General features: G+C 70.6%; 88 protein-coding genes and 1 pseudogene (2 of these 89 cut by a window edge). 32 read left to right on the forward strand and 57 right to left on the reverse strand.

Going from position 1 to position 115,343, the window contains the following annotated elements:
• The 9 genes and pseudogenes from ABH941_RS26975 to ABH941_RS27015 form a co-directional block, all read right to left on the reverse strand.
• Window positions 1-320, reverse strand: the start of a protein-coding gene (locus tag ABH941_RS26975; protein ID WP_370132115.1) for an HpcH/HpaI aldolase/citrate lyase family protein. It extends 460 nt beyond the left edge of the window; the window shows 320 of its 780 coding nt (coding positions 1-320); it begins with the start codon at window positions 318-320; the stop codon falls past the left edge of the window.
• Window positions 317-2,284 carry a 3D-(3,5/4)-trihydroxycyclohexane-1,2-dione acylhydrolase (decyclizing) gene (gene iolD / locus ABH941_RS26980; RefSeq protein ID WP_370132116.1) on the reverse strand — a complete coding sequence of 656 codons (1,968 nt, stop codon included), beginning with the start codon at window positions 2,282-2,284 and terminating at the stop codon, window positions 317-319. The genes ABH941_RS26975 and iolD overlap by 4 nt, the downstream gene beginning before the upstream one ends.
• Window positions 2,285-2,329: 45 nt before the next feature.
• Window positions 2,330-3,763 carry an aldehyde dehydrogenase family protein gene (locus ABH941_RS26985; protein WP_370132117.1) on the reverse strand — a complete coding sequence of 478 codons (1,434 nt, stop codon included), beginning with the start codon at window positions 3,761-3,763 and terminating at the stop codon, window positions 2,330-2,332.
• A 54-nt stretch (window positions 3,764-3,817) separates the two neighbouring features.
• Window positions 3,818-4,822 (reverse strand): sugar phosphate isomerase/epimerase family protein, encoded by a 1,005-nt coding sequence (locus ABH941_RS26990; protein ID WP_370132118.1) that lies wholly within the window; start codon window positions 4,820-4,822, stop codon window positions 3,818-3,820.
• The gene (locus ABH941_RS26995; protein ID WP_370132120.1) at window positions 4,819-5,934 is read right to left on the reverse strand and encodes a LacI family DNA-binding transcriptional regulator; all 1,116 of its coding nucleotides are present in this window, start codon (window positions 5,932-5,934) and stop codon (window positions 4,819-4,821) included. The genes ABH941_RS26990 and ABH941_RS26995 overlap by 4 nt, the downstream gene beginning before the upstream one ends.
• Window positions 5,935-5,972: 38 nt before the next feature.
• Window positions 5,973-7,223, reverse strand: a complete 1,251-nt coding sequence (locus ABH941_RS27000) for a sugar ABC transporter permease (protein ID WP_370132121.1) — start codon at window positions 7,221-7,223, stop codon at window positions 5,973-5,975.
• A complete protein-coding gene (locus ABH941_RS27005; protein ID WP_370132122.1) occupies window positions 7,220-8,002 on the reverse strand; it encodes an ATP-binding cassette domain-containing protein in 783 nt (260 codons plus the stop codon). Before ABH941_RS27005 ends, ABH941_RS27000 begins: the two co-directional genes overlap by 4 nt.
• On the reverse strand, window positions 7,999-9,123 hold the full coding sequence (locus ABH941_RS27010; RefSeq protein WP_370132123.1) for a sugar ABC transporter substrate-binding protein: 1,125 nt from the start codon (window positions 9,121-9,123) through the stop codon (window positions 7,999-8,001). Before ABH941_RS27010 ends, ABH941_RS27005 begins: the two co-directional genes overlap by 4 nt.
• A gap of 282 nt (window positions 9,124-9,405) precedes the next feature.
• Window positions 9,406-10,214, reverse strand: a pseudogene (locus ABH941_RS27015) (ROK family protein); the annotation flags it as partial.
• Window positions 10,215-10,315: 101 nt separating this feature from the next.
• Here ABH941_RS27015 and ABH941_RS27020 point away from each other — a divergent pair.
• Complete coding sequence (locus ABH941_RS27020; RefSeq protein WP_370132124.1) at window positions 10,316-10,564, forward strand: LapA family protein; 249 nt, start codon at window positions 10,316-10,318, stop codon at window positions 10,562-10,564.
• 561 nt (window positions 10,565-11,125) lie between these two features.
• Window positions 11,126-11,872, forward strand: coding sequence for a lytic transglycosylase domain-containing protein (locus ABH941_RS27025; RefSeq protein ID WP_370132125.1), 747 nt, complete (start codon window positions 11,126-11,128; stop codon window positions 11,870-11,872).
• 47 nt (window positions 11,873-11,919) lie between these two features.
• Here ABH941_RS27025 and ABH941_RS27030 read toward each other — a convergent pair whose 3' ends face one another.
• A complete protein-coding gene (locus tag ABH941_RS27030) occupies window positions 11,920-12,816 on the reverse strand; it encodes a TrmB family transcriptional regulator (RefSeq protein WP_370132126.1) in 897 nt (298 codons plus the stop codon).
• 278 nt (window positions 12,817-13,094) lie between these two features.
• Between ABH941_RS27030 and ABH941_RS27035 the strand changes: the two genes are divergently transcribed.
• A complete protein-coding gene (locus tag ABH941_RS27035) occupies window positions 13,095-15,071 on the forward strand; it encodes a putative Ig domain-containing protein (RefSeq protein WP_370132127.1) in 1,977 nt (658 codons plus the stop codon).
• A gap of 186 nt (window positions 15,072-15,257) precedes the next feature.
• The gene (locus tag ABH941_RS27040) at window positions 15,258-16,838 is read left to right on the forward strand and encodes an MDR family MFS transporter (RefSeq protein WP_370132128.1); all 1,581 of its coding nucleotides are present in this window, start codon (window positions 15,258-15,260) and stop codon (window positions 16,836-16,838) included.
• Window positions 16,839-16,942: 104 nt separating this feature from the next.
• Here the strand turns inward: ABH941_RS27040 and ABH941_RS27045 are convergent, their stop codons facing one another.
• Together ABH941_RS27045 and hpnH are read right to left on the reverse strand one after the other, a co-directional pair.
• A complete protein-coding gene (locus ABH941_RS27045; protein ID WP_370132129.1) occupies window positions 16,943-17,716 on the reverse strand; it encodes a hypothetical protein in 774 nt (257 codons plus the stop codon).
• A gap of 128 nt (window positions 17,717-17,844) precedes the next feature.
• Window positions 17,845-18,849 (reverse strand): adenosyl-hopene transferase HpnH, encoded by a 1,005-nt coding sequence (gene hpnH / locus ABH941_RS27050; protein WP_370132131.1) that lies wholly within the window; start codon window positions 18,847-18,849, stop codon window positions 17,845-17,847.
• A gap of 79 nt (window positions 18,850-18,928) precedes the next feature.
• Here hpnH and ABH941_RS27055 point away from each other — a divergent pair, with 79 nt between their 5' ends.
• The 4 genes from ABH941_RS27055 (at window position 18,929) to ABH941_RS27070 (ending at window position 23,057) form a co-directional block, all read left to right on the forward strand.
• The gene (locus tag ABH941_RS27055; RefSeq protein WP_370132132.1) at window positions 18,929-19,588 is read left to right on the forward strand and encodes a TetR/AcrR family transcriptional regulator; all 660 of its coding nucleotides are present in this window, start codon (window positions 18,929-18,931) and stop codon (window positions 19,586-19,588) included.
• Between the two features lie 104 nt (window positions 19,589-19,692).
• Entirely contained in the window at window positions 19,693-21,219 is a 1,527-nt protein-coding gene (locus ABH941_RS27060) for a flavin-containing monooxygenase (RefSeq protein WP_370132133.1), read from the forward strand.
• 16 nt (window positions 21,220-21,235) lie between these two features.
• Window positions 21,236-22,135, forward strand: a complete 900-nt coding sequence (locus ABH941_RS27065; protein ID WP_370132134.1) for an SDR family oxidoreductase — start codon at window positions 21,236-21,238, stop codon at window positions 22,133-22,135.
• Between the two features lie 31 nt (window positions 22,136-22,166).
• On the forward strand, window positions 22,167-23,057 hold the full coding sequence (locus ABH941_RS27070) for an NAD(P)-dependent oxidoreductase (protein ID WP_370132135.1): 891 nt from the start codon (window positions 22,167-22,169) through the stop codon (window positions 23,055-23,057).
• Between the two features lie 25 nt (window positions 23,058-23,082).
• Here the strand turns inward: ABH941_RS27070 and ABH941_RS27075 are convergent, their stop codons facing one another.
• The 5 genes from ABH941_RS27075 to ABH941_RS27095 form a co-directional block, all read right to left on the reverse strand.
• Entirely contained in the window at window positions 23,083-25,257 is a 2,175-nt protein-coding gene (locus ABH941_RS27075; protein WP_370132136.1) for an FUSC family protein, read from the reverse strand.
• A gap of 40 nt (window positions 25,258-25,297) precedes the next feature.
• Complete coding sequence (locus tag ABH941_RS27080) at window positions 25,298-27,328, reverse strand: CocE/NonD family hydrolase (protein WP_370132137.1); 2,031 nt, start codon at window positions 27,326-27,328, stop codon at window positions 25,298-25,300.
• A 43-nt stretch (window positions 27,329-27,371) separates the two neighbouring features.
• Window positions 27,372-28,889: a peptide MFS transporter gene (locus ABH941_RS27085; RefSeq protein WP_370132139.1), complete on the reverse strand. Its 1,518-nt coding sequence runs from the start codon at window positions 28,887-28,889 to the stop codon at window positions 27,372-27,374.
• Window positions 28,890-29,046: 157 nt separating this feature from the next.
• Complete coding sequence (locus ABH941_RS27090; protein WP_370132260.1) at window positions 29,047-29,649, reverse strand: histidine phosphatase family protein; 603 nt, start codon at window positions 29,647-29,649, stop codon at window positions 29,047-29,049.
• 245 nt (window positions 29,650-29,894) lie between these two features.
• Entirely contained in the window at window positions 29,895-30,581 is a 687-nt protein-coding gene (locus ABH941_RS27095; RefSeq protein WP_370132141.1) for an epimerase, read from the reverse strand.
• A 99-nt stretch (window positions 30,582-30,680) separates the two neighbouring features.
• On the opposite strand from ABH941_RS27095, the gene ABH941_RS27100 reads away from it, so the two are divergent.
• Together ABH941_RS27100 and ABH941_RS27105 are read left to right on the forward strand one after the other, a co-directional pair.
• Window positions 30,681-31,265: a helix-turn-helix domain-containing protein gene (locus ABH941_RS27100; protein WP_370132142.1), complete on the forward strand. Its 585-nt coding sequence runs from the start codon at window positions 30,681-30,683 to the stop codon at window positions 31,263-31,265.
• Window positions 31,266-31,282: 17 nt separating this feature from the next.
• Entirely contained in the window at window positions 31,283-31,429 is a 147-nt protein-coding gene (locus tag ABH941_RS27105; protein WP_166682704.1) for a DUF6126 family protein, read from the forward strand.
• A 3-nt stretch (window positions 31,430-31,432) separates the two neighbouring features.
• On the opposite strand, the gene ABH941_RS27110 is transcribed toward ABH941_RS27105, so the two are convergent.
• Window positions 31,433-32,629 (reverse strand): permease, encoded by a 1,197-nt coding sequence (locus ABH941_RS27110; RefSeq protein WP_370132143.1) that lies wholly within the window; start codon window positions 32,627-32,629, stop codon window positions 31,433-31,435.
• Window positions 32,630-32,712: 83 nt separating this feature from the next.
• Window positions 32,713-34,530 carry an ABC transporter ATP-binding protein gene (locus ABH941_RS27115; RefSeq protein ID WP_370132144.1) on the reverse strand — a complete coding sequence of 606 codons (1,818 nt, stop codon included), beginning with the start codon at window positions 34,528-34,530 and terminating at the stop codon, window positions 32,713-32,715.
• A 168-nt stretch (window positions 34,531-34,698) separates the two neighbouring features.
• Between ABH941_RS27115 and ABH941_RS27120 the strand changes: the two genes are divergently transcribed.
• The 4 genes from ABH941_RS27120 (at window position 34,699) to ABH941_RS27135 (ending at window position 41,146) form a co-directional block, all read left to right on the forward strand.
• Window positions 34,699-35,751: a LacI family DNA-binding transcriptional regulator gene (locus tag ABH941_RS27120; protein ID WP_370132145.1), complete on the forward strand. Its 1,053-nt coding sequence runs from the start codon at window positions 34,699-34,701 to the stop codon at window positions 35,749-35,751.
• 326 nt (window positions 35,752-36,077) lie between these two features.
• Entirely contained in the window at window positions 36,078-39,113 is a 3,036-nt protein-coding gene (locus tag ABH941_RS27125; protein WP_370132146.1) for a discoidin domain-containing protein, read from the forward strand.
• Between the two features lie 163 nt (window positions 39,114-39,276).
• Window positions 39,277-40,575 carry a DUF1996 domain-containing protein gene (locus tag ABH941_RS27130; protein ID WP_370132261.1) on the forward strand — a complete coding sequence of 433 codons (1,299 nt, stop codon included), beginning with the start codon at window positions 39,277-39,279 and terminating at the stop codon, window positions 40,573-40,575.
• 40 nt (window positions 40,576-40,615) lie between these two features.
• Entirely contained in the window at window positions 40,616-41,146 is a 531-nt protein-coding gene (locus ABH941_RS27135) for a hypothetical protein (protein ID WP_370132147.1), read from the forward strand.
• A 150-nt stretch (window positions 41,147-41,296) separates the two neighbouring features.
• Here ABH941_RS27135 and ABH941_RS27140 read toward each other — a convergent pair whose 3' ends face one another.
• Window positions 41,297-46,405, reverse strand: coding sequence for a beta strand repeat-containing protein (locus ABH941_RS27140; RefSeq protein ID WP_370132148.1), 5,109 nt, complete (start codon window positions 46,403-46,405; stop codon window positions 41,297-41,299).
• Window positions 46,406-47,023: 618 nt separating this feature from the next.
• Here ABH941_RS27140 and ABH941_RS27145 point away from each other — a divergent pair.
• A complete protein-coding gene (locus ABH941_RS27145) occupies window positions 47,024-53,482 on the forward strand; it encodes an RHS repeat domain-containing protein (RefSeq protein WP_370132149.1) in 6,459 nt (2,152 codons plus the stop codon).
• A gap of 110 nt (window positions 53,483-53,592) precedes the next feature.
• A complete protein-coding gene (locus tag ABH941_RS27150; RefSeq protein ID WP_370132150.1) occupies window positions 53,593-54,261 on the forward strand; it encodes a hypothetical protein in 669 nt (222 codons plus the stop codon).
• A 60-nt stretch (window positions 54,262-54,321) separates the two neighbouring features.
• On the opposite strand, the gene ABH941_RS27155 is transcribed toward ABH941_RS27150, so the two are convergent.
• From ABH941_RS27155 to ABH941_RS27165, 3 genes are all read right to left on the reverse strand, one after another.
• Window positions 54,322-54,675, reverse strand: coding sequence for a hypothetical protein (locus ABH941_RS27155; protein ID WP_370132151.1), 354 nt, complete (start codon window positions 54,673-54,675; stop codon window positions 54,322-54,324).
• Window positions 54,672-55,067: a hypothetical protein gene (locus ABH941_RS27160; RefSeq protein WP_370132152.1), complete on the reverse strand. Its 396-nt coding sequence runs from the start codon at window positions 55,065-55,067 to the stop codon at window positions 54,672-54,674. The genes ABH941_RS27155 and ABH941_RS27160 overlap by 4 nt, the downstream gene beginning before the upstream one ends.
• Before the next feature lie 187 nt (window positions 55,068-55,254).
• Window positions 55,255-55,851 (reverse strand): Uma2 family endonuclease, encoded by a 597-nt coding sequence (locus ABH941_RS27165; RefSeq protein WP_370132153.1) that lies wholly within the window; start codon window positions 55,849-55,851, stop codon window positions 55,255-55,257.
• Window positions 55,852-56,079: 228 nt separating this feature from the next.
• Here ABH941_RS27165 and ABH941_RS27170 point away from each other — a divergent pair, with 228 nt between their 5' ends.
• The 3 genes from ABH941_RS27170 to ABH941_RS27180 all read left to right on the forward strand — a co-directional run bounded on the left by ABH941_RS27170 (window position 56,080) and on the right by ABH941_RS27180 (window position 58,609).
• On the forward strand, window positions 56,080-56,490 hold the full coding sequence (locus ABH941_RS27170; RefSeq protein WP_370132154.1) for an alpha/beta fold hydrolase: 411 nt from the start codon (window positions 56,080-56,082) through the stop codon (window positions 56,488-56,490).
• Between the two features lie 276 nt (window positions 56,491-56,766).
• Window positions 56,767-57,852 carry an alpha/beta hydrolase gene (locus tag ABH941_RS27175; RefSeq protein ID WP_370132155.1) on the forward strand — a complete coding sequence of 362 codons (1,086 nt, stop codon included), beginning with the start codon at window positions 56,767-56,769 and terminating at the stop codon, window positions 57,850-57,852.
• A gap of 103 nt (window positions 57,853-57,955) precedes the next feature.
• A complete protein-coding gene (locus ABH941_RS27180) occupies window positions 57,956-58,609 on the forward strand; it encodes a phosphatase PAP2 family protein (RefSeq protein ID WP_370132262.1) in 654 nt (217 codons plus the stop codon).
• A 46-nt stretch (window positions 58,610-58,655) separates the two neighbouring features.
• Here ABH941_RS27180 and ABH941_RS27185 read toward each other — a convergent pair whose 3' ends face one another.
• The 24 genes from ABH941_RS27185 to ABH941_RS27300 form a co-directional block, all read right to left on the reverse strand.
• Entirely contained in the window at window positions 58,656-59,981 is a 1,326-nt protein-coding gene (locus tag ABH941_RS27185; RefSeq protein ID WP_370132156.1) for a glutamate-1-semialdehyde 2,1-aminomutase, read from the reverse strand.
• Between the two features lie 7 nt (window positions 59,982-59,988).
• Window positions 59,989-60,540 carry a dTDP-4-dehydrorhamnose 3,5-epimerase gene (gene rfbC / locus ABH941_RS27190; RefSeq protein WP_370132157.1) on the reverse strand — a complete coding sequence of 184 codons (552 nt, stop codon included), beginning with the start codon at window positions 60,538-60,540 and terminating at the stop codon, window positions 59,989-59,991.
• Window positions 60,541-60,581: 41 nt separating this feature from the next.
• Window positions 60,582-61,814, reverse strand: coding sequence for a polysaccharide pyruvyl transferase family protein (locus ABH941_RS27195; protein ID WP_370132158.1), 1,233 nt, complete (start codon window positions 61,812-61,814; stop codon window positions 60,582-60,584).
• The gene (locus ABH941_RS27200; protein ID WP_370132159.1) at window positions 61,811-62,770 is read right to left on the reverse strand and encodes a glycosyltransferase family 2 protein; all 960 of its coding nucleotides are present in this window, start codon (window positions 62,768-62,770) and stop codon (window positions 61,811-61,813) included. The genes ABH941_RS27195 and ABH941_RS27200 overlap by 4 nt, the downstream gene beginning before the upstream one ends.
• Window positions 62,767-64,077: a hypothetical protein gene (locus tag ABH941_RS27205; protein ID WP_370132160.1), complete on the reverse strand. Its 1,311-nt coding sequence runs from the start codon at window positions 64,075-64,077 to the stop codon at window positions 62,767-62,769. Before ABH941_RS27205 ends, ABH941_RS27200 begins: the two co-directional genes overlap by 4 nt.
• Window positions 64,074-65,366, reverse strand: coding sequence for a DUF4910 domain-containing protein (locus tag ABH941_RS27210; RefSeq protein WP_370132161.1), 1,293 nt, complete (start codon window positions 65,364-65,366; stop codon window positions 64,074-64,076). The genes ABH941_RS27205 and ABH941_RS27210 overlap by 4 nt, the downstream gene beginning before the upstream one ends.
• Complete coding sequence (locus tag ABH941_RS27215; protein ID WP_370132162.1) at window positions 65,354-66,379, reverse strand: NAD-dependent epimerase/dehydratase family protein; 1,026 nt, start codon at window positions 66,377-66,379, stop codon at window positions 65,354-65,356. The genes ABH941_RS27210 and ABH941_RS27215 overlap by 13 nt, the downstream gene beginning before the upstream one ends.
• A gap of 3 nt (window positions 66,380-66,382) precedes the next feature.
• Window positions 66,383-67,030, reverse strand: coding sequence for a PIG-L deacetylase family protein (locus tag ABH941_RS27220; RefSeq protein WP_370132163.1), 648 nt, complete (start codon window positions 67,028-67,030; stop codon window positions 66,383-66,385).
• Window positions 67,027-67,827: a glucose-1-phosphate cytidylyltransferase gene (locus ABH941_RS27225; protein WP_370132164.1), complete on the reverse strand. Its 801-nt coding sequence runs from the start codon at window positions 67,825-67,827 to the stop codon at window positions 67,027-67,029. Before ABH941_RS27225 ends, ABH941_RS27220 begins: the two co-directional genes overlap by 4 nt.
• Window positions 67,824-69,089 (reverse strand): class I SAM-dependent methyltransferase, encoded by a 1,266-nt coding sequence (locus tag ABH941_RS27230; RefSeq protein ID WP_370132165.1) that lies wholly within the window; start codon window positions 69,087-69,089, stop codon window positions 67,824-67,826. The genes ABH941_RS27225 and ABH941_RS27230 overlap by 4 nt, the downstream gene beginning before the upstream one ends.
• Entirely contained in the window at window positions 69,086-70,315 is a 1,230-nt protein-coding gene (locus tag ABH941_RS27235) for a glycosyltransferase (protein ID WP_370132166.1), read from the reverse strand. Before ABH941_RS27235 ends, ABH941_RS27230 begins: the two co-directional genes overlap by 4 nt.
• Before the next feature lie 2 nt (window positions 70,316-70,317).
• A complete protein-coding gene (locus ABH941_RS27240; protein ID WP_370132167.1) occupies window positions 70,318-71,658 on the reverse strand; it encodes an O-antigen ligase family protein in 1,341 nt (446 codons plus the stop codon).
• Between the two features lies 1 nt (window position 71,659).
• Window positions 71,660-73,240: a right-handed parallel beta-helix repeat-containing protein gene (locus ABH941_RS27245; protein WP_370132168.1), complete on the reverse strand. Its 1,581-nt coding sequence runs from the start codon at window positions 73,238-73,240 to the stop codon at window positions 71,660-71,662.
• A gap of 38 nt (window positions 73,241-73,278) precedes the next feature.
• Window positions 73,279-75,225: an alginate lyase family protein gene (locus ABH941_RS27250; RefSeq protein ID WP_370132170.1), complete on the reverse strand. Its 1,947-nt coding sequence runs from the start codon at window positions 75,223-75,225 to the stop codon at window positions 73,279-73,281.
• On the reverse strand, window positions 75,225-77,411 hold the full coding sequence (locus tag ABH941_RS27255; RefSeq protein WP_370132171.1) for a bi-domain-containing oxidoreductase: 2,187 nt from the start codon (window positions 77,409-77,411) through the stop codon (window positions 75,225-75,227). Before ABH941_RS27255 ends, ABH941_RS27250 begins: the two co-directional genes overlap by 1 nt.
• Complete coding sequence (asnB, locus tag ABH941_RS27260) at window positions 77,408-79,327, reverse strand: asparagine synthase (glutamine-hydrolyzing) (RefSeq protein WP_370132172.1); 1,920 nt, start codon at window positions 79,325-79,327, stop codon at window positions 77,408-77,410. Before asnB ends, ABH941_RS27255 begins: the two co-directional genes overlap by 4 nt.
• A gap of 2 nt (window positions 79,328-79,329) precedes the next feature.
• On the reverse strand, window positions 79,330-80,907 hold the full coding sequence (locus ABH941_RS27265; RefSeq protein WP_370132173.1) for a Wzz/FepE/Etk N-terminal domain-containing protein: 1,578 nt from the start codon (window positions 80,905-80,907) through the stop codon (window positions 79,330-79,332).
• Window positions 80,904-82,271 carry a polysaccharide biosynthesis protein gene (locus tag ABH941_RS27270; RefSeq protein WP_370132174.1) on the reverse strand — a complete coding sequence of 456 codons (1,368 nt, stop codon included), beginning with the start codon at window positions 82,269-82,271 and terminating at the stop codon, window positions 80,904-80,906. The genes ABH941_RS27265 and ABH941_RS27270 overlap by 4 nt, the downstream gene beginning before the upstream one ends.
• Window positions 82,268-83,512, reverse strand: coding sequence for a glycosyltransferase family 4 protein (locus ABH941_RS27275; RefSeq protein ID WP_370132175.1), 1,245 nt, complete (start codon window positions 83,510-83,512; stop codon window positions 82,268-82,270). The genes ABH941_RS27270 and ABH941_RS27275 overlap by 4 nt, the downstream gene beginning before the upstream one ends.
• Window positions 83,502-84,818: a nucleotide sugar dehydrogenase gene (locus ABH941_RS27280; protein ID WP_370132176.1), complete on the reverse strand. Its 1,317-nt coding sequence runs from the start codon at window positions 84,816-84,818 to the stop codon at window positions 83,502-83,504. Before ABH941_RS27280 ends, ABH941_RS27275 begins: the two co-directional genes overlap by 11 nt.
• Window positions 84,819-84,846: 28 nt before the next feature.
• Complete coding sequence (locus tag ABH941_RS27285; RefSeq protein WP_370132177.1) at window positions 84,847-86,319, reverse strand: sugar transferase; 1,473 nt, start codon at window positions 86,317-86,319, stop codon at window positions 84,847-84,849.
• Window positions 86,320-86,703: 384 nt separating this feature from the next.
• Window positions 86,704-87,666 (reverse strand): hypothetical protein, encoded by a 963-nt coding sequence (locus ABH941_RS27290; protein WP_370132178.1) that lies wholly within the window; start codon window positions 87,664-87,666, stop codon window positions 86,704-86,706.
• Between the two features lie 141 nt (window positions 87,667-87,807).
• On the reverse strand, window positions 87,808-89,940 hold the full coding sequence (gene fusA, locus ABH941_RS27295) for an elongation factor G (protein WP_370132179.1): 2,133 nt from the start codon (window positions 89,938-89,940) through the stop codon (window positions 87,808-87,810).
• Between the two features lie 108 nt (window positions 89,941-90,048).
• Window positions 90,049-90,885 (reverse strand): MOSC domain-containing protein, encoded by an 837-nt coding sequence (locus ABH941_RS27300; protein WP_370132180.1) that lies wholly within the window; start codon window positions 90,883-90,885, stop codon window positions 90,049-90,051.
• A gap of 226 nt (window positions 90,886-91,111) precedes the next feature.
• Here ABH941_RS27300 and thrS point away from each other — a divergent pair, with 226 nt between their 5' ends.
• The 3 genes from thrS (at window position 91,112) to ABH941_RS27315 (ending at window position 92,935) form a co-directional block, all read left to right on the forward strand.
• Window positions 91,112-92,341: a threonine--tRNA ligase gene (gene thrS / locus ABH941_RS27305; protein WP_370132181.1), complete on the forward strand. Its 1,230-nt coding sequence runs from the start codon at window positions 91,112-91,114 to the stop codon at window positions 92,339-92,341.
• A 73-nt stretch (window positions 92,342-92,414) separates the two neighbouring features.
• Window positions 92,415-92,615 carry a hypothetical protein gene (locus ABH941_RS27310; RefSeq protein ID WP_370132182.1) on the forward strand — a complete coding sequence of 67 codons (201 nt, stop codon included), beginning with the start codon at window positions 92,415-92,417 and terminating at the stop codon, window positions 92,613-92,615.
• 56 nt (window positions 92,616-92,671) lie between these two features.
• Window positions 92,672-92,935: a hypothetical protein gene (locus tag ABH941_RS27315; protein ID WP_370132183.1), complete on the forward strand. Its 264-nt coding sequence runs from the start codon at window positions 92,672-92,674 to the stop codon at window positions 92,933-92,935.
• A gap of 13 nt (window positions 92,936-92,948) precedes the next feature.
• On the opposite strand, the gene ABH941_RS27320 is transcribed toward ABH941_RS27315, so the two are convergent.
• The 4 genes from ABH941_RS27320 to ABH941_RS27335 all read right to left on the reverse strand — a co-directional run bounded on the left by ABH941_RS27320 (window position 92,949) and on the right by ABH941_RS27335 (window position 96,517).
• Complete coding sequence (locus tag ABH941_RS27320) at window positions 92,949-93,458, reverse strand: SAM-dependent methyltransferase (RefSeq protein ID WP_370132184.1); 510 nt, start codon at window positions 93,456-93,458, stop codon at window positions 92,949-92,951.
• Entirely contained in the window at window positions 93,380-93,904 is a 525-nt protein-coding gene (locus ABH941_RS27325) for an SAM-dependent methyltransferase (RefSeq protein ID WP_370132185.1), read from the reverse strand. Before ABH941_RS27325 ends, ABH941_RS27320 begins: the two co-directional genes overlap by 79 nt.
• A 31-nt stretch (window positions 93,905-93,935) precedes the next feature.
• Window positions 93,936-95,909, reverse strand: coding sequence for a M13 family metallopeptidase (locus ABH941_RS27330; protein ID WP_370132186.1), 1,974 nt, complete (start codon window positions 95,907-95,909; stop codon window positions 93,936-93,938).
• Window positions 95,910-96,049: 140 nt separating this feature from the next.
• Window positions 96,050-96,517, reverse strand: a complete 468-nt coding sequence (locus ABH941_RS27335; protein WP_370132187.1) for a MarR family winged helix-turn-helix transcriptional regulator — start codon at window positions 96,515-96,517, stop codon at window positions 96,050-96,052.
• A gap of 103 nt (window positions 96,518-96,620) precedes the next feature.
• Between ABH941_RS27335 and ribA the strand changes: the two genes are divergently transcribed.
• The 4 genes from ribA (at window position 96,621) to ABH941_RS27355 (ending at window position 99,691) form a co-directional block, all read left to right on the forward strand.
• Entirely contained in the window at window positions 96,621-97,253 is a 633-nt protein-coding gene (gene ribA, locus ABH941_RS27340; protein ID WP_370132188.1) for a GTP cyclohydrolase II, read from the forward strand.
• Between the two features lie 19 nt (window positions 97,254-97,272).
• Window positions 97,273-98,055, forward strand: a complete 783-nt coding sequence (locus ABH941_RS27345) for a dioxygenase (protein WP_370132189.1) — start codon at window positions 97,273-97,275, stop codon at window positions 98,053-98,055.
• A gap of 76 nt (window positions 98,056-98,131) precedes the next feature.
• Entirely contained in the window at window positions 98,132-98,494 is a 363-nt protein-coding gene (locus ABH941_RS27350) for a DUF1304 domain-containing protein (RefSeq protein ID WP_370132190.1), read from the forward strand.
• 87 nt (window positions 98,495-98,581) lie between these two features.
• Complete coding sequence (locus tag ABH941_RS27355; protein ID WP_370132191.1) at window positions 98,582-99,691, forward strand: cation diffusion facilitator family transporter; 1,110 nt, start codon at window positions 98,582-98,584, stop codon at window positions 99,689-99,691.
• A gap of 11 nt (window positions 99,692-99,702) precedes the next feature.
• On the opposite strand, the gene ABH941_RS27360 is transcribed toward ABH941_RS27355, so the two are convergent.
• From ABH941_RS27360 to ABH941_RS27370, 3 genes are all read right to left on the reverse strand, one after another.
• The gene (locus ABH941_RS27360; RefSeq protein ID WP_370132192.1) at window positions 99,703-101,700 is read right to left on the reverse strand and encodes a multicopper oxidase family protein; all 1,998 of its coding nucleotides are present in this window, start codon (window positions 101,698-101,700) and stop codon (window positions 99,703-99,705) included.
• Window positions 101,701-102,071: 371 nt separating this feature from the next.
• Window positions 102,072-103,154 carry an ADP-ribosylglycohydrolase family protein gene (locus ABH941_RS27365; RefSeq protein WP_370132193.1) on the reverse strand — a complete coding sequence of 361 codons (1,083 nt, stop codon included), beginning with the start codon at window positions 103,152-103,154 and terminating at the stop codon, window positions 102,072-102,074.
• Window positions 103,155-103,252: 98 nt separating this feature from the next.
• Window positions 103,253-103,753 (reverse strand): sulfurtransferase, encoded by a 501-nt coding sequence (locus ABH941_RS27370; RefSeq protein WP_370132194.1) that lies wholly within the window; start codon window positions 103,751-103,753, stop codon window positions 103,253-103,255.
• Here ABH941_RS27370 and ABH941_RS27375 point away from each other — a divergent pair.
• Window positions 103,647-104,699, forward strand: a complete 1,053-nt coding sequence (locus ABH941_RS27375) for a phosphotransferase enzyme family protein (protein ID WP_370132195.1) — start codon at window positions 103,647-103,649, stop codon at window positions 104,697-104,699. The two genes, ABH941_RS27370 and ABH941_RS27375, sit on opposite strands and share 107 nt — an antisense overlap.
• Window positions 104,700-104,779: 80 nt before the next feature.
• The gene (gene kstD / locus ABH941_RS27380; protein WP_370132196.1) at window positions 104,780-106,630 is read left to right on the forward strand and encodes a 3-oxosteroid 1-dehydrogenase; all 1,851 of its coding nucleotides are present in this window, start codon (window positions 104,780-104,782) and stop codon (window positions 106,628-106,630) included.
• Here kstD and ABH941_RS27385 read toward each other — a convergent pair.
• A complete protein-coding gene (locus tag ABH941_RS27385; RefSeq protein ID WP_370132197.1) occupies window positions 106,553-109,243 on the reverse strand; it encodes a tetratricopeptide repeat protein in 2,691 nt (896 codons plus the stop codon). The two genes, kstD and ABH941_RS27385, sit on opposite strands and share 78 nt — an antisense overlap.
• 357 nt (window positions 109,244-109,600) lie before the next feature.
• Window positions 109,601-109,987: a hypothetical protein gene (locus ABH941_RS27390; RefSeq protein ID WP_370132198.1), complete on the reverse strand. Its 387-nt coding sequence runs from the start codon at window positions 109,985-109,987 to the stop codon at window positions 109,601-109,603.
• A 311-nt stretch (window positions 109,988-110,298) separates the two neighbouring features.
• Here ABH941_RS27390 and ABH941_RS27395 point away from each other — a divergent pair, with 311 nt between their 5' ends.
• The 4 genes from ABH941_RS27395 (at window position 110,299) to ABH941_RS27410 (ending at window position 114,814) form a co-directional block, all read left to right on the forward strand.
• Window positions 110,299-111,222 carry a TauD/TfdA family dioxygenase gene (locus ABH941_RS27395; protein ID WP_370132199.1) on the forward strand — a complete coding sequence of 308 codons (924 nt, stop codon included), beginning with the start codon at window positions 110,299-110,301 and terminating at the stop codon, window positions 111,220-111,222.
• Between the two features lie 166 nt (window positions 111,223-111,388).
• Window positions 111,389-111,991 carry a hypothetical protein gene (locus tag ABH941_RS27400; protein WP_370132200.1) on the forward strand — a complete coding sequence of 201 codons (603 nt, stop codon included), beginning with the start codon at window positions 111,389-111,391 and terminating at the stop codon, window positions 111,989-111,991.
• A gap of 71 nt (window positions 111,992-112,062) precedes the next feature.
• Window positions 112,063-112,206, forward strand: coding sequence for a hypothetical protein (locus ABH941_RS27405; RefSeq protein ID WP_370132201.1), 144 nt, complete (start codon window positions 112,063-112,065; stop codon window positions 112,204-112,206).
• Window positions 112,207-112,489: 283 nt separating this feature from the next.
• Window positions 112,490-114,814 (forward strand): 2OG-Fe(II) oxygenase, encoded by a 2,325-nt coding sequence (locus tag ABH941_RS27410; protein WP_370132202.1) that lies wholly within the window; start codon window positions 112,490-112,492, stop codon window positions 114,812-114,814.
• A gap of 212 nt (window positions 114,815-115,026) precedes the next feature.
• On the opposite strand, the gene ABH941_RS27415 is transcribed toward ABH941_RS27410, so the two are convergent.
• Window positions 115,027-115,343: the 3' portion of an ATP-binding protein gene (locus ABH941_RS27415; protein ID WP_370132203.1), read on the reverse strand. Its footprint extends 1,153 nt past the window's final position; 317 of the gene's 1,470 nt are visible here — the last part of the coding sequence; its start codon lies beyond the right edge, outside the window; the stop codon is at window positions 115,027-115,029.

Raw genomic sequence — 115,343 nt, forward strand, 5'->3', positions numbered from 1 at the left:
ACCTCGTCCGCGCTGTCCAGGCGCGGCAGCATCACGCCGGCGGCGCCCAGGTCGAGCACCCGCCCGACGCGGATGCGCGCGGCGGACTCGACGCGGACGATGGTCGGCACCCCGTAGGCGGCGGCGGCCGGGACGAGGGCGCGCAACTGCTCCTCGCCGCCCGCGCCGTGTTCCAGGTCGAGCAGCAGCCAGTCGAGGCCGGCGGCGGCGCAGACCTCGCCGGCGACGGCGGATGCGGTGCCGATGAAGGTGCCCACCGTCGTGTCCCCGGCGGCCAGCCGTCGGCGCAGGCGCCCGTGGTCCAGTGGCGAGGAGGTCATCCGAACCACCTCTGCCCGGCGAGCCCGGCCTCGTACTCGGCACGCAGCGCGGCGACGGTCGGCTGCTCGGCGACCTCGGCGGGGGCGACGTCCCACCAGACGCCCGCGCCCGGCAGGTCGGCGTGCGGGATCACGGGGACGACGATGACCACCGGGCCCTGGTGCCCCCGGGTGGTGGCGAGGGCCTCGGCGACCTCGTCGGCCGTGGTGGCCCGGACGGCGTGCGCGCCCAGCCCGGCGGCGATGCCGACCAGGTCGACGTCGAGGTAGTCGCTCTCCAGCCGGGCGGGTTTGCCGTCGGCCAGGTCCAGCGCGCCGTCCCGGTAGCGGAACTCGTTGCCGAACTCGGCGCCGCTGCGGCCCATCTGGAGGCGGTGGATGACCTGGTAGCCGTGGTTCTCGGCGATGACGACGGTGATGGCGGCGCCTTCCTGCGCGGCGGTGACCAGTTCGGTGGGCGCCATCAGGAAGGTGCCGTCGCCGATGAAGGTGGTGACGCGGGCCTCCGGCCGGGGTTCGGCGAGTCTGACGCCGATCGCGGCGGGCAGCTCGTAGCCCATGCAGGAGAAGCCGAACTCCAGGTGGCACTGGCGGCCCTCGGTGGCGTCCCAGACCTTCTGCAGGTCTCCGGGCGGTCCTCCGGCGGCGGCGATGACGGTGTCCCCGGGCTGGGCGTGCTCCTGCAGCAGTCCGATGAGCTGGCCCTGGGTCAGCACCGCGTCGGTGTCGGTGACGACGTCGGAGTCGGCGGGCACCGCGGCCTTGTCGAACGGGACGCGCGGGTCGATGGCCCGGGCGCGTACCGGGGTCCACGCGGCGTCCGCCGCTTCGACGCGCTGCCGCCAGGCGGCGGGAGCGGCGATCCGTCGGGCTTCGAGCTCGTCGGCGAGGGCGGCCAGGGCGCGCTTGGCGTCGGCCACGATGCCGACCGCGCCCAGCCTTCCCGCGTCCTGGACGTCCAGGTTGATGCTGGCGAAGCGCACGCCGTGGTGCTGGAAGAGAGAGTGCGAAGCGGTGGCGAAGTCGGTGAGCCGGGAGCCCACGGTGAGGACGAAATCGGCCTCGCGCGCCAGCTCGTTGACGGCGGGAGTGCCTTCCAGACCGATGCCGCCCAGCTGCCACCAGGCACGCCGCTGGACGGCGCCCTTGCCGCCGAAGGTCTCGGTGACCGGGATGCCCGCCAGCTCGGCCAGCCGCTCCAGCTCGGGCGTGGCACCGGAGTAGTGGACGCCCCCGCCCGCGATGATCAGCGGCCGCTGGGCCTGCGCGAGCAGCGAGGCGACCTGCGCCACCTCGTCCGGGTCGGCGGCCGGGCGGCGGATCCGCCACACCGTGTCGCGGAACAACGCGGTCGGGAAGTCGTACGCGTGCGACTGCACGTCCTGCGGCAGCGAGAGGACGACGGCACCGGCCAGGACGGGGTCGGTGAGCACCCGCATCGCCGCCGGGAGGGCCGTCAGCAGCTGCTCGGGCCGGGTGATCCGGTCGAAGAAGCGGGCCAGCGGCCGGAACGCGTCGTTGACGGAGAGGTCCGCCTCGGTGGGGTGCTGGAGCTGCTGCAGCACCGGTCCCTGACGGCGGGTCGCGTAGGTGTCGCCGGGGAGAAGCAGCACCGGCAGCCGGTTGACGGTGGCCAGGCCCGCGCCGGTGACCATGTTGAGTGCGCCGGGCCCGACCGAGGCGGTGACGGCGAGGGTGGCGTGGCGGCGGGTGTGCTTGGCGTAGCCGGTGGCCATGTGGACGAGTGCCTGTTCGTTGCGGCCCTGGACGAACGGCATCCGGTCCGAGAACTGGTCGAGCGCCTGGCCGAGTCCGGCGACGTTGCCGTGGCCGAAGATGCCGAGGGTGGCCGGGATGAGCCTCCGCAGTTCGCCGTCGGCGTCGCTGTACTGGTGCGAGAGGTAGGCGACGGTGGCCTGGGCCACGGTCAGCCGGGTGGTGGGTTCGGGGTGGGGCGCGCTCACGAGGGGTCTTCCTTCCTTGGGTGCGTCAGGCGTGGACAGCGGGTGCTACCAGGGACGGCCGTGCAGGATGACGGTCTTGACCTCGGTCATCTCCTCGACGGCGGCGCGCGGTCCCTCCTTGCCGATGCCGCTGCCCTTGAGCCCGCCGTAGGGCATCAGGTCGGCACGCCACAGGGGCGTCCAGTTGATGTGGACGGTGCCCGCGTCGATCTCCCGGATGGCCCGTACGGCGCCGCTGACGTCGCTGGTGAAGATGCCCGCGCCCAGCCCGTAGGCGGTGCCGTTGGCCTGGTCGATCGCCGACCGCCAGTCCTCGGCGGTGCTGACGGCGACGGCGGGGCCGAACAGTTCGTCCTGGCTGAACGGCGAGCCGGGGGCCACGTCCGCGACCACCGCGGGTGCGATGACCGCGCCGTCCCGCTCTCCGCCGGTCAGCAGCCGGGCGCCGCCCGCGACCGCGGCGGCGATGGACGCGCGGACGCGTTCCGCCTCCTGCTGCGTGATCAGTGTGCCCATCCCGGTCTCCGCCGACGCGGGATCGCCGGTGCGGATGGCTTCGACCTTGGGCACCAGCGCGTCCAGGAAGTCACGGCTGATCGCCGGGTGGGTGATGACGCGCTGCACGGAGATGCAGACCTGGCCGGCGTTGATGTAGCCGCCGAGGGCGATCGCCGACGCGGCGGCCTCCAGATCGGCGTCCGGCAGTACCACGACCGGGCAGGAGGCCCCCAGTTCCAGCGACAGTTTCTTCACGCCCGCCATGCGGGTGATGTGCTCGCCGGTCCTGGTCGAGCCGGTGAAGGAGACCTTGCGCACCCGGGGGTCCGAGACCAGTGCGTCGCCGAGCACTCCACCCGGCCCGGTCAGTACCGAGAGCACGCCCTCCGGCAAGCCCGCGTCGACGAAGCACGCGGCCAGTGCGAGCGCGGTCAGCGGTGTCGTCCGGGCGGGCTTGAGCACGACGGCGTTCCCGGCGGCCAGCGCGGGTGCGAGCTTGTGCAGGACCAGCAGCGCGGGGTAGTTGAACGGGGTGATGGCGACGACCACTCCGCAGGGCTGGTGGACCGTGAACCCGATCTTGTCGTGTCCGGTCCCCCGGTTGGCGTCCAGCGGCAGCGTGTCGCCGTACAGGTGGGCGCCCTCGAACGCGGCCAGCCGGATGATCTCGCCGGAGCGGCCCGCCTCCCCGGTCGCCTCGGTGATCGTCTTGCCGGTCTCGGCGCTGATCAGCCGCGCCGTCTCCGCGGCGCGCCGGTCGGCCAGGTCGGCCGCGCGGAAGAGTATCCGCATCCGCTCGTGAGCCGGCGTCGCACGCCAGACGGCCGCACCCGACTCGGCCGCCGCCAGCGCCGCCTCCACGTCCTTCAGTCCGGCCACCGGCACGGCGCCGACGGCCGCGCCGTCGAACGGAGAGGTCACCTCCTCGGCCGCGCCTGACGCCGCAGGCGTCCAGGCGCCGCCGATCAGCATGTCCACCATGACAACTACCTATCTTTGAGAGCTACTTACAAGACGGGGTTACCGGGCGCGGGATCAGCGGGTCGCGCTGAACGCTGCGTCGAACTGCCGGTCGGACGCCTCCGCAGCCACCGACCGGACGTAGCGCAGCGCCTCCGGCGCGGCGGTCTCCCGGTCCAGGCCGACGTCCTCCCACTCGACGGAGAGCGGGCCGTCGTAGCCGATGCGGTTGAGCGCGCGCATGATCTCCTCCCAGTCGATGCCACCGCGCCCGACGGTGCGGAAGTCCCAGCCCCGTCGGGGGTCGCCGAAGGGGAGGTGGGAGGCGATGATGCCGTTGCGGCCGTCGAGGCGGCGGGTGGCGTCCTTGCAGTGCACATGGGTCACGCGCCCGCCGTGGCCCTCCAGGAAGGCGACCGGGTCGACCTGCTGCCAGTGCAGGTGGCTGGGGTCGAAGTTGATGCCGAACGCGGGATGCTGCATGGCGGCGAGCGTGCGCTCGGTGGTCCAGTAGTCGTAGGCGATCTCGGCGGGGTGGATCTCCAGGCCGAAGACGACGCCCTCGGCCTGGAAGACGTCCAGGATCGGGGTCCAGCGCTCCACGAAGTCGTCGAAGCCCGCGTCGATGGTCTCCGCAGAGACGGGCGGGAAGCCGGCCAGCATGTACCAGATGCTGGAGCCGGTGAAGCCGTTCACCCGGGTGACGCCGAGGGCGGCGGCGGCCCGCGCGGTGTCGGCCATCTCGTCGGCGGCCCGCGCCCGCACGCCCTCGGGCTCACCGTCGCCCCACACGTGCGGCGGCAGCACGTCACGGTGCCGGTGGTCCAGGGGGACGTCGCAGACGGCCTGGCCGGCCAGGTGGTTGGAGATCGCCCAGACGCCGAGGCCGTGGCGTTCCAGGAGGGCGCGCTGCCGCTTGGCGTACCCGGGGTCGGTGACGGCCTGGCGGACGTTGAAGTGGTCTCCCCAGCAGGCAAGTTCGAGGCCGTCGTAACCCCACTGGCCTGCCTTCGCGGCGAGTTCGTCGATCGGCATGTCGGCCCACTGGCCGGTGAAGAGCGTGACGGGACGTCGGCTCATGGTGAATGCTCCGATTCAAGCGGTGCGGGTGCGCAGCCACAGCTGCGCCGGACGATGAGGTCGAGTGGCACCCGTGTCTCGGTGGTTCCGGTCTTCGGCGCCCCGCCGGACTTGGCCGCGTCGATCGCGTCCAGCAGCATCCGGGCGCCGATCTCGCCGAGTTCGCGGTCGTGTCGGCCGAGGGCGGTCATCGGTGGGTCGAGCAGGTCGCTGGAGACCGGGTCGTCGAAGGAGACCAGGGCGATCTCCGTGCCGACTCCGTGCCGGTCGGCACGGAGCTGGCGGAGCGCGCCAAGAGCGAGGGTGTCGGCTGCGGCGACAATGGCGGTGGGCGGCTGGTCCAGCCGCATGAGTTCGGTCACCGCCCGCTGCGCACTGGCCTCGGTCCACTCGTAGTCGCCGTAGGCCAGGTACTCCGGGGGCACCGGCAGCAGCAGCCTGCCCATGACGTTGCGGAAGGCTTCCAGCCGCTCGGTGGCGGGTGCGTTCTCCAGGCGCTGGGACCGGTCGGCCAGGCCGGTCGGCGCGCCCAGGAAAGCGATCCTGGTGTGGCCGTGTACCACCGCCAGGTGTTCCACGAGGGCGCTCATCCCTCCGGCGTTGTCCGGGCTGACGTAGCCCAGGCCGGTGTCCCGGATGACGTGGTCGAAGAAGACGACCGGTCCCCAGTCCGGAACGTAGCCGCCGGTGGTGGCGATCAGCAGACCGTCGACCTGGCGGGCCTGCAGGGTGCGCAGGGCGGCGGTCTCGTGCTGGGCGTCGCGCTCGGTGTTCATCACGACGACCTGGTAGCCGGCCGCTTCGAGCACGTTCTGTGCCGCCTTCAGCACCTGGGCGTAGAAGGCGATGGCGATGTCGGGAACGATGACGCCGATGAGCATGGACGACTGGGTGCGCAGGGACCGTGCGGAGATGTTCCGCCGGAAGCCCAGCGCGGTGGCCGCCTCGACGACCTTCCGCTGGGTGTCCCCCGTGATGCGGGGGTTTCCGTCCAGCGCCCGGCTGACCGTGGATACGGACACACCGGCCATCGCGGCGACGTCGTTGAGGGTGGGACGGCGTCGGCGGGACGGATCGACCGGACCGGGGGTCTGGTCCTGGATGGAAGGCATCGGGGCTCCTTGCACGGGCGGTCTCTGGGTGAGTAGTCCTACGTGGTCGCTCGGGCAAAGAGACTGCCACGAGTGAGGATCGAATCCACGGTCGCCGCGAGGACGAGGATGGACCCCTCGGCGACGTACTTGACCACGGTCTGCGCACCGATCAGGTCGAGGCCGTTGGAGATGGAACCGATCACCAGGGCACCGAGCAGCGCGTCCCAGACGCTGCCGCGCCCGCCGAAGAGGCTCGTCCCGCCGATCACGGCCGCGGCGATGGACTCCAGCAGCACCGTGCCGGTGCCGGAGGAGGCCGACACGCCGAGCAGGCGCGAGGCGGCGAGGATGCCGCCCAGCGCGGCCAGCGCACCCGCCAGGCTGAACGCGATCATCTTGGCCCGGGCCACGGGGATGCCCGCCCTACGGGCGGCGTCCGGGTTGCCGCCGACGGCGTAGAGATGCACGCCGAAACGGGTCTGCGTGGTGAGGTAGCTGAAGACTGCCAGCAGTACGAAGAGGATCACCACCGGCAGGGGTACGCCGAGGTAGCTGTTGAGCACCGCCACGGCCGTGGCGCCGGCGGCGGCGACCAGGACGCCGGGGACGGCCACCGTGCGCGCCAGGCTCACGTCCTTGCCACGGCGCCGGGACTCGCGCACAGCCAGCAGGCGCAGCAGGACGAAGGCGGCGACGCCGACGACCATCAGCGCCCAGCCCAGGGCGGGTGGCAAGTAGGTGCTGGAGAGCGTGGCGATGCCGGTGCCGAAGAGGCTGACCTGTCCGGTGCCGCCGGGCAGCAGCACCAGGATCGCGCCCAGCAGCGCGAGTTGGGCGCCCAGCGTGACGACGAAGGACGGCACCCCGAACTGGGTGACGATCGCTCCCTGGACCAGGCCGATCGCCGCCCCGACCGCGACCCCGGCCAGCACGGCGAGCCAGGCGGACCAGTGGTGGTTGACCACGAGGATCGCGGTGAGCGTCGCCGAGGCGCCGCTGTTGGCGGCGACCGAGAGATCGATCTCGCCGAGCAGCAGGACGAAGACGATGCCCAGCGCGATCGTCGCGGTGACGACGATCTGCACCAGCAGGCCGGTGAGATTGCGGCTCCCCAGGAAGGCGCTGTTCTGGGTGGTGAAGAAGGCCCAGATCACGGCCAGCATGAGAAGGACAGGCACGAATCGGTACTGTCCGGCGATGGCCTCCAGCGCCCTCCGGCGGTTGTACCTGCGCTCCTCGATGCGCGCGGCGGGCGGCGGGGACGGAGTTGCGGCGACAGCTGCGGGCGAATGGTTCGATGTGGTCATGGTGCCGAGATTCCTGTGATGGCGGCGACGAGTTGGTCCGAGTTGGTGGTCCGTTCGGTGTTGTCGAACTCGGCGACCTTGCTGCCCAGGCGCAGCACGACGATGCGGTCGGCGATGTCCAGGACGTCGCGCAGGGCGTGCGAGATGAGCACGATCGCGCAGTCGTGCTCCTCGCGCAGCCGGCGGATCAGGCTGAGCACGCCGGTGCTCTGCTCGACGCCGAGCGCTGCGGTCGGCTCGTCCATCAGCACGAGCCGCGGGTCGGAGAGCGTGGACCGGCAGACCGCGATGGACTGGCGCTGGCCGCCGGAGAGACGGCCGACGGGCGTGCGCAGCGAGGGGATCTTCGCGCCCAGACGGCGGATGGTCTCCTGGGCCCGGTGCTCCATGTCCGCGCGGCGCAGACGCCCGCCGTGCAGCAGGGGCCGGGCCTCCTCCCGTCCGAGGAAGAGGTTCTGGACGGTGTCGAGGTTGTCGCACAGGGCGAGGTCCTGGTAGACGGTCTCGATGCCGAGCGCAGTGGAGTCGGCCGGGCGGCGCAGCTCGACCGGCTTGCCGTCGATGAGGATCTCGCCTCCGTCAGCGGGCTGCAGTCCGGAGATGATCTTCATCAGCGTCGATTTTCCGGCGCCGTTGTCGCCGACCACGGCCACGATCTCGCCATGGCCGACAGCGAGGTCGATGCCCTCCAGGGCGTGCACGCCCCCGAAGACCTTGAACACCCGGCGGAGTTCGAGGAGCGGGACCGCCGTGGTCACGGCGGCAGTGCCGGTGCTCATGGCGACTCCTTCTTGCAGGTCGCGGTCGCGGCGGTGGGGCCGGTGCAGATCTGCTTCCAGGTCCAGACGCCGTCCTTGACGAGCGTTCCGACCGTGTCGGCGTGCAGGTTCTGGACGGGCAGGAAGGCCGCCGGGACGCCGGGCTTCATGAACCCGTTGTCCACATAGCCGTCGACGTCACTGCTGTTGATCTTGCCGGTCTTGAGGAGCTGCACCGTCAGATCGGCGGCCTTGGCGGCCTGCAGCTTGAACGGCTTGTAGACCGTGTCGTACTGGTAGCCGAGCAGGATGTACTGGACCGCCTGCAGGTTGGCGTCCTGACCACCGACCACCGGCACCTTGCCGGCCAGACCCTGGGCGTTGAGCGCCGCGATGACACCGCCGGCGGTGCCGTCGTTCATGACCACGACGCCGTCCAGGTGGTTGCCGGTCTTGGTCAGACACTGCTCCATCTCGGTCTGTGCCTTGGCCGGGTCCCAGTTGGGCGTGTAGGTCTCGCAGGCGACCTTGACCTTCCCGGCCGCGATGAGCGGCTGGAGGTACTGGTCCTGGCCCTTCTTGTACTGGGTGGTGCCGTAGTCGCCCTGGTTCCCGTAGATGCGGGCGATGATCTTGGGCTTGGCCGTGGTACCGGCGGAGAGCTGCGCGGCAGCGTCCTTGCCCTGGTTCTGGCCGACCGACAGCGAGTCGAAGACGACCTGCGCCGCCGCGTTCCCGCCACGCGCGTCGTGGTCGTAGAGCAGCACGGGGACCTTGGCGGCGGACGCCTGCTGCAGCGCGCCGCCGGCGATATAGGGGTCGGCCGCGACCAGCACGATCGCGGACGCACCGCCCGCGATGGCGGTCTCGACCTGCTGGACCTGCTTCTGCGGGTCGTCCTCGGCGTTCTGGATGACGACCTTGACGCCGGGCATGTCCTTCTGCATCGCCGCCTGGAAGTCCGGGCCGTCCTGGGTGGTGAAGCGGACGGTCGTGGTGTCGGGCAGCAGCATGTAGACGGTCTTGCCGCCGCCGGAGCTGCTGCTCCCGGTGCCGGAGGCACAGGAGGCGAGCAGCAGGGCGGTCGCCGACAGGGCGGTCAGGCGGACGGCGAGTCTTCGGGGTCTGGGCGAACGGCTCATGGATAACACTCCTTCGTGGATCCGGCCCTCGGGTGTGCAAACCTTTGCACCCATGTTTCGGGGAGGTCAATACCCTGTGCAGAAGAAGGTGCGAGGCACGAGATAACGTTTGCACGCCGACGGCGTACGAGGGCGCGGCGACCGTCGTCGGCGACGGCGGGAACGGCGGTGTCGCTGGAGTCGGTGAGCACGAGACCGTGGAACCCGGAGGTGCATGGTTGCTCGCGCAGTTCCCCGCGCCCCCAGGTAGGTGCAATCTCCCCTCAGCGGTTCAGTTGCCCCTCAGTTCGGTGCATGGTCGGCGCTGTGGGTGTCGAAGACCTTGGGGCGGGCTGAGCGCAACGCAGTTGTGATTGCGCCGAGGAGGACGGCGTCGTCGCCGAGCTCGCTGGGGGCGACGCGGGGCCGCAGCGGGGTGAGCAGGTGGAGGGTGTCCTCCACCGTCTGCAGCAGCAGGTCCGCGCTGTGGCCGACGCCGCCGCCCAGGACCACCAGGTCCGGGTCCAGGACGGAGGACACCGCCGCGACGACATGCGCCAGCCGCTCCCCCTCCTGCCGCACCGCGGCCCCCCCGCGGGGTCGCCCTTCCGCGCCGCCTCGAACACCTGCTTGGCGGTGAGCGCCTGCGCGCCCGTCATCCCGAGCTCGCGGGCCCCGCGGACCACGGCTTCGCCGGACACCGCGTCCTCCAGGCTGCCCCGCCGCGGCGCGCCCTCCACCGGGGATGGGCCGGACGGCGGCATCGGGTTGGTCAGCAGCGGCAGGAAGCCGATCTCGCCGGCCGCGCCGTGCGCCCCGCGGAACAGCTCGCCGTCGGCCACCACGCCCATGCCGAGCCCGGTGCCGATGAGGATGTAGACGAAGAGCCGGCTGTCCTTCCCCGCGCCGCAGGCGTACTCGCCGATCGCGGCCAGGTTGGCGTCGTTGTGCAGGGTCAGCGAGGTGCCCAGGCCCTCCCGCATCCCGGCGACCAGGCCGCTGCGGCCCCACCCGGGCAGGTTGACCGCGTAGCGGACCCGTCCGGTCTGCTCGTCGAATACCCCGGGAGCGCCGACCACGGCCTCGACGATGTCGCCCCGCTCGAGACCGGTCCGACCAGTCCTCGACTCCTGCGATAAGTAAAGATACTTAACTTTTCCCGGGCGGCGGCATCCAGCGAGCGGGGCCCGCCGTGCCTGCCCAGAATGAGTGCATGGCCAGGAAGAGCGACACCGCAGTGGGCCGCAAGATCGGCGGGCTGACCGTCAATGCGCGGATGGTGGTCTTCGCGGTCGTCGCGATCCTCGCCGTCTGGTTCATCCTGATGAACACCTCCTCGGTGAAGATCCACCTCTGGGGCCTCTCCACGGTCAGCTCGCCGCTGTGGCTGGTGCTGGCGGTGATCCTGGTGGCCGGGATGCTGCTGGGGTGGTTCGTGCGGCGGTACCGGGACCGCGGCTAGGGGTACCGGAAGAGGCGTGCGAGGCTCCGGTTGCGCCCCCGTGAGGTGACCCCCGCCACATGGCCGGGGTCGTCCACGAAGCCCGATAGTTGATCCTTTCCTCACCTGGGAACAACCTGTCGTTCACCTGGGGGAGGGCTGTCCCCCACTTCGCCGGGGTCGGCGCCCAGCAGGTGTTTATCCCCTGCTCACACCCCTATGTCCGGATTTCGAAACAAGTGGAATCCGGTGTTTCGGTTGTCCCGGCGCGGGGTAGTCCCGCGCCCGAAACGGCAACACGAACGGTGTTCGACTACGGAGCCGCATAGTAATAGGGGCCTTGGACCTGGGCCGACGACCCGCTAAGAATGGCGAAGTCGTCACGGCGGCCCCGCTGATCGCAGTACCGATCGGAGTACTGATCCAGCGGGGCCGCCTTCATCCGGCACCAGCCGAAACCGGGGTGCCCCAGGCGCTGATCCGACTCCCCAGGGCACCTGTCCCGCCCTGAGGAATCAGTCGGCCAGCCGTCGAGCCAGCCGATTGAGGTCCTCTCCCATGCACCGCAAGCCTGTTCTTCGTGTGCCCAGGCGCACGGCTGCCATCATCGCCGCAGTCTCCGTGAGTGGCCTGGCCGTCGCCGGCGCCGTGGTCGCCGAAACCTCCGCCGCGACCCCGACCGCCGCCGTCTCGCAGGTCGACAGCCTGCAGAAGGTCGCCGACCTGCAGGCCGCCGCTTCCGCCTCGGCTTCCGCGTCCGCCCAGGCCGCCGCCGAGAAGGCCGCTGTCGCCAAGGCCGCGGCTCTGAAGGCCGCCGCTGTCCGGGCCTCCGCGTCCGCCTCCGCCGCCGCCAAGGCCGCTGCCGACAAGGCTGCCGCGGAGAAGGCTGCTGCCGCCAGGGCCGCTGCGGAGAAGGCCGCAGCCGAGAAGGCTGCCGCTGCCAAGGCCGCCGCCGACAGGCTCGCCGCCGAGAAGGCCGCCGCCCGGGCCGCAGCCGCTGCCACGCAGGCCGCCTCCCGGTCGCAGACCCGGACCACCCTCAGTGGCAGCCCGCAGTCGATAGCCGCGCAGATCGTCCCGGCCGACCAGCTGGCCTCCTTCGACGAGATCATCTCCCACGAGAGCGGCTGGGACGTCCACGCCACCAACGCCTCCTCCGGCGCCTACGGCCTGGGCCAGGCCCTGCCCGGCTCCAAGATGGCCTCGGCCGGCTCCGACTGGCAGAACAGCGCCGAGACCCAGATCCGTTGGGCCCTCAGCTACATGAACGACCGCTACGGCAGCCCGAACGCCGCCTGGCAGTTCTGGCAGGCCAACAACTGGTACTGACAGCCCTGCTCCTGGCCGTTACCCCGCGAAACCTGACCGGCAAGGTGCTACGAAGGGTCCTCCGCGACGGGGCCGTCCTCGGCGGCGGCCTCGGCCGGCGCCGCCTCGGACCTTGACGCGGCGTCGCGCAGCTTCAAGGCCTCCTCCAGGGTGGGCGACTGCTCCCAGATGCTGTGGAAGGCCAGCCGCAGGGTCTCCGCCAGCGAGGGGTGGCGGATCACCAGCGCGGTGGTGGCGCCGGTCCTGGCCACCGGGTCGGGCATGTCGCACAGCACCGTGGAGCCGTCCGTGACGATCAGCTTCAACGGCAGGCTGTCGGCGATCCTGATCTCCTCGCCGACCTCGGCGAAGCGGCGGATGACCTCCAGCATCGCCGGGTCGTCCAGCACGTCGCGGCTGTAGAGCGCGCGGTTGGTGCGGCCGGCCGCGTGCATCCGGGCGGTGGCCTCCAGGCCCGCGGTGTTCTCGGACGGGGTCACCCACGGCGGACGGGAGAAGCTCAGCAGCTCGCGCTCGGCCTCGGACTGGATCCGGGCGAAGCGCTCGCTGATGTCGGCCGCGTCCCGCAGCACCTCGACGTAGTCCAGCGGGTCGGTGTGGGTGCGGCCGCTGTCCCAGGTCGGCAGCAGCTCCCGGGCGAGCTCGTCGGAGAGCCGCTCCAGCCGGCCCAGGGACCGGCGCTGCTGCTCCATCAGCCGGTCGACGGCGATCTCGGGGGCGACCGCGGAGTAGCCCGCCACCCGTCCCGGGTGCAGGACCGCGAGTTGGCGCCGGGTCAGGCCCTCCAGTACGTCGTACACCCGCTGCCTGGGCACCTGCGCCTCGCGGGCGACCTCCGCCGCAGTGAACACGTCACGCCGGATCAGCGCGAGATACACCCGCGCCTCGTAGTTGGTGAGGCCGAGCTCTTCGAGGTCCGCTGCGCGCCTGTCGTCCGTTTGCATGGAGGCACCGTAGCGGCGATGGTCCCCGCTTTGGCAAGCCGTGTCCACGTCCTGGTTGAAAGACCCCTCTCACAGGATTTTCCCAGGGAAGTGTGCTGATCGCTGAGAACTTCTTGTGGGCTTGTCATGTGTTCGCTAATCTTCTCGGCGCTGAGCACCACTCAACGGGGTGTCAGGTACCATGCGTTGTCATGTGCCTGACGCTACCCCCGGTCGGTGGCGAGCCGCCCCACGAGGGCGTTTCGGATGCCGGCCTCACCCCCCTGGAGGGCCGTCTGTTGCACACCCCCAGCACCACTCGTCGAGGACTGCGCAGAGCCGCAGTCGCCGCAATATCCGCCGCCGCGCTCGTCGGCGGGTTCTTCGCGGCTGCCGCCCCGGCGGGCGCGGCCACCAGCCAGAGCGGGTCATCCGCCGCGGTTCACGTCAAGCGGCTCTGCTCCGCTCCGGCGCACACGCACCAGATGGCCTGCCTCGCGCTGGCCAGGACCGATGTGACCCAGCCCGCGGCGTTCAAGGCCAACGCGATCTCCCCGCTGGCCACCCCTTCGGGCTACGGCCCGACCAGTCTGAAGAGCGCCTACGCCCTGCCGGCCAACGGCGGCTCCGGCGCCACGGTGGCCATCGTGGACGCCCTGGACGACCCCAACGCGGAGTCCGACCTGGCCGCCTACCGCAGCCAGTACGGGCTCTCCGCCTGCACCACCGCCAACGGCTGCTTCAAGAAGGTCGACCAGACCGGCGGCACCAGCTACCCGACCGCCGACTCCGGCTGGGCCGGGGAGATCTCGCTGGACCTGGACATGGTCTCCGCGGTCGCCCCCGCCGCCCACATCATCCTGGTCGAGGCCAGCTCGGCGAACATGAGCGACCTGGGCACGGCCGTCAACGAGGCCGTCGCCCTGGGCGCCAAGTACGTCTCCAACAGCTACGGCGGGTCCGAGGACTCCACCGATACCAGCTCCGACTCCAGCTACTTCAACCACCCGGGCGTGGCGATCACCGTCTCCGCCGGTGACAGCGCCTACGGCGCCGAGTACCCGGCCGCCTCCAAGTACGTCACCTCGGTCGGCGGCACCTCGCTGTCGACCTCGTCCAACTCCCGCGGCTGGACCGAGAGCGTGTGGTCCACCAGCAGCACCGAGGGCACCGGCTCCGGCTGCTCCTCCTACGACGCCAAGCCGACCTGGCAGACCGACACCGGCTGCTCCAACCGCACCATCTCCGACGTCTCCGCCGTCGCCGACCCCGCCACCGGCGTGGCCGTCTACGACAGCTACGGCGCCTCCGGCTGGCAGGTCTACGGCGGCACCAGCGCCTCCTCCCCGATCATCGCCAGCGTCTACGCCGACGCGGGCACCCCGGGGACGAGCGACTACCCCGCCAAGTACCCGTACCAGCACACCAGCGCCCTCAACGACGTCACCAGCGGCAGCAACGGCAGCTGCTCCCCGGCCTACCTCTGCACCGCCGAGGTCGGCTACGACGGTCCCACCGGTCTGGGCACCCCCAACGGCCTGACCGCCTTCGCCGCCGGGACCAGCACCGGCAACACCGTGACCGTCACCAGCCCCGGCACCCAGAGCACCACTGTCGGCACCGCGGTCTCGCTGCAGATCAGCGCGTCCGACTCGGCCGGCTCCACGCTGACCTACTCGGCCACCGGCCTGCCGGCCGGACTGTCCATCAGTTCCTCCACCGGCCTGATCTCCGGCACCCCGACCACGGCGGGCACCTCCTCGGTGACCGTGACCGCCACCGACGCCACCGGGGCCTCCGGCAGCGCCTCCTTCAGCTGGACCGTCTCCACCACCGTCACCGGCGGCGTGACCAACGGCGGCTTCGAGACCGGCACCCTGTCCGGCTGGACCTCGACCGGGACCACCGCGGTCACCACGTCGGCCGCCCACAGCGGCAGCTACGGCGCGATGGTCGGCTCCACCAGCCCGTCCAACACCTCCTCGGTGGCGCAGACCTTCACCGCGCCCACCGGCAGCACCAAGCTGTCCTTCGACTACAACGTGACCTGCCCGGACACCGTGACCTACGACTGGGCCACCGCCACGCTGAAGGACAACACCTCCGGGACCACCACCACGGTGCTGGCCAAGACCTGCGTGTCCTCCTCCGGCTGGATCACCAAGTCCGCCACGATCACCGCGGGCCACTCCTACACCCTCACCCTGACCAGCAAGGACGACAACTACACCGGCGACCCCACGTACACCTACTACGACAATGTGACTGTCTCCTGACACTCACCTGACCTGCGCCGATGTCACACAGGCTGCCCCTGCCACGGGTTTCCCGCGGCAGGGGCAGTCCTGCTTGTCCCCCCTGGGGAAAGGACGGCGTTCCGGATTGTCGGTGCCGCGCGATACGGTGCCCACCTGCTCGCATCCGAGCAGCGAACGGTGAACCACCCAGGAGCACAGCCACCCATGTCCGACTCCCCGGTCGACACAGCGACCGAACCCACCGCGACCCCACCCGAGCCCGTACCGGAGGCGCCCGGCGACGGTCCCCACTACCTGAGCCACAAGCAGATCATGGTCGTCATGGGCGGCCTGATGGCGGGCATGCTGCTCGCCGCCCTCGACCAGAGCATCGTCGGCACCGCACTGCCGACCATCGTCAGCCAGCTCGGCGGCATCGACAAGCTCTCCTGGGTGGTCACCGCCTATCTGCTCACCTCCACCGCGGCCACCCCGCTCTGGGGCAAGATCTCCGACCTCTACGGCCGCCGGATCATCTTCCAGTCCGCGATCGTGATCTTCCTGATCGGTTCCGCGCTCGCCGGGCTCAGCCAGAACATGGGCGAGCTGATCGGCTTCCGGGCGGTCCAGGGCATCGGCGGCGGCGGTCTGATGTCGCTCGCCTTCGCCATCATCGGCGACGTGATACCGCCTCGGGAGCGGGGCCGCTACCAGGGGCTGATGGGCGCGGTCTTCGGCCTCTCCAGCGTGGCCGGACCACTGCTCGGCGGCTGGTTCACCGACTCCATCGGCTGGCGCTGGATCTTCTACATCAACCTGCCGATCGGCCTGGGCGCGCTGGTGGTCTGCTCCTTCGCACTGAAGCTGCCGGTCGACCGCCGCGAGCACAGCATCGACTACCTGGGCTCCGCCGCGATCGTCACCGGCGTCACCAGCCTGCTGCTGTACCTGAACTGGGCCGGCACCAGCTACGGCTGGGCCTCCTGGCAGGGCCTGCTGCTGCTCGGCGCGGCGATCCTGCTGACCGCGGGCTTCATAGTGATCGAGCGCAGGGCGGCCGAGCCGATCCTGCCGCTGCGGCTGTTCCGCAACCCGATCTTCTCGGTGGGCAACGGCTTCGGCTTCTTCGCCGGGTTCGCCATGTTCGGCGGCATCATCTACCTGCCGGTCTACCTCCAGGCCGTACAGGGGATGTCGGCGACCAAGTCCGGGCTGGGCATGCTGCCGGCCGTCGCCGGGATCATGGCCACCGCGATCACCTCGGGCCGGCTGATGGCGAGGACCGGGAAGTACAAGATCTTCCCGATCGTGGGCGCCGCGGTGATCATCGGGTCGCTGGTGCTGCTCAGCACCCTCAGCAACACCACCGCCTACTGGCAGGTGGCGCTGTACGCCTTCGCCTTTGGCGCGGGCCTGGGCCTGACCATGCAGACCATGGTCACCGCCATCCAGAACTCGGTGGACTTCCGCGACATGGGCGTGGCCACGGCCTCGGCCACCTTCTTCCGGCAGATCGGCGCGTCCATCGGCACCGCGATCTTCGGGACGGTGCTGACCAGCCGGCTGGCCCACTACATGAAACAGGAGTTCGCCGGCGGCGCGGCCGGCAGCGGCGGCGGCGCGAAGCTGGATGCCAACAACGTCCAGGCGATACAGCACCTGCCGGCCGTGGTGAAGGAGCATGTCACGGCGGCGTTCGCGCACTCCATCGGCGACCTGTTCCTGACCGGCGTGCCGTTCATCGCTGTTGCGCTGGTGTTCGCGCTGGTGCTCAAGGAGAAGCCGCTGGCCGCCTCGGCGGACTAGGTTTTCGGCTGCGAACCGTAGATGGCTGGTCGCGCAGTTCCCCGCGCCCCTGGGTAGGTGCAACGTGCCCCCAGTGGTTCAGTTCCAGCCTCCCAGGGCGTGCGCTAAGCGGACGCTCGTGCCATCTCGTCGAGGGCCTTGAGCAGGACCGTGAACTGGGGTCCGCAGCCGACCGGCAGTACCTCGTGGGGGGTGTCGTCGAAGAGCAGGACGACCAGGTCGCCGGTGCAGGCGGTGAGGCTCCAGCCGGGGCCGTCCGCACGCACCAGCCGGGTGTCCTCGCCGGCGGGGGAGGAGCGGACCCGCCCGGCCGGCGGCGGGGTCTCGGTGTACTCGCGTATCTCGGCCAGCACCCTGGCGATCCGCTCCGGGACCTCGTCGGGATGCTCGTCGAACTCCACCGACTCGGTGATCTGCTCGCGCCACAGCCGCCACTGGTGGGCGATGTCGTCGGCGCCCATTCGGCGCTGCGCCGGCCCCCACTCCTTGGGGTCGGGCGGGGTCAGCAGCGGGTGGTCGTCCTCGCCCGGCTCGGGGTCGTGCGGCTCGGGCAGCCCGGTGGTGCTCACGGTCAGTGACAGCGGCCAGCCGGGCAGCGAGTCCACCACGGTGCGCTCGGGCGGGGTCAGGTCGTAGGGCATCCCGCAGTCCCAGGCGGCGATGGCGCAGCCGACCAGGGCGGCGTCGTCGGAGACCACGGTCCAGCGGGCGCCGGCCGAGTCCTGGCCGAAGAGCAGCCCGTAGCCGTCGGCCCAGGCCTCCAGGCCCAGGGCGGCGCAGGCGGCCGGGTAGTCGTCCCCGAGCAGGCTCGGGAACTGCCCTGGCGTCAGCAGTACCGCGCTGAGCACGTAGAACGCGTCGTCGTCGACCTCCGCCATGGGGGAGACCCCGCCTCTCTGCGCGTGTGCCTCCTGCCCCAGCGGCCCCGGAGGTCGGCTCAGCCTAGTGAGCCGACCCCGGAAACGGCCAGAGGTTGCTGCCCGCGCTCGGCGCGCACAGCCCAGGATCAGCCCGCGGTGAGCGCCCGGAGGCTCTCCTTGAGCGAGCCCATCGTCGCCAGCACGGCCGTCGGCTCGTAGCCGCAGTGCGCCATGCAGTTGTCGCAGCGGGGGTCCTTGCCGCGGCCGTAGTTCTCCCAGTCGGTGCTGTCCAGCAGCTCCTGGTAGGTGTCCACATAGCCGTCGGCCATCAGGTAGCAGGGCTTCTGCCACCCCTTCAGCGAATAGGACGGGATCGCCCAGGGCGTGCACTCGAAGTCGGTCTTGCCCTCCAGGAAGTCCAGGTAGAGCGCCGAGTGGTTGAGCCGCCAGCTCTTGCGGCGGCCGTCGGCGAACGCCTTCTTGAACATCGCCCTGGTCTGCTCCACGCCCAGGAAGCGGTCCTGGTCGGGGGCCTTCTCATAGGCGTAGCCGGGCGAGATCTGCATCCGGTCGACCTTCAGGTCGTCGTTGAGGTACTGCAGCACCTCGATGACGTCCTGCGGGCTGTCGTTGTTGAAGAAGGTCGAGTTGGTGAAGACCTGGAAGCCGGCCGCCTTGGCCTGCTTGATGGCCTCGATCGCCTGGTCGAACACGCCGACCTTGCTGACCGACTCGTCGTGCCGCTCACGCAGCCCGTCGATGTGCACCATCCAGGCGAAATTGCGGTGCGGCTTGAACTTGTGCAGGTGCTTCGGGAGGAGCACGGCGTTGGTGCAGAGCACCACGAACTTGCCCTTCGCCAGCAGCGCCCGGGTCATCTCGTCGATCTGCGGGTGCATCAACGGCTCGCCGCCGGCCAGCGACACCATGGGCGCCCCGGCCTCCTCGACGGCCTTGACGACCTGTTCGACTGGCATGCGCTGCTTGAGGACGCTCGCCGGGTGCTGGATCTTTCCGCATCCGGCACAGGCGAGATTGCAGGCGAAAAGGGGTTCGACCTCCACGATCAACGGGAACTTTTCCCGCCGAAGGAGCTTCTGCTTGAGGAGGTACGTGCCCATCTTGACGGTCAGATTAAGTGGGAGTCCCATGATCACTGTCTCCGTTCCCCCGGGCCCCAGGTTTGGTGCCCCCCACTAACATACAGACTGTATGGAACAGGATGTAGGTATGTCAGTACCCCGGATCAGGCGGAGTCGAAGCGCGGAGCACGTCGCGGACACCCGGCGTGCGCTCCTGCGCGCTGCGCGTGAGCTGTTCGCCGAGCGTGGCTACGCCGCGACCGGGACCGAGGACATCGTGGCCGCCGCCGCGGTCACCCGTGGTGCGCTCTACCACCACTTCAAGGACAAGGCGGACCTGTTCCGGGCGGTGATGGCGGAGTGCGCCCAGGAGATGGCGGAGCGCCTGGTCGCCCAGGAGACCGCCCGTGCCGAGGAGCACCCCGGCGACGCCTGGCAGCTGCTGCGCAGCGGCTTCCAGTCGTTCCTGGACGCCTGCAACGACGCCCAGTTCCAGCGCATCGTACTGATCGAGGGCCCGGCCGTGCTGGGACACAGCGCCTGGGACGCGCTGGTGGAGGAGCACGGGTACGTCCTGCTGGCCGAGGCGCTGACCGACGCGATCCGCGAGGGCAACGTCGAGGAGCTGCCGGTGGGGCCGCTGACCCGGATGCTGGCGGCGCTGATCTCCGAGGCCAGCCTCTACATCGCCCGCGCCGACGACCATGTCAGGGCGCGCCAGGAGGCGGGTCTGGTGCTGGAGCGACTGCTGATCGGATTGGGACGCGTCCCGGGCGTGTCGCCCGCCCTTGTTACCGGCCAGTCATAACTCTTCCCGAGCGGGCCGCGGTGCCCTACCCTCCTGATTGCGCCACTGATTACTGGCACAGTGGATCAGGTCCGCCTGCTTGCAGGTCCGCTTGGAGGAATGCGATGAGCAGCAGTGCCGAAGAGCCGGTGCAGCACGTCAGGGTCGCCGTCGTCGGTTCCGGCTTCGGCGGTCTGGGGGCCGCGGTGCGGCTGCGCCAGGAGGGCGTGACCGACTTCGTCGTGCTGGAGCGCGCCGCCTCCGTCGGCGGGACCTGGCGCGACAACAGCTACCCGGGCTGCGCCTGTGACGTCCCCTCGCACCTGTACTCGTTCTCCTTCGCGCCCAACCCCGACTGGCCTCGCACCTTCTCCGGGCAGCCGGAGATCCGGGCCTATCTGGAGCGGATGGCCGACCGCTTCCAGCTCCGTGCGCACCTGCGCTTCCAGCACGAGCTGCTGGGCGCCCGCTGGGACGCCGGGCAGGCCCACTGGGTACTGGAGACCAGCCAGGGCCGCTACACCGCCGAGGTGCTGGTCTCCGCCTGCGGCCCGCTGGCCGACCCGGTCGTCCCCGACCTGCCCGGCCTGGCCGACTTCCCCGGCGAGGTGTTCCACTCGGCCCGCTGGAACCACGACTACGACCTGGCCGGCAAGCGGGTCGCCGTGGTCGGCACCGGCGCCTCCGCGATCCAGATCGTGCCGATGATCCAGCCGCAGGTCGAGAAGCTGGTGCTGCTGCAGCGCACCCCGCCGTGGGTGATGCCCCGGATGGACCGCGACATCACCACCGCCGAGCGCCGGCTCTACCGGCGCCTGCCGGTCACCCAGCGGGCCCTGCGCACCGCGTTGTGGGCCGTCAGGGAGGGCCAGACCGGCATGTTCACCAAGCGCCCGGTGCTGCTGCGGGCGGCCGAGCGGATCGCTCGGCGCAACCTGGCGAGCCACATCAAGGACCCGGCGCTGCGGGCCAGGCTGACCCCCGACTACCGCTTCGGCTGCAAGCGGGTGCTGCTGTCCAACACCTACTACCCGGCGCTGGCGCAGCCCAATGTGGAGGTGGTCGCCTCGGCGGTCGAGGAGGTGCGCGGCAGCAGCGTGGTCGCCGCGGACGGCAGCGAGCACGAGGTCGACGCGATCGTCTTCGGCACCGGATTCCATGTCACCGACATGCCCATCGGCGACCGGATCACCGGCGCCGCCGGCCGTACCCTCGCCGAGGAGTGGAAGGACGGGATGGCCGCCCTGCGCGGCACCACCGTCAGCGGCTTCCCCAACCTGCTGCTGGTCATCGGCCCCAACACCGGCCTCGGCACCAGCTCCATGGTGCTGCAGATCGAGTCCCAGCTGAACTACCTCGCCGACTACCTGCGCCGGCTGGACGGCGCCACCGGCTCCGCCGCGCTGGACGTCAGCCCCGCGGCCCAGCAGCGCTGGAACGAGGAGGTGCAGCGGCGGATGGCCACCACCGTGTGGAACACCGGCGGCTGCCACAGCTGGTACCTGGACGCCAACGGCACCAACACCACGCTCTGGCCCGGCACCACCGCCCAGTTCCGCCGCGAGACCCGGACCGTCGACCTCGCCGAGTACGAGCCCGTCCGCAGGCAGGCGCCGGTGACCCCCACGGCCCCCGTTCGCGCTGACGCCTGAAAGGACCCCCACCGGCATGCCCAAGAAGTCCCTCGAAGGACAGGTCGCCGTCGTCACCGGCGCGGCGCGCGGCGTCGGCGCCGAGCTGGCCCGCGCCCTGGCCGCCCGCGGCGCGGTCGTCGCCCTGGTCGGTCTTGAGCCGGAGGAGCTGGAACGCGCAGCTGCCGAGTGCGGTCCGAAAGCCGGCTGGTGGGAGGCGGACGTCACCGACCTGACGGCGCTTCAGGCCGTCGCCGACCAGGTCGTCGCGCGCTTCGGCCGGGTCGACGTCGTGGTGGCCAACGCCGGGATCGCCATCGGCGGCACCTTCCTGGACTCCGACCCCGCCGCCTTCCAGCGGGTGATCGAGGTCAACCTGCTCGGCAGCACCACCACCGCCCGGGCGTTCCTGCCCGCGCTGGTCGCCTCCCGGGGCTACCTGCTGCAGATCGCCTCGCTGGCGGCGATGGTCCCAGCGCCGCTGATGACCGCCTACTGCGCCAGCAAGTCCGGGGTGGAGGCCTTCGCCCATGCGCTCCGCGGGGAGGTCGCCAACCAGGGCGTCAAGGTCGGCGTCGGCTATCTGAGCTGGACCGACACCGACATGGTGCGCGGCGCGGACGAGGACGAGGTGATGCGCGAGATGCGCTCCCACCTGCCCTGGCCCACCAACCGCACCTATCCGCTGGCCCCCGCCGTGCAGCGGATCGCCGACGGCATCGCCGGCCGCTCGGTCCATGTCTACGCCCAGGGCTGGCTGCGCTCCTACCAGCTGATCAGGGGTCAGCTCCCGCTGGTCCTCGGCCGGTTCGCACCGATGCAGCTGCGCTCGCTGGAACCCCGGCTGCGGGCGACCGCCGCGGACCGCCGCGGCCTGGTCGGCCGCGGCGGCGCGGCCGACGAGCAGGCGCGGGCCGCCCGGGGCGCGGCTCGGTAGCGGGCGCTCAGGTAGTCAGTACGGTGGGTCCATGACCTCCTCAACTGCTTCGCGTCCGCTCCAGGTGGCCCTGCTCGGGGCCGGGATCATGGGCGCTGCCATGGCCCGCAACCTGCTGAAGGCCGGTCACCGGGTGACCGTGTGGAACCGCACGCCCGAACGGGCGCAGGCGCTGGCCGCGGACGGCGCGCGCTTCGCGGTGGACCCGGCCGAAGCCGTCCGCGACGCCGACCTGATCCTGACGATTCTGCTCGACGGCCCGGCCGTGCTGGCGGCTCTGCGGGACGCGGCGCCCGCGCTGCGGCCCGGCACGGTCTGGGCGCAGTGCAGCACGGTCGGCCTGGAGGCGCTGGACGGCCTGGCCGCCTTCGCGGCCGAGCACGGCCTGCTGCTGGTCGACTCACCGGTGCTGGGCACCCGGCAGCCCGCCGAGGCGGGGCAGCTGACCGTGCTGGCGGCCGGCCCGGCCGAGGCCCGCCCGCTGGCCGACCAGGTGTTCGACGTGATCGGCGCGTCCACCCGCTGGCTCGCCGAGGACGCCGCCGGGGGCGCCGCCACCCGGCTCAAGCTGGTGCTCAACGGCTGGGTGCTGACCCTGGTCAACGGGACTGCCGAGGCGCTGACCCTGGCCGAGGGCCTGGGTGTGGACCCGCAGGCGTTCCTGGACACGGTGGCCGGCGGCGGGCTCGACGTCCCCTACCTCCAGGCCAAGGGCAGGGCCATGCTCAGCGCCGACTTCACCCCCAGCTTCACCCTGGACGCCGCCCTCAAGGACGCCCGGCTGATCGCCGCCGCCGGCGAGCAGGCCGGGGTCGTCCTGGACCTGGCCCCGGCGGCGGTGACCCGCCTCGCCCGGGCCCAGGCCCAGGGCCACGGCGCCGAGGACATGGCGGCCAGCTGGTTCGCCAGCCGTCCCTCCTGAGCACCCCTCCTGAGCACATCCTGGGTCAGTTGACCGAGCCGGAACCGGTGCGGTCGGCGTCGCCCTCGCGCAGCGCCTGCTGCAGCCCTTCCAGGGCCGCCACCAGGTAGCCGGCGTCCCGGACCACGAGATGGCGCGGGTCGGTGCTCTCCTCGTCGGGGTCGGGCAGCTCCGCCGCCCAGGCCTGGTAGTGCAGCCGGACCGGGGTCAGGTCGATCGGCTGGTCCAGGCGGACGGCTTGGGCGGCGCGGGCGGTCTCCTCCTGGAGCACCGCGGCGAAGCGCTCGGCGCCGGGGACGGGTTCGGGCCCGGTTCCCCCGCTCGCTGACGGTTCGGAGCCGGCACCGGATCCGCCACCGAGCGGTGGCAGGTGCGCCTCCAGCAGCAGCGCGGTGCGGCCCAGCCCGGCCATCGCCGAGCGGGCCCCGCTGATCTGCGAGTTGCGCAGGCCCCGGTGCCGTACCGGTTCGTCCGCCGCCTGGGCGGTGGCCGTCAGCAGTTCGGCGCGGGCCTGCCGGTGGTCCAGCAGGGCCTCCCTGACGGCGCGGTAGGAGTCCGCCGAGGGCGCCCCGAACGCGGCCACCGCCGCAGCCGCGTAGCGGCCGCCGGCCTCGATGTAGGCGGCGAGGCGGTCCGGCAGCCGTACCGTCTGCCAGGTGGGGAAGACGGCGTAGGCGATCAGCGCCAGGGCCCCGCCGAGCAGGGTCTGGCCGACCCGCTCCTCGGCCGTGCTGACCAGGCCGGTGCTGCCCATCGCCAGCAGGAACACCACGTACGCGGCGATGCAGGCGCTCATCACGGCGTACCCGGTGAGGATGGTGAGGTAGGCGCCGCCGATGGCGACCACGGCCAGGGCCGTGAGCACGTAGTCGTTCGGCGCGGCGGACCACGTCTCAAGACCAGCGAGTACCAGTGAGGCCAGGACCACACCGAGGGCGGTGCCGGCGATCCTGGCCACGCCCCTGGAGTAGGTCTGCGAGAAGTCCGGACGCATCACCATCACCGCGGTCAGCGGCGCCCAGTAGCCGTGCCCGAACGGCAGCAGCATGCCGATGGTCTCGCCGACCGCCGCCACCACCCCCACCCGCACCGCGTGCCGCAGCACGGGGGAGGACCAGCGCCAGTTGCGGCGCACGGCATGGGCCGCGACCGGCAGCAGTTCATGGACCGAGGGGCGGGAGAGGTTGCCCAGCGCGGAGCCGTCCCCGTCGCCGCCGGGCGACTCCAGCGAGTCGGCGGTGTCGGCCAGCAGTCCGATAAGCAGCAGCGCGGACTGCCGTGCGGCGCCGGTGAGGACAGGGCCGGTCGAGCGCACCGCCAGCGACCGGTAGGTGCGCTCGGGGACGCCGACCGGATCGCCGGTGCGGATGGAGTGGGCCATCGCGTCCAGTACCTCAGCGGCGGCGCCGAGGATCTCCCGGGCCCGGTCCCGCTCGGGGCCCTCCTCGGCCGCGCCGACCCGGGGGTCGGCGAGCGCCGCCATGGCCGGGCGCATCCGCTCCATGGTGCGGCGGCGGCCGCCCAGTTCGGGCGGGCGGTTCCGGGCCTGACGGCGGGTCACCGTGGCCGCGTTCCTGGCCGTCATCAGCGGGTCCGGGTCGAACGCGGCGAAGGGGTCGTGCCGCAGCCGCCGGGCGTAGTCGGCCATCGAGGCGTAGGCGTCGGCGAGGGCGTCGCGCTGCGCGCCCCAGCGCCGGATCGGCCACACCACCACCAGCAGCGCCTGAACCAGCCCGCCGACCGCGATCACCCCGGCGTGCCGCAGCGCCTGCGGGATGTTCTCGGTCAGCGCGACCACGATCAGCATGGCCGGGACGGTGTTGGTCGCGACCACGCCCGCGGCCGGGCCGAGCGACCAGGCCAGCCCGCCCATGAACGCCCACACGCCGAGCACCAGCACGAACAACGGCGCCCAAGGCGAGGCGAGGTAGCCGACGAAGGTGCTCAGCGACAGCCCGACGGCCGCGGCCAGCGCCAGCAGCGGGCGGGGCCGGTAGCTGCGCTGGAAGGTCGCCACCCCGGCGATGAACGCGCCGACCGCGGCCGAGACCGCCAGCTGGGGAGTGCCCACCAGCAGCGCGCCGAACGCGCTGATCCCGGCCCCGACCGCACCGCGCAGCGCCCGCAGCGGCTCGTTGTAGGCGCGCTGCAGGGTGAAGCCGGAGCGGGCGGTGTGCTTGAGGGCCGTGATCCAGGGCATGCCGCTGAGCCTAGATGTTCGACCGGATCATGACGATATGTCAGCCGTGGGTGCGCGGGATGCGGCGCTCCCAGCGGCGTTGGAACAGGGTCCGGCCGTTCTCCTCGGCGGTCACCTGGTTGTCGGTGAGGAAGTGGCCGGCGTCGGCGCGGATCTCGGAGCTGGTGGTGATCGTGACGTTCCAGCCGAGTTCGGGGCGGCTCAGGCCGACCTTCCAGACCGAGCGGGCGCGGGCGCTCAAGGGGTCGGCGCTGCGGATCGCATAGCTTTCCAGGGCGTCCTCGCTGAACTCCAGACCGTCGGGGTAGCTGCGCGAGCCGCCGTAGCGCGGGTCCACCTCCAGCAGCCACTCGTCGGTGGCGACGTCGCGGCGCACGATCCGCTCCGGGCCGAGGCTCTCCGGTTCGGCGAAGACCACACCCAGGGGTGGGGCCTGCTCGGGCTCTGCGAAGGCGATCGGAGCCCGGTCCGCGTCACCGCTGTTGTCGCGGACCGGCAGCAGCAGCGCGCTGGCGCCGGGGTCGACGGTGAACCCCTGGTCCGAGGGGTGCGGCCAGATCCAGGGCCAGTACGCGGAGGAGAGCGCCAGCCGGATCCGGTGGCCGGGCGGGAAGGCATGGGCGATGGCCACCAGGTCGAAGGAGACGTCCTCGGTCTCCCCGGGGACCCACTCCACGGTGCGCTCCCGGCCGTGCCGGCTCAGCAGGTTGAGCACCCCGCGGGTGACCAGGGTGGACGAGCCGTCGGGGGCCACGTCGCAGAGCCGGGCGATGATCTGCGCCCTCGGGGTGGGGCAGGTCACCCGGAGCCGCAGCCGGGCGTTGCCGAGGATCTCGGTGCGGTCGCCGAGCGGTGCGGAGTCGAAGCAGACCGAACGGCCGTCCTCCTCGCGCTGGTCCGGCGGCAGGTCGGTGTCGTTGCCGAAGGGGAAGAAGCGGCCGGCGTCGACGCCGGTGTGCTGGGGGGAGACGACCTGGACCGGTCCTGCGGGGGTGGTGCTCAGGTCGCCGTTGAGGCGATAAGGCGTCATGTCGATGGCAGTGGAGGGCCAGGAGTCGTCGCCGATCCAGCGTCCCGGCCGTTCGGCGTAGCAGGTGGCCGGGGGAACCGACTCGTTCATCCAGGTGCGGAGCTTCGGTTCGGCCATCACACCTGTGTCGTGGCTCGGGTGCTCGTCCTTGAGCCAGTGGTCCCACCAGCGCAGGGTCTCCTGGAGGAAGCCGATCGCCGGGCCCGGCGGCAGCCCCCGGTCGGGGTACTGGTGCGACCACGGCCCGATCAGGCCGCGCATCGGCGCCTGCAGGTGTTCGGCCAGGCGGAACACGGTGTCCCGGTAGGGGTCGGCCCAGCCGCCGACGGCCAGCACGGCCGCCTTGATCGCGGAGTAGTCCTCGCAGACGCTGCCGTGCCGCCAGTAGCCGTCCCTGGCCTGGTGGTCCAGCCAGGTGTGGATGAAGGGGTCGACCTGCTCCAGCCGCTCCAGCCACATCCCGCGCCAGCGGTCGCCGACGAACTTCGGGTCCGGCGGGCGGGAGACGAAGGCCAGCATGGTCGCGGCCCAGGCGTGCATGTCCACGGCGAGGACGGAGCCGCCCATGTAGTGCACGTCGTTGTCGTAGCGGTCGTCGGTGGAGCAGACGGTGACGATCGCCTTCAGCGGCTCGGGGGCGAGGGCGGCGATCTGCAGGCTGTTGAAGCCGCCCCAGGAGATGCCGATCATCCCCACCCGTCCGCTGCACCAGGGCTGCTCGGCCAGCCACTCCACGACGGCGACGCCGTCGGCCAGTTCGGCGGCGTCGTACTCGTCGCCGGGCAGCCCCTCGGAGTTGCCGTGCCCGCGGATGTCCACCCGGACCGAGGCGTAGCCGTTGCCCGCGTACCAGGGGTGCCGCTGGGCGTCGCGCGGCGCGGTCCAGTCGCTGAGGCGGTAGGGGAGGTACTCCAGCAGGGCGGGGACCGGCCGGTCGGTGACGGGACGCCAGATCCGGGCGTAGAACCGGGTCCCGTCCGGGGCGGGGATGGTGACGTCCTCGCAGGTGGTCCGGTACGGGAAGTCCTCGCGGTAGTGCATCTGCCGGCTCCTTGAACTGGGTGGGCGTCAGACTGGGTGGGCCTCAGCGGACGGGGTGCATGGTGCGGCGCAGCCAGGGGCCGGCGGCGATCACGGCGAGGCCGACCAGGACCACGAAGCCGCCGTTGAGGCCGAAGTAGGCGGGGTCGGAGACGGTCCCGTAGAGCTTCACCGACTGCGCCTGGATGCCGTTGGCCAGGGCGAGGGAGAGGAACCAGAGCGCCATCGCCTGGCTGGCGAACGCGGCCGGCGCCAGCTTGGTGGTCGCCGACATGCCGGTGGTCTCCAGCAGGATGTCGCCGAGACCGAGCACCAGGTAGCAGGCGATCAGCCAGGCCCCGGACATCACCCAGTCGCCGGTGCGGTTCATGGTGGCCGGAACCATGATCAGGAAGGACAGGCCGCCCAGGATCACACCGTAGGCGATCTTGTTGGAGGCGTGCGGCTGGCGGTGCCCGAGCCGTACCCAGGTCGCCGCGACCACCGGCGCCAGCACCACCTCGGCGACGCCGAGCACCGACCCGTACCAGGAGGAGGGGAAGTGCCAGCCGAAGAAGTCGGTGTTGGCGTGGTTCAGCGCCAGCAGGTTCATGGTCGAGTAGGACTGGAACAGCACCAGGTTGAAGGCCACCGAGGCGCTGAAGAGGACCAGGTAGGGCCGCAGCCGGCCGCGCTCGGCGACGGTGACGCGGGGGCTGCGGAAGAGGAAGGTGAAGTAGGCGATCGGGGTGACCACCGAGACCCCGGTGACGATGTTGACAGTGAGGCCCATGGTCAGCACGCCGGCGGCGGCGAGGATGCCGAACGCCACGGCGACGGCGGCGATGCCGGCGAGGATCATCCGCACCGCGCGGCGCATGGCCTCCGGCGGCAGCGCCGACTCGGCGCCGTCCTGACGCCCGGCCAGGTGCTTGCGCCCCAGCACGTACTGGATGATCCCGAAGGTCATGCCGATCGCCGCGGCGGAGAAGCCCCAGTGGAAGCCGACCTTCTGGCCGAGCCAGCCGGCCACCAGCGGGCCGAGGAAGGCGCCGATGTTGATGCCCATGTAGTACAGCGCGAAGCCGGCGTCGCGGCGTTCGTCCTCGGTGCTGTAGAGCTTGCCGACCAGGGTGGAGACATTGGGCTTGAGCAGGCCGGTGCCGACGATGATCAGGCCCAGGCCGATCCAGGTCACGCCGTTGGTCGGGACGGCCATGGTGTAGTGGCCGCAGGCGATGCAGACGCCGCCGTACAGCACCGACCGGTACGAGCCGAGGATGCGGTCGGCCAGCCAGCCGCCGGCCACCGAGATCAGGTAGATCATCGTGCTGTAGGCGGCGTAGACGGAGGACGCGGTGCCGTCGGCCATGCCCATGCCGCCGTCGGCGGCGGAGGCGGTGAAGTAGAGCGTCAGGATCGCGGTCATGCCGAGGTAGGAGAAGCGCTCCCACATCTCGGTGCCGAAGAGGGTGAGCAGTCCGCGCGGATGGCCGAAGAAGGAGCGGTCGTGAGTCGGATCGGTCTCCGCCGGATCGGTTTCCACCGTGGGGGTCGAAGGGGTGGCCTCGCTCGCGCCCAAGAGAACTGCCTCCGTCCGCGGCACAGCGGGCGGGGCCCTGTTTGCACCGTATGTCTGACTTGAGATCAGTAGGAGCATAGGCGAGTGTTTGGGAGGGCGCAGCGGCTGGCGCGGGCCCGTGGTGGGTCTCGATCTGCGTGCGGATCTACGTGCGGATCTACGTACGCGGACGCTCGTTCCAGGCGGCCATGGCGTGCTTGTCGTGCTCGACGCCGAGCCGGCTGATCGTGCCGGTGGCCAGCATGAAGAGGGAGCCGGAGGCGGCGGGCAGCCCCAGGTAGCGGGCCGTCAGCACGCGCAGGAAGTGGGCGTGCGCGACCAGGGCGACGTCGCCGCCCTCGGCGGCGCGGAGCTCCTCGTCGACCAGGGCCAGGACCCGGTCGGCGCGGGCGCCGATCTCCTCGGGGGTCTCGCCCCGGTGGCCCTCCGGGCCCGGCGGCACGCCGTCCGTCCAGAGGTCCCACGTGGGACGGGTGCGGTGGATCTCGGCAGTGGTGATGCCCTCGTAGCCGCCGTAGTCCCACTCGTGCATGTCCTCGACGATCCGGGGGTTGTCGAGCCCGGCCAGCTTGGCCGTGCTCCGGGCCCGGAGCATCGGGCTGCACAGCGCCAGCGCGATCGGGTGCTCGGCCAGCATCCCCGCCAGCGCGAGAGCCTGCCGCTCGCCGTTCTCCGTCAGCGGACGGTCGGTGTAGCTGGTGTGCCGCCCGGCCTCGCTCCAGTCGGTAGCACCGTGCCGGACCAGGATCACATCGCCCATGCCGCTCTCACTCCCACGCATCGAATCACGCTTCGAATCACGTTTCGCGCGCCCAACGTCCCGCGCGCTCTGACGTCAACGGTTGTCCACCTTCGTCGATCTTCGCACGCCGACGTTTCGGGGCGGCGTGGGGCGTGCGGCAGCTGTAGGTGGCTTACATGGCGGGTTCGTTGCCGCCCCCGCCGTCCGTGGCTTGTTGCTGTTGCTCGCTGTGCGCCCGAGATTCGGTTTTACGGTCGCAGGCCCTACGGCAGATTCGCCGCCAGGCGGTTGATGGCGGCCGGGTCGAGGATGTGCGGGGTGCCGGTCGAGTCGGCCGGGCTTGCGGAGGCCACGGCCAGCATCGCGCGGGCGACCTGTTCGGTGCTGGTGATGCGGTTGGGAGCGAGGCGGCGGAGCAGGGGGAGGAGCGGGCCGAACACGGTGTAGATGATGCGGTAGGAGCGCGTCTTCGATACGGCGCCGTGCAGCGGCTGGATGAATGCGGGGCGGAACATGTAGGCCCGGAAGGGGAGCTTGAGCAGGTCGTTCTCGGTGCGGCCCTTGACCCGCGCCCACATGGCCCGGCCCTGCTCGGAGCTGTCCGTGCCGGCGCCGGAGACGTAGCAGAACACCAGCTCCGGGTTGGCCTCGGCGAGCGGACGGGCCACGGCGAGGGTGAGGTCGTAGGTGATCGCCCGGTAGGCGTCCTCCGTCATCCCCGCGGCGGAGACGCCCAGGCAGAAGAAGCAGGCGTTGTAGTCCGTCAGTTCGGCGGCGATGGCGGACAGGTCGCTGGGGTCGGGCTGGACCAGTTCCCGCAGTTTGGGGTGCTCGACGCCGATCGCGGTACGGCCGACCACCAGTACTCGGCTCACCCGATCGTCCAGCAGGCACTCGCGCAGCACGCCCTGGCCGACCATGCCGGAGGCGCCGAAGATGATGACGTTCATGTGGCAATCGTAGGGGTCCGGTGGCAGCCTCCACAGGGCTCCTCTTGCCTCAGAGGCAAGACGTTTGCCTCCCCTGGCGTGCGGTGTGAGGCTGGGGTCGTGGATATCAGCGGTGAGGTACCCGGGCTCGGGGCCCGGCTGCGGGAGCGGCGGCTGCGGAGTCGGCTGACGCTTGAGGCGGCTGCCGCACGGGTCGGGCTTTCGCCCGCGCACCTCTCCCGGCTGGAGACCTCCAAGCGCCAGCCCTCGCTGCCGGTGCTACTGGGCCTCTCCCGAGCTTACGGCGTCCCCGTCGAGGTCCTGCTGGGGGAGGCGAGCGAAGTGTCGCCGCTGGTCAGGGCGCCGGTGCTGCGGGCGGGGGAGGGTGAGCCGACTGTGGCCGGGGGCTGGACCTACCGCCCGGCAGGGGTGCCGGGACGCGCGATGCAGGCCCTGCGCGTGCACATCCCGGTGCGGGTGCAGGACGCGGTGATCCGGGTCCACCCGGGTGAGGAGTGGCTCTACGTCCTGGAAGGACGCCTGCTGCTCACCCTCGACCGCGAGCAGCACCTCCTCGCCCCGGGGGATTCCGCCCACTTCGACTCGATGCGGCCGCACCGGCTGGTGGCGGAGGAGCCCGGCGTGGAACTGCTCTTCGTCCACACCCTGCTGCAGATGCCGACCGCTGAGCTCTGCATTCATTGAAGGAAGGGATCATCACCATGGCCAGCACGCAGTTCCCCGTCGAGGACGGCAGTACCCGGACCGAGCGCCGGGTCGGTATCCGGGTCTTCATCTATGTCATCGGCCTGCATGTGTTCGCGGGCTTCGCGATGCTGCTCTACTACGTGGGCCAGCACGGTCGGTGACCTTCAGGAGTGGTGGTGGTCCATGGCGGTGTGGTCGCCGTGCCCGCTGTGGGGGCTCTCCGGGGAGCCGCCCATCATGCGGAGCATGTCGCGGCCGCCGGTGCGGGCGAAGCGGTAGACGAGGGAGGCGGCGAGGAGCAGGAAGGCGATGTTGAGCCAGGTGGTGTAGTTCCAGCTGACGCCGTCCATCGGGATCTTGGCACGGGACTGCTGGGGGATCAGGCCCAGGCCGCCGAAGGCGAGTTCGACTGCGTAGCCGGCGACGACCATCGCGGTGTAGAAGATCGCGGCGAGAAAGGCGGTCATCCGCAGGCCGTAGTACTTCCGGTAGATGTTGAGGACGGGGAGGATCAGCAGGTCGGCGAAGATGAAGGCGACCACGCCGCCGAAGCTGATGCCGCCCTTCCAGAGCACCACCGCGAGTGGGACGTTGCCGATGGAGCAGACGAAGGAGACCATCGCGACCAGCGGGCCGATGAGCGGACCCCAGAGCTTCGCGGCCAGGGGGTGCCCGTCGAAGAAGAAGGTGCGCCAGAAGCTGTCGGGGACCCAGGCGGCGATGGCCCCGGCGATGAGCAGGCCGACGACCAGGTCGCGCAGGATCGCCGCCCATTCCATGACGAACACGTGCGCGACCGAGGTCCAGCCCTCGCGGGAGAGCAGCCGCCGGGCGAAGGAGCCCTCGCCGCGGACGGACATGTCCATCGCGGCGTGGCCCTCCATCGAGCCGGCCCGGCCGTGGTCGGCCTGCTCGCGGGCCTCGCGGAGCAGTCGGTCGCGCAGGAGGAGGCGGAACAGGACGGCGAGGACCACGATCATGATCGGTCCGCCGACGAACTCGGCCGCGGTGAACTGCCAGCCCATCAGCAGGGCCAGGATCACGCCCAGTTCGACCACCAGATTGGTCGAGGCGATCTCGAAGGCCATCGCCGCGGTGAAGTTCGCGCCCTTGCGGAACAGCGAGCGGGCCAGCGCCACGGCGGCGTAGGAGCACGAGGAAGAGGCGGCGCCGAGGAGTGAGGCGACGGCCAGGGTGCGCGGACGGTCGTCGCCGAGCAGGCGGACGATGGTGGACTTGCGGACCACCGCCTGGACTACGGCCGAGAGGGTGAATCCCAGGATCAGGGCCCAGGTGATCTCCCAGGTCATGGCTCCGGTGATGGAGAGTGCGTGGGTGAGGGCGTGCCAGAGGTCGTTCATGTCGCGCCGTCCGGGGGGTGAGTGGCCGTGAGAGCGTCTGCGTCCTGACGAACGACTATACCCCCCAGGGGTATTCCGGATGGTTAGACCGCAGGCTCCAGCGTGCTGTCGCGGGAGACCAGGGCCGCGTAGTGGCCGCCCAGGGCGAGGAGCTCGTCGTGGGTGCCGCGTTCGGCGATCCGGCCCTGGTCCAGGACCACGATCTGGTCGGCGTCGCGGACGGTGGAGAGCCGGTGGGCGATGGTGATGGTGGTGCGGCCGGCCGAGAGGGTGTCCAGGGCCTGCTGCACCGCCTGCTCGGTCTGGGTGTCGAGCGCGCTGGTGGCCTCGTCCAGGACCAGCACCGGCGGGTCGCGCAGGATGGTGCGGGCGATGGCCAGCCGCTGCTTCTCGCCGCCGGAGAAGCGGTAGCCGCGTTCGCCGACCATGGTCGCGTAGCCGTCGGGGAGCGAGGCGATGTGGTCGTGGATCTGGGCCGCGCGGGCCGCCTCGTACAGTTCCTCGTCGGTGGCGTCCGGCTTGGCGAAGCGCAGGTTGTCCGCGACCGAGGCGTGGAAGAGGTAGGTCTCCTGGGAGACCACGCCGACGGTGTCGGCCAGCGACTCGAAGCTGAGGTCGCGGACGTCGGTGCCGTCGATCACCACCCGGCCCGAGGTCACGTCGTAGAGGCGGGGGACCAGGTAGCTGAGGGTGGTCTTGCCGGAACCGGTCTCGCCGACGACGGCCAGGCTGGTGCCGGCCGGGACGGTGAGGTCGATGTCGTCCAGGGTGGGACGGGTCCCGGCGGCGGGGTCGTAGCTGAAGCCGACGTGGTCGAAGCGGACCTCGCCCGCGCCCGCCCTGCGGGTGACCGGGTCGGGGCGCTCGGTGATGTCGGGGACCAGGTCCAGGTACTCGAAGATCCGCTGGAACAGCGCCAGCGAGACCTGGACGGCGACGCCGACCTGGAGCAGTTGGACGGTGGGCCGGAACAGGCTCTGCTGCAGCGAGGTGAAGGCGACCAGGGTGCCGATGGACACCGCGGTGGTGTGGCCGTGGCCGCCGGTCAGGCCGGCCGCCCAGTAGATCACCGCGGGCATCGCGGCCATCACGATCTGGATGGTGGACTGCCGCCAGCGGCCCGCCATGTCGGCGCGGACCTCCAGGTCGGCCAGGGCGTCGGACTCGCGGGCGAACTCGTCACTGAGGCCGCGGGATCGGCCCATGGTGCGGCCGAGCAGGATGCCGCTGACGGACAGTGACTCCTGCATGATCGAGGAGATCGCGGCGAGCTGCTTCTGGCGCTCGGTGGCGATCTTGCGGCGCTCGTTGCCGACCCTCCGGCTGATCCACACGAACAGCGGGAGCAGCAGCAGCGAGACGATGGTGAGCTTCCAGTCCAGGGCGACCATGGCGACCACGGTGGCGACCACGGTGGTGAGGCTGGAGACCAGCGCGGTCGCGGTGCTGGTCACGGTGGACTGCATGCCGCCGATGTCGTTGGCGATACGGGACTGCACCTCGCCGGTGCGGGTGCGGGTGAAGAAGGCCAGCGGCATCCGCTGGAGGTGGGCGTAGACGCTGGTGCGCAGGTCGTGCATGACCCGCTGGCCGACGCTGGTGCTGAGGTAGGTCTGCAGGACGTTGAAGACCGAGTTGGCGACCGCGACCGCGATCATGCCGAGGGCCAGCAGGCTCAGCAGGCCGGTGCGGCCCTGCGGGATGGCGGTGTCGAGGACGGCGCGCAGCAGGAACGGCGAGGCCACCGAGACCAGGGAGGACAGGCCGACGAACATGCCGACGGCGATCAGCTTGCCCCGGTAGGGGCGGAACAGGCGCAGGATGCGACGCAGCTGCACGGGTGCTTTGGGTGCGCCCGGCTTGCGGGCGGGTGGAGTCCAGTCGGGACCTGGGGTGCGCATGGGCGGCTCCGGGAAGTAGGGACGACGGGCTTGCTACGTCCCGTCCAACGGAGCATAGCTCATCTTTATTCCGGCTAATAGTGAGTAAGACTCAGTGATGTGTCGGCGCTGGAGGGGCGGTTGGCCGAAGGGGTGGAGAGCGCTCTCCGGTTCTGTTATAAACACGGCATGGACGAGCCCCGCAGCGCTGCCGCCGGAACCGCTCCGACCTTGGAGGACGTGGCCAGGGTCGCCGGGGTCTCCCGAGCCACGGTCTCCAGGGTGGTGAATCGCACCCGCAATGTCGACCCCGCGATCCAGGAGGCGGTGCGCCGGGCCGTCGCCGCGGTGGGGTACGTGCCCAATGGCGCGGCGCGCTCGCTGATCACCCGTCGGAGCGGCTCGGTCGCGCTGGTGGCCTCCGGCGCGGGGGAGGGGCAGGAGGAGGAGTTCCGGACCCGGTTCTTCACCGACCCCTTCTTCAGCCGGGTGGTGAACGGGGTGATGGGCTTCCTGCGGCCGCGGGGCATGCACCCGGTGCTGATGCTGGCCGAGACCGAGGAGGCCAGGGCGGAGGTCGTCGCCTATCTGCGGCAGCGCAGCGCGGACGGGGCGCTGGTGGTCTCGACCCACGCCGACGACCCGCTGCCGGAGCTGCTGGTGGCGGCGGGGCTGCCCGCGGTGCTCTTCGCCCGGCCGGCCCGGCCGGTCCCGATCGGCTTCGTGGACCTGGCGCACCAGAAGGGCGCGCGGCTGGCCGCCGACCGGCTGGTGGGCCAGGGGTGCCGGCGGGTGGCGGTGATCTCCGGGCCGCTGGACATCCGGGCGGCGCGGGAGCGTCAGGACGGTTTCCTGGAGGCCATGGCCCGGCACGGCGAGGCGGTGGTGCCCACCGCGGAGGGGAACTTCACCCAGGCCAGCGGGGAGGCCGCGATGCAGCGGCTGCTGCTGGAACGTCCGGACCTGGACGGGGTGTTCGCCGCCAACGACCTGATGGCGCGGGGGGCGCTGCACATCCTGCGTGAGCACGGGCGGCGGGTGCCGGAGGACGTCCGGGTGGTCGGCTTCGACGACAGCAGCGCCGCCGTCGACAGCCGTCCGGCGCTCACCACGGTGCGGCAGCCGGTCGAGGAGATGGCGGCGGAGATGGCGCGGCTGCTGCTGGACCGGATCGAGGGCAGGGCGGAGGGGCCGAGGTCGGCGGTGTTCGACCCGGTGCTGGTGGTGCGGCAGTCGGGCTGAGCGGAACGCGCTGGTCGGAAGGCCGGACCTCCGCTCCGGGCGGGGAGGCACCCCCGCCCGGAGCGTGCTCATGGGGATGGAGAGCGCTCTCCATTTCGTTCAAGGTTCCGCATTCCGGCTCGGTCCGTCAAGAGTAGGGGTGGCGCTTTCACGCCCTGAATGTCCGTCAATGCAACCAGATATGACGTCCGTTCAGTACCGGAACACCGTCTTCTGACAAAACTCTTGACGGCCACGAAACAAGAGCGCAACCATCGCCCGATGGGAGAGCGCTCTCTTGGTGAGCGCTCTCCGACCCTCAGGCCCACCCCCTGTCAGGAGTTCCCATGGGAGCACCACCCCTTGGTTCCGCGCGCACTCTGCTGAGAACGGCGGCGCTGGCCGTCGTAGCGCTCTCGCTGTTCTTCTACGCCCTGGTCGCCGGGCCGGTCACGGCCCGTGCGGCCGACACCCTGCTCTCCCAGGGCAAGCCGGCCACCTCCTCGTCCACCGAGACGACCGGCGCCGGGCTGGCCGCGGCCAACGCCGTGGACGGCAACACCGGCACCCGCTGGGCCAGCGCCTGGAGCGACCCGCAGTGGCTGCAGGTCGACCTCGGCAGCGGTTACAGCATCGACAAGGTGGTGCTGAACTGGGAGAACTACGCGACGGCGTACCAGATCCAGGTGTCGAACGACGGCACCAACTGGACCAGCGTCTACTCCACCACCACCGGCGCCGGCGGCACCGAGACCCTGAACGTCAGCGGTACCGGCCGCTATGTGCGGATGTACGGGACGGTGCGCGAGAACGGCTACGGCTACTCGCTGTGGGAGTTCCAGGTGTACGGCCTGGCCTCCTCCGCCACCCCGACGCCCACTCCGACCCCGACGCCTACGGCGACCGGGTCCACCCCGCCCGGCAATTGGACCACCGTCTGGAGCGACAACTTCTCGGGTGGGTCCGGCAGCGCGCCTTCCTCGGCCAACTGGATCACCGACACCGGCACCCAGTACCAGAACGGCGCCGCCAACTGGGGCACCGGCGAGGTCGAGACCGACACCAACAGCGCCGCCAATGTCGCGGTCGACGGCAGCGGCCACCTCAACCTCACCGCGGTCAGGGACGGCAGCGGCAACTGGACCTCGGGCCGGGTGGAGACCCAGCGCAGCGACTTCGCCGCGCCCGCCGGCGGACAGCTGATGATCTCCGCCTCCGTCAAGCAGCCCAACCCGGCCAACGGGCTGGGCTACTGGCCCGCCTTCAAGGCCGTCGGCGCCCAGTACCGCAGCGACATGACCACCTGGCCGCAGATGGGCGAGAGCGACATCCTGGAGGACGTCAACGGCCGCAGCCAGCTCTCGGCGACCCTGCACTGCGGGACCGCGCCCAACGGCAACTGCAACGAGTACAACGGCATGACCAGCGGACTGGCCAGCTGCACCGGCTGCCAGACCGGCTACCACACCTACACCGAGATCATCGACCGCACCCAGTCCGACGAGCAGATCCGCTACTACCTGGACAACCAGCAGGTGTGGCAGGTCAACGAGTCGCAGGTCGGCGTCGCCACCTGGCAGGCCGCCGTGGACCACGGCTTCTACCTGGTCGCGGACCTGGGCATCGGCGGCTCCTACCCCAACGCGGTCTGCGGCTGCACCTCGCCGAGCAGCGCCACCAGCTCGGGCGGCGCGCTGAGCATCGGCGCGGTCACGGTGTCCACCACCACCGGCACCCCGCCGACCCCGCTGACCGACCCGGCCGTGCCGACCGGCGCCAGTAACGTGCATGTCACCGGCGCGCAGGGGAACTGGCAGCTCAGTGTCAACGGGGCGCCGTACCAGGTCAAGGGAGTGACCTGGGGTCCCTCCACGGCCACCGCAGCGGCCCATATGCGGGACCTGAAGTCGCTGGGCGTCAACACCGTCCGCACCTGGGGCACCGACGGCACCACCCAGCCGCTGCTGGACGCCGCCTCGGCCTTCGGGGTCAAGGTGATCAACGGCTTCTGGCTGAACCAGGGCGCCGACTACGTCAACGACACCGCGTACAAGACCAGCACCCTCAACTCCATCGTGTCCTGGGTCAACGCCTACAAGAACGACCCGGCGGTGCTGATGTGGGACGTCGGCAACGAGGTCATCCTGACCACTCAGGACCACTACACCGGCGCGGCGGTCGAGCAGCAGCGGATCGCCTACGCCCAGTACGTGGAGCAGATCGTCCAGGCGATCCACGCGGCCGACCCCAACCACCCGGTGACCTCGACCGACGCCTACACCGGCGCGTGGCCGTACTACAAGCAGTACACCCCGGACCTGGACCTCTACGCCGTCAACTCCTACGGCGCGGTGTGCAATGTGAAGACCGACTGGATCAACGGCGGTTACACCAAGCCCTACATCGTCACCGAGTCCGGTGACTCCGGGGAGTGGGAGGTCCCCAACGACGCCAACGGCGTGCCCACCCAGCCCACCGACGTCCAGATGCGCGACGGCTACACCAGCGCCTGGAACTGCATCTCCGGCCACACCGGGGTCTCCTTCGGCGGCACCCTGTTCAACTACGGCCAGGAGAACGACTTCGGCGGCATCTGGTTCAACCTGATCCCGGAGGCCTGGAAGCGGCTGGCCTACTACTCGGTGGCCAAGGACTACGGCGGCAGCCCGCAGCAGAACACCCCGCCGGTGATCAACAGCATGACGCTCAGCAACACCGCGACCGTCCCGTCCGGCGGCACCTTCAACGTCACCACCAGCACCACCGACCCCAACGGCGACCTGATCCGCTACAACCTGATGTACAGCAGCAAGTACGTGGACGGCGGCACCGGCCTGCAGCAGGTGACCTTCGCCCAGACCGGGGACGGGCAGTTCACCGCCACCGCGCCGAAGACCCTGGGCGTCTGGAAGGTCTACGTCTACGCCTACGACGGGCACGGCAACGTGGGCGTGGAGACCCGGTCGTTCAAGGTGGTCGCCCCGCCGGTGAACGGGACCAATGTGGCCAAGGGCAAGCCCACCACGGCGTCCTCGTTCCAGACCGCCAACGGAAACTTCACCCCCGGCCAGGCCACCGACGGTGACTGGACCACCCGTTGGGCCAGCAACTGGGACGACGCCGAGTGGCTGCAGGTCGACCTCGGTCAGACCACCGCGATCCACCACGTCCAACTCGGCTGGGAGGCCGCGTACGGCAAGGCGTACCAGGTCCAGGTGTCCAACGACGGCACCAACTGGACCACGGTCTACTCCACCACCACGGCGACCGGCGGCGTCGACGACTTCGACGTCACCGGGTCGGGCCGCTATGTGCGGCTGAACCTCACCCAGCGCGGCACCGCCTACGGCTACTCGCTCTACGAGTTCGGCGTCTACGCCTGATGCCGCTGCGCCGGCCGCTCCACAGTTCCAACCCACCCACCAGGAGGTCCTCATGAAAGTCCGTCACCGGATTGGGTCCAGGCGGAGGCGGATCCCGCCGCGCAAGGCCGCGCTGCCCGTCGTCCTCGCGCTGCTGCTGTCGCTGATCGGCCTCGGTGCCTCGATGGCCGGGGCCAGTGCCGCCACCGGGACGCTGATCTCGCAGTCCCGTCCGGTCGTCGCCTCGTCGCTGGAGAGCGCCAACTTCCCGGCCGGCGCCGTGGTCGACGGCGATCCGACCACCCGCTGGGCCAGCGCCTGGAGCGATCCCCAGTGGATCCAGATCGACCTGGGCGGCAACGCCACGGTCAACCAGGTCGAGCTGGACTGGGAGACCGCTTACGCCAGCGCCTTCCAGATCCAGACCTCGCCGGACGCCAGCACCTGGACGTCCGTCTACTCGACGACCACCAGCACCGGCGGCAACCAGGTGCTTGCGGTGAGCGGAGCCGGCCGCTACATCCGGATGCTGGCCACCGCGCGCGGCACCCAGTACGGCTACTCCCTCTACGAGTTCAAGGTCTACGGCTCGGTGACGCTCAGCACCAGCGGCTACGTCCTCGCGGACCCGCCGGTCACCGGGGTCACCCCGTCCACCTATGTGCCGCCGAACGCGTACTTCCACGAGTTCCAGGCACAGTGCAGTGCCAACCATGTGCTCCCGGACGACCCGATCGTCTTCCCCGGGAAGCCCGGCGCCTCGCATCTGCACACCTTCATGGGCAACACCACCACAGACGCCAACACCACCGAGGCCACGCTGCAGGCCGGCGGCACCACCTGCATGGCGCCCGGTGACAAGTCCGGCTACTGGATGCCGACCCTGCTCAACGGCACCACCCAGGTCCTGCCGGTCGGCACCCAGACCATCTACTACAAGTCAGGAGTCATCGACTACACCAGCGTCCGGCCGTTCCCGACCGGGCTGCGCTTCGTGGTCGGCAGCCCGGCCGCGAGCGCGACCCAGTTCTCCACCGACCCCGGCTGGGTCTCCGGCTGGGAGTGCGGCAACAGCTACGGGAACATCGACTTCCCGCCGAGCTGCCCGGCCGGCAGCGAACTGGATATCCGCTACCAGGCTCCGAGTTGCTGGGACGGGATCCACCTGGACACCCCGGACCACAAGAGCCACATGGCCTACCCGATCAACGGCGTCTGCCCGGTCGACCACCCGGTCGCCGTGCCGATGATCGAGTTCAAGATGGCCTTCCCGGTGAACGGCGACATGTCGCAGGTGCACCTGTCCAGCGGTCGCGGATTCTCCTTCCACTACGACTTCTTCAACGGCTGGGACACCGCCACGCTCGCCGCCCTGGTCACCCACTGCGTGGTCGGCGGTCTGCAGTGCGACGACCGCGGCTACGACCAGAACCAGCCGCAGAAGGGCGCGGTGCTGAACGACCAATACCTGCTGCCCTCCTGACGAACCGGCAGCAGCTCTGCCCTCACTGGGAGGAACCGATATGAACCGAGGAACGGGTCACCTGGTGGGGGCTGCTGCCCTTCTGCTGCTCGCCGTCGCGGGGTGCGCCTCGGCGCGCCCCGCGACGGCGGGCGCGCAGGGCTCCTCGGGCCCCTCCGCCGCCGCCAGGATGGTCTGCGCGGACGAGGCCCAGAAGGACATCTCCGGCGCCCTCGGCGCCACGACCACCGAGCCGGTCCGGCCGACCTGGTCGAACCGGCTCTACTCCTGCCGCTACGCGTATCGGGACGGCTCCCTGGTGCTCTCGGTCAAGGACCTGCCGGACGCCGCGGCCACCCAGGCCTGGTTCAACGCCCTACGGACGGCAGCACCCGGCACCACCCCGCTCAGCGGCCTCGGCGACGCCGCCTTCGCCGAGCCGGACGGGACGGTGGTGCTCCGCAAGGACGCCACGGTGCTGACGGTGGACGTCAGCGCCCTGCCGAGCAGCTTCGGCATGCCGGTCCGGTCGCGTGCGTCGGCGGCCCGGACCGTCGCGACGACGGTGTTGCTCTGCTGGAAGGAGAGTTGACGTGGCGCCAGGGGCACAGTAGCTCTCCCTCCTGGCGTGTCGGGCGCGGCAGTGGAGTGGCGAAGGTAGGGGTGGGCATTTGTCCCAGTGGTGCGCGGCCGGGCACCTGGTGGGTGCCCGGCCGCGTGCGTACTGGGTGGTGACGGAGTGTCAGTCGAAGTAGCCGCTGCTGTCGATGACCAGGTTGATCGCGCCGGTGCTGTGGTTGACGACAGTGATCTGGGAGGAGCTGTCGGTGGGGGTGAGGGCGAGGTCGGCGATGTCGTCGCCGGCGGAGAAGTCGACGTTGGAGGTGGCAGGAGCGGTGGTGCCGGTGGGGTAGGCGGTGATGTATCCGGCGGTAGCGGTGTCGGCGACGGTGAGCATCGTGACCAGGGTGGGCGTAGTGGTGTAAGTGATCTGCTGGGTGTCGGAGGTGGAGACGGTGAAGGCACCGCCCGTCGTGATGGCGGCGGCTGTTGTGCCGGTGCCGGCGCCGGTGCGGGTGTCGACCAGGCGAGTCGGGTTGACGGCGTGGTAGGTCTGGCCGGTGGTGCCGGTGGTGTAGTAGCCGGCGATGTCGACGATTACGGCGGTGGCGCTGCTGCCGTTGTAGATGGTGATGGTTCCGCCGGTGCCGATGGGGGTGTCGGCGGCCATGGAGGCCAAGGAAGTGCCGGTGTTGTAGGTGAGGCTGGTGTCGGCGCTGGGGGTAGCCCCGGTGGCGTAGGCCGACAGGTAGCCGGTGCCGGTCTCGCCGGTGGTGGTGAGGTTGACGGCGACCGCGGTGGCGGTGGACGGCACGCCGTCCAGGCTGGTGATCTTCAGGGTGAAGCTGGTGTTGGCGGCGACGGTGCCGGTGGCGGTCAGGCTGGTGTTGGCGTAGCTGCTGCGTGTGTCCAGGGCGCGGGTCGCGGTGGTCAGCGGGGTGTATGTCTGGTCCCCGGTCAGGGTGGCGTCGCTGGTGAAGTAGCCGGTGACGTCGACGATCAGGGCCATGGTGCCGGTGCTGGCGGTGTAGGCGTACAGGTCGATCTTGCCGTCGTTGCCGACGGGGACGATCTGGTAGCCGGTGGCGGTGACACCGCTGGCGAAGTTGGTGGAGGAGGTCAGGGGGCGCTGAGTGCCGTCCGCGTAGGTGGTGACGTAGCCCTCGGCGGTCTGGTGAGTGGCGGTGACGGCGATGGCGACGGCGGTGACCGTGGACGGGATGGTGGTGGGGGATCCGGAGGTGGAAGGGGTGACGGTGTCGCCCGCGATCTTCACCGGGACGACGGTGCCGCCGGTGACGGTGCTGGTGCCGGCGGTGATGCCGCTGGTGTAGGCCAGCGCGGTGCTGGAGCGGGTGTCCAGGATGCGGGTGGGGGTGATGGCCTGGTGGTAGCTGGCGGGGGTGTAGGGCTGGGCGGGGGCGACAGCGGCGCCGGTCCAGGTCTGCAGGCGGGCGAGTTCACCGGTGAGGTAGTCGGCGCGGGCGCTGTTGTGCCAGTCGGCGCCCAGCAGCAGGGCGCCGGTAGCGCCGGTGCTGGGGGCGGTGTGGTTGCCGGAGGCGACCAGGACGTCGTCCACGTAGAGGTTCATCACCGCTGTGGTCTTGTCGTAGGTGGCGGTCAGATGGGCCCAGGTGCCCAGGTGGACGGTGCCGCCGGCGATGCTGTCGAAGCTCCAGGCGGTGCCGGCGCCGGTGTTCAGCGCGAAGGACCAGCCGCTGGTGGTGGCGGCGATGCTGATCCCGGAGTCGGCGCTGCCGTTCTGGGACAGCACCGAGGCGGTGTTGATGGTGGGGTTGACCCACAGGGAGACGGTGAAGCTGCCGGTCAGGTCCAGGGCCTTGCTGCTGGTGTGCAGGTAGTCGCTGTTGCTGGCGGTGAGGGCGACGTCCGGGTCGAACAGTCCGCCGGTGGGGGCGGTGATCCCGCTGGTGCCGGTCAGGGGCAGCGCGCTGCTGGCCGCGTCGTCGGCGGTCAGGGCGGTGGTGTCGTAGTCGTTGAGGGGCCAGTCGTGGGTGTCGGTGCTCAGGGTCTGGGCGGTGGGTGTGGTCCAGGTCGCGGTGGGCGGGGTGGCGGTGGAGAGCGTCATCAGGTGGGCGGTCTCGGTGCCCGAGGCGCTCACGGTCCACAGGTCGGGGGTGCCGTCGCCGTTGATGTCGGCGGCCTGCAGGGTGGGCACGGTGGCGGAGTCCCAGCCGCTGGTAGCGGCCTCGACTGCGGTGTTAGCGGTGTCGACGGCTCCGTTGGACAGGGCGTCGGTGGTCAGGGTTTGCAGGTCGGTGGGGCTGAGGTACCACAGCTGCCCGGCCGAGGTGTCGCTGGTGCTGGTGTCGCGGGCGAACAGGGCGGGCAGCCCGTTGATCAGGGTGCTGGTGATGGTCCAGCCGCTCCAGCCGGTGGTGCACGCGGTGTTGCTGTTGGCGGCGTTCTGGGCCAGGCAGTAGGGGTTGTAGTCGGTCAGGTCGGTGGCGGCGTCTGCGCCGGGGTAGTTGCCCTTGCCGTCATTGGACCCTTCGTCGACCAGGGACCCGTTGAGAACCATAAGCAGGTCGGGGTAGCCGGTCATGGCGCTGGCCAGGTTGCCGTTGGCGACGTAGTTGTACAGGCCGCCGCCGCTGGCGATGGAGGTGGCGTAGGCGGTGGTGTTTGTGGTGGTGCCGTCGGCGTTGGTGGTGCTGGTGTTCTGGGCGAATACGCCGGCGGCGTTGGTGACGGGGTAGGAGTCCACCGGGTTGAGGGCGGTGCCGTCGCCCTGGCCGCGCAGCAGCTCGCCGCTGACGGCGCCGGTGGCGGCGTTGTAGCTGTAGTCCAGGACGTCGTTGAATCCGGCGCCGGTGAAGAAGTGGCCGGTGATCGCCTGGGTGCTGGTGAAGGAGGTGGCGTTGGTGGTGGTGGAGACGCCGTTGCCGTCGATGCCGACGTTGCGGGCGGTCGCGTTGACCTTCCCCGCGCCGCTGCCGGTGGCCTGCCACAGTCCGGCGGGCAGGGAGTTCTGGCCGCCGACGGTGAGCAGGTCGGCCTTGCCGTCGCCGTTCAGGTCGTCGCTGACGGCGGTGGCCGGGGCCTGCGCGACGAACCGGTAGTCCGCGGAATCGCCGATGTTGCCGTCCGCGGCGACCCCGGTGACGGTCAGGATGTCGGTCTGGGTGGTCGGCTTCAGCGAGATGGTCGCGGTGTAGGGGCTGGTGCTGGACGCGCTGACGCTGACCGGGTTGCCGCCGTTGAGCTGGTAGCGGTAGCTGGTGGGCGCGGCGCTGGTGGTGTCGGTGTCGGTCAGGGTGAAGCCGGCCGCCGTGCCAACGGTGCACAGGGCGTCACCCGACGGACTGGCGGTCAGGTCCGGGCACTGGCTGGTGGTCGAGGTGACCGGGGCGATGGTGGGGGCGCCTGGGCCGGTGGGGTCGTAGTAGAAGTGGCAGGTGGTGGACTGACTGCTGGTCAGTTTCTGGTCGGTGACGGTGAGGTACCAGGCGAACTCGGTTTTCGCGGTCAGTGCCTGGAAGGCGCCGGAGCTGGTGGTGTGTGAGTAGTAGGCGCTGACGGTGGTGCCGCTGGTGGCGTTGATCGCCTGGGTGTAGGTGGTGCCGCTGGACATGTTCTTCAGCGTGAGGTTGGCAGTCAGCGGGCTGATGGTGCCGTCGGGGTCCGAGACATGGGCGCGCAGCGTGACGTCGCCCAGGCCCAGGGTGGTGGGGGTGCTGGCGGCGCAGGAGGTGGCCGGGCTGGTGGTCAGGCTGCTGGGCGTGTTGGGGGTGTGGTCGTAGGTGGTGGTGATGGTGGCCTGCTTGCTGAACTGCTTCCAGGCCAGGTCGTTGCTCTCGTCGGCGGCGCGCAGCCCGAAGGTGACGTTGCCCCAGTGGCCGTTGGCGGCACTCTGCATGGTGGAGGTGATGCTGTAGCCGATGTCGCCGGGGCCGCAGGAGGTGGACCATCCGTTGGCGACGGTGTCGGTTCCGAGCTTGCTGATCCAGCTGGGCTGGTTGTTCCAGGTGGTGCTGGAGGAGATGGTCCCGGTCTGGTAGAGGTCGACGGCCTCGGCGGTGCAGGAGGCGGACCAGTTCTCGTAGAACGAGATGTTGGAGGAGATCACCGTCGCGCCCCAGACGCTGCTGTGGACGCTGGTCTGGAAGAAGGACCGGTTGGTGGAGATGTCCGAGGTCCAGTCGGTGTAACCGACGTGCAGGGGACCGGGAGTGGAGGCGGCGGGCTTCCAGAACGCGGTGGAGGGCCACAGGCTGTCGGCGAACGCCCAGGCCTGGACGGTGTCGGTCTGCCCCGAGGCGGTGAAGCTGGGGTCGATGTAGACCGGGTAGACGGTCTTCTTCCCGGTCAGAATGGTGTGGTCGGGCGTCAGGGAGATCTTGCCGGCGCGGTAGGAAGCCTTCAGGCTGGCCTTGTGGGCCGCGGTGCCGGGCTGGACCGCGCTGGAGGCGATCGGGCTGCCGTTGCGTCGGTCCACCTGCTGCCCGGTGCTCGGGTCGGTGGCCTTGGGGGTGCTCGCGGCGGCTGCGGTGGAGTCCCACATGGTGGGGGCGGTAGCGGAGAACACGGTGTGCCCGTTGCGATCCTTGGCGGACAGGTCCCCGGCGGTGTCCGTGGTCATGGTGACGCCGCTGGCCTTGGTGGCCAGGGTCAAAGCGGCCAGCTTGGGGTTGGCCGCGGCGGTGGCGTTCTTGACCACCAGGACCTCGCTGAACCCGCCGGTGTCCTGCGCGGTCACGGTCAGATCCACACCGGGCAGGACGCTTTGGTACGTGGCGGTGGCCCCGGACAGGGTGGGTGTGCCCAGGGTGAATCCGGTGGGCAGGGACACGGCCAGGGAGCCGCTGCCGGCCCGCATGGTGGCCAGTGGGGTGCTGGTGCCACCGCTGGACAGGGTCAGCGCACTGGTGGTGACCTTGGGTGCGATCGTCCCGTCCGCCTTGCGGACCAGGGTTGCGTCGAGGTTCTGCCACTTGCCCTGGACGCGCTTGCGTACTGGGGCAAGGTTCTGTGTGAGCGTCAGCGTCCCGTCCGGGTTCGCCGTCAACGTGGACGAATCGGTCGTCGCTGCGGTGGCCTGCACCGGCTTGCCCGTCGACCGGGCCCGGAGTATGGCCTGATCCTCCGTCAGACCCAGAGGCGACGCCGAAGCCGAGGTGGCGGTCTTCGCTGCCGCGGTGGAGGTCGCGTTGGCGTTGGCGTAGGCGGCGGCGCCCGGAGCCAGCAGCGCGCTGGACACAGCCAATGCTGTGGCGCGCGCGGTCAGCTGCCGCCATCTTGAGGAGGGCCGCGAGATTCTGAGATTCATCTGTGAACTTCCTGTCCCTGACTAGGGGCGAATGGGTGTATACGTTTCACAGCCGGGAATTTGTCGCCCTGGATGAAGGCAACGCTTACCCAAGGTCGCCCGAAGGCCGTTGGCGGCAGGACTGGTGCAGCTTCCCGTCAAGTAGGGCACCGTCGGGCGATGGCTGCCATGAACACGTGAGAACGCTACTGGCCAGTGGAAAGGCGAACGATCACTGTGTGATGTGGTTCACAGGGGCAGGGGTGTCCAATGTGTCCATCTCTTCATCTATTTGATGGCCCTTCATCTCCATTCTCTTTCCTTGCTCTTACGCTGGAGGCTCCCTGCTTCCGATATCTCTTAGGCCGTTGATTGATAGATGTGCATGAATTCGCCTTTTCTGTGAATCGCATGTGCATCCCATAAGTCAGGGTGGTCTGGATGCGCAGGGGTCGGGCGATGGGGCAAGGGCGCACGGCAAGGGGAGACGGGGCGTTGGGGGCCTGGCGCCGTCGTATGCGCCCCCGCATCCTGACGCTGTTGGCCGCGTCCATAGCGTGGTGCCTGGGGATCGGACTCGCTTTCGGGTCGACCGCCAGTGCCCTGCCCGTGCACCGGACTTCGGCCGCGAAGGTGAAGGTGAGCGTTGGCCGTTCGGTCACGGGCCTGAAGCAGGTGCCGCACAAGACCGTGGCTACCTCCAGTGCGACCAAGACCTCCGTCACGCCGACCCGGACCGCCTGGCCCGCAGCAAGCACTGGCTCACTGCAGTTGACGGTGCCCCAGTCCGCAGCGTCGACGTCCGGGGCCAAGGCCGTGGCGGCGGGGACTCCGGTCTGGGCGCAGGCCGTCGCATCGGGCAAGGGCTCCTACGCCGGTCCGACCGGGCTCGGGGTGTCGGTGCAGTCGCGGACGCTGTCCACACAGTTGGGTGTGTCCGGTCCGGTGTGGTCGCTGACCGATGCCAGTACGGGTGCCCAGGGTGCGGGCAGTGTGCGGGTGGGGCTGGACTACGGTGCGTTCAGTCAGGCGATCGGCGGTAACTACGCCTCCCGGCTGCGGCTGGTGAGTCTGCCCGCGTGTGCGCTGACCACGCCGCAGCTGGCCAAGTGCCGGGTGCAGACCCCGTTGACCTCGGTCAACAACGCCAAGTCCGCGAGCGTGTCCGCGTTGGTGACCCTTGGCAGCCAGGCGGCCGTCAAGAACGCCGCTTACAGCGGGACTAAGGGCAGCGCTGCGGACTCGGTGTCCTCGGCGGTCTACACCGGTCCGGTCTCGTCGTCGGTGTCGGCACAGAGCGTGTCGACGTCGGGTGCGGCGACGGTGCTGGCGGCGACGGACTCGACCGGGCAGGAGGGCGGGGCGGGCGGCAACTATGCCTCCGCGCTGTCTTCCGTGGGGTCGTGGTCGCAGTCCGGTTCCTCGGGGGATTTCACCTACACCTACAAGGTGAGTGTGCCCGGTGCGTCGACCTCGCTTGCCCCGGATGCCTCGCTGTCCTACGACTCAGGCAGCGTGGACGGGAAGACCGCGAACACCCAGGCCCAGGCCTCCTGGGTGGGTGACGGCTGGAGCACCCAGGACTCGTTCGTGGCACAGGAGTTCACCTCCTGCGCCGACTCCCCGGAGGGCAGCGCCGGGTCGGTGACCACGATCGACGAGTGTTACGACGGCCCGATCCTGACGCTGTCGCTGAACGGCTCGTCCACCTCGATCGTCTACGACTCCTCGACCTCCACCTACAAGCTGGCCGACGACAGCGGCGCGACCGTGAAGAAGGTGACCGGCTCGGCGAACGGTTCGGGGACCTATGACACCTCCTACTGGGTGATCACCGAGCGGGACGGCACCAGCTACTACTTCGGCCGCAATGAACTGCCCGGCTGGGCCTCCGGGAACGCGACCACCAACTCGGTGGACTACGAGCGGGTCTACTCCGCCCACTCGGGCGACCCGTGCTACAACTCCACCGCCACCAGCAGCTACTGCACCATGGCCGACAAGTGGCACCTGGACTACGTGACCACCGTCACCAGCGCGGCGATGGCCTACTACTACACCCAGGACACCAACTACTACGGCGCCTATAGCGGGGCCTCCGAGGTCAAGTACATCCGCGACTCCTACCTCGCGAACATCGACTACGGCTTCACCACCGCCACCGGCCCCTACGGCACCATCCCCGACAAGGTCGTGTACGGCACCTCGGTGCGCTGCACCTCCACCAGCACCAACTGCGGCACTGCCGAGACCTCCTCCAACGCCTCCTACTACCCCGACGTCCCCTACGATCTGAACTGCGCCTCGGGCGCGACCTGCGCTGCCTACGCACCCTCATCCTTCTCCACCGTGCGGCTGACCTCGATCACCACTGAGCAGTACTCAGTCGCCTCTAGCGCGTACGTGACCGTGGACTCCTACGCGTTGACCCACACTGAGCCCTCGACGGGTGATGCCACCAGCGCCACGCTGTGGCTGTCCTCGGTGCAGCACACCGGGGCCGACACCACCGCCGGCGGCTCCACCGCCTCCATCAGCACCCCCGCCATCACGTTCACCGGCTCGGCGCTGGAGAACCGAGTCAGCACCACCACCTACCCCGGCCTGTTCCGCTACCGGATCACCGCGATCACCACCGAACTCGGCGCAGTGATCGGGGTGACCTACACGCTACCGACGGCCTGCTCCACCTCGGCCACCCCGTCGTCGAACACCGCCTCCTGCTATCCCGAGTACTGGACCCCGTCCGGCTACATAGCCCCGATGCTGGACTGGTTCAACAAGTACGCCGTCCAGATGGTCTTGGAGACCGACACCACCGGCGGCTCACTGACCAAGGAGACCGACTACGCCTATACAGGGGCGGCCTGGCACTACGACGACGATGAGAACACCAAGGCCAAGTACCGCACCTACGGGCAGTGGCGCGGCTACCAGCAGGTAACCACCACTACCGGCAACGGCGCCAGCGACGCCCGGACCAAGAACGTCACCTCCTACTACCAGGGCATGGACGGGGACTGGCTGTCCTCCAGCTCCACCCGCAGCGTGTCCCTTACCGACTCCCAGGGCGGCAGCCACACCGACTCCAACCAACTGGCCGACAAGGTCCTGGAGACCACCACCTACCAGGGCGTCGGCGGAGGCATTGACCACTCCACCATCAACTCGTACTGGATCTCCGCAGCCAGCGCGACCCGCGCCCGCAGCGGACTGCCATCGCTGACCGCCAACATGACCGGGACCGCGGAGGTGTGGACACGGCAGCGGCTGACCGACGGCGGCACCACTAGCTGGCGCTATAACGAAACCGACACCACCTACGACGCCACCACCAGCGATGCCAACTTCGGCCTGCCCACTTACGCGTACAACCACACGGTCCCAGCCGCCGCAGGGTATGACCAGTGCACGGCCACCAGCTACGCGCCAACCAACACCAGCCTGAACCTGGTCGGCCTGATCGCCGGTACCGAGACCGACTCGGTGGCCTGCTCGGGCTTCACCCAGGGCTCGGTGACCTCGGTGCCCGACGGCCTGAACACCCTGGCTGCGCCGGCCAGCGTGACCCGCCCGGACCAGGTCGTGAAGGCGACCGAGACGTTCTACGACGACTCGACCTTCGCCACCACTTTCCCGCAGACCACCGCCCCCACCCTGGGCCTGGTCACCATGACCCGGCAGGCCACCGGCTACACCTCGGGCGCCTTCACCTGGCGCACCACCGCACAGAACACCTACGACAGCACCTACTACCGAATAGCCAGCACCACCAACGGCAACGGCAACGGCACCAGCACCAGCTACACCGTCAATGCCGCCTACCTGACCACCGGCCAGAAGCTCACCCAGCCCACCGTCGGTAGCGTCGCGCATACGACCTCCACCACGCTCGACCCCGAACGCGGCCTCACACTGACCACCACTGACGTCAACGGTGTGGTCACCACCACCCAGTACGACGCGCTCGGGCGGACCACCTCGGTGTGGAAGGACTCCCGCGCCACCACCACCCTGGCCAACCAGACCTACGCCTACACCCTGTCCAACACCGCGGTGTCCGGGGTGGTCACCAACACCCTCAACGACAACAGCGGCTACCTCACCTCGACCAGCATCGAGGACTCCCTGGGCCGCACCCGGCAGACCCAGACCTACACCCCCCAGGGCGGCCGCCTGATCAACGACACCCTCTACGACTCCCGCGGCTGGGCCTTCAAGTCCAACACCGGCTACTGGGACTCCACCACCACCCCGAACCTGATCCTGGACTCGGTCGCCGACAACCAGGTCGCCGTCCAGAACGTGACCACCTTCGACGGCCTGGGCCGCAAGGTCTACGACACCTCGGAGAAGTACGGCGCCGTCATCTCCACGACCACCACGGTCTACAGCGGCGACGCCACCACCGTCATCCCGCCCACCGGCGGAGTCACCAAGACCACCCGCACCGACCCGCTCGGGCGCACCAGCGAGGTCGACGAGTACACCGTGGTCCCGACGCTGACCACGCCCTCGAACACCAGCACCGGGATCTTCTACCTGACCGGCGGCACCACCAGCGCCACCACCTACGGCTACGACGGCCACGGCCAGCAGGCCACCACCCTCGACGCCAAGAACGAGACGTGGACCGACACCTACGACCTAGCCGGTGAGGTGGTCTCCAGAACTGACCCTACCGCCGGCAGCAGCACCATGAGCTACGACCCGGACGGGAACCTGCTGCAGACTCTGGACGCCCGCGGCGACTACACCTCGTACACCTACGACGCCCTGGACCGAAAGACCGCCGAGTACGCCGCCGCTACTTCCGCGCAGGTCGCCTACACCTCAACCAGCGTCCCCGGCAACCAGACCGCGGCATGGGTGTACGACAACGCCAACACCGCGATCGCCTCCATGCCCGACCCCATCGGACATCTCACCACCGCCACCTCCTACACCGGCGGCTACGCGTATGTGAAGCAGGCGGTGGGCTTCAACGTGTTCGGCGAGTCCACCGGCGAGGAGACCATCATCCCCTCCGGAGCCCAGGGCACCGTCCTCGGCAAAACCTGGAAGATCACCCACACCTACACCAGCGTCCTCGGACTGCCATGGTCCGACGTGTACCTCCTGGGCGGCGGCCTGGCCGCCGAGACCGTCACCCGCACCTACAACAACGACGGCCTCCAAGGAGGCCTGGCCACCAGCTCCTACAGCTACCTCCAGAACGTCACCTACACCGCCTACGGCCAGGTCGCCCAGGTCCAGCTCGGCTCCACCAGCTCCAACGCCAGCGTCACCGACACCTACGACGCACACAGCGGCAACCTGACCGACCAACTGGTCACCCGCTCCACCAGCAGCCCCGCCAGTATCGACGAGAACGCCTACACCTACGACCTCGCCGGCAACATCACCCACCAGACCGAAACCCGCCTCGGCTCCTCCACCACCGCCGAGACCCAGTGCTACACCTACGACACCCAGGGCCGCCTCACCACCGCCTGGACCGCCACCGACACCTGCGCCGCCACCCCCACCAGCACCTCCTACAGCACCGTCGGCGACGGCATCACGGGGGGCACCTACTGGACCAGCTGGACCTTCGACGCCATCGGCAACCGCCTCACCCAGACCCAACACGCCCTCACCAGCACCACCAGCGACACAGTCACAACCGACACCTACTCCACTACCCAGCCCAACACCCTCACCGCGACCACCACCACCGGCGGCACCACAGCCAGCACCAGCTACGCCTACGACAGCGCCGGCAACTCCACCACCCGCAACACCAGCACTGGCATCCAGACCCTGACCTGGGACAACAACGGCCACCTCACCAAGGTCGCCAACGCCACCACCGGCACCTCCACCAGCTACATCTACGACGCCGACGGCACCCTGCTCCTGCAAGTCGACCCGACCACCACCACGCTCTACCTCGGCAGCGAGCAGATCACCCTCACGGACTCCACCTCCGCCGTCACCGGCGTGCGCTACTACAGCGTCCCCGGCGGCGCCACCGTCGTCCGCACCGGAACCACCACCGCGTACGGCTTCGAACTCGCCGACCAGCACGGCACCAACAACCTCTACCTCGACTACACCGCCCAAACACCCACCTGGCGCCAGTTCGACCCCTACGGCAACGCCCGCGGCACCACCACCACTTGGGCCGACAACCGCACCTTCCTCAACAAAACCACCGACACCACCACCGGCCTCACCGACATCGGCGCCCGCTACTACGACGCCACCACGGGCCGCTTCATCAGCCTGGACCCCGTTTTCGAAGCCACCAGCGCCCAACAGCTCAACGGCTACACCTACTCGGCGGACGACCCGATCAACCAAGCCGACCCCAGCGGACTGCGTGTCTACGACGACACCACCGAACGCACCTATTCCAGTGGGCAGGATCAGACGCAGTACTACAACACCCACCGCAGCGAAATCCGCCGCACACTTGCACACGAGAGGGACTACTACAAGGCGGCCGCTCCCAAGGCGGCCCCGTCCATACCGGTGCCGTTCTTCTCAGGCTGGTGGAGTTCGCAATGCTCCAAGAGTGCACTGGGCCTGGCGTGCACAGCTGCCGGCGTCACCGCCGGGGCAGCCAGCAGCGCCCAGGGGTACCTGGGTATCTTCAATACCACCAGTGGAGCCATCTCTGCGGCTGGGAAGACTGGTACTGCCGAGGTAGGGATGGCCGACATGAACAGGCTCCTGACGCTGCAGAATACGGGAACTGGGCTCTCCCGCGTGGCCACCATGAATCCGCGCCTTACCTCGCGTCTTGCTACCAACGGCCTGGGTGCGGCTGGTTTTGCTGCAGCCTTCGGCTACAACTACCTGCAAGATCGGGGTAATGGGGACACCCGGACCCGGGCGGTTGCGACTGCGATCCCTCAGGCGGCGGCCGACACATACATCTCGGCATCCTTGGCTGCATCCGGTATGGAGGACGGAATGTTCATTGGATCCTTCGTGGGCCCCGAGGGTACAGTGGTGGGAGCCGCGGTGGGGGCGGTCGCCGGACTTGCTGTCGGATTTGTGACCAGCAATGTGACGAACAATGTTATTGCCGATATCGGAAGTTGGTTCTGATGCCTTCCTGGGCTGTTTTGGGGGGAGCCCTGATCCTTGCAGCGCTCTCTGCCCGATCCTGGGCGAAGAGTGTGCGGCGTTGGTCCGACCCCCGTGCACCCGCAGCGCCGGTGGCATTTGCGCGCTATCTGGGACCAACGCAGCGCAGCAGGCTCGAACGCGCCTCATTTCTTAATGCGGCCTGCCTGAGCGGCCTGTCGGTCATGCTGTTGGGCGGTGCTTGGCTTCCCGCTGGTGGCGCGGAGCACCGTTCAGGCCCGGCGGCGGCCTTTGTCGTGGCCGTCGTTGGCCTGGTGGTTTTCTGTCTCGGTTGCGTGGCTCAATTGGGGGTGGTGATTTTTGGTCGGCCAGCTTTTCTGCTGTCGAAGGAAGGGGCGGCCATGGGCGAAGAGATGCATTCCGCTTCTGGTGCATGTGCCGCAGCGCCGGGTTCCGACGGGCCGAGGGTTGGGTCCCTGGGAAATCCCTCGGCCATGGCTGAGGTGGCTGTCTATCGCGACGATGCGGACACCTATGCACAGCTGCGGCGATACGACGTCTACATCGATGGGAAGCGCGTCGGTCGCTTGCGGCGCGGGGAGATGGTCAATTTCCCTGTTTCTGTGGGGTCCCATGCTGTTCAGGTGAGGATTTCATGGTGCTCCAGCATGGTGCTTCCGGTCGAGGCCGGTTTTGAGGAGCGAGTGAGCTTGATCTGCAGGGCGAAGCAGGGCGCGAGTACGGACCTGGCCGGTATCTCCCGTCAGCGGGACGACTTCCTGCTGCTTCGTAAAGTTTGAACCCGACGCGAACTTGGTGGTCAATTCGCATGATGATTGATCAGGTTCTTTGAAGGGTTGCTAGTCGGTGGCCTTGGGGTGGCCGGTGCCCGCGTAGGTGATCAAGGCGGTATGGGTGGCGTCGTCCAGGAGGTACCAGATGCGTCCGCCGCCGGTGACCTCGTACTGCCACCGTTCCAGGATCTGGCCCTTGAAAGCGGCGGCGCCGAGGTTGCCCTTGAAGTCGGTGCTGGCGGTCGGGGCGGTCCATTGCACGCGGGTTGGCACGGATCTCTCGAAGGCGCGGCGCAGATTGTTCGCCGCTTGGCGGCCGAGGTGTTCCCAGCCGTCGGCGACCTCGGTATTGGCGAAGCGGATGTCGTACTCCTGGTCGACGGGCGGGGGTGCGGCGCGGCCCCCGCGTTTGGGGCTCACTCGTCCGCTCCGGGCATCGGCACCGGGCCCAGGTCGCCTTCGGGCTCGCGGGTGAGGATAGCCAGCAGGGCTGGGTCAGCGTAGACCTCGGCGCTGTGCTTCCACTGGGTCAGTAGCAGGGCGATGGGTGTGAGGTTGTCCAGGGACACCGCGCCGCGTGCGGTTGTCACGAGGTCGGCGAGGAGTATCTCGACGTCCTCGACGGGTAGGAAGGTGCTCCAAGGCAGGGCCTCGGGCAGGGCCTGGCGCAGGGCGGCGATGTTCTCGGTGCGGACCAGGCCGGCGAGCAGGCGCGAGGTGAAGTCGACGACACTGGCGTCGCTCTCCATCTGGTCCACGCGCATCAGGGCCAGGTCCCCGGCGTCACGCCGACGCAGGCGCAGTGCACGCACGCCATCAAGCCTGCGTGTGGTCGCGGCGGGGTGGTGGAGCAGCTCACTGAAGGGGACATCCTCGTAGGCCGTCGCCATAACATCCACACTAGCTCGGATGACGGGTCTACGTGCGTGACGCAGACGCGCGTAGGCCCGTCGCGATGATCGCCGCAGTCGCGCCGGGGAAGTCCGAACGGGTCGTCTGTTAGTTCACCCAGTCTTTGAGTGGCTCGGTGTCCAGGGTGATTCCCACTGGGGCTGGGAGTTCCGCCGGCTTTCCGAAGGGGAGTCGTCGCACGGTCTCATAGCGGGTGCCGTCCGGCTCGGAGTGGACGACGACCTCGCAGCTGTCACGGTCGATGAGCAGGTAGACGGGAATACCCGTCTCGGCGTAGGCACGGGGTTTGTCGATTCGGTCGCGCCGGTCGGTGTCGTCGTCGAAGGACGTCACTTCGGCGATGAGGAGAACCCCGTCGGTGGCAGCCCATTCGCTCTGTCCGGCCATGGCTCCGCTGGGTGCGAGGACTCCGTCGGGGCGGGCATGCCCATTGCGGTACGCGTGGATGCGCAGTCCCTGCTCGGGGAACAACCACAGCTCGGGTCGGGCCTGAATACAGATCCGGGTGAGCCACTGGATGATCATGGCGTGGTCGCCGTCCGGCACGGGCTTCTCCCACAGCTTTCCGTTGATGAACTCGAAGTAGACGTCTTCGCGGGCGGCGATCCGCGCGATTTCCTCGAACGTCTCTTCGGGCAGGCGGGGCTCGGAGGGGGTCGACCGGTGGTCGTTCAGTATGGTCACGCGAAGCCTCCTCAGCTGGTTGCCAAGATCATCATGTAGGTGCTGTTCCGTGTGCCGCTACCACGTCAGGATAGCGTTGCAACTCGTCGGACCCAGGTTCTTCGACGGATGGCACTGCGCTGGCCGAAGGCTGCCTTGAAGGGACGGCTGAGTTCGATACAGGCGACCCGATGGATGCCGATCTCGTCGGAGCCGCCCGTTTCGGTGAGGCGGCGACCGTGGCATTGAGTGTGCTCGGGCCGGGGGCGATGCCCGCAGTCCCTGCCGGCGGCAGCGACCGACCGCGAGGTCACCCAGGTGGTACGCGGGGTGATCCCGGCCTACTTCGCCGACTTCTGGGGCCGCGAGGAGGAGTTCACGGCCTTCCGGTCCGCCGCTGCCGCGGCGTACGTCCGTGCCGAGGACGATCACGGCGCGCCCGACACTGTCGACGACCGGGGCCGGTTGGGTGGGCTCAAGGTGCCCGCCCTGGTGCTGGTGGGACGTCACGACTTCATCTGCGGGGTGCGCTGGGCCGAGGAGCTGCACGCCCTGATCGCCGGGTCGGAGCTGGTGGTCTTCGAGGACAGCGGGCACTTCGCGCACATCGAGGAGCCGGAGCGGTTCGCCGAGGTCACCGGGTGGTTCGTGGCCGCGTAGACGCCGGTGGCCGGGCCCTTACGGAGGGTCGTTGCGGGCCACCTGCTTGGAGCAGCGTGGGGGAGGGGCTCGCGGAGGCCCTCTCTGCTGCTCTGACCTGCGGTTTCGCTGCGCCGGGACGGGCTTTCGGCGGCGATCTGACCGTGCGTTCGAAAGGGCCTCGGGGGAGGTTTGACCGACGGCGTCCACCCGTGCAGCCGATCCTGAGGTTGGGGTTTCGTCGCGACGGACAGCATCCGACTGCCACAGCGGTTGAACGTACCCGGAGGGTGACGCATGGCCCTGAACGGTCCTCCGTTCCTCGTCGCGACCATCGTGTTCGCACTGGTACTGACTCTGCTCACACTCGCGGTCTGGAACCGGCTCCCCGGCCCGAAGGCGGTGCGGGTCGGCGTGCGAATGCTGATGCTGACGGTGACCCAGGGGGCGGCGGTGCTGGTGACGCTGGTGTGCGTGAACAACAGTTACGCCTTCTACGACTCCTGGCCGGACCTGATGGGGACGCAGACCGGGGCGGCGCAGTTCGAGGACGGGACCAGCGGCATACGGCAGAGCTCGCTGAGCGCCGCGGTGCCGGTGCTCGCCAGCTTCCACCAGGGGGCACAGGGGCTCCAGGTCGCCGACCCGGTCGGGGCCCGGTCGCACATCCACGGTCAGCTGCTGGTCTGGCTGCCGCCCGAGTACGACGACCCCGCGCACGCCGGTGAGCGCTTCCCGGTGGTGCTGCTGCTGCCGGGGCAGCCGGGCACCCCGATGTCCTGGTTCGACGCCATGAACGGGCAGGACGAGCTGGCCCGGCTGGTGGAGGCGCACGAGGCCCGGCCGATGATCCTGGTCGCGGCCAAGTCGAACACCCTGGGCACCGAGGACGCCGGCTGCGTCGACCTTCCCGGCGGGCCGAAGACCGACACCTGGCTCGCCAAGGACGTCCCGGCCATCGTCAAGAGCCGGTTCCGGGTGTCCAACGACCCCTACGACTGGTCGGTGATGGGCTACTCGGCCGGCGGCTACTGCGCCACCGACCTGGCTGTGCACCATCCCAATGTGTTCCACTCCGCGGTCAGCATCTCCGGGTACAACGCCCCGGAGGCTGGGGTGGTGCTGCGCCGCGCCGCGCTGAGGGAGGCGAACAACCCGCTGCTGGTGATGCGGCGGGCGGCCCGCCAGCCGGACGTCGCGCTGCTGCTCACCGGCAGCCTGGAGGACGGCGACACGGTGCGGGACGCCCGTGCCCTGGTGAACGCGCTGCGGGCGCCGGCCACCGGCGACGTGGCCACGGTCGCGCGCGGCGGCCACAACATGGACGTCTGGCAGGAGATGCTGCCGACAGCGTTCCAGTGGATCTCCCGGCACCTGCGCTGAACCGGTGGTTCTGACGTACCTTTGCGCCGTGGGGTGGCGCCAAGGGCTCGGGTGGGAGTGGGAGTTGGATCGTATCCGGGAGAGGAAGGGCGACGGTGTGCGGCTGGCCGGCCGGTCGGCGCACGCGGCGTTCCCCTCGGCGCTGCGCGGGTGGCTCGGGCCGGTCGCGGCTCTCGCCGCGCTGGTGGTCGTCGTGCTCGGGGTGCGGTACGCCGGGCACCACCAGGCCGGCACGGTGGACGGGTGGATCCGGTCGGCGGTGGTCGGTGTGCGGCCCCCGGGGTGGCAGTCCGTCGCCCTGGACCTGGACGCGTTGGGGGAGCCCACCGGAGCGGTGACGCTGGTCGTGACTCTCGTGGTGGGTTGTCTGCTGCTTCGGCGTCCTCGCGCGGCGGTGCTCACCGGGGCCGGGGCCGGCCTGGCCGTGGTGACGTCGAGTCTGCTCAAGCATGTGGTGGGACGCACCATCCACGGTGAGAACCTGTCCTACCCCAGTGGGCACACCGCCTTCGCCACCGCCCTCGCCCTCGCGGTGGCGCTGCTCGCGGCCGAGCGTCTGGGCCGGCCGGCCGGCTTCCTGCTCGTGCTGACTGCGGCGCTCGTGGGCGGCGCCGCCATGGGCTGGGCGGAGATCGCCCTGGACGCGCACTACCCGACCGACGTCCTCGGCGGCTGGTGCACCGCACTGGCGGTGGTACCGGCGACCGCGTGGCTGGTCGACTGGACAGCCGACGTCGGTCGCCGGGTGCGCCGCTGACGGCACGGCACGGCACGGCACAGCACGTCAGGTCACGTCATGTCAGTCACGCCAGCCGGCGGAACACGGGCTTCACCGGTCGCCCGCCCACCCAGGGGGTCGGGTCGGCGGCGTCCAGCGCCTTTCGGTACACCGCACAGGCCTGGGCCACCACGTCGACGGTGTGGTCGACGTCGGCGTCGCTGAGAGCGCTGCTCACCACGAACGACGGGGCCAGCACCCCGCCCGCGAGGAGCTCGCGCAGGAACAGGGTGCGGTACGGCTGCGACGGCTGCCCGTTCTCGTCCAGGGTGGAGAACACCAGGTTGCTGGCCCGGCCCCGGACGACGACGTGTTCGCCGACCCCGTGGCTGGCCGCGGCGTCGCGGACGCCGGCTGCCAGCCGTTCGCCGAGGGCGTGCAGCCGCGCGGTGACGCCCTCCTCGACATAGGTGGTGAGCACGGCCATCGCGGCTGCCAGCGAGTGCGTCTCCGCGCCGTGCGTGGTGGACAGCAGGAACACCCGGTCGCCGGAGTGGCGCAGCCCGCCCCGCTCCATCACCTCGCGACGCCCGGCCAGCGCGGAGACGGCGAACCCGTTGCCCAGCGCCTTGCCGAAGGTGGAGAGGTCGGGAACGACGCCGTACAGGCCCTGGGCGCCCGCCTCGGACCAGCGGAGGCCGGTGATCATCTCGTCGAAGACGAGCAGGCAGCCGTGGCGGTCGGCCAGCTCCCGGAGGCCGGCCAGGTATCCGGGCGGCGGCTCGGTGCTGGTGGCGGGTTCGAGGATCAGGCAGGCGATCTCGTCCTGGTACCGGGTGAGCAGTTCCTCCGTGGCGGCGAGGTCGCCGTAGGGGAACGCCACGGTGAGCTCCGTGGTGGCCGCGGGGATGCCGGCGGACATCGGCGTGGTGCCGATGAACCAGTCGTCGACGGAGAAGAAGGGGTGGTCGCTGCAGACGGCCACCCGCAGACGCCCGGTGACGGCGCGGGCGAGGCGCACCGCGGCGGTGGTGACGTCGGAGCCGTTCTTCGCGAACTTCACCATCTCCGCGGTCGGCACCGTGGCCAGGAAGCGTTCCGCGGCCTCGACCTCGATGATGGACGGTCGGACGAAGTTGCTGCCGCGGTCGAGTTCCCGCCGTACCGCCTCGATCACGCGTGGGTGGGCGTGGCCGAGGCTGACCGACCGCAGGCCGGAGCCGTACTCGAGATAGCTGTTGCCGTCCACGTCCCACACCCGGGCGCCGTGGCCGTGGCTGATGACCGGGGCCAGACCTTCGGGGTACTGGTCGTCGCCCTTGGAGTAGGTGTGCGCGCCGCCGGGGATCAGGGCGTGCAGCCGCTCGTTCGCCTGACGCGATCGGGGCAGGAGGAGCTCATCGGTGTTCACGCCAACCTCAACTCTCTTTCGGCTCCAGGACCTGGGCGAGGCTCGGCGCCTCCCGGTCCCGCTGGGACATCGAGGTGACCGGCAGCGGCCAGGGAATGGCGAGCTCCGGGTCGTCGAAGGCGATGGTCACGTCCTCGGTCGGATCATGCGGGCGGTCGATCCGGTAGGAGACGTCGGCCGGTTCCGTCAGCGCCTGGAAGCCGTGCGCGCAGCCGGCCGGAATGTAGAGGGTCGACTGCGTCTCCCCGGACAGCTCGAAGGAGGCCCAGTTGCGGTAGGTCGGCGAGTCCGTGCGCAGGTCCACGACGACGTCGAAGACCCTCCCGTAGGAGCACCGCACGAGTTTGGCCTCGCCGGCGCCGGAGCGCAGGTGCAGGCCGCGCAGCACGCCCAGGACCGAGCGGGACACGCTGTCCTGGACGAAGGCGTCCGGGTCCAGGCCCACCGCGCGGATCACGTCGGCGTCGAAGGTGCGGCAGAAGAAGCCGCGTTCGTCGGCGTACGACGGCGACTCGAAGAGGTAGGCGCCGGCGATCGCCGGGACTTCGGTGGCCTTCATTCCGGTTGCCTTCACTTCAGGTGCCTGCATTCCTGCCGCTCTCATGAAGCCTCCTGCGAGGCGTTGACGTGTCCGGTCCCCGGGTACAGGACCGCGCTCAGGGCGGTGAACTGGTGGTCAAGGCGCCGGGCGGCGGCGCGGGTCCGCTCGGGGAGCTCTCGCCGCAGCTCCGCCGACCGCTGTTCCAGCGCCCGGAACTGCTCCAGCAGCCGGTCGGCGTCGACCTCGCGGGCCGGGTGGCAGAACTCGCCCAGTCCCATCCCCTCCAGCAGCGCCTCGCTCTTGGCCGCGTAGCAGAGCGCGAGCGTCGGCGTGCCGACCTTCAGCGCGCAGATCAGGTTGTGGTAGCGGGTCGCCACCACGGTGTCGACAGCGGCAACCTCCTTCATCAGGTCGGCCAGCGAGGACGTCTCGGCGAGGGTGACCAGCGGCGAGTCCACCGCGTCCAGGACGGCGGCGACCGCCGACGCGTCCACGTCGTCGCCGGTGATCAGCCGGACCGTCCTGCCGTCCTCGACCATCGTGCGGACGAAGCGGGTCATCCCGTCCAGGTAGCGGTCGTGGATCTGCTCGGCCCGGGCGCGGTCGTCGTTGCCGCCGTAGAAGGCCATGACGCCGACGCCGACCGCGCCCGGCGGGCCGGAAGGCGCGGTCGCCGGCAGCGACGGCAGCGAGAAGGCGAGGTCCGGGTAGACCTCGTCGCGCGAGGTGTCCACGCCCATCGCCCGCATCGCGTCGCGGGACTGGGCGTCCCGGTACGACCGGTACGCGGCCAGCCGCCCCGACCAGCTGACCAGGGTGCGGACCGAGCGGCGGCCGATGGTGGCGGCGCCGACGCTGACCAGCGCGACCCTGGTGCCGAACAGCCGGCCGGACGCGCAGAGCAGGAACAGCGAGTACGGGAAGCCCCACGGCCGCAGCGGCAGCGTGGCCTCCAGGACGCCCATGCCCGGCACGATCACCACGTCGTGCCGACGCACCCAGGCGGCGGTGCGGACGATGTCGACCAGTTTGCCCAGGCCCTTCCCGGCGACGGCACCCGCCCGCGACGCGGTCCGGTACTCCCCGGCGTACCAGTGCAGCCGGGTCGCGGGGATCCCGAACCGGGTCGTGACGGCCTCGGGCCCGCCGCACAGCGCGTCCACCACCGCTTCCGGGTGTTCGGCGCGGAGGTATCCGAGCACGGCCTCCAGGGACCCGTCGTTGCCGAGGTTGCCGGAGCCGAGCAGGCCGAACACCCCGACCCGCACCGGCGTCCCGTGAGTGGACGTCATGCCTGCCTCCCCTCACGGCCGGCGACGAGGGCGTCGATGGAGACCGTGAGCCGGCCCGGGTCGACCGGGGCGCGGTCCTCGACCCGCTCGCCGGCGCCCGGTCGGACCCGGCTGGCCATCCAGGCGGCCAGGTGGCGGTAGCACGCGCGCCGGTCGGCCGGGGACAGCGGCGCCCGTTGGATCGCCGCGACGAAGCCCCAGACGTACTCGGCGAGCAGCCGGGGCGTCGGGTGCAGCGGGCCTGCCCGGCGCGGGTCCAGGTTGACGCACCGGGCGCGCATGCCCGGATTGGCCCGCTCGGCGCGGGTGGGGTGGTCGCGGCGGAAGTACAGCACCTCCGGCACCTGGTGGAAGGGTCCGTGCAGGGTGAGCTCGGCGACGAAGGTGCGGTCCGCGTGGTGGTAGCTGTCGAGCGGCTTCACCCGGCGCAGCACATCGGCCCGCATCACGCCGTAGAAGTCGTCGCCACCGGGCTCGAAGAGCAGGCTGCGGAAGCGCTCCGGCGGGTGCGGCGAGTCGGTGGCGAGCCCGTACTCGTACGGGACCTTCACCCGGCCGTCGCCGTCGATGACCGCCTGGCCGGTGTGCGCGAGGAACACCTCCGGCCGCTCGTCCAGCGCCTCCACGCAGCGCCGCAGCAGGTCCCGGGCGTACAGGTCGTCGTGCGAGGCCCACTTGAACAGCTCGCCGCGGGATTCGGCGAAGACATGGTTGTGGTTCGGCGTGGCGCCGATGTTCCGGGGCTGCCGGAGGTACCGGATGCGGGAGTCCTTCTCGGCGTACTGGCGGCAGATGTCCTGGGTCCGGTCGGTCGAGGCGTTGTCGGAGACGATCAGCTCGAAGTCCTCGTAGGTCTGGCCGAGCAGGGCGTCGAACGACTCGGCCAGGTACTCCTCGCCGTTGTACACGGGCAGACCGATGCTCAGCCGGGGCCGAGCTGCCTTGGGCGCGGTCATGGGGTCCTCACTTCGTGGATGGGGTTGTGGTCGCGCCCGCGCAGGGCGGACCGCAGCTGCAGCCACCAGACGGCCGAGCTGCTGATGGTCGCGGCGGCCACGCCCCAGGCCGAGCCGACCGTGCCGCCCAGGACCGCCCCGCCGATCCCGCCGACGGCGTAGCAGGCGGAGGCGAACAGCTGGACGCGCAGGCTGAGCCGGGCCGCGCCGAGCGCGCGCAGCCCGGCCGTCGCGCCGATGCCGAGGCTGGCGCCCGCGACGCTGAGCGTGGCCGGCAGGATCAGCGCCGAGGCGGAGTGCCAGACACCGCCGAGCAGCAGCACCCCGACCCGGTCCGGCAGCAGCAGCAGTGCTCCGCCCCAGAGCAGCGCGGCGGCGGCCTGCCCGCCGCTGAGCAGGAGGCAGAACAGGCCCAGCCGGTCCGGGGCCCGGCGCAGCACCCGTCCCGCCTCCGCGACGGTGACCAAGGCCAGCCCCGTCAGCACGGCGTAGAACGGGCCGAGCAGGAGCTCGGCGCCCCGGACCACACCCACCGCGCTGACCCCGACGATGGCGCTGAGCCCCCAGGCCCGCAGCTGATACGCACCGCTGAGGCTGACGTTCTCGACCAGGTACCGGTAGCCGAGGTCGCGCTGCTCGCGCAGCCACTCGCGCGCTCCGGTCAGCTGGGGCCGGATGCCGGACTGGAGGCAGCCGAACCCCGCGGCCACCGCGGCGGACGCGCCCCAGGCGAGCAGGAAGGCGGGCACGCTGCCCACGCGGGCCGCCACCACCATGGCCGGGACCAGCGCGATGTCCCAGACGAGGTCGTTGAGGAAGGCTTTCTTCCCGGTGCCGGCGGCGAAGAAGGCGAACCGCCAGGCGTCCTGCAGCAGCAGCGCCGGAAGGATCACGCCGAGGCCGGCGTACGCGGAACCCACGTGGCCGCCGACGGCCAGCCCGGCCAGCAGACACACCGCGCCGATGGCGATACCCACGCCGAGCGCGGTGCCCGACGACCGGGCCACCGCCAGCCGCCAGGACGCCTCCGGCACGCCGCTGAAGCGCACCACGAGCGGGTCGGTGGCCAGCCCTCGGGAGACGTTGAGCACCACGCCGTAGGTCGCCCAGGCCAGGCTGAACACGCCGAACGCGGTCAGCCCCAGCTCGCGGGCCACATAGATTCCCACCGCGAAGTTGCTCAGGCTGCAGGCCGCCTGGTCGGCCAGTCCCCAGGACAGGCGTCCGGCTACGGCTCGTCCGGCGCTCTTCCGGGCGTGCCTGCCATGGGCCACCGGCGCCGTCACCGTCCCGCTCTCGGTGGTCATCCGCCCCCCGCCTTGATGAGGCCGGCCTCCCGCAGGGCGTCGGCCGCCACGGCGACGGTGTCGAACGGCAGCGCGGACCGCTCGGCGACGTCCAGCAGACTGTGCTCGCCGTCGGAGAGGCTGAGCACCCAGAGCATGGCCATCTGGGCCTGCTTGGCGTCACTGCGGCCACCGAGCGAGTCGTACAGCCCGCGCTTCCCCAACTGCGGTTCGCCGTAGGGGCTGAGGTTGGTGTACCGGCGGTTGCGGTCCAGCACGGCGAACGCCTCGCGGCAGGCGGCGAGGGTGTCCTCCATCGCCTCCGGGGTGACGAAGTCCGGGTTGTCCGCCGAGGTGTGGTACTCGGGGTACCCGGCGTACGGGGTCCGGCTGAGCGAGCCCACGCCGAGGTCGAACCCGGGCGAGCAGTACTGCCTTTCGTCGTAGCCGTACGGGGTGAACTCGTTGACCTGGTGCGGCCGTTCGGAGACGGCCAGGACGTGGCGCAGCACCCGGTCGATCTCCGCGTCGCCGCGTCTGCTCTGTTTGTACGTCAGTTGGCCCCGGTCGCCGGCGCAGGCCAGCACCAGCCCGTGCCTGACGCGGTCCACCCGCTCCGTGTTGCGGGCCAGCCAGGTGATCGCCCCGATGGTGCCGGGCGCGAAGATGAACCGGTAGGTGTACCACGGCGTTTGCTGCGCCAGCTCCTGGGCCAGCGAGACCGCCACCGCGATGCCGGCCAGGTTGTCGTTGGCGAGCGACGGGTGGCAGGTGTGGCAGGAGACGATCACCTCGTCGGCGACCTGCCCCGGGACCACGTGCTCGGCGTAGGTGAGGTGGCCGTCGGCGAGGGTGGAGTCGATGCGTACCTCGTAGTCCCCCTCCGGCAGCGCGTCCAGGACCTCCTGGGCCAGGCAGAACCCCCATGTCGGGGTGTAGTAGCTGGTGCGGTAGGGCACCAGGGCGGGTTGGTCGGGCAGGGTGTGCAGGTGTTCGCGCAGCTCGGCGAGCGGCATGGTCGTCGCCACCGGGACGCTGTAGCCGAGCACATGCAGGTTGGACGCGGCGAAGTCGACGACCCGCCGACCGGCCGGGTCGGCGATGTAGGCGTCCCGGATGTTCCACTCCTGCGGCACCGTCCAGTCCAGCACCTGAGTCCCCGTCGGCACCTCGTGCACCTCCAGCGGGAGGCACTCGCCGACGACGTCCAGGGTGGCCCGCACACCGTCGCCGGTGATGCTCCGGCAGAGCGGGTACAGCCGCTCCACCAGCGCGTGCATCCGGTCGCCGACCCCGGTCACCGGCGCCACCGCAGGGTGTCGTCGACGGCGCCGGCCTCGGACGCCGCGCGCAGCACGGCGAGCCGGGTGAAGCGGTCCCGGAAGTCCTCGGCGGTCAGCCCGTGTTCGCGGTACGCCTCGGCGAGTTCCAGCGCCCCTCGCTTCACCGACCACTCGCAGTCGAAGCCGGGTATCGCGGCGCGGAAGCGGGAGAAGTCCACCCGGTAGGACCGCGGATCGGCGCCGTTCTCCCCGGTGATCACCACCTTCGATCCCGGCACCGCCTCGGCGACCTGCCCGGCGATCTCGGCGACGGTGACATTGTTGGTCTCGGTTCCGATGTTGAACGCCTGGTCGTGGACCGCCTCCTGAGGCGCCGTCAGGGCAGCGGTGAAGGCCCGTGCGATGTCGGCCGCGTGCACCAGCGGGCGCCAGGGGGTGCCGTCGGAGAGCACCAGCACCTCGCCGGACAGGTAGGCATGGCCCACCAGGTTGTTCAGCACGATGTCGGCGCGCAGCCGGGGGGAGAAACCGAAGGCGGTGGCGTTGCGCATGTACACCGGGCTGAAGTCGCCGTCGGCCAGCTTGTGCAGGTCGTCCTCCACCCGCACCTTGGACTCCGCGTACGGCGTCACCGGGCGCAGCGGGGCGTCCTCGGCCACCAGGGCGTCGCCGCCGGAGGCGCCGTACACCGAACAGGTCGACGCGTAGAGGAAGCGTCGCACTCCGGCGTCGCGGGCCAGCCGGGCCAGCCGCACGGAGGCGTGGTGGTTGATGTCGTAGGTGAGCTCCGGCGCCAGCGATCCCAGCGGGTCGTTGGAGAGCGCGGCCAGGTGGATCACGGCGTCCACCCCGGCCACGTGTTCGGCGGTGACGTCGCGCAGGTCCACCCGGTGCCCCGGCGGGTCCGCCGGCTGCGGGCCCAGCACGCAGTCGGCGAACAGGCCGGCGTCAAGCCCGACGACCTCGTGGCCGGCGGCGGCGAGTACCGGGGCCATCACGGTGCCCAGGTAGCCCTGGTGTCCGGTCAGTAGCACGCGCATGGGTCATTCCCCCAGGTCGAGTATGAGTTTGGTGACGGCGAACGCCTCGGCGTAGCGCTCGTTGCATTCGATGCCGCGGATCCGGGCCAGCCCGAGGAAAGCCTCCCGGTCGTACCAGGACCGGTGCCGCTGCGAAGGGTAGTGCTCCTCCAGGAGCCGCACCTTTCGTTCCGCGACTTCCGGCGACAACGGCTGGTACGCGACCGGACGGCCGAGGTCGCCGTCCCATTTGACGATCTCGTAGCCGAGCACCAGGTGGTCCCGGAACGCGGTGGTGACCAGCTGGGCGAGGCCGCGGTGGTCCTGGTGCGCGTCCTCGGTGCGCGGGGCGAGCACCAGGTCCGGATCGGTCTCCGCGCGCAGGTCCTCGATCGCCTCCTTGGCCTCGGACCAGTGCGCGGGCAGCCTGCCGTCCGGCAGCTTGAGGACGGTCAGCCGCAGGTCGGCGCCCGGGCAGAAGGCGGCGAGCGCGGCCTGCTCCTCCTGCTCCCGCTCGCTGCCGCCGCCGGAGAGCACCAGCGCGTCGACGCGGATGCCGGGCCGGTCCTGACACAGCGTCAACAGCGTGCCGCCGGCGCCGATGGCGAGGTCGTCGCAGTGCGCGGCCAGCGCGACGATCCGGGTGCGGCGCCCGGCCCCGAGCCGGATCATGCGGTCTCCATGGCGGTCTGGCAGTCCCGTTCCCACACGGCCCACGGACGGTCGCCCCGGGCGTAGGCGGCGTCGAGTGCCGCCCGCTCCTTCACGGTGTCGGTCGGCTTCCAGAAGCCGCGGTGCTGGAAGGCCAGCAGGCGGCCCCGCTTGGCCAGTTCGGCGCATCCGTCGGCAACCAGGTCCCCGTCCTGCGGTATGTGGTTGAAGACCTCCTGACGGAGCACGAAGTAGCCGCCGTTCTCCCACAGCGGCAGTTCGCTCACCGCGGTGATGCCCCCCACCAGGCCGTCCTCGCCCAGGTCCACGCAGTGGAACGAGGACTGCGGCGGCACCACCATCATCTGCGCACCGGCGTCGCTCCGGGCGAAACGGTCGATCATCTCCGGCAGCGGGGCGTCGGTGAGCACGTCGGCGTAGTTGGCGAGGAACATCTCGTCGCCGTCCAGGTGGTGCCGCACCCGGCGCAGCCGCTCCCCGATCGGTGACTCGGTGCCGGTCTGCGCGAAGGTGATGGTCCAGTCGGCGATGTCGGTGGACAGCAGCTCGGGCCGCCCGTTGCGCAGCACGAAGTCGTTGGACGTCGTCTCCTCGTAGTTGAGGAAGAAGTCCTTGATGTGATGGGCCCCGTAGCCGAGGCAGAGAATGAACTCCTTGTGCCCGTAATGCGCGTAGTAGCGCATGACGTGCCAGATCAGCGGCCGCGGGCCGACCATCGCCATCGGTTTGGGGGTGTCGTCGGCGGTGCCGTTGCGCATGCGCAGCCCGTATCCGCCGCAGAACAGGACGACCTTCATGACTTCACCTCGACGGCGCTCGGTTCGACAATGCTCGGATCGACGATGCTCAGTTCCGGGATGGGGAAGACCAGTCGGCCGCCCCAGGCGTGCACGAAGGACAGCTGCTCGGTCAGCTCGGCCCGCAGGTTCCACGGGAGGACGAGCACGTAGTCGGGTTGGTCGACGCTGATCTGCTCGGGCGGCAGGATCGGGATGCGGGTGCCCGGGGTGAACCTGCCGTGCTTGTAGGGGTTGCGGTCGACCGTGTAGGCGAGCAGGTCCGGCCGGACGCCGCAGTGGTTGAGCAGGGTGTTGCCCTTGCCCGGGGCGCCGTAGCCGACGACCGTCTCACCGCGTTCGGCCGCGTCGATGAGGAACCGCAGCAGGTCCCGGCGGACCTTGGCCACCCGGGCGGAGAACTCGGTGTACCCGGAGAGCTCCTGCAGCCCGGCGGCCTTCTCCCGGGCCAGGACGTCGGAGACTCGCTGACTCGGTTCACCGGCGGCCTCGGCAGGCTGGGCCCACAGCCGGATGGATCCGCCGTGCGTGGGCAGCAGTTCGACGTCCACTAGGGCGAGTCCGCCGCTCTCCAGCGCCCGGATCGCGGACGCGACCGTGTAGTACTGGAAGTGCTCGTGGTAGATCGTGTCGTACTGGTTCTCCTCGATCAGCGTCAGCAGGTGCTGTACCTCGATGGAGACCCAGCCGTCGTCGGCGACCAGGGCGCGCAGACCCTGGGTGAAGCCGACCACGTCGGGGATGTGCGCGTACACGTTGTTGGCCACGACCAGGTCCGCCGGGCCGTGTTCGGCGCGGACAGCGGCGCCGACCTCGGGGCCCAGGAACTCCGTGAGCGTGGGCACCCCCGCCTCCCGCGCCGCGGCGCCCACGTTCACCGACGGCTCGATGCCGAGGCAGCGGATCCCGCGGTCCACCATGTGCCGGAGCAGGTATCCGTCGTTGCTCGCGACCTCGACCGTGAAGGCGTCGGGGCCGAGGCCCAGCCGCTCCACGGCGCCGGCGACAAAGGTGCGTGCGTGCTCCACCCAGGAGGTCGAGTAGGAGGAGAAGTACGCGTACTGCGTGAACGTCTCCTCCGGCGTGATCAGCGGCGGGATCTGCGCCAGCCAGCAGTCGGTGCAGACCCGCAGGTGCAGCGGGTAGGTCGGCTCCGGTCCGTCCAACTGCTCCGCGGCGAGAAAGCTCTCGCACGGTGGCGTCGCCCCCAGATCGACGACGCTCTCCAGCGCCGCCGAGCCGCAGAGTCGGCATCCTGTCATCGCTTGCTCCCACTCACACTCGCGCGGGTGTCCCCGCCGGACCGAGCCGCGATCGCCGCCCGGTATCCCTCCTCCAGACGCTCCAGCCCGACAGTCGGACTGAAGCCCTGCTCATAGCGGTGCCGAGCCGCCCGGCCCATCTCCCCGCTCCCATCCGCGTCCGCCGTGATCCGGCGCAGGCACAGGGCGAGTGACGCGGCGTCACCCGGCTGGTGCAGCAGCCCGGTCACCCCGTCCTCGACGAGTTCGACGAAGGCGCCGTGGCCGGCGGCGACGGTCGGGACCCCGGCCGCCATCGCTTCCACGACCACCAGGCCGAACGCCTCCAGCCAGGTCGAGGGCGCGACCACCGCGACCGACCGCGCGATGACCCGGCGGCTCTCCGCCGGGTCGCACAGGCCGATGAACCGCACGTCGTCCCGGCCTGCCGCCCAGGCGGCCACCTCGGGCTCCAGCGGTCCGGCGCCGGCGACCACCAGCGGCACGCCGACACCGCCCGCCCCGGAGACTTCGTCCCACGCGGCCATGAGCAGCCGCATCCCCTTGGCCTCGGCGAGTCGGCCCAGGTAGAGCAGATGCTCTCCCGGCCCCACCCGTACGGCGTCCGGTTCCGGCACGAAGTTGTGCTTCACCGCCAGCCGCTCGGGCGGCATGCCGGAGCGCACCAGGACGTGGCGCTGCGCCGCGGAGATGCAGAAGAAGCGGTCCACGCCGGACCACCACCGCCGTCGGTTGACCGCCAGGCTGACCGCCAGCGGCACCGTCGCCAGCCGGGAGTTCCGGTAGCAGCCGTGCCGGACGGCCGGCAGCGGCACCGCCGACCCGACGCACTCGGTGCACGGCCGACCGTCCCGCTGCAGCGTGCCGGGCGGGCAGACCTGGGTGTAGTTGTGCAGCGTGGCGACCACAGGCACGTCGGCGTCGGCGCAGGCGGCCAGCACCGCGGGCGACAGCAGCGGGAAGACGTTGTGGACGTGCACCACGTCCGGCCGCTCGGCCCGGAGCCGGGCGGCGAGCTCGGAGCGGACCGCCGGGTTCCACGGCACCAGCAGCGGCAGCGCGGCCTTGCCCGGCAGGGACCGGGCGGCGATGTCGTCGCTGCGCCGCTCGAACAGCCCGACCCGGTGGCCGGCCCCGCGCAGCAGCTCCACCTCCTGGTCGACGACGTTGTTCTCCCCGCTCGGCTGCGCCGAGGAGTAGCGGTTGTGCACCACGAGGACATGCATGGTCAGGCCACCTCCAGTTCCGGTCGCTGGGCTGCGGTACGCCTGGCCTCCCGGGGGCGGGACAGCGTGAGCCGCCGCCGACGGTCCTGCGGCGCCGGCAGCGGCACCGCCTCGGTGGGCGCCGCCAGCAGTGAGGCGGCCACCGCCAGATGCAGCAGGTACGGCGAGGCGTCGCCCAGTCCGACCTCGGTGTACGAGGCGATCACGCAGTAGCTGATCAGGAAGATGGCACAGGCCCTCGGCAGCGACGGCGGCCGCAGCAGCGCGATGCCGCCCAGCACGACGACGATCGCCGCCACCAGGGTGACGCCGAGCAGGCCCTGCTCGTGGAAGACGGCCAGCCAGCTGTCGTCGATCGGCAGCCCGCCGTACGACTTGTCGCCCAGGCCCACGCCGAACACGTCCTGCGAGACGGTCCGGGGGGCGCTCAGCAGGGCGTTCCAGACCTTCGCCCGGCCGGTGAGGCTGGCGAAGTTCTCCTGGCTCTGTCCGCGCAGGAACCAGGTCTGCAGCGCGGAGCTGAACCCGATCGCGGCCACCAGCGAGCCCAGCACCACCCAGGTGAAGAACCGGCGGGCGGCGGCGCTGGTCAGGATGAGCGAGCTGATCGCCAGGGCCAGCCCGACGAGCATGCCGAGGGTGGCGGTCCGGGTATGGGTCAGCGCCAGCAGGACGAACGACGGCACGATGACCACCGCCGCACCGGTCTTGGTGGTCCGGCGGCCCACGGCGAGCAGCACGGTGAGCCCGATGATCACTGCGGCGTACTGTCCGATCTGCGGCGGGGTCAGCGGCCACAACGCGCCGACCAGCCGCCCGCCGTAGAGGCCGGGCATGGCAGCCCCCGGTGAGACGGCCAGACCGGCCGCCACCGGCACCAGCACCAGGAAGTACATCCGGATGTGCAGCCTTACAAACGTCAGGCTGCCGTCCCACCAGCGGCTCAGCAGCCACAGTGTGCTGACGAAGAGCAGCAGCCGGAAGCAGCGGAACAGCGAGCCGTACCCGGATTCCAGGCGCGCGCTGGAGATCACACTCGCCACCAGCAGCAGGGTGAGCAGGAACATGTAGGCGCTGGGGCGGATGCGCAGCCGCAGATTGAGCGTGAGCGCCAGCACGAACGCGGTGACCAGCGCGCCCATGGTGACCAGTTGGATGAAGGAGCGGGGCAGCGGGACGATGGTCCTCGCCCCGGCCGAGCCGAGGGTGTTCAGGATCAGCAGACCCCAGGCCGTCCCGACGAGCTTCGGCGGATCGGCGGGGCGCAGCTCGGTGCCGGACCGCGCGCCCGTCGCGTCCGGCTCCTGCGGCGACCCGCCGCGCATCAGGCCCACGTCCACCATCTCAACCACCGGCCTGCGGGCCGAAGGTGCTGCCGGAGTCCTGCCGGTACGGCGCTCCCTGCCACTGCTTGACGTCGAGCACCAGGCCCTGGTCGTGGGCGACGAAGCTCCACGGTCCGACGTAGACGTTGTCGTACCAGCGGTTCTGCTGGGTGAAGGTGATCGCCTGCGCCACCCGGTCGCCCTTGTACGGCGACCAGTCCGGATAGCTGCCGTAGTTGGACAGCACCGCCATCCGGCCGCACTGCCCCGCGCAACCGGCGGTGGACGCGCTCTGTACGAAGCGGTTGCCGTGGATGTCCACCCGCTGGGTCTTCCACCGGCAGTCGGAGTTGAGCGGGGCTGTGGCGATGGCCGGCTGCGCGCAGCGCTTGACGTCCGGCACCAGCAGCGTGCAGTCACCTGACGAGGTGTTGGCCGGGCTGTTGCAGAACCGGTCGGCGTTCTCCCACAGGGTGATCCCGGACCAGTTGTCCTCCAGCACGTTGCCGTAGACGTCGATCCTGTCCGTGCGGGCCCGGATCCGCGGTTCGCCGCCGGACTCGGACAGGTAGACGGTCCCGTACGGGAAGTCGTCACCGGTGGCGGCGGCCGTGCGGCCCTCGACCAGGTTGTTCCGCCGGATGGTGTTGTACCGGATGACCGCGTTGTAGCTGGCCTCGTAGATCAGCGCGGCACCGTCGTTGGCCTCGATGACGTTGTCCTCGATAAGGAAGTCGTTGTTGTTGGTGTCCGCCCACAGCCCGGTGCCACGGTTGTCGTGCACCCAGTTGCCGCGGACGTCGGAGCCGTTGACGGCCCAGAACTTGATGCCCCCGCTGCAGCCGCAGCCCGGCTGCCGCCGCTCCCAGTCACCGGTGTTGTTGCCGGTGATCTCATTGCCCTGGACCACCAGGCCGGTGAGGGCGCCATCGCCCTTGTACGCGTTCATGCCGTACTGGCCGTTGCGGCGCAGGCAGTTGGAGCGGACCTGCTGGCGGGCGCCGGCCATCAGCCCGGCGCCGGAGTTGTCCTGCACCGTCGTGTGCTCGATCACCCACCCGTCGGCGGAGTCGTGGTTGACCACGCCCTCGTCCTGCGGGGCGGCGAAGTGCTGCACCGTCAGATCGCTGATGGTGACGTCCACGGCGCTGCCGCCGAACGCGGACTGGTTGACCTTCTGGCCGTCGAGCACCGCGGCCGGCGCGCCGAGGTAGACGTCCCCGTCCTTGGGGACGACCTGGTCGTAGGGGCCCGACCCGATCCTGTGCGTGCCCGGGCGAAGCCAGAAGGTGGTGTGCGGGGGGCTGTTCAGGGTCTTCGCGGCCAGGTCGCCGAGCACCGCGGGGTCGACCGTCACCGCGCCCGCCGGCGCTTGGGCCGGCCCGGCGGGGATCCGGTCGCACACCCGGGTCAGGGACGCCGGCGCTGCGCCGGTGGGCTCGGCGGTGGGCACGCCGGAGGGCGCGGCGGACGTCCCGGCGGACGGCACGCCGGTCGGCCCCGGCTGGCCGTCCGGCGTTCCTCCGCAGCCGGCGATCGTCAGCAGGGCCGTCGCCGACAACGCCGTCGACCACGCTCCGTGCCGCAACTTCCCCCCCACGTGCCCGTCTCCCTAGCTGTGTGCGAACGACCGGCCTGTCACTGGAACGCGAGCACCGTCGTTAACCCCTCCCCGCCGTCCATGGAACCGCTGCCGACCAGCGCGGTGGCGGGCTGCTTGCGACCGAAGCCGGCGGAGTACCAGCCCAGCGGTGGGTCGGTCGCGCCGCGATGCGCCTGCCAATGCAGTTGCTCGGGCAGGTCGAGCACCGCGGCGCGGTCCTCGCCGTCCACGGCCCAGGTGAGCTCGACCCGGTTTCCCACCAGCTCCGCGGCGATGGCAGGGCCGAGGTGGAACGCCAGGCGCACGTCCTGGCGCGGACCCTGCACCTCGTCCACGATCACCAACTCCCGGCTCGCGGCGGTCAGTTGCACCTGGCGACGGTGCACGGACCCCCGGTAGCCGTCGTGCTCGGCACTCCAGCGGCCGACGCCCTGGCCCGAGGTGTCCGCAGTCAGGACGCGGCTGCGGGCGTGCCGGGTCCACAGGAACGGGCCGCCGGAGCCGGACTGGTCGGCGCCGCCCAGTTGGAGGGTGTTGTGGCCCAGGGTCGACCGGAAGTACTGCCGCCACTCGGGCTGCCCGTGGTAGCAGTACGTTCCCGGGTCGGCGAGCACGTCCACCCCGTCGTGCCTGACCTCCACCGACAGCGCGTCGGCGTGGGCGTGCGCGGCGATGGACAGGAAGCCGTGCGGACCGCCGTCGCAGCGGCACCAGATCTCCTCCGGACCCCGCAGGACGGTCAGGCCCGCGTCGGCGAAGTGGGCCGGCCGCTCGGCCGGGCGGATCGCCGCCGGCGTGGTGGGCCGGATGAGCGCGGCCAGCAGCGGGGTGCGCACATCGGTGCCGGTCACGGTCGGCCACCAGTCGAGCCGGCCGAACACGGCGTCCCCGGTGGCCAGCAGTGAGGACCAGCGGTCGGTGCCCGTGCCGTCCACGACCAGCCCGTACCCGTCGTCGGCGTCGCCCTGGCGCGGCGGACGCAGCCGGTTGTCGACGACGGCGGCCAGCGCGTCGGTCATCCGCAGCAGCACCAGCAGGACCGCCGCGGGGACCGGCACCCCGGCGGCGTCCGCCTCGGCCACCGCGGCCAGGCCGAGCTCCAGCACGAGTCCGTGGTACTCGGTGGCCAGTTCGCGGTTGAGTCCTGAGTCGAAGGTGTTGCTGCGCAGATGCCGCTCCAGCGACCTCAGCGAGTCGGCCCGCCAGCGCGCCGATTCAGGGAACCAGCCGAACGCGCAGGCCCCGGCGAACTGTCCGGCAGCCTCGGCGATGACGTGGTTGTTGGCCGAGGACCCCCGGCTGGGGAAGGCGGCCAGCCAGCGCTGGTGGTGCCAGATCTGCTGCTGTGCCACCGGGTTGCCCTCGAACAGCGCGGACGCACCCTCCCATCCTTCGAGCAGGCGGCGGACCCACACCCAGGACAGCAGCCGGATGCCCAGCTCGATGCCGCTGACCCAGTGGACCCCGCGCAGCGGCGGGTTGGCCTCCCACCACGACCGCAGGTGCTCGGCCACGCGCTCGGCGTACCGGTCCTCCCCGGTGACCGCGTAGGCGGCGGCGAGCACGGTCAGGTGATGGTGCCGGGACAGCTCCCAGATCTGCTTGACGTCCCCGACCGCGTCCTCGTCGCGGTACGGAACGTCGAAGGCGTAGCCCGACGGGGCGCGGCGCCCGGTCTTCGGGTCGTACCACCAGTCCGGGGCGACGAGGTCGTCGCGGAGCACCCCGAAGTACTCGGCCTGACCGTCCATCAGCCGGTCCGCCTCGGCGAGGAGACGTTTGGCGGCGTCCGGCGGCACGGCGGCGAGGGTCCCGGCGGGCAGCACGGCGGTGAACCGGGCGCCGGTCACGCTCGGGGCGTCGGGCAGCGCGGACCGCCACCGCCGCCTGCGCAGGGTGTCGCCCACCCGGCCGCCGACCTCCCGTGGGCCCATCCGGGACAGCCGCCGGAGGTACCAGCCTGGAGTCGTGCCCCCGGTCATCAGGTCCGCTCCAACGTCACCGGCGCGTCGGCGGCCAGGCTGGCCCGCACGGCGAAGGTGGCGGCCGTGGTGGCGACCAGCGACTCCAGCGGCACCGGCATCGGCCCTCCGGTCCGCACGGCCTCCAGGAACGCGTCCAGTTCGGCGCGCTGGCCCTTGTCCCTGGCCTTGGGCAGCCGCGAACTGACCCACCGCTTACTGCCGGCTGTGCCACTCGAATACACCGAGGCGCGGACGAAGTCGTCGAGCCGCAGCACCTGGCCGTCCGCGACCAGGTCCAGCGTCTCCTTGGGGAAGCCGGGCGCGCCGTTGGAGACGTAGCTGATGGTCGCGGTGGACCCGCCGGGGTAGCGCAGCAGCACCTGCAGGTCCTCGTTGCCGGGCGTGGTGACCGCGTACACCGAGACCGGGTCGGCCCCCAGCAGCCAGCTCGCCGTGTCGATGAAGTGCCCGCCCTCGCCCTCGAACCGGGAGCCCTCGGTGTCCTGCTTGAGGTACCAGCTGCCGTGCTCCAGCTTGCCCGCGTTGACCAGGTAGCGCAGGCTCGCCGGACCGGTCGGGGCGCCGAACCGACCCCTCGCCTCCTGCAGCAGCGGAGCGAACCGCCGGTTGAATCCCACCTGCAGCCGCTCGTTGCCGGACTCCTCCACCGCCGCGAGCACACCGGCCAGTTCGTCCCCGGTGAGCGCCAGCGGCTTCTCCACGAACACCGTCTTTCCGGCCCGCAGTGCCCGTTCGGTCAGTGCGGCGTGCGAGCTGTGCCGGGTGGCCACGAACACCGCGTCGACGGACGGGTCGCCCAGCACGGCGTCGAGGTCGGTGGTCGCCTCGGCGAAGCCGAACTTGCGCTGCGCGTTGGCCGCGGACAGCGCCGTCGTGGTGACCACGGTGGACAGCTCGACGCCGTCGCGCCGGGCCAGGTGCGGCAGCAGCATCGAGGTCGCGTAGTTCCCCGCGCCGATGAACGCCAGCCGCAGCGACGCCTTGGCAGCCCGGGCCGGGGCAGGGCGCGCGGCCACCGCAGGCACGTTCAGCACCGGCGCGTCGACCGCCTCAACTGCGGCGTCGGGATACTGGAACAGCACCGCCACGGCCTTGAGGCCGCCGTCCTTCAGCAGTTGGTACGTCTCGACGGCGTCGTCGAAGTCGGCGACCTTGGAGACCAGGGGCTCGACATCGACGCTGCCCCGGGCCAGCAGGTCGAGGAAGCACGCCAGGTTGCGGCGTTCGGTCCAGCGCACATAGCCGATCGGGTAGTCCCGGCCCTCGAGTTCGTACGCCGGGTCGTAGCGCCCGGGGCCGTAGGAACGGGAGAACCGGACGTCCAACTCCTTCTCGTAGTACGCGTTCCAGGGAAGGTCCAGACGGCACTTGCCGATGTCGACGATCCGGCCGCGGTCCCGGCTCAGCTGGGCGGCCAGCTCGACCGGCTGGTTGCTGCTGCCTCCGGCCGCCAGGTACACCTGGTCCACGCCGTGACCGCCGGTGAGCTCGGCGACGGCGGCCGCCACGCCGGCGGACGCGGGATCGCCGCAGGCAGCGGCGCCCAGGCGCTCGGCGAGCTCGCAGCGCGCCGGGTCGGGGTCCACGCCGACGACGCGCACTCCCGAGGCGGCCAGCAGTTGCACCACCAGCTGCCCGATCAGCCCGAGGCCGATGACCAGCGCCACCTCGCCGAGTTGCGGCTCGCCCTGGCGGACGCCCTGCATCGCGATCGACCCGACGGTGCCGAAGGCGGCGTGCCGGGGCGCGAGCCCGTCCGGCACCCGGGCGTAGAGGTTCTGCGGCACCCAGTTCAGCTCGGCGTGCAGCGCGAACTCATTGCCGGCGCAGGCCACCAGGTCGCCGACCGCCACATCGTCGATCCCGGCGCCGACCTGCTCGACCACGCCGCACAGCGAGTAGCCCAGCGGCGTGTAGGAGTCCAGCTTGTTCATCACCTTGCGGTAGGTGGCGCCAACTCCATTGGTGGCCACGCTCTGCATGACCTTGGCCACCTGGTCCGGACGGGAACGGGCCTTGCCCACCATCGACATGCCGGCCTCGGAGACCTTCATCATCTCGGTGCCGGTGGAGATCAGCGAGTAGAGGCTCCGGACCAGCACACCGCCCGGTTTGCACCCCGGCACCGGCACGTCGAGCAGCGCCAGCTCACCGCTCTTGTAGTTCTGCACAACCTGCTTCACGCCAGCTCCTTGTTGTCCATCGCGCCGCGGTACCAGTACTCCAGAGTCAGCACATGCCACAGATGCTTGGAGTAGTCCTGCTGCCCGGCGGCGTCCGCGGCGACCATCCGGGCCAGCGCGTCGCGGCGCAGGATTCCGGAGCGGACCAGCTCGCCGTCGTTCACCACCTCGCGCACCAGCGGCGCCAGATCCCGGCTCATCCAGGCCCGCAGCGGGGCGCTGAACAGGCCCTTGGGCCGGTGGACGATCTCGCGCGGCAGGATCGAGAGGGCCGCCTCCTTGAGTACGGCCTTGCCCTGCCGCCCGACGATCTTGCGGTCGCCGGGCACCGCGAACGCCGCCCTGACCACCTCGACGTCCACGTACGGCACCCGCACCTCGGTCGACGCGGCCATGCTGGACCGGTCCGTGTAGGCGAGGTTGAGGCCCGGCAGGAACATCCGGGAGTCGGCCAGGCACATCCGGTTGACGAAGTCGTCGAGCTCGTTGTCCTGGTAGACGTCCCGGTGCTCGGTCAGCACGTCCTCGACCGTCCCGGCCAGGTCCGGATTGACCAGGGCGAGCAACTCGTCCTGGTCGTACATGGTGTAGCTGCGCCGGAACGCGGTCTCCTCGGGCAGGTCGGCGAAGGAGAGGAACCGCTTCGCGAAGCGCACCGACCGGTACCCCCGGTTGGCCGTGGCGACCGGCAGTCGGTTCACCGTCGCGGACACCCCGCGCCGCAGCGGCCCCGGGACGCGCTGGTAGCGCAGCGCGAGCTGGTTGGCCAGGTGCTTGCGGTAGCCGGCGAACAGCTCGTCGGCGCCCATCCCCGAGAGCATCACCTTGACCCCGGCCTCCCCGGCGGCCTGGCAGATCAGGAAGGTGTTGATCGCGGCGGGGTCGCCGATCGGCTCGTCCAGGTGGTACGCCATCTTCGGCAGCAGGTCCAGGACCTGCGGCGCGATCTCGATCTCGTGCAGCTCGACGCCGAACTTCTCGGCCACCTGCCGGGCGTAGCGCAGATCGTCCGGCATCGCCTCGAACCTGGCGTCCTCGGCGCGGAACCCGATCGTGTAGGCGGAGATCCCGGACTGGTGGCGGGCCGCCAGCGCGGTCAGGTAGCTGGAGTCGAGGCCGCCTGAGAGGAAGGTCGCCACGGGCACGTCGGACAGCAGATGACGCCGGGTCGAGTCCTCGACGATGGCGGCCAGGTCCGGAAGTTCGCCGCTCAGGGCCCGCTCCCGCCCCTCGGCGGCGACGTCCTTCAGGTTCCAGAACCGGCCGCGCTGCACGCTGCCGTCGGGACGGCACCGCAGCCAGCTCCCCGGCGGCAGCTTCTCCGCCTCGCGGAAGGCGCAGCGCGAGTCCGGCACCCAGTAGTACAGCAGCGAGGCCACCAGGGCCGCCTGGTCCACCTCCAGCGACCCGCCGCTCACTGCGGCGAGCGCCTTGAGCTCGGAGGCGAACACCAGGCCCGTGCCGCGCCGGAGCAGGAACAGCGGCTTGATGCCGAGCTGGTCGCGGGCGAGCACCAGCTCACCGGTGTGCTCGTCGAAGACGGCGAACGCGAACATGCCGCGCAGCCGGGGCAGGCAGTCCGTGCCCCAGCGCCGCCAGGCCTCCAGCAGCACCTCGGTGTCGGAGGTGCCCCGGAAGCGCACCCCGGCGGCGGCCAGCTCGGCACGCAGCTCGGGCGCGTTGTACAGCTCGCCGTTGTAGGAGAGCGAGAGGCCGTCCGAGACCATCGGCTGGGCGCCGGTCTCGGACAGGTCGATGATGGCCAGCCGACGGTGCCCCAGGTGCACCTCGCTGTCACCGACGGCGTGGCTGTACCGGCCCTCCCCGTCCGGACCGCGGTGGGCGAGGATGTCGGTGAGCCGGTCGGTGACGGCCTTCCCGTCCGGCCATCGGTAAGCGCCTGCTATGCCGCACATGTCTACCGCGTCTCCTGCTCGTTGTCCGGAACCCGCACGGGCCATGACGGCCGCCTCATCTGCAAGGTGGTCGTCCCGTCCGTCCTGCCCGCTCCGTCCGGCCTGCTCGTCCCGTCCGGCCTGCCCGTGCCACTCAGCCGCGCCGACCACTCGCTCCCGACGCGCAGCGCGGTCTGCGCGCCGTCCCACAGGGTGCCGTCGGTGCGGTCACGCGGATCGGGGTCGATCAGCACCACGCCGGCCACCGCGATGCGCAGGTCCGCGAGCTGCCGTGCCACGGTGTGCAGCCAGGCGGCGCTGCCGTGCCCGGCGCGGACCACGAGCACGGTACGGGTGCCGAGGTACTGGAGGTCGGTCCAGGCCGTGCCGGGCGCGACCGAGCCGACGCCGATCCGGTCGCTCTGGGGCGACCTGGCCGCGACGTACTCGCCGCGGACCACGACCGGGTCTCCCGGCGCCCGCTGGCCGGGGAACCGCCCGTCGGGCAGACCGTCGACGACCACCAGTGGCTCCTCCTGCGCCAGTGCCCTGGCCAGGTCCATGGCGATCACGGCCGTGCTGCGCGCGCAGCCGAGTTCCAGCAGCGACACCGGTTCCGTCGAGCTGAGCAGGGTGCGGACCAGGGTCCTGGTGAGCTGCTGGTGCGCGTCCCTGGTGCTTCGGCGCTGCCACAGCCTGACTGACCGGCGGGGTGCGGGGCGCAGCTCCGCGATGACCGAGGCCCCCAGGTTCGCGGCGATGTCGCGGCGCAGCACCGGACGGTCCGCCACCACCGTGCCGATCGCGGCCAGCGCGATCCCGAGGACGAGCCCGAGGACGGACCCGATCCCGGCGTCGGTGACCCCGGTCTTGGCCAGGGAGTGCCGCACCAGGTGCGGAACGTCCACGACCTGCGTACCGGAGATGAGCTGGGGTGTGCCCACGCGCGCCTGCTGGGCGCGCGAGTCGAAGTCGGCGATCTGCGAGGTGAGCGCGGCCCGGCGGGTGTAGAGCGATTCGAGGGTCGCCGCCGCGCCCGGGTCCTTCGCCGAAGGCCCGTTGCCGATCGACTTGTTGACCTGGGCGAGTTCGGTCCGCAGGCTGTCGCCCTGCTGGAGCAGGGCGTCGGCCTGGGCGTTCGCGTCCGCGTTCAGCCGCGCCACATGGTCCGCGACGAAGGCGTCCGCCAGCGCCTTGGCCTTGGCCAGCGCGTCCGCGGGGCTGCTGCCCTTCGCGGTGATCTGCAGCACGTTGTTGGTCAGACCGATGCCCTGGTAGTCCGCGAGGAACGCCTCCGGGGTCTCCGAGGACTTGAGGGTCGCCAGGGCCTTGCCGGCGATCCGGATGGTCTTCAGCAGCGCCACGTCGGTGCGGATCAGCGTTCCGGGGTCGTTCGGCTGGTCCTGCGCGTGCGCGACCAGGACCTCGGTCGCCGCGGTCGGCGGCGTCGGCAGCAGGACCGCGATCGCCCCGCCGAGGAGCAGCCCCAGCAGTGCCAGCGTGCCCCACAGTCGACGGCGTCGGCGCACCGCCACCACCAGCGCCCCCACGTCCACCAGCGGAGTGGCGGACGGCTGCTCCACAGGCAGGTCCGTCGTCACGCCGAACCTCCCCGCAGGTCCGCGCCCACCGCTGCCGGCGCTGCGTCGTCGTCCGGGAAACGGTCGGCGGAGCGCGCCGGACGGGCACGGACCGTAGTGGCGACGACATAGCCGACGATCTCGTGCCTGGCGTCCGCACACGCCTCGGCGATGCCGCCGAGCTCTCCTCCGCTCAAGCTGCCCGCGCTGAGCACGACCAGGGCGCCGGACTCGGTGACCCGGTCCGGCACCACCGGCCGGGACGCCGAGACCCGTACCACCCGCAGCATGGGATCGCTTCCGGCCTCGGCGACGAGTCGTCCGGCGGCGCGTCCGGCTGTCTCGTCGCCCTCCGGGACGACGACCAGCAGCCGTCGGGGCGGCGGCAGTTGTTCTCTGAGTCGGGAGCCCACCCGGCGGTAGCGGATCTGCCTGCTGGCCTCGTCGCCCGACGTTCGCGCGGTCGGCAGGTCCCACTGGGTTTCGACGCCCAGCAGCCACCGGGTCCAGCCCATCGGGCCGCGGCCCTGCGGCCCGTGCGCGCGCCCTTCAGCGGGTACGTCGACGGTGCCCAGCAGCGCCGTCCCCAGCGCCGAGGTGATCTCCCGCTCGGTGCGCGCCCGGCGGCCCGACCGTGCGGCGGTGAGATGGCCGATGACGGTGAGCAGGAGGAACAGCAGCGCTCCGCCGCCGACGAGCTCCGCCCTGGTCGGTGGCGCCTCACTGGTCGGCAGGGCCGCCGACCCCACGACGACCATGCTGCCCTGGTTGGACGCCGGGGCGGTCTGGTCCAGTTTGGTGACGGCCTCCTCCAGTGCGGTGCGCAGCTGTTCGAGCTCGGTGCGGGCCTGGACGCCCTCCACGGTCTGCCCCGGACTGACCCCCTCGGACAGGGCGGTGATCCGGCTGCTGGTCTGCGTCACCAGCTTCCGCAACGCCGCCTCCTGTGTCGCCGACGCGGAGTCGGCGTTGGTGTTGGCGATCTGCGAGGCGAAGGCGACGTACTGCTGGGCCAGCTGGTCGGCGAGCTGCTGCGCATGGACCGGTGTGTCGGCGCTGGACGAGATCTTGATGATGTTCCCGTCCGTGACCGCGGCACTGACCTGGTCCTTCAGTTTGATGCCGGTGACACCGGGCCACTGCAGTGCGGCCGCCGAACGGTCGATCACCACTGAACTGGTCGCGATCTGAGCCTGGGTCAGCAGTGCGCGGTCGTCCCATGTCCCCGACAGCACCACCGAGATCGAGGTCGCCCAGCGCGGCGGGAACAGCAGTGAGGCGCCGTAGCCGACGAGAGCGCCCACCACGGCGAAGACGACGAGGAGCCGCCAGCGCCGACGGAGAATCCGGCCGACCACGGCCAGGCGAATGGTGTCGTCGTTCACCGCCGCGACCTCTTCCCCGAGCTTTTCCCCGTGCTTCCCTGGGCGCGGGCGTAGGCGTCGAGCAGCGCCCGCTGCGAGTTCCGCCAGGAGAGCGGCCCGCCGATCCGCTCCTGCCCGATCTTGCCCATCCGGGCCCGCTCTTCCGGATCGTCCAGCAACTGTGCGATGAGCCCGGCGAATTCGGCCTCGTCGTTGGCCGGCGCGTAGACGGCGGCTTCGCCGGCGGACACCCGTGCCTCGCGGAGGTCGAACGAGACGATCGGCCGGCTCATCGCCATGTACTCCAGGACCTTGTTCATGGTCGACACGTCGTTGAGCGGATTGCGCGGGTCGGGGGAGAGGCACACGTCCGCGGTGGACAGGTAGCGCGCCAGGTCGGCGTCCGGGACGCGCCCGGTGAACTGGACCTGGTCCGAGAGCCCGAGCTGCCCGGCGAGCTCCACCATCGCGTCGAAGGCGTCGCCGGAGCCGATGAACACCGCGTGCCAGTCGGTCCGGCCGAGTTCGTCGCGCAGCTTCGCCAGGGACCGCAGGGCGTAGTCGACGCCGTCCTGCGGGCCCATGACGCCGAGGTAGCACAGCAGATGGGGCTTGCCGCGCTTGAGCTCCGGCTCGGCCGGAACCGGCCGGAACCGGTCGACGTCGGGCGCGCTGCGCACCACGAAGACATCCGCCGGCTGCTTGCCGCCACGGCGCAGCGCGACCTCCCGGTAGCTCTCGTTGGTGGCGATCACCACATCCGCATGACGGTAGGTCAGCCGCTCCATCGCGCAGACGGCGCGGTAGAGCAGGTCCTCGCCGCGGTCGAACCGGGAGAGGTACAGCTCGGGCACCAGGTCGTGCTGGTCGAAGACGAACCGCGCGCCGCGCCGCTTCAGCCACAGCGCCGGCAGGAACAGCAGGTCGGGCGGGTTGCAGGCGTGGACGACGTCGACCGGGCCGACCTTGCGGGCCAGCCTGAGCGTGTGCAGCAACGCCGAACCGTACTCCCGCAGGTAGCCGACCGGCCCTCCGGTGGCCGCGCGCAACGGGTAGCGGTGGATCCGCACCCCGTCGATCTCGGCCTCCCGCTCCGTGTCCCGCTTGCTCCCCTGGGGGCAGATGACCTCCACCCGCCAGCCCGCGTCGCGCAGCGTCGTGCACTCCTGCCACACCCGCCGGTCGAACGGGACGGACAGGTTCTCCACCAGGATCAGCGCGCGCCGGCCCGTCCCGTCGCTGCTGGTCTCTTTACCAAGCAAGGCCGTGGTACCCCGATTCGGCCCGGCGCGCGTCGGCGTCGGGGAGGTGGATGAGGTCGATGAGCAGCCGGCCGTCGCCGGGGGGCAGTGCGGACAGCACCGCCGGATCCCTGGTCCCGACCACGCACACCTCGGCGTGTTCGAGCACCTCGTCGACGGAACCGGTCAGCAGCTGGGCGAGGTGCGGCAGCCTGGTCTCGATGAACTCGCGGTTCGCGCCCAGCAGTCGCGAGATGTTCACATTGGCGTCGTAGATGCGCAGGTCGTAGCCCTTGCCGTGGAGCCGCTCCGCCAGCTCGACGAGCGGGCTCTCGCGGAGGTCGTCGGTGCCGGGCTTGAAGGACAGCCCGAACAGGCCCACCCGGCGCTTGCCGGTGCGCTCGACCAGCTCCACCGCGCGCTGCAGGTGGTCGGAGTTGGAAGACAGCACATGCGCCAGGATGGGCACCGAGACGTCGGCCCGCTGTGCCGCGTGGACCAGGCCGCGCAGGTCCTTGGGCAGGCAGGAGCCGCCGAAGGCGAAGCCGGGCCGCAGGTAGGCGGGGCTGATGTTCAGCTTGCGGTCGGCCAGGAACACGTCCATCACCTGGTGCGAGTCCACCCCGAGCGCCTGCAGGACGGAGCCCAGCTCGTTGGCGAAGCCGATCTTGAGGCCGTGGAACGCGTTGTCCGCGTACTTGATCGCCTCGGCCGTCGGGATCGGCACCCGGAACACCTCGCCGGGCAGGCCCTCGTACAGTTCCGCCACCACGGCGCCGCTGGCCGGGTCGAGCTCGCCGATGACGGTCTTGGGCGGGTCGAAGAAGTCCCGCACGCTGGTGCCCTCGCGCAGGAACTCCGGGTTGACCGCGACGCCGAAGTCCACCCCCGCCGTGCCGCCGGTGCTCTTCTCCAGGATCGGCACCAGCAGGTTCAGGCAGGTGCCGGGGAGCATGGTGCTGCGGAACACCACGGTGTGCCACCCGCCCCGCTCGGCGATCGCGGCGCCGATCTGCTCGGCGACCCGCTCCAGGTACGTGGTGCTCAGACTGCCGTTGGGCTCCGAAGGAGTACCCACGCAGACCAGCGACACCTCACTGCCCATGACCGCCTCGCGCACGTCACAGGTCGCACGCAGGGCCCCGGACTGCACGACCCCGGCGGTGAGCTCACCGATCCGCTCCTCGACCACCGTGGCCCTGCCGGCGTTCACCAGGTCGACCTTGCCGGGGTTCACGTCCACGCCGATGACCTCGTGCCCCCGGCCGGCCAGGCACGCGGCGGACACACTGCCCACATAGCCGAGCCCGAATACGCTGATCCTCATACCCATTCCCTCCCGTCCCTCCCGCGCATCAGTAGGCCCCCTGCCCGTAGAGCACCGCACGCAGCGTCTTCCACAAGATCACTGTGTCCAGGGCGAGCGACCAGTCCTCCACGTACCGCAGGTCCAGTCGGACCGCTTCCTCCCAGGACAGGTCGCTGCGTCCGCTGATCTGCCACAGGCCGGTGAGCCCGGGCTTGACCAGCAGCCGCCGCCGGATGTCCGGGCCGTACGCGGCGGACTCCTCCGGCAGCGGGGGCCGCGGGCCGACCAGCGACATCGAGCCGGTGAGCACGTTGAAGAGCTGCGGGAGCTCGTCGAGCGAGTACCGGCGCAGCACGGTTCCCACCCGGGTCACCCGCGGGTCCCGGCGGAGCTTGAACAGCAGGCCGGCGCCCTCGTTGCGATCGGTCAGCCCGGCACGCGCCCCGTGGGCCCCGACGACCATGGTGCGGAACTTCCAGATGGTGAACTCGCGGCCGTCCTTGCCGACTCTGCACTGGCGATAGAGCGCCCCACCGGGGCTGTCCATCAGCACCAGCAGCCCGATCAGCAGCATCAGCGGCGCGAGCAGCACCAGCAGGACCGCCGCCCCCATCCGGTCGACGACCCCCTTGACCATCCGGCGACCCCCGCTGAAGGTCGGCATGCTGACCCGCAGCAGCGGGATCCCGAGCACCGCGTCGACGTGCAGCCGGGGGCCGGCCACCTCCATCAGCACGGGGGCCACGACCATCTCGGCGTCGCTGCCCTCGAGGTTCCACGCCAGCCGCTGCAGCTGGTCCGGTGACCAGTGCGGGTCCGCGGTGACCGCGACGACCCGGTAGCCGTCGCGGCGGACATGGCCGGCGACTTCGGTCAGGCGGCCGACCACCGGCACTCCGTCCAGTTGGTCACCGCCGTCGAGCCCGAGGCCGTCCGCCGTGCATATCGCCTCCACCCGCCAGCCCAGGTGCGGGAACTTGCGGGTCCGGGTGATCAGGTCGCGCACGGTGTCCAGGTTCCCGGCGGCGAGCACCGGTCGCAGGCACCTTCCCTCTTTCCGCTGCTTGTGCAGCCAGAGGCGCAGCAGATAGCGCTCGGTCATGGTGGCGAGCGCGATCGCCGGGATCGCGACGAAGACCCAGAGTTTGATGTTGTGTGAGGTGACGGCGATCCCGGCGAGGGCCAGCACGACGGCCGCCGTGAACAGCGATCGTCCGAGCCGGTGGAACTCCTCGGCGCCCTGGCCGAGCACGGCCGGAGCCCACGACCGGCTCACCGCCAGCGCTCCCAGCACCAGCATCTCGGTGCCGATAGCGAGAATTCCCCACTTCTCGCCCCAGTTGGCCGCGTGCCTGGCCCCGAAGAGGCCGCCGATCGCGGCCACCACGAAGCCGGTGGCCATGATGTCGCTCATGATCACGGCAAGGCGGTACCGCTGCTCCCAGTAGACCGGATACTGACCGATCGCTCCGTCCGCCGGGCGCTCGCGCGCCGCTGGATAGGGGGTGACGAACTCCATCCGCTGCACGGTCCCCCCCGGGCTTTCAGTGAGTTCGACATGCTCGCCCAACACTGTCCCTCCCCCCGGGATGCCCCCGTCCTCGCGAAGGGCATCCGGCTGCTTCAGCACTACGTGAACAACCCACTCAGGCAAAAGTGGACATGCCTGTTCGACCAGGCTTTCGACGTACACAGGAACCCGTCAGACCCTCAGGTTTTCCTCAAACCCAAGGCCCCCGGGCGTGGGTAGGGGGACGGGCAGCACAAAATTGACGGTGCTTCATCTCCAAGCGGCTCCACCATGGTCAATCTAGAGGATGAGGGACGATCTGCAGAGGAGTTGTGCGAAAATCGTGCTTACTCTTCAAATGTTCACCATCACCGCAAGCCGTCGGGGTGGGCGCTACGGCGTCGGGAACTGGGCCGGCGGGACGTTGCTGGTGCTGGCCGTACCGCCGGGGATCGCGTAGAGGCTGAGGGTGTAGGTCGTGTACTCGACCTGCGTGGATGTGTACTTGGTGGTGAACTTCAGGGTCTCGTCGAACTTCTGGTAGGCGCACCCCGAGGTGAACCCCTTGCGGCCAGGGTCCCAGTCGGAGCCGGTGGTGAAGTAGACGGTGTAGGTGCCGTCGCGTACGCCCTTGACCGTGTAGCTGCCGTTCTTGCGGAGGTAGACCGCGAAGGAGCGCGTGCCGCTCCTGGTCAGGGTGATGACCGCGTCGCCGTCGCCGCCGTTCTCGATGGTGAGCTGGCCGTTGCCGCTGCGGTCGGTGTCCCGCAGGTAGGTGCCGGTGCCGAGGGAACGCTGCTGCTGTGCGGGGAACTTCGGCAGGGCGATCCCGGCCGGGTGGCCGGCCGCGGCCATCGCCTTCAGCAGGGTGGCCAGTGCGGCCAGGCTGTCCGTCCTTCCGGCCTGCACGGCCGGGGAGGCGGCGGCGCAGACGGCGTTGCCGTTGCCGTCCTGCCCCTTGGCGAGCGACTGCAGATCGCCGGCCAGGGCCTTCAGTTTCGCGGACAGGTCCACATTGTCCTGGGCGGCCGCCGCCGGGGCGGCCACGCCGTCCAGCAGGCCCGCCGCGCTCTCCAGCGCTGTCGCGGCAGCATTGAGTCGGGCCGTGGAGCCGCTTGCGGCGAGCGCGGACAGCGCGGTCGAGACCGGCTTGTCGATGGCGCCGACCGCGGCGATGTACTGACCGGTCGTCATCTCCGTCGGCGTCGGCGACGCGCTCGGCGCGGTCGAGCCACCCCCGGCCGCCGTGTTCCGGCTCGCTGCCGACCCCGATCCCCCGCAGGCGGCCAGCAGCACCACCGCCGATGCCGTCGCGGTGACTCCCAGCAGTCGACTGCGGACACCAGTGATCATCATGGCTCCCCCTCGCCCCCGTACCCCTCGCCCCGGGCCAGTATGAAAGCGTACGCACAACGCGGTCAACCGGTTACAGCACGTGCGCACGGGATGGCGGGAACGGGTGCACGCCGCAGTCGTCCTGCGGCGTGCACCCCGCCGTCAGACCGTCCCGGCCCTGGCGACGATCGCCTCGGCCAGCGCCTGCGGCACCTCGGCATAGCGGGCGAACTGCATCGCGTAGGACGCCCGCCCCGACGTCCTGCTGCGCAGGTCGCCGACGTAGCCGAACATCTCCGCCAGCGGCACCAGTGCCTCGACGACCCGGGCCCCGCTGCGCTCGGTCATCGCCGTGACCTGGCCGCGCCGCGCGTTGAGGTCGCCGATGACCTCGCCCAGAGATCCCTCGGGCGTGGTGACCTCGACCGCCATCACCGGTTCCAGCAGGACCGGCCGGGCCCTACGCGCGGCCTCCTTGAAGGCCAGGGAACCGGCGATCCGGAAGGCGAGTTCGGACGAGTCGGTGTCGTGGAAGGCGCCGTCGAGCAGGGTGACCCGGACGCCGGTCATCTCGTAACCGGCCAGGACGCCGAGCTTCATGGCGTCCTGGACTCCCGCGTCCACCGAGGGGATGAACTCCTTCGGGACCCGGCCGCCCACGACCTTGTTGACGAACTCGTACGGCCCCTCCCCGGCGGGCAGCGGCTCGACCGCGATCTGCACCTTGGCGAACTGCCCCTTCCCTCCGTTCTGCTTCCTGTGGGTGAGGTCGACCCGCTCGACCGCGCGGCTGATCGTCTCCCGGTAGGCCACCTGCGGCCTGCCGACGTTCGCCGCGACGCCGGACTCCCGGCGCATCCGGTCGACCAGGATCTCCAGATGGAGCTCGCCCATCCCGCCGATGACGGTCTGACCGCTGTCCCGGTCCGTGTCCACCCGGAAGGACGGATCCTCCTCCGCGAGCCGGGCGATGGCCTCACCCAGCTTCTCCCGGTCCGCCCTGGACACCGGCTCGATGGCGACCCGCAGCACCGGGGCCGGGAAGTCCATGGACTCCAGCACCACCGGGGCCTTGGCGTCGCACAGCGTCTCGCCGGTCCGGGTCTGCTTCAGACCCATCACCGCGACGATGTCCCCGGCGCCGGCCGAGGCGATCTCCTCCCGTTTGTCGGCGTGCATCCGGTAGACCTTGCCGATTCGCTCCCGCCGCCCGGTCACCGGGTTCAGCACCGATGCGCCGGCCTCCAGCCGGCCCGAGTAGACCCGGACGAAGGTGAGTCGGCCCAGGTGCTGATCGCCGGCGATCTTGAATGCCAGAGCGGCGAGCGGTTCGGTGTCGGAGGGCCGGCGGGCGACCGCCGCCTCCGGGTCCTCGACGGCGCGGCCGATGACGGCCTCGACGTCGAGTGGGGAGGGGAGGTACCGCACCACCGCGTCCAACAGGGGCTGCACCCCTTTGTTCTTGAACGCGGTGCCGCAGAGCACCGGCGTGACCGTGGCCCCGCCGTCGCTTCGGCGGCCGGACGCGATGGTGACGCGCCGGATCGCGGCGTGCAACTGCTCCTCGGTGGGCGCCTCGCCCGCCAGGTACATCCCCATCACCTCCTCGTCCTGCTCCGCCACGGCCTCGACCAGCCGGGTCCGCCACTGTGCCGCCGCCTCGGCCAGCTCGGCCGGGATGTCGACGGTGTCGTACATCTCGCCCAGGCCCGCCTCGGCCGACCACACCAGTGCCCGCATCCGGACCAGGTCGACCACCCCGGTGAAACCGGCCTCGACGCCGATCGGCAGCTGCAGCACCAGCGGGACCGCACCGAGCCGCTCCGTGATCATCTCGACGCAGCGGTAGAAGTCCGCACCGGCGCGGTCGAGTTTGTTGACGAAGCAGATCCTCGGCACGGCGTACCGGTCGGCCTGCCGCCACACCGTCTCCGACTGCGGCTCGACCCCGGCGACGCCGTCGAACACCGTCACCGCGCCGTCGAGCACCCGCAGGCAGCGCTCCACCTCCACGGTGAAGTCGACGTGCCCGGGGGTGTCGATGATGGTGATGGCGTTGTCCGCGCCGCCCAGCGACCAGTGGCAGGTCGTCGCGGCGGAGGTGATGGTGATGCCGTGCTCCTTCTCCTGCGGCATGTAGTCCATCGCGGTGGTGCCGTGGTGCACCTCGCCGATCCGGTGCGAGACGCCGGTGTAGAAGAGGATGCGCTCCGTGGTGGTGGTCTTGCCGGCGTCGATGTGCGCCATGATGCCGATGTTGCGCACATGGGCGAGGGCAAGGGCCGTGGCAGCCATGGGAGTTCATCTCTCTGTGAAGGTCGTTCGGACAAACCGGTCACCAGAGATCATGCGGCACCGGGGCATCCCGGGACGACCGGTTTTCGGGTCCGACCGGACGCAGCGTCAGAACTGAACGGTGTCGCCCGGGCGGATCCGTCCTGGCTGGAGCACCCGGGCGTAGATCCCGGCGCAGGGTTCCGGGTTCAGGCCCGGGAGAGCAGGGTGGCGGTTGTGCTCGGCGAGGGTCCGCAGGGCGCCGGTGTCGCGGGGGAGGGGGCCGTGGGCGAGGGTGGGGACGGCGCAGCGCGGGGTGTTGGCGACCACGCGCAGGGTGAGCCGGTCGCCGATCCGCAACTCCCGGTTGAACCAGTCGTGTTCGGTGAAGCCGGGGGCGTCGGTGTTGACCACGATGTTGGGACGGTAGCGGCGGACCTCGGAGACCCCGTCGGGGTGCAGCTCGGCGATCCGACGCAGAGTGGAGGTGCTGATCAGATGGAGGGGGGCGTAGTCGAAGAACGTCCCGGAGGGGGCGGCGGAGCCGAATGGGACGATGTCGGCCTCCACTGCCGCGTCCGGGCCCTGGCTCAGCACCTGGTCCGGTTTGGACCTTTCCAGCGTTGCCTGCTCGGGCGGCCTGTCGGCCAGGGTGACGGGTCGACCGGCGATCGCCGACAGTGCGTCATCGATACCGGCGTCGGTGCTCCACAGGCTCTTGCCGTCCCGGGCGGTGATCCGCACGCCGTGTCCCTCGCCGGTCGCGGTGCAGCTGAGCAGCCGGTGCCAGAGCCGCGGGGTCTTGGCGCTGGCGATCCGCCCGGTCTCCCGGTCGACCAGGGCGAGCCTGCGGTCCCCGTCCAGGCCGTGCTCGGTCACCTCGGCGGCGGGCAGCTGTTCTCCGAGCATGGACTTGACCGGGTAGCGCCACAGCGTCCCGACTGCCCCGATCACTGCATTCGCCATCCGACGCCCCCGTCTCTCCAAGTCCAGCTGGAGCGTAGCGAAAACCGATCGCGGGAACGTCCGCGATTTTGTTAGCGTGCTGCCATGAACAAGCGCGCTGCTGTGAACACGACGACGCCGGAGAGTGTCCCGGCGCGCTGACAGCTGTTCTGTCCGAAGCCCCGGGGCGAGTGCCCCGGGGCTTCGCCGTGCGGTCACTCGCCTCATCGACAGCGAGGAGACCGCGATGCGGGTCCAGCAGGAGCACCGTCATGACCACCGCAGGCTCGGCCGCGAGCTGGACCTGTTCGACACCGACCCACTGATGGGCGCGGGGCTGCCGTACTGGCTGCCCGACGGCGCGGCGGTACGGCACGCCCTGGAGGAGTACATCCGCGGCGTGGAGCGCCGGGCCGGCTACCAGCACGTCTACTCCCCGGTGCTGGGCAAGCGGGAGCTCTACGAGATCTCCGGGCACTGGTCCCACTACAGCGAGGACATGTTCCCGCCGATGGACCTCGGCGGAGAGCAGGTCGTGCTGCGGCCGAGCCTGTGTCCGCACCATGCGCTGATCTACCGCTCGCGTGCTCGCAGCTACCGCGAACTACCGCTGCGCATGGCCGAGTTGGGCGGGATGTACCGCTCGGAGCTGTCCGGGGTGCTGGGCGGGCTGACCCGGGTGCGGGCGATCCAGCTGAACGACGCCCATATCTTCTGCACCCTGGACCAGGTCGCCGAGGAGGCGCGGTCGGCGCTGCAGCTGATCCGCCGCGCCTACGTGGACCTGGGCATCCGTCCGTCCCGCTTCCGGCTCTCGCTCCCCGGCCCCGGCGGGAAGTACGTCGCCGCACCGGAGATGTGGCGGCGGGCCACCGCCCTGCTGGCCGAGGTGCTGGACAGCTCCGGGGTGGAGTACGAGGCGGCTGAGGGCGAGGCCGCGTTCTACGGTCCGAAGATCGACGTGCAGATCACCGACGGCGCCGGCCGCGAAGCCACCCTGTCGACCGTCCAGGTCGACTTCCACCAGCCCGAGCAGTTCGATCTGCACTACATCGGACCTGACGGTGCGAAACACCGCCCCGTCATGGTCCACCGCAGCATCATCGGCAGCGTGGAGCGGGCCGTCGCCCATCTCATCGAGACCCACGGCGGCGCCTTCCCCGCCTGGCTGGCCCCCACCCAGCTGGAGATCCTGCCGGTCTCCGACGCCGAACTACCCGTCGCCGCCGACCTGCTGCGCCGCTGCCTCGACCTGGACCTGCGCGCACGGCTCGCCACCCCGGACCAGGGCACCCTGGCCGCCCGCGTCCGAACCGCCCGCCTGGTCCCCTACCAGGCAGTGATCGGCCCCCGCGAGGCAGCAGCAGACCTGGTCGCCCTACGCCTCCGCGACGGCAGCCGACCCGATCCCCTCCCCACCGCCGACGCCCTGGCCCGCATCACCGCCCGGATCGAGGCCCGCAGCGGGGAGCTCTGAGCAGCCGACCGGACAGGGGAGGGGTACTCTCGGCGGCGTTCTGGCGAGACTGCTTGGGGGTAAGGACATGGGAGTGGACGACGACAGGCCGGAGCCGCAGCGGAGTCTGCTGCTGGACCCGAGGCTGGCTGGGGCCGGCGGAATGCTGCTCGCGACCGCCGCCCTGGCCTGGATCCTCACCCACGGCGTCCACGGCGGCGGCAGTTCGGATCCCGGCGCGTCGCCGACGCCCACCCGGGTCGGCTCGGCGGCGCCCACGGCGACCCAGCGATAGCGGACGGCTCCCGAAGTCTGTTGTCACTCACCGCTGTCCTTCCCTACGCTCCCCGCATGCGATGTGGCGTGTGCGGATCGGAGCGGCTGGGTCCGCTGGGGGAGTTGACGTCGGGGAACCGGGTGGGGGATCAGCGGTTTCTGCGGCTGCGCTTCCCGAGGCGGGGCGTGTTCAAGCCGCGTCCCGAGTACGACGCGACATATGCGCGGGCCTGCCGGGACTGCGGTGCGCTCATCCCGTTCCTCGGCGTCGAGGAACTGCGGCGGTTCGACGCCGAGGCGGACGGGGTCGAGGCTCTCGGCGGTGATTCGTACCGGTGAGGGGATCTGGTGCTCAGCCGGCCCCGGACCGCTTCCCAAGGCCGCCGTAGACCAGCAGGGTGCTGGGTGTCGACGGTTCGGGGACCGCCTCCTCGGGGCGCCAGCTGACGACCGGGACGACGCCGGGGTCGACCAGTTCCAGGCCGTCGAAGAACCCCTCGATCTCCTTGGGGCTGCGCATCCGTCCGCTGCCGAGCATCTGCTGGAAGGCCTGCTCCAGGGCGCGGGCCTCCGGGCTGGCGTCGCTGAAGTGGCTGAGCAGCAGGTAGCTGCCGGCCGGGAGCCGGTCCACGTACGTCCGGACCAGGGCCGCCGGGTCCTCCGCGTCCGCGATGTGGTGCACGAGGCCCACCAGGAGCAGCCCGACCGGGCGGCTCCAGTCCAGGAACTCCTGAACGGTCGCACTGTCCAGAATGGACTGCGGCGAGCGGAAGTCGCCGAGCATCACCCGGGTGTCCGGGGTCTCGGTGAGCAGCGCGCGCGAGTGGGCCAGCACGATCGCGTCGTGGTCGACGTAGACCACCCGGGCGCCGGGGGCGACGGACTGGGCGACCAGGGGGCACCCCCGGACGAAGTTTGGGGGAGGGTGTTCTGTGAGGTGGGCAGGCCGGAGCCGATGTCCAGGAACTGGGTGATCCCCTCCCGCGCCATGTGGGCGACGCCCCTGGCGAGGAACCCGCGGCTGATCCGGGCGCCCTGGCCGCCGTCGGGGATGAGCTCCAGGCGCTTGGCGGCCACCGCGCGGTCGACGGCGAAGTTGTCCTTACCTCCGAGAATCGCGTCGTAGACGCGCGCCACACTCGGCTTGGAGGTGTCGACGCCGAGCCTCTCCCACTCGGAGACCGATTCCTGCTCCGCCATCCCGCCCCGCCCCACTCCACTCACGGCCACTGCTCGGGGATAGTAACGCACAGCTGTTCCACCGGTGTTGGGACCGTACGCATTCCGGCCCCGCCTCCGTGCCGCCATGGTGCGTGCACGGAGGCCGGGCCGTGCCGGGTCACCAGATCCGGACGCGCTCCGCGGGGTCCAGCCAGAGTTCGTCGCCCTCGGCGGTGCCGAAGGCCTGGTGGAACTCGTCGAGGTTGCGGACGATGTTCGCCCGGAACTCCGGGGGCGAGTGCGGGTCGATGGTGAGGTACTGCTCCTCCTGCTCCTTGCGGCGCTTGGTGCGCCAGCAGTAGGCCCAGTTCATGAACAGGGTCTGCGAGTCGGTCGAGGTGTTCGTCGCGTCACTCTCGCCGCTCTCGCCGTCGAGCGAGATCAGGTAGGCCTTGTGAGCGATCGTCAGACCGCCGAGGTCGCCGATGTTCTCACCCACCGTCAGCGCGCCGTTCACGGTCTGGCCGGGCAGGGAGCGCGGCGAGAAGCCGTTGTACTGGGTGATCAGCGCCTTGGACTTGATCTCAAACGCCGCCTTGTCGGCCGCCGTCCACCAGTCGTTGAGGTTGCCGGCGCCGTCGTACTGCGCCCCCTGGTCGTCGAAGCCGTGGCCGATCTCGTGGCCGATCACCGCGCCGATGCCGCCGTAGTTCTCGGCGGTCTCGCCCTCGGGGGAGAAGAAGGGCTCCTGCAGGATGCCCGCCGGGAAGCAGATCTCGTTGGTCCCCGGGTTGTAGTAGGCGTTGACCGTCTGCGGCAGCATGAACCACTCGTCGCGGTCGACCGGGCCGCCGAGCTTGGCCAGCTCGCGGTCGCTCTCGAAGGCGGCGGCCGCATGGGCGTTGCTCAGCAGGTCGCCCTCGCTCACCTGCAGCGCGGAGTAGTCGCGGAACTGGTCCGGGTAGCCGATCTTCGGACGGAAGGTGGCCAGCTTCTCGTAGGCGCGCTTCTTGGTCTCCTCGGTCATCCACTCCAGCTGCGAGATCGACTCCCGGTAGGCCTGGAGCAGGTTGGCGACCAGCGCGTCCATCATCGCCTTGGAGGTCGGCGGGAAGTGCCGTGCGACGTACTCCTCGCCGACCGCCTCGCCCATGGCGCCCTCGACGAAGGAGACCGCGCGCTTCCAGCGGGCCCGCAGCTCCGGGGTGCCGTTCAGGGCGTGGCCGTAGAACTCGAAGTCGGCGCGGACGAACTCGTCGGTCAGGTACGGCGAGGCGGCGCGCAGTACCCGCGCCGTGGCCCAGTCCCGCCACTGCTCGATCGGCACCTCGGCCAGCACGGCGGAGAGGTGGGCCAGGTAGGACGGCTGCCGGACCACGGTCTCGGCGATGGTCCGGTCCGAGCCGCCCAGCGCCGCGGCATGGCCGCTCCAGTCGAACTCGGGCGCGAGCGCCTTGAGTTCGTCCAGGGTGGTGAGGTTGTAGGTCTTCTGCACGTCGCGCGTCTCGGCGCGCTCCCAGTGCCCCGCGGCCAGTCGGGTCTCGATCGCCAGCACCGTGGCCGCCGCGGCGGCCGGGTCCGGGTACTCGGCGAAGGTGAAGAGCTGGGTCAGGTAGCCGACGTACTTGGTCCGGATCTCGGCGAACTTCTCGTCGCGGTAGTACGACTCGTCGGGCAGACCGAGGCCGCCCTGGACGATGTTGACCAGGTAGCGGTCGGAGTCCCGGTCGTCGGTGTTGACGTAGAGGCCGAAGAGTCCGGAGCCGCCGGTGCGCTCGAACCCGCCGAGGAACGCGGCCAACTCGCGGGTGTCGCGCAGCTCGGCGACGGCCCGCAGCTGCGGCTGCACCGGGTCGGCGCCGCGCTCGGCGGCGGCCGCCTCGTCCATGAAGGAGGTGTAGAGCGCGGCGATCTTCCGGGCGTTGTCACCGGCCTCGGCAGGCGCCGCCGCGACACCCGCAGCGAGCTCCTGGATGATCTGTTTGACCTGCTCCTCGGCCGTATCGGCGAGTTGCACGAAGGGACCCCAGCTCGACCGGTCGGCCGGGATCTCCACGGTCTGCAGCCACTGGCCGTTGACATGGCCGAACAGGTCGTCCTGCGGTCGGATGTCGGGGTTCATGCCCGCGCGGGCGCCATCAAGAATGCTCATCCGTGCAGCTTATGCGAGCACCGGGCCGGACGGCCGGGGCTCGCGCTGACACGTGGCCGGCGCACGGCCCGCGCACAGCCCGCGCACGGGCGCATTCGGCACGGGTGCAATCAGCCCGGCAGCGTTCAGCGCGGGAGCATTCAGGAGGCGGCGGGTCCGCGCAGCCTGCGGGAGACCTCGCCGAGGCCGGCGGCCAGGTTGTCGAGCTGCTCGGGGGTGAGCACGTCGATCAGCGCTTCGCGGACGGCGGCCACATGGCCGGGCGCGGCCTCGCGCAGCACCTCCATGCCCCGGTCGGTGAGCTGGGCGATGACACCGCGGACGTCGCTGGGACAGGTCCGGCGGGCCACCAGCCCGGCCCGCTCCAGCTGGGTGACCTGGTAGGTCAGCCCGCTCTTGGAGGTGACCAGCCGGTCCGCCAGCTCGGTCATCCGAAGTGAGTGCCCGGGGGCGGCGGAGAGCTGGACCAGCACCTCGTACTGGGTATGGGAGAGCGCGGCATCGTCCTTGAGCTGCTGCTCCAGCTTGCGCGCGACCAGGTTGGTGGCCGAGAGGAAGCCGATCCAGGCGGCCCGCTCCCGATCGTCCAGCCATCGAGGTTCTTCCATGGGACCACTCTACCCCTGTTGTTCAAATTTGAATCGGGGTGTACCGTCGGCCGGGTCCGCTTGGTTCAAATTGGAACCAAGCCTGTTGTGAGTGGAGCAGCGCATGCCGGAGAACCTTCCTGTCGCCACTGTGCGCACCCGGGTCCGCGTCCCGTTGCGTTTCGGCGACGGCTACACGGTCGACGCCGAGCTGGTCACCTTCCACGGCCTGACGGACGGGCTGGAGCACCTGGCCATCAGGCTCGGCGACCCGGACCGGGCCGCCGTCCCGCTGGTCCGGCTCCACTCGGAGTGCCTCACCGGGGACGTCTTCGGCTCGGCCCGCTGCGACTGCGGTCCGCAGCTGCGCGAGGCCGTCGAGCGCATCGCCGGTGTCGGCGGCTACCTGCTCTACCTGCGCCAGGAGGGCCGGGGGATCGGCCTCTACAACAAGCTGGACGCCTACGCGCTGCAGGACGGCGGACTCGACACCTACCAGGCCAACGCCGCCCTCGGCCTCCCCGAGGACAGCCGCGACTACACCGGCGCCGCCCAGATGCTCGCGGCGCTCGGCGTGGACACACTGGACCTGCTGTCCAACAACCCGGACAAGGCCGCGCAACTGCTCGACCTGGGCGTCCCGGTCCGCGACCGCGTTCCCACCGGCGTCTTCGCGACCGGCCACAACCTGCGCTACCTGCGCGCCAAGGTCGAGCACACCAACCACACCATTGCCCTCACCCAGCTCGCCGGCTGAGGCGGAAGGAGCTCCGGTCATGACCACCGCCACTCCCGGGCGCATGCCCGCCCTCTACCTCAGCCACGGCGCCCCGCCGCTGGCCGACGACCCGCTGTGGCCGGGGCAGCTGGCGGCCTGGTCGGCGGAGCTGCCGCGCCCGACCGCGATCCTGATGGTCTCCGCCCACTGGGAGGAGGCGCCGCTGGCGCTGGGCGCGACCAGCACCGTCCCGCTGGTCTACGACTTCTGGGGCTTCCCGCAGCACTACTACGAGGTGACCTACGCCGCGCCGGGCGCCCCCGCGCTGGCCGAGAGCGTGCGCAAGCTGCTGCGCGCCCCCGGCACGCCCGTCCAGGACATCCCCGACCGGGGGCTGGACCACGGTGCGTACGTCCCGCTGGTGGAGATGTTCCCGGGGGCCGACATCCCGGTGCTGCAGGTCTCCATGCCCACCCTGGACCCGAAGCAGCTGCTGGAGATCGGCCGCCGGCTGGCCCCGCTGCGGGACGAGGGCGTGCTGATCGTCGGCAGCGGCTTCTTCACCCACAACCTGCGGGCGCTCAGCCAGGACGGACGGGTCACCTCGGTGATGGCCGAGTTCGACGACTGGGGTCACCGCGCCCTGGAGGCACAGGACTTGGACGCGCTGCTCGACTTCGAGCGCAAGGCCCCGGCCGGACGGCTGGCGCACCCGCGCACCGAGCACTTCGCCCCACTGTTCGTCACCCTCGGCGCCGCGCACGAGGAACTCGCCACCCAGCGCAGCGTCATCGACGGCTTCTGGATGGGCCTGGCCAAGCGCTCCCTCCAGTTCGGCTGACCCGGGCCACCCAGGCCGGCGCTGCGGACACCTGTCCGGTTTGCGGGAGGGGCACAGGAGCAGCGAGAGTACGCGCATGGGAATCATCGCTGGAATCCTGGTGGCTGCGGTCGCCCTGCTGCACGCCTACATCCTGGTCCTGGAGATGTTCCTCTGGCAGGGGCCCAAGGGACGTGAACTCTCCGGCTTCGACGCCACGATGGCCAAGGACACCGCCGCACTGGCCGCCAACCAGGGCCTCTACAACGGATTCCTCGCGGCGGGGCTGCTCTGGGGGCTGATCGCCTCCGATCCGGTCGGGCACGACGCGCAGATCTTCTTCACCGGCTGCGTCGTGGTCGCCGGGATCTACGGCGGCGCGACCGCGAACCGCCGGATCTGGCTGGTCCAGGCCCTGCCCGGGGCACTGGCGCTGGCGGCGGTGCTGATCGCCGGCTGACCGGCCCCGGCTGCACATGTATCGCAGCTGCTCAGGGCCGGTAGGTGGGGAGTGGCTGCAACGGGTTCCAGGTGTCACGGTGGGTCCATGGAGGGCACACCGCAGGACGAGCACGGACACGAGCATGACCATGATCACGGCCACGACCACGACCATGAGCGCGAGCACGAGTACGACCACACCCACGAGCACGGTGTCAGCAGCCGGTGGGCGAGGGTCCGGCACCGGCTCGGCCATCTGGCCAAGCCGCACAGCCATGAGGCCATGGACCGGGTCGACCCGGCCATGGAGACCTCGCGGGCCGGGATGCGCACGCTCTGGCTCTCGCTGCTGATCCTGGGGCTGACCGCGCTGCTCCAGGCCGTGGTGGTGGTCTGGTCGGGCTCGGTGGCGCTGTTGGGCGACACCATCCACAACGCGGCGGACGCACTGACCGCGCTGCCGCTCGGGGTGGCGTTCCTGGTGGGCCGCAGGGCCGCGAACCGTCGCTACACCTACGGCTACGGCCGGGCCGAGGATCTGGCCGGCATCGCGATCGTGCTCACCATCGCCGCGTCCTGCGCCCTGGCCGGTTACGAGGCCCTGGACCGGCTGCTGCACCCCAGGGACGTCAGCCACCTCTGGGCGGTGGCGGCCGCCGCGGTGGTGGGCTTCGTCGGCAACGAGTGGGTGGCCCGCTACCGCATCCGCACCGGCCGCAGGATCGGGTCGGCCGCCCTGGTCGCCGACGGCCTGCACGCGCGTACCGACGGCTTCACCTCGCTGGCCGTCCTGCTGGGTGCCGGCGGTGCGGCCCTCGGCTGGCGGGCCGCCGACCCGATCGTGGGCCTGCTGATCACCGCAGCCCTGGTGCTGGTGCTCAGGGACGCGGCCCGCGAGGTCTACCGCCGTCTGATGGACGCCGTTGACCCCGCGCAGGTGGCCGCCGCCGAACACGCCCTACGGGAGGTCGAGGGCGTACGCGAGGTCGGCCAGGTGCGCCTCCGCTGGATCGGCCACGCCCTGCGGGCCGAGGCGGACATCGTCGTGGACCCGCAACTGACGGTGCTTCAGGCCCACGACCTGGCCGTCTCAGCCGAACACGCGCTGATCCACGCCGTCCCGCGACTCACCGCCGCCACGGTCCACACCGACCCGCTGCTCACCCAGGGCGCCGACCCGCACGCCCGACTGGCCCACCACGTCGGTCATGCCTGAGCGCAGGGCGGTCAGGACTGGACGTCGAACGGCCGCATCATCTCGTTGTCCTCGTGGTCGAGGATGTGGCAGTGGTAGACGTACCGTCCGGCTATGTCGAAGGCGGCCTTGAGGCGGGTGGTCTCGCCGGGGTAGGCGATGACCGTGTCCTTGAAGCCGGTCTCCCAGGGCTCGGGGCCGCGTACGGTTCCGTCGACGGCGGTGCGGCTGACGACTTGGAACTGGGTCTGGTGGATGTGGATCGGGTGGCCGTCCACGGTGAGGTTGACCAGGTCCCACTCCCCGACCGCGCCGACGGTCGGCTTCACGGAGACAGGGTCGTCCCACATCTCCATCGCGCCGGTGCCGTCCGCGTTGAGGGAGCCGAGGGCCCCGATGATAGGGGCGCCGGCGAAGACGGTGGAGTCGCCTTCGTTGAGTGAGACGGTGAAGGTCTGGCTCGCGCTGCCCAGCGCCTTGACGGCCGGTAGCTGCAGCTGCGCGGGCGGGACGCTGGTGTCGATCGCCGCGCCGCCGACGACGATCTGCATCACCTGCCCGCTGGTCCAGTGGTCCGCGGCGACGAAGTCGGTGTCCGGTACGCCGCCGTGGTACGGCACGTCAGGGCCTTCGTTGATGAGGTAGAGCGTGGTGCCCGAGGGCACCGCGGAGAAGTCGAGGATCAGGTCCGCCCGTTCCGCGGGGGCGATCAGCACCTGGCTGAGCTGGACGGCCGCGGGCAGGAACCCGCCGTCCGAGCCGAGCTGCCAGATCGGCAGCGCGGCGGTCGCCGGGCGGTCCGCCAGCGGGTCGGTGACGACCTTGAGCACCAGGGTGCGGGCGTTGCAGGAGTTGAGCGCACGCAGCCGGTAGCGCTTGCGGGAGGCGTGCCAGACCGGCCAACTGGCGCCGTTGACGACGATGGTGTTGCCGAACGACTCCGGATTCCAGTACGGGGGAACGTCGGTGACGGGCAGCCAGGGGCCTCCGGCGGTCGTGTCGCCGAAGAAGGTCCGGCTCGTCGGAAAGAAGAGCGAACCGTCGCTGTTGAAGCACCGGTCCTGGATCACCAGCGCGATCTCGGCGGCACCGGAGGGCAGCACCCCGGGGGAGAGGTCGGCGCTGCCGCCGCGCAGCAGGTACATCCCGGCCAGGCCCGCCTGGACGTTGAGCCGGGTCATCCCGAGGACGTGGTCGTGGTACCAGAGCGCGGCCGCGCGCTGGTCGTTCTGGTACTGGTAGGTCGAGGAGCCCGGCTGCCACTGGGCGCCGAAGCGGGCCGCCGCCTGCGCCTTGTAGGCGTCGTAGTAGCTGCCGGTGGCGGCGTAGCCGGTCGGGAGGTTCTCCGCCGCGGGCAGGGTCCAGGCCTCGGGATACCCGTCGCTCTCCTGGGTGACGTGCGCTCCGTGCAGGTGGGTGACCAGCGGCACCGGTCCGGTGTACGGAGCGGGAGTCGAGGTGAAGGTCGGGCGGGTGTCCCGGGAGCTGGTCCCACCGCCGGGGTTGGCCCAGTGCAGCGTGGGGTCGACGGTGAACAGGTGCGGCAGCCAGTTGCCGCCGCTGTCGACCAGGCCGTTGGTCCAGGTCACCCGGACCGGGCGGCCGACCCGCGCCTCGATCGTGTGCCCCGGGGCGTTGAAGCTGCCCGCGAGGCCGGGGACGCCGTAACCCCACACCGTGGTCCTCGGGAAGGAGCTGGGCAGGATCTGCTGGCTGAACTGCCGGGCCGCGATCGAGTACACGTCCACCAGGGACCCGTCGGAGACGGCTGTGCCGGTGGACGGCATGACCGAAAGCCTCGGCAGTTCGGTCCGGTACTTGGGCACCGACAGCGGATCCAGGGTGCCACCGGGCAGCGGGTTCGCCGAGGTGACCGAGGCGACGAGGGCCGCCGCGGCCGGCCGGGCCTCGCCCGACGCCGCGCGGCTGAACCCGACCGCAGCCACCACGCCGCCGGCCGCGGCGGCGCGGATCACCGCCCGCCTGGTGACCTCTGAACCGGGTATGTCGGAATTTGGCGACTTGGGCACGTCAAAGCTCCAATGCTCACGGTATGGCCATGGCAATCAACGCTGAGACTTTCGTATGCGAACTTACTGACCGCCACTTCCCCGACCGAAGGCGCGAAGGGGCGTGCGACTGCTCGCTGTGCAGAAAAGGGGCGGACTGGACGCTGTCGATGCGCCTTGCCGTCGGGTCGCCTCAGATGAGACCAAGTTCGGTAGCCTGTAGCGAAGTTGAGTGACTCCCGATACCCGGGAGTGCTGGCGCAAGGCTGAACTCTAGTGCGCGGCGACGGACATGAGTAGAAGCAGCGGTGATAATTTCTTGTTTCCAGGGCCTTTCAATGAACCGTGTGGTAACTGTGAACACGGGCCCGAAATTGGCATATGCTCCCGCCCTATTCGGCACCCGGTCCGGGTTCCAGGGCGGACGCCGAACGGACGAATAGTGCCTCGCCCGTCAAAAGAATGGTGGCCCGCCCCTCGACCTGGACGGCCCAGTCCTCCGGCAGGGCCGCCAGGCCGTACGCGGCGCCCAGGAGATTGCCGCAGACGGCGCCGGTCGAGTCGCTGTCGCCGGAGTGGGTGACCGACAGGGTCAGCGCACGGCGCAGATCCTCTCCGGTCGCCCCGGGGCCGGGGGCGGCGGCCAGCAGGCAGTGGACGGCGATGGCCAGGCACTCCTCGGCGATCCAGCCGAGACCGACCTGCTCCACCAGGTCGAAGCCCGGAGTGCCGCTCTCGGCCAGGCGCACCGCGCGTTCCAGCGCGGTGACGGTCTCCGGGTTGCCGGGCTGCGCGGTGGTCTGGGCGATGGTCTGCCGCACCGCCTCGGCCGGCTCGACCCCGGCGACCAGTCGGTCGACCAGGGCGGCGAACGCCCCGGCAGCCAGGTAGCCGGTGGGGTGACCGTGGGTCAGCTGCGCGCAGTCCGCGGCGAGCCGGAACGCCCTCTCGGGTCCGGCGCCGATCAGGCCGAACGGGGACGAACGCATCACCGTGCCGCATCCCTTGGAGCCGGGATTGACGACACCGGTCTGACCTGCCGTCACGATCCGTGGCAGCTGCGGGTTCTCGACCACTCCGGAGATACACGCGTTCCCGGGAGCTCGGGAGGCGTAGAGCCATGGCTCGCGCAGCAGGGTGCCCTCTGACTTGATGATGTCGGCCGCCACAGGCGCGGACAGACGCTGCGTCAGAAACCATCGCTGGTAGGCCGCATGGACCGCGCTGATGACCTGGTCCGGGCTGTTGTCCTTCGCGAGCAGCAGGCCCTCGGCGGTGAACAGCGTCATCTGGGTGTCGTCGGTGACCTCGGCCCGTCCCCCGGTCCGCAGCACGAGTTGGGTCACACCTTCGGGACCGTGGTCGGCGAGGATCGGGTCCAGCCGCTGGAACTCCACCGGCCACCCCAGTGCATCGCCGATGGCTCCGCCGAGCAGGCAGCCTCGGATCCGGTCGAGCCGCTGGCCCGCTGTCATGTCGTCTCCCCTGTAGTCGTCAGCCCGCGCACGGGCTGGGTGGGACCGTACCGGGTGGAGTGACCCGGGGGAGAGCGGATTTCCCGGATGACGGTCGGTCAGCCCTCAGCCTCCGTCCCGGCGCCCAGGACCAGCAGCTGGGTCGGGTCCGCCGACCACTGTTCGAGGGAGCCGTCGTAGATGCTGACGTCGTCGTGGTCGAGCAGGGTGAGGGCGAGGGCGGCGCCGGCGGCGGAGATGCCGCCGCCGCAGTACAGGACGGTGTGGAGGGCTTCGGCGTCGAGTACCGTGCCGACCCGGGCCGCGAGTCGGTCGCGGGGAAGGAAACGGCCGTTGTCGTCCAGGAGTTCGCGGCCGGGGAGGCTGCGGCTGCCGGGGATGTGGCCGCGCCGTGTGTAGCGGGTCGGTGCCGTGCCGTCGAAGGCGGGGCCCGGGAGGGCGCAGACCAGTGTGCCCGGACGTGCGCCGCTGCTGATGGCCGCGATGTCGTCGATGCCCGCCCACAGTTCGGGCCGGGGGCGCGGGGCGAGCGGGCCGCGCTCGGGGGCGGGCGCCGCGGCCGCGGCGCTGGTGGCGCGGGACCGGATCCTGTTCGTCAAACGGCACCACTCCTCGGTGCGGACGGTCGCCGGACTCGCCGAGGAGCATGCCTTCCTGCGGCACCTCCGTGGGCGCGGCGCTCCAGTGGTGGAGGTGCTGACGACCACTGACGGGTCGTCAGCAGTGTGCCTCGGCGAATGGGTCTACGAGGTCCACACCGCCGGAACCGGAACCGATCTCTACCAGGACGCCCTCTCCTGGTCGGCCTTCGCCTCGGCCGAGCATGCGCGGGCCGCCGGCAGGGCCCTGGCCCGGCTGCACCTCGCCGCCACCGGGTACCGGGCGCCGCGCCGCCGGGTGCAGCCGCTGGTGTCCTCCTTCACCGTGTCCGCCTCGGCGGACCCGGTCCGGCAGTTGGACCGCTACCAGGCCGAACGGCCGTCCCTCGCCGAGGCGTTGGCCGACCGGCCGTGGCGCGAGGACGTCCACCGGGTGCACCTGCCGTTCCACCGCCGGCTGGCGCCGTTGCTGGACTCGCTGGAACCGCTGTGGACGCACAACGACTGGCACGCCTCCAACCTGCTCTGGGACACCTCGGGGCCGCAGGCCGAGGTTTCCACGGTGCTGGACTTCGGCCTCAGCGACCGCACCACCGCCGTCCACGACCTCGCCACCGCGATCGAGCGCAACACCGTCCAGTGGCTGCAGCCCTCCTTCCCGGTCCAGTGGGAGCACCTGGAGTCGCTGCTGGACGGGTACAGCTCCGTTCGTCCGCTGACCTCGGCCGAGGCGGCGGCGCTGCCACTACTTCTGCCCTTGGTCCACGCCGAGTTCGCGCTGTCGGAGATGGGCTACTTCCACGGGGTCACCGACTCGGCGGAGAACACCGCCCTCGCCTACGCGTACTTCGTCGGCCACGCCGAGTGGTTCGCCTCGTCGGACGGGGCGGAGCTGGTGGCACAGGTGGGTCGGCTGGCCCAACGCCGTTCTGTGCACGGCACTTGACATTGCATGGTCACCGGGCCACATTCCTGACGCAGCGTCAGATCCGAGGCGATCCGATCCAGCCCGATGGAGGCCGGTCCATGTCAGCGAGCGCGGAATCCGCCCACGACCCTGCGACCCACGACCCTGCGACCCACGACCCGTCGAGCGGCCACCCGCACCGCCCCTCCCGTCGCCAGGTCCTGCGTGGCGCCGGTGCCGGAGCGGGCGTGCTGCTGGCGTCCGGCCTCGGGTCCGGACTGCTGGACCCGACCGCCGCCTACGCGGACGTGCCGGTCCTGGGGGAGTACGACGTCGTGGTGATCGGCTCCGGGGCGTCCGGGATGACCGCCGCGCTGACGGCGGCCAAGCGGGGGCTCTCCTGCGTGGTGCTGGAGAAGGCGCCCACCTTCGGCGGCTCGGCGGCCCGGTCCGGGGCGGGCGTCTGGATTCCCAACAACGAGGTGATCCTCGCCGCAGGCGTCCCGGACACCCCCGCGCTGGCCGCGGAGTACCTCGCCGCGGTGGTCGGCAGTGACACGCCGCTGGCCCGGCAGCAGTCCTTTCTGCAGCACGGGCCCGCCATGATCTCCTTCGTCATGGCCAACAGCCCGCTGCGGTTCCGCTGGATGGAGGGCTACAGCGACTACTACCCGGAGCTGCCCGGCGGGATGCCCAACGGCCGCTCCATGGAGCCGGACCAGATCGACGGCCACATCCTCGGCGCGGAACTGGCGAACCTGAACCCGCCCTATCTGGCCACCCCGGCCGGCCTGGTGGTCTTCAGCGCCGACTACAAGTGGCTGGCCCTGTCCCTGGTCAACGCCAAGGGTGCCGCCGTCGCCGCGGAATGCCTCGCCCGCGGGACCGCGGCCGCGCTGCTCGGCCAGAAGCCGCTCACCATGGGCCAGGCGCTGGCGGCCGGACTGCGCGCCGGGCTGCTGTCCGCGAACGTGCCGGTCTGGCTGAACACCCCGCTGGTCGACCTGAACATCGTGTCCGGCGCCGTCACCGGTGCGCTGGTGACCCAGAACGGCGCCCAGGGGCTGGTCAAGGCACGGTACGGGGTCATCGTCGGCTCTGGCGGCTTCGAGCACAACGCGGCCATGCGGGCCCAGTACCAGCAGCAGCCTATCGGCACCAGCTGGACCGTCGGCGCCAAGGAGAACACCGGCGACGGCATCCAGGCCGGCCAGCGGGCCGGGGCCGCGCTGGCCCTGATGGACGACGCCTGGTGGGGGCCGGCCGTCCCGCTGCCCGACCAGGCCTACTTCTGCCTCTCCGAGCGCACCCTGCCGGGCAGCCTGATCATCAACGCGGGCGGTTCACGGTTCGTCAACGAGGGCGCCCCCTACAGCGACGTGGTGCATGTGATGTACCAGAAGAACGCCGCCGCGCCGGACATCCCCGCCTGGATGATCGTCGACCAGAACTACCGCAACCGCTACCTGTTCCGGGACGTCGCGCCCGTCCTGCCCTTCCCCGACGCCTGGTACACGGCGGGCGCGGTCTACAAGGCCGCGACCATCGACCTGCTGGCCGGTCAGATCGGCGTCCCCGCCGCGGCGCTGCGCTCCACGGTGAGCCGGTTCAACGGCTTCGCGCTCACCGGCAACGACACCGACTTCCACCGCGGCGTCAGCTTCTACGACCACTACTACACCGACCCCGCGATCGCGCCCAACTCCTGCCTGGCCCCGCTGTGGGAGCCGCCCTTCTACGCCCTCAAGATCGTCCCCGGCGACCTCGGCACCAAGGGCGGCATGGTCACCGACGCCCGCGCCCGCGTCCTCAAGGCCGACGGCACAGCCATCCCCGGCCTCTACGCCGCCGGCAACGCCAGCGCCGCCGTCATGGGCCACAGCTACGCCGGCTCAGGCTCCACCATCGGCCCCGCCATGACCTTCGGCTACGTCGCCGCCAACGACATCGCCGACCAGGCCGGGGTCTGAAGCGCGGGACGCCGAACCGGCCGGCATCCCTCCCGAGCAGCATGCCCGGGCCGCCAGCGCGGCAGCCTGGGGAAGCCCCATCCGCAGGTACGCCTCGCGGGCGAGGAGGTGCAGCTCACGCGCTGCTCGCTGGTCTCCGAGAAGATGTTGGACGCGGCCGAGGAGATCATGGCTGCGGGCCGTCTCGATGGGGTCGCCACAGGTCTCGGCGAGCTCCAGGGCTTCGTTGTGCAGCGGCAGCGCGGGTTCAGGCGTGCCCAGTGCGCTCAGCGTCTCGCCGAGGTTGTTGAGCGCCTCCGCCAGGTTCAGCGCGTTGTCGTGGCCGCGAAGCAGTTCCAGTGCCGTGCGATGGTGCTGGAGCGCCTCCTCCAGCCGTCCCTGTTCCCTGAGTACGTTGCCGATGTTGCCGAGGGCGATGCCCTCGGCGGTGTGGTCCTCGAGCTTCCTGCTGAGGACGATGGCCTCCTCGAAGTGGGCGAGGGCGGAGGCATGGTCGCCCATGAGGAAGTGGATCAGCCCGAGATTGTCGATGGTGATCAGTTCCCCGGTCCGATCGTTTCCCTCGCGATCGAGAACCAGGGCCTGGCGGTGATGGTCGAGTGCCTCGTCGAGCCGGCCCAGATGCCGGCAGGTCACTCCCATGTTGTCGAGGGCGATGCTCTGACCGATCGTGTTGCCCAGCCGCCGCTGGAGGTCGAGTGCCTCGCGGTTGAGGGCGAGTGACTCCTCCAGCCGGCCCTGTCGCCGGTGGATCAGCCCCAGGTTCCCGACCGCGAGCGCCTCGTTGGAGTCGTCGCCCTGCGCCCTGCTCAGGCGCAGGGCCTGGTCGAAGTGGTGCGACGACTGATCCAGCCGGCCGAGCAGTCCGTAGACGGCGCCCAGGTTGTTGAGTACCGCCGCCAGGGAGTCCTTCCTGCCGTGCTCCTGGAGGACCGCCATCGACTCGTTGAGCGCGGCGAGCGCCGACTGGTAGTCCCGGAGCTGCAGATGGGTGAGTCCGATGAAGCGCAGCGCTCCTGCTTCGGCCACCACGTCGCCTGCCGCACGCGCCAACCGCAGGGCCCGTTCGTGGAGCACCAGCGCCTGCTTGCCGTGGGCGCCACGCTCCAGGTAGCGGGCGAGGATCGCCGACAGGTCGATGGCATGCTGCGGGAGTCCGGACAGTCCACTGGCCGCGACCAGGTTGGAACGTTCGGCGTCAAGCCAATTGACGGCGGCCGCACGGTCGGTGAATTCCCGGGTCACGCCGTTGGGCGGTTTGATCTCGGGACGTCGGTTGCGTTCGTGCGGGAACATCGCGTCCATCGCGATCGAAGCCCAGTAGCGGTAGTGGTCGAACAGTTGCCGCAGTGCATTCTCGCGTTCGACTTCCGGAAGGCTCGCAGCCTGCGCTGCACTGTGGATGCGCAGGAGGTCGTGCAGGGTGTAGCGGTCGGCACGCAGTTGCTCGACCAGATGGGCGTCGAGCAGTTCCTCCAGGCTCCGCTCGGCGTCGTCGGCCCGCAGACCGACCAGGGCCGCCACGGCCCGGGCGTCGACGTCGGCCCCCGGGACCAGGCCGAGTTGGGCGAAGACGAGTTGTTCCTGCCGTGCCAGATGGTTGAAGGAGGTCTGGAACGCCGCGGCGACCGCCAGGTCGGAGGTCGCCAGTTCGCTCAACCGTCGCCGTTCGTCGCTGAGGCGGTCCACCAGCAGGGCCACGGACCATGAGGATCGGTGTCTGAGCCGGGCGGCCGCGATGCGTATGGCCAGTGGGAGCCGACCGCAGAGTTCCACGAGGGTGGCCACCGCCTCCGGCTCGGCAGCGGCGCGAGGTCCGAGGATGCGCTGGAACAGCAGTACCGCGTCCGTTGCCGAGAGCACATCCAGGGAGAGGCTGCGTCCGGCTTCCAGGCTGACCAGACGCCTGCGGCTGGTCACCAGGACGAGGCTGCCACCGGAACCGGGAAGCAGCGGGCGTACCTGTTCGGTCGAGGCCGCGTTGTCGATGACCAGCAGGACCCGGTGGTCCGCCAGTTCGGCGCGCCAGGCGGCGGCCCGCTCCGCCAGCCCGGCCGGGATGCTGTCGGCGCTGCGACCGTGCGTGCGCAGCAGGATGTCCAGCGCCGCCGCGGGGTCGACGGGGTCCTGCCCCGCCGTGTGGGCGTGCAGGTCCAGGTAGTACTGGCCGTCGGGGAAGAGCTGCGCCAGCCGATGGCCGGCGTGGACCGCCAGTGCCGTCTTCCCCACGCCTGCCATCCCGTCGATGGCCAGCAGTGCGGGCCCGGCCTCCCTGGTGCTTCCCGCAGCCTCGATGATCGACAGGACCTCCTCCTCCCGGGCGGTGAAGTCCGCGGGACCAGGAGGGAGGAAGTTGCGTCCGGCTGCGGTGGGCGGCGTGGGTGTCGTCGGAGAGCTCGGCGCCGTCGGTGCCGTCGCTGTCGCGGGGGCGTGCCCGGTGCTCTGGACCCGCACGTCGTCAGCCGCCTGCGCCACCCGTTTCCAGGCAGCCCGCCACCGTTCCTGCTCCGGTGACCCGCCGCCCAAAGCCCGCACGAGGGCGAGGACGACCTCCAACTTCGGCAACTCGCGACGGCGTGGATTCAGCGCGTCCGCGAGCGTGCTGCGTGGCACACCGCTCCTGCGTTGCAGTTCCTGGAGCGAAGGCTTGCCCGCGCTGACCTTCAATGCCCGGAGCGCCAGAATGAACTCGCTGACCGTTGCGGCACGCTCTCCTGGAGTCGAGACGTTCTGACTTCCAGGCAGGTCGAACTGACCCCCCACTGGTACACCCCCGTGTCCTTGGGCGCGATGCCCATGACAACAGTAGGCGACCAGCAATCCGTAGTCATCCGGAATTGTACGAGCACATCCGAATTCAGCGGCGCGCGGCGCGGCCTCGGCAGTGATCAACGGTGAATCGCGTCCGCCCTCGACGATTGCAATCGTCGAGGGCGGACGTCGAGGGCGAACGGCGACTCTGACAGAACGTCAGCAGCGGTTCAGACCGTTGTGGAACGCGGCCGCACCGTCCACGTACGGGGCGAACGTCCACGCGGTGGTCGGCGCGTTGAAGTAGTCGCTGTACCCGTAGGCGCCGTAGTTGACCTGGCTGGTCTTGTACCAGACGTCGCCGTCGCTGCCGACCTGCTTGCCGACGACCCAGCAGATCGCCACGATGCTGTCGCCGTGGGAGGCGTACAGGTCGTAGTCGTACTTGGAGGAGCCCGGGTCGGCCTGCGAGTACACGCCGACCCCGTGGCTGGTGCTGAGCGAGATCGGAATGTACGTGCTGGCCGACGCGCTTCCCGCCGCGAGGCCGATGGCGGAGGCGGCCAGGGTCAGGCTTGCGATGGTGGTGCCGAGGATCTTCCGCATGGTCGTCCCACTCCCAAGAGATGTTGTGTTCGCGCCAAGTGCTGGCCGGTGATCGCACCCGCCTGCGGCGCACTGATTACGGCCGCGTCGGTCCGCGCGCTGCGGCCAGTAGGGCCCCGGCGAATCGGATCGGCCGCTGTCGGCCTTCGCCAGCATGGTCGGAGGCAGGGCATCAGGGCCACGATCTCGGACGAGTCCGGACGGGCCCGGACGTTGCCGGATCTCCGCTCCTGGAGTGTGGAGATCGGGACACTCCGCATCGTTCGGGATCGTTGCCGTGTGGGAAGCACGAGCCGGAACTGGGAGTTGACATGACGCTGATCACGGAAGCACTTGGAACGGGTGACTGGCGCGGTGACGAGGTGGTCGACAGCGATACCTGGAGGATCAGCCTCGGCAGCGCCCACCGTGCTGAACTGTGCGCTGCGGTCGCTGCCGTGGAGACGCTGGGCCTGGAACTCGTCGATTTCTCGCGTGAGGACTTTCCACTGCCGACGCTCGGCCCCGTCCTCCACAGCCTCGTCGGCGAACTGATGGACGGCCGTGGCTTCGTGTTGCTGCAAGGCGCACCTGTCGCGGGCCTGAGCGAGCGGCAGTGCGACATCCTCGCGCTCGGAATCGGACGCCACTTCGGCCGCACTGCTCCGCAGAAGGATGGCAGGCACGTGCAGCACGTGCGCGACGTTGGCGTCGACCCGTCAGGTTCGACGAGCCGCAGCTACCAGCACAGCGGGCCACTCGGCTATCACGCCGACCCGAACGACATCGTCGCCCTGCTGTGCGTTCGGCCGGCGCAGTCCGGCGGACTCAGCCGCATCGTCAGCTCGGTCGCCGTGCACAACGAGATCGTGGCCACCCGCCCCGACCTGGCGGAAGTCCTCTACCAGCCCTGGTGGCGCGACCTCCGTGCCGGCGACGGCCCCGACAGCTTCCACCAGAGCCCCGTCTACACTGTGGACACTGCCGGACGGCTGACCACCGACTACGGCCCCGACTACATGCGCTCAGCACTGCGCGGCGCCCACGTCCCGCCGTTCAGCACCAGGCAACTCGAGGCCATGGACCTGCTCGACCGCCTCAACAGCGATCCCCGCTTCCAACTCGACATGGACCTGTGCGCGGGCGACATGCAGTTCCTGAACAACCACGTCACCCTGCACAGCCGGACACGGTACGTCGACCACCCCGACCCGGAGCGCCGCCGCGACCTCATCAGGATCTGGCTGAACACCTAGAGGCGGTGGACGGGGTGCCCGAGACGACCGGAGCACGCTGGCAGGCTGCCTTCCCCGGTGTGTCCACCTCTGCTGTGTGCCTACGAACAGCGCTGGCTTCGACTGACGCGAAGTGCGTTACGGTGTCGCCGTGACTGAACTCCCTGCGGGTCTGTACGAGCACATCGTGACGAACTCGCTCGACGAGCGGCTGGCCATCGCAGCGGAGTTGGGCCGAGTCCTTCGCGAGCCGATCGACCCGGACGACGCCCCGGAGTTGCTGGGTCGCTACGTCGGGGCGCTGACCCGGCAGGCACTGCGCGCCCACAGCAAGGCCGGCGGCAAGGACACGGCCGCGCAACTCGGACAGCAGATCGCGACCGTCAACCGGATGGTAGGCGCGCTCGGCGAGCTACTGCCCGACGGGATCGGCGACGCTGACACCGTCGCCGCTTCCAAGGAGTTGCTGCTGGCGGTCGCGAATGGTGTCGCGCTGCCCGGAGAGCAGCAGTTTCCCGGGCGTCCGGTGGTCCCTCTGTCAGCGAGCGCGCTCTTCGCCAACCGCGGTCGGGAACGGATCGGGCACGCGCTGCTCAGCGAGTTGGAGTCCGCCGACCGGGTGGACCTGATCTGTGCGTTCATCAAGTGGTCCGGTCTGCGTCTGTTGCGCGACCGACTCGCCGAGGTGGTGGCCCTTGGCGGTGAACTGAGCCAAGGAACTGTCTGCGGCGTGTGGATGGCATGCGGCGAAGACGTCGCGGATCGAGCACGCCCAGGCCCCGCCGAGTGACGCGGACATCCGGAGCTGGGCGGAGGTCTGCGGCGCAGCCGAGCAGGCCCCGGACATCATCGCGCGAGGCGGTGAACTACCAGCGCCGACAGGAGTTCTTCGACGCCATGGACCGCGGGGAGTTCGACTTCTCCGACATCATCGCCACCACGGGACCGCGCGACGAACAAGGCAGCCTCATCGAGGGCGACCCGGGCAACGAGACCGCCGCCTGATGCCGCAGCCGTTCCTGATCGACAAATCTGCACTCGCGCGCCGCGCGCAGCCCCTGGTCGCCGATGTCGGCGGTGATGACCAGGGCCTGCGGTGGGCTCGGTGACCAGCCGGAACGGTTTCGTTTTGGTGCGTTCGGCGGCGATCTGGGCACCGACCGAGTTCGATTGGTTCCACAGTCGTTGCTGCCGCATGGTGCTGAGTGACCGTTTCGTCCGCTCTGTCGGCCGCGCCGTAGGATCGGTTCAGCAGTGGCGTTCGGGCGGATGCGGCGGGAGCAAGCAGATGGCGGGGACTGCGCGAGAGCGGCTGGCCCAACTGCTGGGCGGTTCACAGTCGGCGGGGTCCTTCAGCGCCCAGCTGGAGATGCCTGCGAACGGCCTCGGGCTTGAGGTGGCCGGGGTCGGGCCGGTGGGCCTTCCGCTGCGCGCGCCTCTGGCGAAGAAGCTGATCGCGGTGGCGCGCCCGGCGAGGTTCGGACGCGGCCGGGAGACGCTGAGCGACACTGGTGTCCGCGACACCTGGGAGATCGTTCCGGATCAGGTCGTCATCGGCGGCTCCGCCTGGCCGACGCTGCTCAGCGGTGCGCTGGAGCACTTCCGTGGGGAGCTCGGGCTTCCCGCATCCACGCGGTTGCGGGCCGAACTTCACGCGCTGCTGGTGTACGGCAAAGGGCAGTTCTTCCTCCCGCACCAGGATTCGGAGAAGGACGACGCCATGGTGGGCACCCTGGTGCTGTCGCTGCCTTCGGCGCACACCGGCGGGGAACTGGTCATCGAGCACGCCGGGCAGAGCAGGTCCTACCGTGCGTCGAAGAAGGATCTGACGCTCCTTGCCTTCTATGCCGACTGCTGGCACGAGGTCACCCCGGTCACTTCCGGTCACCGGGTCACGCTCACCTTCAACCTGCTTGCCGAGAGCGGTACTTCGAAGGCGGACGCCGGCCCGCTCGGCGAGTTGGCACACTGCCTGGAGCAGCACTTCAACCGGCCGTCCACGCCGCGCTACGGAGGGCTGGACCTCGACCCGCCGAACCGGCTGGTGTACCTGCTCGACCACGAGTACACCCAGCGGGGCCTGGACTGGAACCGGCTCAAGGGAGTTGACGCGGAGCGTGCCACGCTGCTGCGCGCAGCCGCCGAACAGGCCGGGTGTGAGTCGGTGCTTGCCCTGGCCGAGGTGAAGGAGACCTGGAACGCCTCGCCCGCCGGTCAGGACTACTGGGACGGCGACGATGACGAGGACGACGAGTACGAGGAGTACAACGACGGCGCTGCTGCGGACGGCGACTACGATCTCGAGGAACTGATCGACGACGAGATCACCCTCGGCTGGTGGACCGTCCCGAACGACCCGGCAGGCGAGGAGATCTCCCTGTCCGTCCGTGACTACGAGACCTGCGCGAGCACCCCGAACGCGAGCCTCACGCCTTACGAGTCCCAGTACGAGGGCTACATGGGCAACTACGGCAACACCCTGGACCGGTGGTACCGGCGGGCCGCAGTCGTCGTGTGGCCGCGCGAGCGGGCGTTCGCGGCGCGCGGCGAAGCCGGATCGCTGTGGGCGCTCGAGCAGTTGCGCGACCGCATCGCGAAGGACGATCTGGATGGGGCGCGCACTGCGGCACAGTCCCTTGCCCCCTTCTGGAAGCGCATCGACTCGCAACCCGCGCTGCTGGAGGGCGCGTTGCACGTGGCCGCGGGCCTGGACGCGGCCGAGACCGCGAGGATGCTGCTGGAACCCTTCAAGGTGAACACGCTCGAACCGCGACACGCGGCCGGGCTGGCTGCGGCAGCCGAGCGCTACGGAACCGGGTGGACACTCCAGGTCGTCAACGGCTGGTTCGGGCCGGCCCACCGCTTCGAACCGCACGCGTATGCCTGGACGGCGCAGCTGCCGGAGCTGTGTGCGGCGCTGCGCTCCCACCGGAGCACGGCAGTGGTACGGGCCCTGCTCACCGCAGGCTGGAACGCCGTCAACAGCGACCTGCGGCGCTGGACCGTGGCTGGACCGGCCGACACCCGGCGTCCTCAGTTGGCGCAACTGAGCCTGCCGCTGGCAGGCATCCTGGGGGAGGCCGACGAAGAGCTGCAGGGCGAGATCGCGGCAGCGCTGCGCGGGTACGGGGACACCGTGCTGGAATGCCTGGTGCCGATGCTGCGACAGGCGGCGGACGTAGCTGCGGCGGAGACCCGGTCGTCGGCCGGGTTCGAGGCGGTCGCCTGGAACTGCGCGGACCGGCTCCGCCTGATCGCCGAGCGAAAGCCGCGCGAGGAGGGCGACTGGTCGATCGCCTGGACCGGCTGCGGGTGCCGACTGTGCGGCAGCCTGGGGGAGTTCCTCGGCTCCCGGACGCAGCGAGTGCTCGAATGGAAGCTGGCGAAGGACGGCCGACGGCACGTTCACAGCGCGATCGACTCGGCCGAGCTGCCGGTGACCCACCGGACCAGGCGTCAGGGAAGTCCGCTCACACTGGTGCTGACCAAGACGGAGGCGCTGTTCACACGCGAACAGACAGTCCGTCAGCAGGCCGCAGTCGACCTGGCCTGGCTGGCCTCGACCTGGATCGCACCCGCGGGGAAGGCGGTGCAGGGGCGTCGCCTCGGTTAGCGCCGTCGGGACGGACGGTCAAGGCCCGCCATCGCTGGGGGTGCAGGCGATGTGGAAACTGACGTCCATGGCGGCTCCTCGCAGACTCGACCGTCCACCGTGTCGGTAAGAACCAGGCGCGTCACGGTTCATCCCCGACGACGCCAGTCCACCTGGCGATAAGCCCCAGTGTTGTCGCCTGACCGGCCTGGAGGCCGCCTGATCGGGTCAGCTCAGGCGTAAAGGTCGGCTGGGCCGACCAGGACGATCGCCGGATCGACGGTGGCGCGGTCGCGAAGTTCGGGGGTGAACCCGGCGGCACTGAAGCAGGCGAGGCGGGCACCGGCGGCGCCGTGGCGGCCTTGGGCGGTGAGCAGGGCTCGGATTCGGGTGAGGCGTTCGAGATGGCCGAGGCCCATGGTCTCGCCCCACTTGACCTCGCCGATGGCCAGCAGGGGGGAGCGGTTGTCGTCGTCCAAGCCGAAGGCGACGACGTCGAGCTCGTGACTGGTGCGGTTGGCGGGGTCGTTGACGGTGCCGGAGCCGACGC

The organism is Streptacidiphilus sp. EB103A (assembly GCF_041261405.1).
GTDB lineage: Bacteria > Actinomycetota > Actinomycetes > Streptomycetales > Streptomycetaceae > Streptacidiphilus.

Coding starts and splice junctions, on each gene's coding strand:
- ABH941_RS27200 (WP_370132159.1), bottom strand. CDS start 62,770: ATGACCGCGCCCAAGGCAGCTCGGCCCCGGCTGAGCATCGGTCTGCCC.
- ABH941_RS27325 (WP_370132185.1), bottom strand. CDS start 93,904: ATGGCGGCACGGAGGCGGGGCCGGAATGCGTACGGTCCCAACACCGGT.
- ABH941_RS27030 (WP_370132126.1), bottom strand. CDS start 12,816: ATGCAAACGGACGACAGGCGCGCAGCGGACCTCGAAGAGCTCGGCCTC.
- ABH941_RS27230 (WP_370132165.1), bottom strand. CDS start 69,089: ATGACAGGATGCCGACTCTGCGGCTCGGCGGCGCTGGAGAGCGTCGTC.
- ABH941_RS27115 (WP_370132144.1), bottom strand. CDS start 34,530: ATGCGCACCCCAGGTCCCGACTGGACTCCACCCGCCCGCAAGCCGGGC.
- ABH941_RS27365 (WP_370132193.1), bottom strand. CDS start 103,154: ATGACAGCGGGCCAGCGGCTCGACCGGATCCGAGGCTGCCTGCTCGGC.
- rfbC (WP_370132157.1), bottom strand. CDS start 60,540: ATGAAGGCCACCGAAGTCCCGGCGATCGCCGGCGCCTACCTCTTCGAG.
- ABH941_RS27120 (WP_370132145.1), top strand. CDS start 34,699: ATGGACGAGCCCCGCAGCGCTGCCGCCGGAACCGCTCCGACCTTGGAG.
- ABH941_RS27005 (WP_370132122.1), bottom strand. CDS start 8,002: ATGAGCACCGGCACTGCCGCCGTGACCACGGCGGTCCCGCTCCTCGAA.
- ABH941_RS27205 (WP_370132160.1), bottom strand. CDS start 64,077: ATGACCACCGAGAGCGGGACGGTGACGGCGCCGGTGGCCCATGGCAGG.
- thrS (WP_370132181.1), top strand. CDS start 91,112: ATGCGGGTCCAGCAGGAGCACCGTCATGACCACCGCAGGCTCGGCCGC.
- ABH941_RS27010 (WP_370132123.1), bottom strand. CDS start 9,123: ATGAGCCGTTCGCCCAGACCCCGAAGACTCGCCGTCCGCCTGACCGCC.
- ABH941_RS27410 (WP_370132202.1), top strand. CDS start 112,490: ATGGCGGGGACTGCGCGAGAGCGGCTGGCCCAACTGCTGGGCGGTTCA.
- ABH941_RS27135 (WP_370132147.1), top strand. CDS start 40,616: ATGAACCGAGGAACGGGTCACCTGGTGGGGGCTGCTGCCCTTCTGCTG.
- ABH941_RS27065 (WP_370132134.1), top strand. CDS start 21,236: ATGCCCAAGAAGTCCCTCGAAGGACAGGTCGCCGTCGTCACCGGCGCG.
- ABH941_RS27105 (WP_166682704.1), top strand. CDS start 31,283: ATGGCCAGCACGCAGTTCCCCGTCGAGGACGGCAGTACCCGGACCGAG.
- ABH941_RS27045 (WP_370132129.1), bottom strand. CDS start 17,716: ATGGCGGAGGTCGACGACGACGCGTTCTACGTGCTCAGCGCGGTACTG.
- ABH941_RS27280 (WP_370132176.1), bottom strand. CDS start 84,818: ATGAGGATCAGCGTATTCGGGCTCGGCTATGTGGGCAGTGTGTCCGCC.
- ABH941_RS27290 (WP_370132178.1), bottom strand. CDS start 87,666: ATGATGATCACTGGTGTCCGCAGTCGACTGCTGGGAGTCACCGCGACG.
- ABH941_RS27215 (WP_370132162.1), bottom strand. CDS start 66,379: ATGCGCGTGCTACTGACCGGACACCAGGGCTACCTGGGCACCGTGATG.
- ABH941_RS27130 (WP_370132261.1), top strand. CDS start 39,277: ATGGCCGGGGCCAGTGCCGCCACCGGGACGCTGATCTCGCAGTCCCGT.
- ABH941_RS27240 (WP_370132167.1), bottom strand. CDS start 71,658: ATGGTGGACGTGGGCCTGATGCGCGGCGGGTCGCCGCAGGAGCCGGAC.
- ABH941_RS27000 (WP_370132121.1), bottom strand. CDS start 7,223: ATGACCACATCGAACCATTCGCCCGCAGCTGTCGCCGCAACTCCGTCC.
- ABH941_RS27285 (WP_370132177.1), bottom strand. CDS start 86,319: ATGGAGTTCGTCACCCCCTATCCAGCGGCGCGCGAGCGCCCGGCGGAC.
- hpnH (WP_370132131.1), bottom strand. CDS start 18,849: ATGGGACTCCCACTTAATCTGACCGTCAAGATGGGCACGTACCTCCTC.
- ABH941_RS27090 (WP_370132260.1), bottom strand. CDS start 29,649: ATGGGCGATGTGATCCTGGTCCGGCACGGTGCTACCGACTGGAGCGAG.
- ABH941_RS26985 (WP_370132117.1), bottom strand. CDS start 3,763: ATGGTGGACATGCTGATCGGCGGCGCCTGGACGCCTGCGGCGTCAGGC.
- ABH941_RS27020 (WP_370132124.1), top strand. CDS start 10,316: ATGGCCAGGAAGAGCGACACCGCAGTGGGCCGCAAGATCGGCGGGCTG.
- ABH941_RS27225 (WP_370132164.1), bottom strand. CDS start 67,827: ATGAAGGTCGTCCTGTTCTGCGGCGGATACGGGCTGCGCATGCGCAAC.
- ABH941_RS27055 (WP_370132132.1), top strand. CDS start 18,929: ATGTCAGTACCCCGGATCAGGCGGAGTCGAAGCGCGGAGCACGTCGCG.
- ABH941_RS27080 (WP_370132137.1), bottom strand. CDS start 27,328: ATGCACTACCGCGAGGACTTCCCGTACCGGACCACCTGCGAGGACGTC.
- ABH941_RS27235 (WP_370132166.1), bottom strand. CDS start 70,315: ATGCATGTCCTCGTGGTGCACAACCGCTACTCCTCGGCGCAGCCGAGC.
- ABH941_RS27125 (WP_370132146.1), top strand. CDS start 36,078: ATGGGAGCACCACCCCTTGGTTCCGCGCGCACTCTGCTGAGAACGGCG.
- ABH941_RS27110 (WP_370132143.1), bottom strand. CDS start 32,629: ATGAACGACCTCTGGCACGCCCTCACCCACGCACTCTCCATCACCGGA.
- ABH941_RS27345 (WP_370132189.1), top strand. CDS start 97,273: ATGACCACCGCCACTCCCGGGCGCATGCCCGCCCTCTACCTCAGCCAC.
- ABH941_RS27140 (WP_370132148.1), bottom strand. CDS start 46,405: ATGAATCTCAGAATCTCGCGGCCCTCCTCAAGATGGCGGCAGCTGACC.
- ABH941_RS27070 (WP_370132135.1), top strand. CDS start 22,167: ATGACCTCCTCAACTGCTTCGCGTCCGCTCCAGGTGGCCCTGCTCGGG.
- asnB (WP_370132172.1), bottom strand. CDS start 79,327: ATGTGCGGCATAGCAGGCGCTTACCGATGGCCGGACGGGAAGGCCGTC.
- ABH941_RS27395 (WP_370132199.1), top strand. CDS start 110,299: ATGACGCTGATCACGGAAGCACTTGGAACGGGTGACTGGCGCGGTGAC.
- ABH941_RS27315 (WP_370132183.1), top strand. CDS start 92,672: ATGCGATGTGGCGTGTGCGGATCGGAGCGGCTGGGTCCGCTGGGGGAG.
- ABH941_RS27060 (WP_370132133.1), top strand. CDS start 19,693: ATGAGCAGCAGTGCCGAAGAGCCGGTGCAGCACGTCAGGGTCGCCGTC.
- ABH941_RS27350 (WP_370132190.1), top strand. CDS start 98,132: ATGGGAATCATCGCTGGAATCCTGGTGGCTGCGGTCGCCCTGCTGCAC.
- ABH941_RS26995 (WP_370132120.1), bottom strand. CDS start 5,934: ATGCCTTCCATCCAGGACCAGACCCCCGGTCCGGTCGATCCGTCCCGC.
- ABH941_RS27250 (WP_370132170.1), bottom strand. CDS start 75,225: ATGACCGGGGGCACGACTCCAGGCTGGTACCTCCGGCGGCTGTCCCGG.
- ABH941_RS27375 (WP_370132195.1), top strand. CDS start 103,647: ATGCCCGCCCACAGTTCGGGCCGGGGGCGCGGGGCGAGCGGGCCGCGC.
- ABH941_RS27390 (WP_370132198.1), bottom strand. CDS start 109,987: ATGCGGAAGATCCTCGGCACCACCATCGCAAGCCTGACCCTGGCCGCC.
- ABH941_RS27335 (WP_370132187.1), bottom strand. CDS start 96,517: ATGGAAGAACCTCGATGGCTGGACGATCGGGAGCGGGCCGCCTGGATC.
- ABH941_RS27075 (WP_370132136.1), bottom strand. CDS start 25,257: ATGCCCTGGATCACGGCCCTCAAGCACACCGCCCGCTCCGGCTTCACC.
- ABH941_RS27175 (WP_370132155.1), top strand. CDS start 56,767: ATGGCCCTGAACGGTCCTCCGTTCCTCGTCGCGACCATCGTGTTCGCA.
- ABH941_RS27195 (WP_370132158.1), bottom strand. CDS start 61,814: ATGACGTCCACTCACGGGACGCCGGTGCGGGTCGGGGTGTTCGGCCTG.
- ribA (WP_370132188.1), top strand. CDS start 96,621: ATGCCGGAGAACCTTCCTGTCGCCACTGTGCGCACCCGGGTCCGCGTC.
- ABH941_RS26990 (WP_370132118.1), bottom strand. CDS start 4,822: ATGAGCCGACGTCCCGTCACGCTCTTCACCGGCCAGTGGGCCGACATG.
- ABH941_RS27355 (WP_370132191.1), top strand. CDS start 98,582: ATGGAGGGCACACCGCAGGACGAGCACGGACACGAGCATGACCATGAT.
- ABH941_RS27220 (WP_370132163.1), bottom strand. CDS start 67,030: ATGATCCGGCTCGGGGCCGGGCGCCGCACCCGGATCGTCGCGCTGGCC.
- ABH941_RS27095 (WP_370132141.1), bottom strand. CDS start 30,581: ATGAACGTCATCATCTTCGGCGCCTCCGGCATGGTCGGCCAGGGCGTG.
- ABH941_RS27300 (WP_370132180.1), bottom strand. CDS start 90,885: ATGGCGAATGCAGTGATCGGGGCAGTCGGGACGCTGTGGCGCTACCCG.
- ABH941_RS27330 (WP_370132186.1), bottom strand. CDS start 95,909: ATGAGCATTCTTGATGGCGCCCGCGCGGGCATGAACCCCGACATCCGA.
- ABH941_RS27040 (WP_370132128.1), top strand. CDS start 15,258: ATGTCCGACTCCCCGGTCGACACAGCGACCGAACCCACCGCGACCCCA.
- kstD (WP_370132196.1), top strand. CDS start 104,780: ATGTCAGCGAGCGCGGAATCCGCCCACGACCCTGCGACCCACGACCCT.
- fusA (WP_370132179.1), bottom strand. CDS start 89,940: ATGGCTGCCACGGCCCTTGCCCTCGCCCATGTGCGCAACATCGGCATC.